The 115,297-nt window shown below is 40.0% G+C and carries 104 protein-coding genes, 2 tRNA genes and 2 pseudogenes (1 of these 108 running past the window's edge); 48 read left to right on the forward strand and 60 right to left on the reverse strand.

Going from position 1 to position 115,297, the window contains the following annotated elements; genetic code table 11:
• Positions 1 to 281 carry the final stretch of a PhoX family protein gene (locus A7A69_RS03290; protein WP_152876288.1) on the forward strand. 1,753 nt of this gene lie to the left of the window's left edge, so the window shows 281 of its 2,034 coding nt (coding positions 1,754-2,034); its start codon lies off the left edge, out of view; it ends in the stop codon at positions 279 to 281.
• A 31-nt stretch (positions 282 to 312) separates the two neighbouring features.
• Here A7A69_RS03290 and A7A69_RS03295 read toward each other — a convergent pair whose 3' ends face one another.
• The gene (locus A7A69_RS03295; RefSeq protein WP_152876344.1) at positions 313 to 1,098 is read right to left on the reverse strand and encodes an NRDE family protein; all 786 of its coding nucleotides are present in this window, start codon (positions 1,096 to 1,098) and stop codon (positions 313 to 315) included.
• A gap of 94 nt (positions 1,099 to 1,192) precedes the next feature.
• On the opposite strand from A7A69_RS03295, the gene lgt reads away from it, so the two are divergent.
• Complete coding sequence (gene lgt / locus A7A69_RS03300; RefSeq protein ID WP_151980392.1) at positions 1,193 to 2,011, forward strand: prolipoprotein diacylglyceryl transferase; 819 nt, start codon at positions 1,193 to 1,195, stop codon at positions 2,009 to 2,011.
• A 73-nt stretch (positions 2,012 to 2,084) separates the two neighbouring features.
• Here lgt and A7A69_RS03305 read toward each other — a convergent pair whose 3' ends face one another.
• The 3 genes from A7A69_RS03305 to A7A69_RS03315 all read right to left on the reverse strand — a co-directional run bounded on the left by A7A69_RS03305 (position 2,085) and on the right by A7A69_RS03315 (position 4,587).
• On the reverse strand, positions 2,085 to 3,116 hold the full coding sequence (locus A7A69_RS03305) for a helix-turn-helix domain-containing protein (protein ID WP_152876289.1): 1,032 nt from the start codon (positions 3,114 to 3,116) through the stop codon (positions 2,085 to 2,087).
• Between the two features lie 84 nt (positions 3,117 to 3,200).
• Positions 3,201 to 3,365 carry a rubredoxin gene (locus A7A69_RS03310; protein WP_151980394.1) on the reverse strand — a complete coding sequence of 55 codons (165 nt, stop codon included), beginning with the start codon at positions 3,363 to 3,365 and terminating at the stop codon, positions 3,201 to 3,203.
• 7 nt (positions 3,366 to 3,372) lie between these two features.
• Positions 3,373 to 4,587: an alkane 1-monooxygenase gene (locus tag A7A69_RS03315; protein ID WP_152876290.1), complete on the reverse strand. Its 1,215-nt coding sequence runs from the start codon at positions 4,585 to 4,587 to the stop codon at positions 3,373 to 3,375.
• Positions 4,588 to 4,814: 227 nt separating this feature from the next.
• Here A7A69_RS03315 and A7A69_RS03320 point away from each other — a divergent pair, with 227 nt between their 5' ends.
• The 7 genes from A7A69_RS03320 (at position 4,815) to msrA (ending at position 9,363) form a co-directional block, all read left to right on the forward strand.
• A complete protein-coding gene (locus tag A7A69_RS03320; RefSeq protein WP_120369712.1) occupies positions 4,815 to 5,201 on the forward strand; it encodes a hypothetical protein in 387 nt (128 codons plus the stop codon).
• 1 nt (position 5,202) lies between these two features.
• Positions 5,203 to 5,568 carry a hypothetical protein gene (locus A7A69_RS03325; RefSeq protein WP_152876291.1) on the forward strand — a complete coding sequence of 122 codons (366 nt, stop codon included), beginning with the start codon at positions 5,203 to 5,205 and terminating at the stop codon, positions 5,566 to 5,568.
• Positions 5,569 to 5,677: 109 nt separating this feature from the next.
• On the forward strand, positions 5,678 to 6,520 hold the full coding sequence (thyA, locus tag A7A69_RS03330; protein WP_152876292.1) for a thymidylate synthase: 843 nt from the start codon (positions 5,678 to 5,680) through the stop codon (positions 6,518 to 6,520).
• Between the two features lie 17 nt (positions 6,521 to 6,537).
• Positions 6,538 to 7,047 carry a dihydrofolate reductase gene (locus A7A69_RS03335; RefSeq protein WP_152876293.1) on the forward strand — a complete coding sequence of 170 codons (510 nt, stop codon included), beginning with the start codon at positions 6,538 to 6,540 and terminating at the stop codon, positions 7,045 to 7,047.
• A gap of 21 nt (positions 7,048 to 7,068) precedes the next feature.
• Complete coding sequence (locus A7A69_RS03340; protein WP_120369716.1) at positions 7,069 to 8,136, forward strand: Lnb N-terminal periplasmic domain-containing protein; 1,068 nt, start codon at positions 7,069 to 7,071, stop codon at positions 8,134 to 8,136.
• Positions 8,137 to 8,262: 126 nt separating this feature from the next.
• Positions 8,263 to 8,745: an META domain-containing protein gene (locus tag A7A69_RS03345; RefSeq protein WP_120369717.1), complete on the forward strand. Its 483-nt coding sequence runs from the start codon at positions 8,263 to 8,265 to the stop codon at positions 8,743 to 8,745.
• Positions 8,746 to 8,841: 96 nt separating this feature from the next.
• On the forward strand, positions 8,842 to 9,363 hold the full coding sequence (gene msrA / locus A7A69_RS03350) for a peptide-methionine (S)-S-oxide reductase MsrA (RefSeq protein ID WP_120369718.1): 522 nt from the start codon (positions 8,842 to 8,844) through the stop codon (positions 9,361 to 9,363).
• A 72-nt stretch (positions 9,364 to 9,435) separates the two neighbouring features.
• On the opposite strand, the gene A7A69_RS03355 is transcribed toward msrA, so the two are convergent.
• The 5 genes from A7A69_RS03355 to A7A69_RS03375 form a co-directional block, all read right to left on the reverse strand.
• Positions 9,436 to 9,840, reverse strand: coding sequence for an ExbD/TolR family protein (locus tag A7A69_RS03355; RefSeq protein WP_120369719.1), 405 nt, complete (start codon positions 9,838 to 9,840; stop codon positions 9,436 to 9,438).
• The gene (locus A7A69_RS03360; RefSeq protein WP_120369720.1) at positions 9,840 to 10,463 is read right to left on the reverse strand and encodes a MotA/TolQ/ExbB proton channel family protein; all 624 of its coding nucleotides are present in this window, start codon (positions 10,461 to 10,463) and stop codon (positions 9,840 to 9,842) included. Before A7A69_RS03360 ends, A7A69_RS03355 begins: the two co-directional genes overlap by 1 nt.
• A 19-nt stretch (positions 10,464 to 10,482) precedes the next feature.
• Complete coding sequence (locus A7A69_RS03365) at positions 10,483 to 11,265, reverse strand: energy transducer TonB family protein (protein WP_187349159.1); 783 nt, start codon at positions 11,263 to 11,265, stop codon at positions 10,483 to 10,485.
• A gap of 321 nt (positions 11,266 to 11,586) precedes the next feature.
• Positions 11,587 to 12,453 carry a formyltetrahydrofolate deformylase gene (purU, locus tag A7A69_RS03370; RefSeq protein WP_120369722.1) on the reverse strand — a complete coding sequence of 289 codons (867 nt, stop codon included), beginning with the start codon at positions 12,451 to 12,453 and terminating at the stop codon, positions 11,587 to 11,589.
• Positions 12,454 to 12,571: 118 nt separating this feature from the next.
• The gene (locus A7A69_RS03375; protein WP_120369723.1) at positions 12,572 to 13,261 is read right to left on the reverse strand and encodes a TetR/AcrR family transcriptional regulator; all 690 of its coding nucleotides are present in this window, start codon (positions 13,259 to 13,261) and stop codon (positions 12,572 to 12,574) included.
• Between the two features lie 121 nt (positions 13,262 to 13,382).
• Between A7A69_RS03375 and A7A69_RS03380 the strand changes: the two genes are divergently transcribed.
• The 4 genes from A7A69_RS03380 (at position 13,383) to A7A69_RS03395 (ending at position 17,267) form a co-directional block, all read left to right on the forward strand.
• Complete coding sequence (locus A7A69_RS03380; RefSeq protein ID WP_120369724.1) at positions 13,383 to 14,831, forward strand: coniferyl aldehyde dehydrogenase; 1,449 nt, start codon at positions 13,383 to 13,385, stop codon at positions 14,829 to 14,831.
• Positions 14,832 to 14,997: 166 nt separating this feature from the next.
• Complete coding sequence (gene rpmB, locus A7A69_RS03385) at positions 14,998 to 15,234, forward strand: 50S ribosomal protein L28 (protein ID WP_000048256.1); 237 nt, start codon at positions 14,998 to 15,000, stop codon at positions 15,232 to 15,234.
• A gap of 12 nt (positions 15,235 to 15,246) precedes the next feature.
• On the forward strand, positions 15,247 to 15,402 hold the full coding sequence (rpmG, locus tag A7A69_RS03390; protein ID WP_001205031.1) for a 50S ribosomal protein L33: 156 nt from the start codon (positions 15,247 to 15,249) through the stop codon (positions 15,400 to 15,402).
• Positions 15,403 to 15,545: 143 nt separating this feature from the next.
• Positions 15,546 to 17,267, forward strand: coding sequence for a cation:proton antiporter (locus tag A7A69_RS03395; RefSeq protein ID WP_120369725.1), 1,722 nt, complete (start codon positions 15,546 to 15,548; stop codon positions 17,265 to 17,267).
• A gap of 48 nt (positions 17,268 to 17,315) precedes the next feature.
• On the opposite strand, the gene A7A69_RS03400 is transcribed toward A7A69_RS03395, so the two are convergent.
• From A7A69_RS03400 to A7A69_RS03475, 17 genes and pseudogenes are all read right to left on the reverse strand, one after another.
• Entirely contained in the window at positions 17,316 to 17,594 is a 279-nt protein-coding gene (locus tag A7A69_RS03400; protein WP_004991363.1) for a hypothetical protein, read from the reverse strand.
• A gap of 144 nt (positions 17,595 to 17,738) precedes the next feature.
• Complete coding sequence (locus A7A69_RS03405; protein WP_044433891.1) at positions 17,739 to 18,242, reverse strand: DUF6586 family protein; 504 nt, start codon at positions 18,240 to 18,242, stop codon at positions 17,739 to 17,741.
• 120 nt (positions 18,243 to 18,362) lie between these two features.
• The gene (locus A7A69_RS03410) at positions 18,363 to 18,602 is read right to left on the reverse strand and encodes an RNA recognition motif domain-containing protein (protein ID WP_120369726.1); all 240 of its coding nucleotides are present in this window, start codon (positions 18,600 to 18,602) and stop codon (positions 18,363 to 18,365) included.
• Positions 18,603 to 18,663: 61 nt separating this feature from the next.
• On the reverse strand, positions 18,664 to 20,634 hold the full coding sequence (locus A7A69_RS03415) for an ATP-dependent helicase (RefSeq protein ID WP_152876294.1): 1,971 nt from the start codon (positions 20,632 to 20,634) through the stop codon (positions 18,664 to 18,666).
• 88 nt (positions 20,635 to 20,722) lie between these two features.
• Positions 20,723 to 21,295: an HdeD family acid-resistance protein gene (locus A7A69_RS03420; protein WP_120369728.1), complete on the reverse strand. Its 573-nt coding sequence runs from the start codon at positions 21,293 to 21,295 to the stop codon at positions 20,723 to 20,725.
• A gap of 147 nt (positions 21,296 to 21,442) precedes the next feature.
• On the reverse strand, positions 21,443 to 22,369 hold the full coding sequence (locus tag A7A69_RS03425) for a sensor domain-containing diguanylate cyclase (protein ID WP_120369729.1): 927 nt from the start codon (positions 22,367 to 22,369) through the stop codon (positions 21,443 to 21,445).
• A gap of 214 nt (positions 22,370 to 22,583) precedes the next feature.
• Entirely contained in the window at positions 22,584 to 23,339 is a 756-nt protein-coding gene (locus tag A7A69_RS03430; RefSeq protein WP_152876295.1) for a hypothetical protein, read from the reverse strand.
• A gap of 71 nt (positions 23,340 to 23,410) precedes the next feature.
• Positions 23,411 to 26,056 (reverse strand): type I DNA topoisomerase, encoded by a 2,646-nt coding sequence (topA, locus tag A7A69_RS03435; RefSeq protein ID WP_151980404.1) that lies wholly within the window; start codon positions 26,054 to 26,056, stop codon positions 23,411 to 23,413.
• A 33-nt stretch (positions 26,057 to 26,089) separates the two neighbouring features.
• Positions 26,090 to 26,539, reverse strand: a complete 450-nt coding sequence (locus A7A69_RS03440) for an ammonium transporter (RefSeq protein ID WP_120369732.1) — start codon at positions 26,537 to 26,539, stop codon at positions 26,090 to 26,092.
• A 108-nt stretch (positions 26,540 to 26,647) separates the two neighbouring features.
• On the reverse strand, positions 26,648 to 26,806 hold the full coding sequence (locus A7A69_RS16535; RefSeq protein ID WP_171500778.1) for a hypothetical protein: 159 nt from the start codon (positions 26,804 to 26,806) through the stop codon (positions 26,648 to 26,650).
• 211 nt (positions 26,807 to 27,017) lie between these two features.
• Positions 27,018 to 28,757, reverse strand: coding sequence for an acetyl/propionyl/methylcrotonyl-CoA carboxylase subunit alpha (locus A7A69_RS03445; protein ID WP_152876296.1), 1,740 nt, complete (start codon positions 28,755 to 28,757; stop codon positions 27,018 to 27,020).
• A gap of 1 nt (position 28,758) precedes the next feature.
• Complete coding sequence (locus A7A69_RS03450) at positions 28,759 to 30,339, reverse strand: 5-oxoprolinase subunit B/C family protein (protein WP_152876297.1); 1,581 nt, start codon at positions 30,337 to 30,339, stop codon at positions 28,759 to 28,761.
• An 18-nt stretch (positions 30,340 to 30,357) separates the two neighbouring features.
• Positions 30,358 to 31,164 (reverse strand): putative hydro-lyase, encoded by an 807-nt coding sequence (locus A7A69_RS03455; RefSeq protein ID WP_152876298.1) that lies wholly within the window; start codon positions 31,162 to 31,164, stop codon positions 30,358 to 30,360.
• Positions 31,165 to 31,176: 12 nt separating this feature from the next.
• On the reverse strand, positions 31,177 to 31,935 hold the full coding sequence (locus A7A69_RS03460; RefSeq protein ID WP_152876299.1) for a LamB/YcsF family protein: 759 nt from the start codon (positions 31,933 to 31,935) through the stop codon (positions 31,177 to 31,179).
• A gap of 35 nt (positions 31,936 to 31,970) precedes the next feature.
• A pseudogene (locus tag A7A69_RS03465) lies at positions 31,971 to 33,222 on the reverse strand (NRAMP family divalent metal transporter).
• 339 nt (positions 33,223 to 33,561) lie between these two features.
• On the reverse strand, positions 33,562 to 34,473 hold the full coding sequence (gene mumR / locus A7A69_RS03470) for a LysR family transcriptional regulator MumR (RefSeq protein WP_151980409.1): 912 nt from the start codon (positions 34,471 to 34,473) through the stop codon (positions 33,562 to 33,564).
• 126 nt (positions 34,474 to 34,599) lie between these two features.
• Positions 34,600 to 34,845: a SlyX family protein gene (locus A7A69_RS03475; protein ID WP_120369739.1), complete on the reverse strand. Its 246-nt coding sequence runs from the start codon at positions 34,843 to 34,845 to the stop codon at positions 34,600 to 34,602.
• A 34-nt stretch (positions 34,846 to 34,879) separates the two neighbouring features.
• Between A7A69_RS03475 and A7A69_RS03480 the strand changes: the two genes are divergently transcribed.
• Complete coding sequence (locus A7A69_RS03480) at positions 34,880 to 36,784, forward strand: ATP-binding cassette domain-containing protein (RefSeq protein ID WP_152876300.1); 1,905 nt, start codon at positions 34,880 to 34,882, stop codon at positions 36,782 to 36,784.
• A 75-nt stretch (positions 36,785 to 36,859) separates the two neighbouring features.
• On the opposite strand, the gene A7A69_RS03485 is transcribed toward A7A69_RS03480, so the two are convergent.
• Entirely contained in the window at positions 36,860 to 37,273 is a 414-nt protein-coding gene (locus A7A69_RS03485; protein WP_151980411.1) for an SRPBCC domain-containing protein, read from the reverse strand.
• A 189-nt stretch (positions 37,274 to 37,462) separates the two neighbouring features.
• Between A7A69_RS03485 and A7A69_RS03490 the strand changes: the two genes are divergently transcribed.
• From A7A69_RS03490 to A7A69_RS03500, 3 genes are all read left to right on the forward strand, one after another.
• Positions 37,463 to 38,398, forward strand: coding sequence for an LpxL/LpxP family acyltransferase (locus tag A7A69_RS03490; protein ID WP_151980412.1), 936 nt, complete (start codon positions 37,463 to 37,465; stop codon positions 38,396 to 38,398).
• 32 nt (positions 38,399 to 38,430) lie between these two features.
• A complete protein-coding gene (locus A7A69_RS03495; RefSeq protein ID WP_120369743.1) occupies positions 38,431 to 39,543 on the forward strand; it encodes a glycosyltransferase family 4 protein in 1,113 nt (370 codons plus the stop codon).
• 117 nt (positions 39,544 to 39,660) lie between these two features.
• Positions 39,661 to 41,364: an amidase family protein gene (locus A7A69_RS03500; protein WP_241675207.1), complete on the forward strand. Its 1,704-nt coding sequence runs from the start codon at positions 39,661 to 39,663 to the stop codon at positions 41,362 to 41,364.
• A gap of 70 nt (positions 41,365 to 41,434) precedes the next feature.
• Here the strand turns inward: A7A69_RS03500 and gltP are convergent, their stop codons facing one another.
• The 3 genes from gltP to A7A69_RS03515 all read right to left on the reverse strand — a co-directional run bounded on the left by gltP (position 41,435) and on the right by A7A69_RS03515 (position 44,888).
• Entirely contained in the window at positions 41,435 to 42,736 is a 1,302-nt protein-coding gene (gltP, locus tag A7A69_RS03505) for a glutamate/aspartate:proton symporter GltP (protein ID WP_152876301.1), read from the reverse strand.
• 443 nt (positions 42,737 to 43,179) lie between these two features.
• Positions 43,180 to 43,494, reverse strand: a complete 315-nt coding sequence (locus tag A7A69_RS03510; RefSeq protein ID WP_152876302.1) for a hypothetical protein — start codon at positions 43,492 to 43,494, stop codon at positions 43,180 to 43,182.
• Positions 43,495 to 43,775: 281 nt separating this feature from the next.
• On the reverse strand, positions 43,776 to 44,888 hold the full coding sequence (locus tag A7A69_RS03515) for an endonuclease/exonuclease/phosphatase family protein (RefSeq protein WP_187349162.1): 1,113 nt from the start codon (positions 44,886 to 44,888) through the stop codon (positions 43,776 to 43,778).
• A gap of 181 nt (positions 44,889 to 45,069) precedes the next feature.
• Here A7A69_RS03515 and asd point away from each other — a divergent pair, with 181 nt between their 5' ends.
• The 6 genes and pseudogenes from asd to A7A69_RS03545 all read left to right on the forward strand — a co-directional run bounded on the left by asd (position 45,070) and on the right by A7A69_RS03545 (position 51,847).
• Complete coding sequence (gene asd, locus A7A69_RS03520; RefSeq protein ID WP_120369748.1) at positions 45,070 to 46,188, forward strand: aspartate-semialdehyde dehydrogenase; 1,119 nt, start codon at positions 45,070 to 45,072, stop codon at positions 46,186 to 46,188.
• A 133-nt stretch (positions 46,189 to 46,321) separates the two neighbouring features.
• Positions 46,322 to 47,776, forward strand: coding sequence for a FimV/HubP-related protein (locus tag A7A69_RS03525; RefSeq protein ID WP_152876304.1), 1,455 nt, complete (start codon positions 46,322 to 46,324; stop codon positions 47,774 to 47,776).
• Between the two features lie 68 nt (positions 47,777 to 47,844).
• Positions 47,845 to 49,164: a FimV/HubP family polar landmark protein gene (locus A7A69_RS03530; RefSeq protein ID WP_152876305.1), complete on the forward strand. Its 1,320-nt coding sequence runs from the start codon at positions 47,845 to 47,847 to the stop codon at positions 49,162 to 49,164.
• A gap of 47 nt (positions 49,165 to 49,211) precedes the next feature.
• A complete protein-coding gene (locus A7A69_RS03535) occupies positions 49,212 to 50,177 on the forward strand; it encodes an asparaginase domain-containing protein (protein WP_152876306.1) in 966 nt (321 codons plus the stop codon).
• A gap of 16 nt (positions 50,178 to 50,193) precedes the next feature.
• Positions 50,194 to 51,000, forward strand: a complete 807-nt coding sequence (truA, locus tag A7A69_RS03540) for a tRNA pseudouridine(38-40) synthase TruA (protein ID WP_152876307.1) — start codon at positions 50,194 to 50,196, stop codon at positions 50,998 to 51,000.
• An 83-nt stretch (positions 51,001 to 51,083) separates the two neighbouring features.
• Positions 51,084 to 51,847: pseudogene (locus A7A69_RS03545) on the forward strand (SDR family oxidoreductase).
• Positions 51,848 to 51,881: 34 nt separating this feature from the next.
• Here the strand turns inward: A7A69_RS03545 and A7A69_RS03550 are convergent.
• Positions 51,882 to 52,895 carry an AraC family transcriptional regulator gene (locus tag A7A69_RS03550; RefSeq protein WP_120369754.1) on the reverse strand — a complete coding sequence of 338 codons (1,014 nt, stop codon included), beginning with the start codon at positions 52,893 to 52,895 and terminating at the stop codon, positions 51,882 to 51,884.
• Between the two features lie 227 nt (positions 52,896 to 53,122).
• On the opposite strand from A7A69_RS03550, the gene infA reads away from it, so the two are divergent.
• Both infA and A7A69_RS03560 read left to right on the forward strand, forming a co-directional pair.
• Complete coding sequence (gene infA, locus A7A69_RS03555; RefSeq protein ID WP_004718087.1) at positions 53,123 to 53,344, forward strand: translation initiation factor IF-1; 222 nt, start codon at positions 53,123 to 53,125, stop codon at positions 53,342 to 53,344.
• Between the two features lie 158 nt (positions 53,345 to 53,502).
• The gene (locus tag A7A69_RS03560) at positions 53,503 to 53,901 is read left to right on the forward strand and encodes a hypothetical protein (protein WP_152876308.1); all 399 of its coding nucleotides are present in this window, start codon (positions 53,503 to 53,505) and stop codon (positions 53,899 to 53,901) included.
• Positions 53,902 to 53,978: 77 nt separating this feature from the next.
• Here the strand turns inward: A7A69_RS03560 and leuB are convergent, their stop codons facing one another.
• From leuB to leuC, 4 genes are all read right to left on the reverse strand, one after another.
• A complete protein-coding gene (gene leuB, locus A7A69_RS03565) occupies positions 53,979 to 55,058 on the reverse strand; it encodes a 3-isopropylmalate dehydrogenase (protein ID WP_152876309.1) in 1,080 nt (359 codons plus the stop codon).
• Positions 55,059 to 55,104: 46 nt separating this feature from the next.
• Positions 55,105 to 55,680 carry a hypothetical protein gene (locus tag A7A69_RS03570; protein WP_120369757.1) on the reverse strand — a complete coding sequence of 192 codons (576 nt, stop codon included), beginning with the start codon at positions 55,678 to 55,680 and terminating at the stop codon, positions 55,105 to 55,107.
• A 123-nt stretch (positions 55,681 to 55,803) separates the two neighbouring features.
• Positions 55,804 to 56,454 carry a 3-isopropylmalate dehydratase small subunit gene (leuD, locus tag A7A69_RS03575; RefSeq protein WP_120369758.1) on the reverse strand — a complete coding sequence of 217 codons (651 nt, stop codon included), beginning with the start codon at positions 56,452 to 56,454 and terminating at the stop codon, positions 55,804 to 55,806.
• Positions 56,455 to 56,465: 11 nt separating this feature from the next.
• Entirely contained in the window at positions 56,466 to 57,899 is a 1,434-nt protein-coding gene (gene leuC / locus A7A69_RS03580) for a 3-isopropylmalate dehydratase large subunit (protein ID WP_120369759.1), read from the reverse strand.
• A 230-nt stretch (positions 57,900 to 58,129) separates the two neighbouring features.
• Here leuC and A7A69_RS03585 point away from each other — a divergent pair, with 230 nt between their 5' ends.
• Both A7A69_RS03585 and ovoA read left to right on the forward strand, forming a co-directional pair.
• Entirely contained in the window at positions 58,130 to 59,005 is an 876-nt protein-coding gene (locus tag A7A69_RS03585; protein WP_151980423.1) for a LysR family transcriptional regulator, read from the forward strand.
• Between the two features lie 182 nt (positions 59,006 to 59,187).
• Complete coding sequence (gene ovoA / locus A7A69_RS03590; RefSeq protein ID WP_152876310.1) at positions 59,188 to 61,386, forward strand: 5-histidylcysteine sulfoxide synthase; 2,199 nt, start codon at positions 59,188 to 59,190, stop codon at positions 61,384 to 61,386.
• 228 nt (positions 61,387 to 61,614) lie between these two features.
• On the opposite strand, the gene A7A69_RS03595 is transcribed toward ovoA, so the two are convergent.
• Entirely contained in the window at positions 61,615 to 62,265 is a 651-nt protein-coding gene (locus tag A7A69_RS03595; protein ID WP_152876311.1) for an HAD family hydrolase, read from the reverse strand.
• Positions 62,266 to 62,448: 183 nt separating this feature from the next.
• Here A7A69_RS03595 and A7A69_RS03600 point away from each other — a divergent pair, with 183 nt between their 5' ends.
• Both A7A69_RS03600 and ptsP read left to right on the forward strand, forming a co-directional pair.
• On the forward strand, positions 62,449 to 62,949 hold the full coding sequence (locus A7A69_RS03600; protein WP_120369763.1) for an RNA pyrophosphohydrolase: 501 nt from the start codon (positions 62,449 to 62,451) through the stop codon (positions 62,947 to 62,949).
• 69 nt (positions 62,950 to 63,018) lie between these two features.
• Positions 63,019 to 65,310 (forward strand): phosphoenolpyruvate--protein phosphotransferase, encoded by a 2,292-nt coding sequence (ptsP, locus tag A7A69_RS03605; protein ID WP_120369764.1) that lies wholly within the window; start codon positions 63,019 to 63,021, stop codon positions 65,308 to 65,310.
• A gap of 75 nt (positions 65,311 to 65,385) precedes the next feature.
• Here ptsP and A7A69_RS03610 read toward each other — a convergent pair whose 3' ends face one another.
• Positions 65,386 to 67,050 (reverse strand): acyl-CoA dehydrogenase family protein, encoded by a 1,665-nt coding sequence (locus A7A69_RS03610; RefSeq protein WP_152876312.1) that lies wholly within the window; start codon positions 67,048 to 67,050, stop codon positions 65,386 to 65,388.
• A 68-nt stretch (positions 67,051 to 67,118) separates the two neighbouring features.
• Between A7A69_RS03610 and A7A69_RS03615 the strand changes: the two genes are divergently transcribed.
• Both A7A69_RS03615 and A7A69_RS03620 read left to right on the forward strand, forming a co-directional pair.
• Complete coding sequence (locus tag A7A69_RS03615; protein ID WP_151980427.1) at positions 67,119 to 67,739, forward strand: TetR/AcrR family transcriptional regulator; 621 nt, start codon at positions 67,119 to 67,121, stop codon at positions 67,737 to 67,739.
• Between the two features lie 298 nt (positions 67,740 to 68,037).
• Positions 68,038 to 69,558 (forward strand): catalase, encoded by a 1,521-nt coding sequence (locus A7A69_RS03620; protein ID WP_120369767.1) that lies wholly within the window; start codon positions 68,038 to 68,040, stop codon positions 69,556 to 69,558.
• Between the two features lie 103 nt (positions 69,559 to 69,661).
• Here A7A69_RS03620 and A7A69_RS03625 read toward each other — a convergent pair whose 3' ends face one another.
• The 3 genes from A7A69_RS03625 to A7A69_RS03635 all read right to left on the reverse strand — a co-directional run bounded on the left by A7A69_RS03625 (position 69,662) and on the right by A7A69_RS03635 (position 74,209).
• Complete coding sequence (locus tag A7A69_RS03625) at positions 69,662 to 71,974, reverse strand: membrane-bound PQQ-dependent dehydrogenase, glucose/quinate/shikimate family (RefSeq protein WP_241675208.1); 2,313 nt, start codon at positions 71,972 to 71,974, stop codon at positions 69,662 to 69,664.
• A gap of 150 nt (positions 71,975 to 72,124) precedes the next feature.
• Positions 72,125 to 73,180 carry an MBL fold metallo-hydrolase gene (locus tag A7A69_RS03630; RefSeq protein ID WP_152876314.1) on the reverse strand — a complete coding sequence of 352 codons (1,056 nt, stop codon included), beginning with the start codon at positions 73,178 to 73,180 and terminating at the stop codon, positions 72,125 to 72,127.
• An 84-nt stretch (positions 73,181 to 73,264) separates the two neighbouring features.
• Positions 73,265 to 74,209, reverse strand: a complete 945-nt coding sequence (locus A7A69_RS03635; protein ID WP_120369770.1) for a cation diffusion facilitator family transporter — start codon at positions 74,207 to 74,209, stop codon at positions 73,265 to 73,267.
• 361 nt (positions 74,210 to 74,570) lie between these two features.
• Between A7A69_RS03635 and A7A69_RS03640 the strand changes: the two genes are divergently transcribed.
• Positions 74,571 to 75,455 (forward strand): LysR substrate-binding domain-containing protein, encoded by an 885-nt coding sequence (locus tag A7A69_RS03640; RefSeq protein ID WP_152876315.1) that lies wholly within the window; start codon positions 74,571 to 74,573, stop codon positions 75,453 to 75,455.
• 139 nt (positions 75,456 to 75,594) lie between these two features.
• Complete coding sequence (locus tag A7A69_RS03645) at positions 75,595 to 76,269, forward strand: DUF1345 domain-containing protein (RefSeq protein ID WP_151980432.1); 675 nt, start codon at positions 75,595 to 75,597, stop codon at positions 76,267 to 76,269.
• A 118-nt stretch (positions 76,270 to 76,387) separates the two neighbouring features.
• Here the strand turns inward: A7A69_RS03645 and A7A69_RS03650 are convergent, their stop codons facing one another.
• Together A7A69_RS03650 and A7A69_RS03655 are read right to left on the reverse strand one after the other, a co-directional pair.
• Positions 76,388 to 77,053, reverse strand: coding sequence for an HAD-IA family hydrolase (locus A7A69_RS03650; protein ID WP_152876316.1), 666 nt, complete (start codon positions 77,051 to 77,053; stop codon positions 76,388 to 76,390).
• The gene (locus A7A69_RS03655) at positions 77,050 to 77,982 is read right to left on the reverse strand and encodes an RluA family pseudouridine synthase (protein WP_151980434.1); all 933 of its coding nucleotides are present in this window, start codon (positions 77,980 to 77,982) and stop codon (positions 77,050 to 77,052) included. The genes A7A69_RS03650 and A7A69_RS03655 overlap by 4 nt, the downstream gene beginning before the upstream one ends.
• A 751-nt stretch (positions 77,983 to 78,733) precedes the next feature.
• On the opposite strand from A7A69_RS03655, the gene A7A69_RS03665 reads away from it, so the two are divergent.
• From A7A69_RS03665 to ahpC, 5 genes are all read left to right on the forward strand, one after another.
• Positions 78,734 to 82,144 (forward strand): Rne/Rng family ribonuclease, encoded by a 3,411-nt coding sequence (locus A7A69_RS03665; RefSeq protein ID WP_152876317.1) that lies wholly within the window; start codon positions 78,734 to 78,736, stop codon positions 82,142 to 82,144.
• Between the two features lie 189 nt (positions 82,145 to 82,333).
• Positions 82,334 to 84,175, forward strand: coding sequence for a long-chain-acyl-CoA synthetase (locus A7A69_RS03670; RefSeq protein ID WP_152876318.1), 1,842 nt, complete (start codon positions 82,334 to 82,336; stop codon positions 84,173 to 84,175).
• A gap of 244 nt (positions 84,176 to 84,419) precedes the next feature.
• Positions 84,420 to 84,495: transfer RNA gene (locus A7A69_RS03675), tRNA-Lys, on the forward strand.
• A gap of 43 nt (positions 84,496 to 84,538) precedes the next feature.
• Positions 84,539 to 84,614, forward strand: a tRNA-Lys gene (locus A7A69_RS03680).
• Positions 84,615 to 84,822: 208 nt separating this feature from the next.
• Positions 84,823 to 85,386 carry an alkyl hydroperoxide reductase subunit C gene (gene ahpC / locus A7A69_RS03685; RefSeq protein WP_152876319.1) on the forward strand — a complete coding sequence of 188 codons (564 nt, stop codon included), beginning with the start codon at positions 84,823 to 84,825 and terminating at the stop codon, positions 85,384 to 85,386.
• Positions 85,387 to 85,454: 68 nt separating this feature from the next.
• On the opposite strand, the gene A7A69_RS03690 is transcribed toward ahpC, so the two are convergent.
• On the reverse strand, positions 85,455 to 86,351 hold the full coding sequence (locus A7A69_RS03690; RefSeq protein WP_152876320.1) for a LysR family transcriptional regulator: 897 nt from the start codon (positions 86,349 to 86,351) through the stop codon (positions 85,455 to 85,457).
• A 113-nt stretch (positions 86,352 to 86,464) separates the two neighbouring features.
• Here A7A69_RS03690 and A7A69_RS03695 point away from each other — a divergent pair, with 113 nt between their 5' ends.
• Entirely contained in the window at positions 86,465 to 87,220 is a 756-nt protein-coding gene (locus tag A7A69_RS03695) for an SDR family oxidoreductase (protein ID WP_152876321.1), read from the forward strand.
• Between the two features lie 42 nt (positions 87,221 to 87,262).
• On the opposite strand, the gene A7A69_RS03700 is transcribed toward A7A69_RS03695, so the two are convergent.
• Together A7A69_RS03700 and A7A69_RS03705 are read right to left on the reverse strand one after the other, a co-directional pair.
• A complete protein-coding gene (locus A7A69_RS03700; RefSeq protein ID WP_152876322.1) occupies positions 87,263 to 88,246 on the reverse strand; it encodes a FecR family protein in 984 nt (327 codons plus the stop codon).
• 27 nt (positions 88,247 to 88,273) lie between these two features.
• On the reverse strand, positions 88,274 to 88,792 hold the full coding sequence (locus A7A69_RS03705; protein WP_152876323.1) for a sigma-70 family RNA polymerase sigma factor: 519 nt from the start codon (positions 88,790 to 88,792) through the stop codon (positions 88,274 to 88,276).
• Between the two features lie 219 nt (positions 88,793 to 89,011).
• Between A7A69_RS03705 and A7A69_RS03710 the strand changes: the two genes are divergently transcribed.
• Positions 89,012 to 91,480, forward strand: coding sequence for a TonB-dependent siderophore receptor (locus tag A7A69_RS03710; RefSeq protein ID WP_152876324.1), 2,469 nt, complete (start codon positions 89,012 to 89,014; stop codon positions 91,478 to 91,480).
• A gap of 92 nt (positions 91,481 to 91,572) precedes the next feature.
• On the opposite strand, the gene hemW is transcribed toward A7A69_RS03710, so the two are convergent.
• Complete coding sequence (hemW, locus tag A7A69_RS03715; RefSeq protein WP_152876325.1) at positions 91,573 to 92,730, reverse strand: radical SAM family heme chaperone HemW; 1,158 nt, start codon at positions 92,728 to 92,730, stop codon at positions 91,573 to 91,575.
• 120 nt (positions 92,731 to 92,850) lie between these two features.
• On the opposite strand from hemW, the gene A7A69_RS03720 reads away from it, so the two are divergent.
• The gene (locus A7A69_RS03720; protein ID WP_152876326.1) at positions 92,851 to 93,312 is read left to right on the forward strand and encodes a DMT family transporter; all 462 of its coding nucleotides are present in this window, start codon (positions 92,851 to 92,853) and stop codon (positions 93,310 to 93,312) included.
• A gap of 26 nt (positions 93,313 to 93,338) precedes the next feature.
• On the forward strand, positions 93,339 to 94,688 hold the full coding sequence (locus A7A69_RS03725) for an MATE family efflux transporter (RefSeq protein ID WP_120369785.1): 1,350 nt from the start codon (positions 93,339 to 93,341) through the stop codon (positions 94,686 to 94,688).
• A 175-nt stretch (positions 94,689 to 94,863) separates the two neighbouring features.
• Here the strand turns inward: A7A69_RS03725 and A7A69_RS03730 are convergent, their stop codons facing one another.
• The gene (locus A7A69_RS03730) at positions 94,864 to 96,117 is read right to left on the reverse strand and encodes an acyl-CoA dehydrogenase family protein (protein WP_152876327.1); all 1,254 of its coding nucleotides are present in this window, start codon (positions 96,115 to 96,117) and stop codon (positions 94,864 to 94,866) included.
• 38 nt (positions 96,118 to 96,155) lie between these two features.
• Positions 96,156 to 97,424: an SfnB family sulfur acquisition oxidoreductase gene (locus A7A69_RS03735; RefSeq protein WP_152876328.1), complete on the reverse strand. Its 1,269-nt coding sequence runs from the start codon at positions 97,422 to 97,424 to the stop codon at positions 96,156 to 96,158.
• Positions 97,425 to 97,673: 249 nt separating this feature from the next.
• On the opposite strand from A7A69_RS03735, the gene A7A69_RS03740 reads away from it, so the two are divergent.
• From A7A69_RS03740 to A7A69_RS03750, 3 genes are all read left to right on the forward strand, one after another.
• Positions 97,674 to 98,966 carry an ABC1 kinase family protein gene (locus A7A69_RS03740; RefSeq protein WP_152876329.1) on the forward strand — a complete coding sequence of 431 codons (1,293 nt, stop codon included), beginning with the start codon at positions 97,674 to 97,676 and terminating at the stop codon, positions 98,964 to 98,966.
• Positions 98,967 to 99,064: 98 nt separating this feature from the next.
• Positions 99,065 to 99,313, forward strand: a complete 249-nt coding sequence (locus tag A7A69_RS03745; protein WP_152876330.1) for a type B 50S ribosomal protein L31 — start codon at positions 99,065 to 99,067, stop codon at positions 99,311 to 99,313.
• 257 nt (positions 99,314 to 99,570) lie between these two features.
• The gene (locus tag A7A69_RS03750) at positions 99,571 to 99,903 is read left to right on the forward strand and encodes a HopJ type III effector protein (protein WP_151980449.1); all 333 of its coding nucleotides are present in this window, start codon (positions 99,571 to 99,573) and stop codon (positions 99,901 to 99,903) included.
• A gap of 566 nt (positions 99,904 to 100,469) precedes the next feature.
• Here the strand turns inward: A7A69_RS03750 and A7A69_RS03755 are convergent.
• The 5 genes from A7A69_RS03755 to A7A69_RS03775 all read right to left on the reverse strand — a co-directional run bounded on the left by A7A69_RS03755 (position 100,470) and on the right by A7A69_RS03775 (position 106,005).
• Positions 100,470 to 101,987 carry an EAL domain-containing protein gene (locus A7A69_RS03755; RefSeq protein WP_152876331.1) on the reverse strand — a complete coding sequence of 506 codons (1,518 nt, stop codon included), beginning with the start codon at positions 101,985 to 101,987 and terminating at the stop codon, positions 100,470 to 100,472.
• Positions 101,988 to 102,467: 480 nt separating this feature from the next.
• Positions 102,468 to 102,971 carry a flavin reductase gene (locus A7A69_RS03760; protein ID WP_120369792.1) on the reverse strand — a complete coding sequence of 168 codons (504 nt, stop codon included), beginning with the start codon at positions 102,969 to 102,971 and terminating at the stop codon, positions 102,468 to 102,470.
• Between the two features lie 80 nt (positions 102,972 to 103,051).
• On the reverse strand, positions 103,052 to 104,086 hold the full coding sequence (locus A7A69_RS03765) for a methionine synthase (RefSeq protein WP_151980451.1): 1,035 nt from the start codon (positions 104,084 to 104,086) through the stop codon (positions 103,052 to 103,054).
• Between the two features lie 24 nt (positions 104,087 to 104,110).
• Positions 104,111 to 105,136 (reverse strand): DUF1852 domain-containing protein, encoded by a 1,026-nt coding sequence (locus A7A69_RS03770; RefSeq protein ID WP_152876332.1) that lies wholly within the window; start codon positions 105,134 to 105,136, stop codon positions 104,111 to 104,113.
• Between the two features lie 455 nt (positions 105,137 to 105,591).
• A complete protein-coding gene (locus A7A69_RS03775; RefSeq protein ID WP_152876333.1) occupies positions 105,592 to 106,005 on the reverse strand; it encodes a GFA family protein in 414 nt (137 codons plus the stop codon).
• Between the two features lie 181 nt (positions 106,006 to 106,186).
• Here A7A69_RS03775 and A7A69_RS03780 point away from each other — a divergent pair, with 181 nt between their 5' ends.
• Together A7A69_RS03780 and A7A69_RS03785 are read left to right on the forward strand one after the other, a co-directional pair.
• Positions 106,187 to 106,942, forward strand: a complete 756-nt coding sequence (locus tag A7A69_RS03780; protein ID WP_152876334.1) for a helix-turn-helix domain-containing protein — start codon at positions 106,187 to 106,189, stop codon at positions 106,940 to 106,942.
• A gap of 37 nt (positions 106,943 to 106,979) precedes the next feature.
• Positions 106,980 to 108,140, forward strand: a complete 1,161-nt coding sequence (locus A7A69_RS03785; protein ID WP_152876335.1) for an FAD-dependent oxidoreductase — start codon at positions 106,980 to 106,982, stop codon at positions 108,138 to 108,140.
• On the opposite strand, the gene A7A69_RS03790 is transcribed toward A7A69_RS03785, so the two are convergent.
• Positions 108,118 to 109,332: a TIGR03862 family flavoprotein gene (locus A7A69_RS03790; protein ID WP_152876336.1), complete on the reverse strand. Its 1,215-nt coding sequence runs from the start codon at positions 109,330 to 109,332 to the stop codon at positions 108,118 to 108,120. The genes A7A69_RS03785 and A7A69_RS03790 overlap by 23 nt on opposite strands.
• Positions 109,322 to 109,960 (reverse strand): class I SAM-dependent methyltransferase, encoded by a 639-nt coding sequence (locus tag A7A69_RS03795; protein ID WP_187349160.1) that lies wholly within the window; start codon positions 109,958 to 109,960, stop codon positions 109,322 to 109,324. Before A7A69_RS03795 ends, A7A69_RS03790 begins: the two co-directional genes overlap by 11 nt.
• Before the next feature lie 96 nt (positions 109,961 to 110,056).
• Here A7A69_RS03795 and A7A69_RS03800 point away from each other — a divergent pair, with 96 nt between their 5' ends.
• A complete protein-coding gene (locus A7A69_RS03800) occupies positions 110,057 to 110,245 on the forward strand; it encodes a DNA gyrase inhibitor YacG (RefSeq protein WP_120369800.1) in 189 nt (62 codons plus the stop codon).
• A 359-nt stretch (positions 110,246 to 110,604) separates the two neighbouring features.
• On the opposite strand, the gene A7A69_RS03805 is transcribed toward A7A69_RS03800, so the two are convergent.
• The 5 genes from A7A69_RS03805 to A7A69_RS03825 form a co-directional block, all read right to left on the reverse strand.
• Positions 110,605 to 111,249: an MBL fold metallo-hydrolase gene (locus A7A69_RS03805; protein WP_152876337.1), complete on the reverse strand. Its 645-nt coding sequence runs from the start codon at positions 111,247 to 111,249 to the stop codon at positions 110,605 to 110,607.
• 29 nt (positions 111,250 to 111,278) lie between these two features.
• Entirely contained in the window at positions 111,279 to 112,292 is a 1,014-nt protein-coding gene (gene hemH / locus A7A69_RS03810; protein ID WP_152876338.1) for a ferrochelatase, read from the reverse strand.
• 82 nt (positions 112,293 to 112,374) lie between these two features.
• Complete coding sequence (locus tag A7A69_RS03815) at positions 112,375 to 113,400, reverse strand: DUF4062 domain-containing protein (RefSeq protein WP_151980505.1); 1,026 nt, start codon at positions 113,398 to 113,400, stop codon at positions 112,375 to 112,377.
• Between the two features lie 113 nt (positions 113,401 to 113,513).
• The gene (murI, locus tag A7A69_RS03820; RefSeq protein ID WP_152876339.1) at positions 113,514 to 114,383 is read right to left on the reverse strand and encodes a glutamate racemase; all 870 of its coding nucleotides are present in this window, start codon (positions 114,381 to 114,383) and stop codon (positions 113,514 to 113,516) included.
• Positions 114,384 to 114,430: 47 nt separating this feature from the next.
• Positions 114,431 to 115,057, reverse strand: a complete 627-nt coding sequence (locus A7A69_RS03825; protein ID WP_152876340.1) for a DUF1285 domain-containing protein — start codon at positions 115,055 to 115,057, stop codon at positions 114,431 to 114,433.
• Between the last annotated feature and the right edge of the window lie 240 nt (positions 115,058 to 115,297).

Consider the following 115,297-nt stretch of genomic DNA (forward strand, 5'->3'; position numbering starts at 1 on the left):
TTCGATTACTTTCAGCACCAGCAGGCGCCGAGTCAACAGGTTTACATGCGGTAGATAACGTCAATGGCTGGACGTATATCATGAGTAACTTCCAGCATGCGGGTGACGAATGGGATCGTTTCTATAAAGTAGATAGCAAAACAGGCGTACGTACTGGTTTAAGTGAAAATGACCAAAAAGTGCTGACTGATGCCATCAATAAAAACTATAACAATGGCTTTGCTGCATCAGTGGGTTACATTACCGCAGATCCAATTGCACCTTCTGTTGTTAAAAAATAATTTCAGTGATTTCAAACAAAGCTGACTTCGGTCAGCTTTGTTGGTTTAAGGGAATATTCAAATCTATGATTTGATCTTTTAAATCGCCCCACTGTGTTTTTTCCAGCCAATTCCATTGTTGATTTTTCATGCTTAAAAAATTAGAACAACGTGTGCCGTATATAGGGCTTTGAATAAATGTAGATGATAAAAGTTGTTCCATTTCTGAACTAATACCAGTTTTAGGTAAAAGCTCAGGAATCACTTGACGTTCATCTTCCAAAATGTCCCATGCAGCATATTCAAAATCATCTTCATTTGCATTGACTTGTAACATAGGCAGAAATTCTTGAGTAAAACGAGTTCTTAAATGCTTGGTTTTTTCCCAATGCTCTGACATTAAACCATTAGAAACCACATACACGCCTTTGGCTAATACTTGTGGTGCTTCCCCGCGATTACTCATATAAACCGCCTGAGCTTGATCTCCCATAAATAAATTAAAACCTGCATATTGTTGTTGCCGTTGCTCAAGCTGTTTTGCAAAACGTATCGGCGTTAAATCGGACAACAAGAAATCTTCGACCAATGCACCTCTCGATGTGTCATACGTTTTTTTATCCTGACCATCACGAAAATTTGTGACAACCGCCCAACGCCCTGAAGCAGTCACGCCCATCCACGTGCCACCTGACTGTAAGTCCTGTCCTGCTACAATTGGAAGATTTGACCATTGGTAAAGTTGTGTGGTGGGCCGCGCATAAAATTCATCCCGATTTGATAATAAGCAGATCGGCGTTTGTTCTAAAACTTGCCAAGCCAATGCGACAATACACATGATTTTTTTCTCGTCATCTTTTACACATTGAATGTACAACATTTTTCTTTTATTCCGTTAGAATCTCACGAAGATAAAAAATCAAGGAATAGGAATGCTGACCTACCCGAATATTGACCCTGTTGCACTGTCGCTCGGGCCATTGAAAGTCCATTGGTATGGGCTGATGTATCTCTTGGCCTTTTTATGCGCTTGGGGACTTGCTTCTTATCGTGCTAAACAACGTGATGGCTGGACAGCCGACATGGTTTCCGATCTTGTGTTCTATGGAGCGCTTGGCGTGGTACTGGGTGGGCGTATTGGCTATGTGCTGTTTTATGAGTTTGGCAAGTTCTTGTCTGATCCACTTTGGTTGTTTCAGGTCTGGACAGGCGGCATGAGTTTTCATGGGGGATTCATCGGGGTCATGCTTGCCATGATTCTCTGGTGCCGAAAATACCAAAAAACTTGGTTTGAAACACTGGACTTTATTGCGCCTTGTGTTCCGACAGGCTTAATGTTCGGTCGTATTGGTAATTTTATCGGTGGAGAATTATATGGTCGTGCAGTTCAAGATCCGAATTATCCATTTGGTATGATCTTTCCAACAGATCCCTTGCATCTGGTACGTCATCCATCGCAAATTTATCAAGCCGTCTGTGAAGGTCTTATTCTATTTTTAGTGCTCTGGTGGTTTAGCAGTAAACCGCGTCCACGCATGGCTATTTCTGCTCTATTTCTAATCGGTTATGGTCTAGCTCGATTCAGTATGGAATTTTTCCGTGAGCCAGATGCAGATCAGGGTTTTATTCTATTTGGCTGGATGACCAAAGGACAAATCTTGACAGTACCCATGATTTTAATTGGTTTATGGATGCTCTGGTACGCCTATAAACGAAAAATTTATGATTGGGGTCCACTAAAGAATCGTTAAAATAGATTTTCAAGCGTATTAAATTTCGGTCTAGCCAAGAACTAGACCGTTTTTTTATGCTTCATGAAAACGTTCAACCTTTATGTTTGAGTCGATACTGTTCTGGTGTCAGGCTGGTAAGCGCTTTAAAAGCACGGGAAAAATTTGAAGAAGATGAATATCCCAACTCATAAGCGATGTCGGTAATACTGACATTGCTTTGTGTAAGTCGTTGTTTGGCTCGTGACAATATCACCTCTTTTTTGATTCGATTAAAATCCTTTTCTTGTTTATTTAACTGACGTTGTAAGGTTTTAGTAGAAACATGCAATAACTGAGCGCATTCGGCCAAAGTCGGTATGTGATAAGTATTCATCAACATCATTCTGATCCATTCAGGGAAATCCTGTCCACGCGTGATTTCCTTCATCTGTTCCTGACATTTAATTTCAACCGCTTTTAGTGTCATGTCATCAGCCAAAGGTAATTTATAGTTTAACAATTCCTGAGTAAAAACAATTTTTATTCCTGACTTTAACAGAGCATTAAAATGAAATTTGACCTGTTTTAACTGCCGAAAACGATTGAGATACAGCGGCTCATAGGTCGAGAGAAAAATTGAATAACTTGTTGTAACCTCATCATTAAGCAATTCACAAATATTGTGATGCAATGCCACCGCAATCGCTTCAATATGAAAATTGAGAGTGAGCTGCTCCATCACGACATCAGGTTCAATTAATAATTCAAGCTGTTCATGGTCATAACGAATAGATGCCTTAAAACTTGGCATAATCAAATTAAAATAACGTGTCACCAAAATCAGCGCATGTTCTAAGGTTTCACTGGTTAAAATGGCATATCCCACAAGACTGTGCGAACTTAAACGTAAAGATGCGCCTAATTCAAAAGCTAAATCTCGATTTTCGGGAAAGCTCAAACAATATTGAATAAATTTTTCAACCTGATTAATCGATACTTTTAAATCTGGTTGCTGCTGAAATTTTAGAACATCAATATCTAGCTCATCAAAAATCGGCTGCATAGAAATTTGACGTGCCACAAGTAACTCAATCAGTCTGAGATAATAACGCACAGGAATCAGCGGAATATTTTTATTGATCATATAATATTTACAGGTGGAGAAACCCATCATCCCAAACTACGCAGAATCTGAACAGAACGCATTCAGATTCTGCTATGACTCAACTTAAATCTCAATCATTTCAAAATCAGCTTTACTGACACCACAGTCTGGACATGACCAATGTTCAGGTATATCTTCCCAACGTGTACCCGCCATAATCCCCTCATCAGGCCAGCCAATCGCCTCATCATAAATCCAGCCACAAACAATACATTGGTATTTTTTCATTTCAACCTCAACTCATATCATCTGTTTGCTCTGTTTTTTTGAAAAGATTTTGATATTTTTTAAGCAATCTATTACGAGCTTTAGGATATACATTAAGCCGTTCAATTTGTCCTTCATAATGTTGAATGACTCGTTCGTCCATTAATTTAAACCACCATTGGGGAATTAATGCTGGAAGTACCATACTGGCGTAACCCGCAGGAAGTTGTGGAACATGTTCAAAATGGCGCAGTGATTGAAAACTGCGTGTCGGATAAGCATGATGATCTGAATGGCGCTGCAACTGATACAACAGAACATTACTTAACATACTATTATTGTTCCAGCTATGTTCAGGCATAGTACGCGCATAGCGACCGTTTCCCAGATCTTCACGCTTTAAACCATAATGTTCCATATAGTTGACCGCTTCGAATAAAGTAATCCCACAAAAAGCCTGTGTAAGTTGGGTGGGAATAATGCGCGATCCAAAGAGTTTAAGCATCAGCGCATGATATGCGGCGCTAATTACCCAACCATGAATCAACTCATTATCGAATGACCAAAACTTTTTACCTTTGCGCTCCAAACGACGGGTTTCAATTTCGATTGCAGATTTAAAACTACCGACCACTGTTCTCGGCCAAAATTGCCAGAAACTTTCACCCAATTGTGATGAAGCAGGATCTTCAGGCGTAGCAACCCGACGATGATGACCATACGGATGTTCGATCCGAAAATGGTTATACCCCGTAGGCGCCAAACATAGATGAGAAAGATAATGCTCAAGCTTTCCTTGTTTATGGCTTAACTCATGGGCAGTATTAATTGCGACACCATTGACCACACCCAATAAATGGCCAAATAGAATACGGTCAGCCATCGGTGTCGATGCCCGACTGACAATATAGTTTCCATAAAGATTGGCAATCAGTTGAAAAGGAATAAAAAGTTTGGTCACTCGTGCATAATAGGGATCCTGCTCCAAAGCTGCGATTGCTTCTTCAGGTGGATTATCTGGATCTTGTCCCATAATTTTATCTAATGCAGGAATAACCAGATGCAACGCCAACGGCCCAAAAGATGCAAATAATTTACGTGTGGCTTTCGGCCCAAATTGGTAACCTAAAAAAGCAGTATTGGCAATATTGGGAATCACCACACCTAACAGCCATAGCTGACGTTTTTTATCTTTATATGGCTGTCCTTGCTGAACGGGATCAATCTGCGTTATAGCATTCATCTCTTTATCCTCGACTGAATTCTCGATAAAGAAATTTTGCCAATAACGCTGTTTATGCAATATTCATTTTATGACATTCATCATTCATTTTAAGACATAATCTTAAATATTTATTTTGTTCCTGATCATTCAATTTTTTAATAACGTTTGCTACATAATGGCTTCAATACCCTGATTGCTGATTTGTATGTTACATTTTCAGGGTTTCCATTTACGATCCAATGAATATGCTTGAATTCTGGTTTAGTTCCGATATTTCACGTACTCAAAAAGTTTTGATTTTGATTATTACTTTACTTATTGCGGTTGGCTTGTATCGTTATCACCCTTTGCCTTTGGATATTATTTTAATGTTTGCTGGAACAGGCATTATTTTTTTAATCTGCCGCTACTTCAAGCAATATTTTGCTCAAAACAATCCAACTGGATTGCTTTATCGTTTATTGACATGGATTCCGATTGCACTGTTACTCACTCTACTTTTTATGAAAACCATGAATAATCTGATGTGGTGGGGCATTCAAGGGATCGCCTTTATGGCACTCGCTGTATTTATCTTTTCGCCACAATTCCTGTTTAAATCGAACGCAATCACCCCGCCTAAAGAGCATTAATATGTTAGCTTTTTGGTACTCAGAGCGTTGTACCCGCGGCATAAAACTTAGTATTTGTATTGCTACATGCTTAATCATCTATATCAGTTCAAGCATTGAGAAATTACCAACTCTTTTTGTTGTCATGAGTCTGTTACTTGGAATGATCAATCATTTTTTACAGCAAAAAATAAAGCGTATTCAAGCTGACAACCCCTATGCAGAAGGGTTTTCAATCATTGGTTTTGTTTTTCCCATTATTGCTCTTATTAGCCTCATTTCTTTTTTGCCTCAATTACATAAATGGGCGCTGGCAATACAGGTCATCGGCTTTAGTGCTTTAGGCTTATTTATGGTCTCGATTTATCAAAATCGCGCGCCTCGTTAAACTTCAATTCTGCCTAATTGGCTGTTCATTACCAAGAAAAACCGCTAAGATTTAGGGTTAGTTTGTACTTATGTACACGCCCAAAAATGACGACATATCAGAGAGCATCATGCGCGCATATTTAGACCTTTTACAACACATCCTCGACAATGGCGGCGACAAAGGTGACCGCACAGGAACAGGAACACGTTCAGTATTTGGTCATCAAATGCGTTTTGATCTATCTAAAGGTTTTCCTTTACTCACCACTAAAAAAGTCCATTTCCGTTCGATTGTGATTGAGCTATTGTGGTTTTTAAAAGGCGATACCAACGTCCAATATCTCAAAGACAATAAAGTCAGCATTTGGGATGAGTGGTCGACCGCCGAACAAACGGCTCGATTTGGTCGACCTGAAGGTGAGCTTGGCCCCGTGTATGGTCATCAATGGCGAAACTTCGGCGCAACAAAACAAGCAGATGGTCGATATAACTCCGATGGTTTTGATCAAATTCAATGGCTGATCAATGAAATTAAAACCAATCCAAATTCTCGTCGTCTGATTGTATCTGGTTGGAACCCCAATGAAGCAGGTCAGGTTGCACTTCCACCTTGTCATACTTTGTTCCAGTTTTTTGTTCAGGATGGCAAACTTTCCTGCCAACTTTATCAGCGAAGTGCCGATGTATTTTTAGGCGTGCCATTTAACATTGCCAGTTATGCTTTACTCACACATATGATTGCGCAAGTTTGTGATTTAGGTGTCGGTGATTTTGTCTGGACAGGTGGAGACACGCATCTTTATGCCAATCATTTTGAGCAAGCACAATTGCAACTCACTCGTGAACCACTTGCGTTATGTCAATTAAAATTAAATCCAGAGATTCATGATATCTTTGATTTTCAATTTGAAGATATTGAGATTGTAGATTATCAATCACATCCAGCCATTAAAGCCCCTGTTGCAGTATAAGGTTAAGGAAAATCAAAATGACATTTCAAAACCTCGAAGTGGTACATGTGGTGGCTATGGATCAGCAACAATGTATTGGTAAAGGCAATGCTTTGCCGTGGCATATTTCCGCTGACTTAAAACATTTTAAGGAAATTACACAAGGCGGCGTGGTGATTATGGGCCGTAAAACATTGGAATCAATGGGACGCCCTTTACCCAATCGTATTAACTGGGTGATTACTCGCGATCCTACTTGGCAGTTTGAAGGAACCAAAGTTGCAGCCAGTATAGAAGCTGCCTTACAGGGCGCGGTACAAGATCTACAGCAATCTGATAAAAAATCATTGTTTATTATTGGTGGTGGTGAGATATTTAAACAAACACTTGATATTGCTGACCGTTTGGAACTTACGCATGTAGAACTTGATGTTCAGGGGGATACTTTTTATCCTGCGATTCCTGAATCATTTAAAAAAATGAGTTCCGAACAGCATATCGATGATAAAACTGGCATTGCCTTTGAGTTTGCAAGCTACCAAAAATAAAACTGATCGATTAGATGAATTATGCAGAATATTGGAAAAACAGAATTTTTAATGGCGCTGAGTAAAGGAATTGTGCTCACTGCCTTTTCAATATTTTTGATTGTTTCAAGTTTATGGGTGTGTCTCGCACTTTGGATTCAACAACCTTTTGGTTGGTTAATCAGTCGAGTGCTGATTGGCATATGGATTGCTTTTGCTCTAAGTATACTAGGCATCTACATTACTCAGCATTTGATCAGTCGTCGGGTCGATATGCTGATTTATATCGTTGGGTTTATTGGTGTTCTGTTCTGGTATTTCAATATTACGCCACTACAAAATCGTGAATGGGACCCTGAAGTCGAAAAGATTCTTTCCTATGAACGTGATGGCGATGTGATCACATTACATAATATTCGTAATTTTGACTGGAAGCCTGATGGTAGCTATACCCCACATTGGGAAACCCGTCGTCTGGACTTAAATAAAATTGAGGGTGTCAATATTGTGACCTCCTATTGGATGGGACCACAAATCGCACATACCTTGGTGAGTTTTAATTTCAGCGATCAACAACCTCTCACCTTTTCTATTGAAATTCGTAAAGAAAAGAATGAAAGTTTTTCCGCAATCGGAGGGTTCTTCCGACAATTTGAACTGAGTTTAGTCGCAGCAGATGAAAAAGATATTATTTATACTCGAAGTAATATCCGCAAAGAACAAGTCTATCTATTCCCAATTAAAATGTCGAATACGCAAGCCAAAGCCTTATTTAATGAATATCTAAAAAGTGTAGATGAATTGCAAAAGCACGCTCGCTGGTACAATACTTTAACCAGTAATTGCACCACTCTGGTTTTTGATATGGTGCAAGCAATTAATCCAGATGAACTACCCAAAGATTATCGTTTAATTGCGTCAGGTTATTTACCCAACTATCTTTATGATTTGGACGTGTTAAGTCATCATTACACTGTACCTGAGTGGTATCAAATGGCTTATATCAATGCACGTGCAGCCGAGTATGAAACCTTTAAACACAAAACTAGCGCCAATTTTTCTGCGGTCATCCGTGAAGGTCTGCCACAACCAAACCAGCAACCCGAATAGATTATGAAGATAATGTGGGGCTATACTAAAAATTAACTACACAATTTCACGCTTTTTCACTGCCTTTACTGTTTTTTTTTGCTCTTATATCTAGCAATTTAGATCAGTTTATTTAGGGTTATTTTCATGCTCAAGCAGTTGATGATTTCAACAGGTTTCATTTCGTTTCTTACCATCACAGGTTGTGCAAGCATGACCTCAACACCTGTTCAGTCAGAACCAAAGCCTGCTAGCCCAGTGCTTCCTGCTCAATCAGAAAATTCAAACCTATTATATGCTCAACGCTGGGTAGCCACAGAAATTAATGGCTTTCAGGTTCAACCTTCTGAAAAAATGCCTCAAATCCAATTTGATTCTAGGTCTAAACGTTTTAGCGGCTCAGATGGCTGCAATCAGATTATGGGCAGTTTTAGCACAACAGATGACAGATTAAACTTAGGTCAAATCGCAAGCACCAAAATGATGTGCACAGATGCGAATAGCCTTACAGCCACACAATACCAACAAGCACTGGAAAAAGTTGCCCGTTACCGTGCTAGCTCACAACTACTGGTATTGTTTGATCAAAATGGTCAGACCTTGATCGCTTTAAAAAAAGCAGATCAATAGATTTATTATTTTAATTTACAAATTTAACCTTATGAATAAATTGTGGTAACACTATAGCGTTAAAGTTATAAGCAATGAAAATAGAGGGATCAATATATGCAACAAGCTTTATTTGGCGGAGGCTGTTTTTGGTGTACCGAAGCGGTATTCTTGCAGATTCAGGGTGTCAACAAAGTGGTCAGTGGTTATGCAGGTGGAGATATTCCAAACCCTAGCTACGAGGCCGTGTGCACAGGTCAAACCAAACACGCAGAGGTGATTTTAATTGATTTTGATGAGCAGCAAATCAGCTATACGCAATTGCTCAATGTTTTCTTTGCAACACATGATCCAACGACACTGAATCGTCAAGGGAATGATGTCGGCACTCAATATCGCTCCGTTATATATTATTTTGATGAAACCCAGAAACAGCAAGCTGAGCAATTTATTGCAGAATTAAAACAGGAAGGTATCGATATCGTCACCGAACTCAGCCCTGTACCAACCTTTTATCCTGCTGAAGATTATCATCAAAACTTTTATGCCAAAAATCCTTCGCAGGGCTATTGTAACTTTGCAATCCCGCCCAAGCTGTCAAAGCTTAGAGGAAAGTTTCAAGATTTACTAAAACACTGAGTGAATAAAATTTTGAGATAAAAAAAGCAACTCATTTGAGTTGCTTTACTTTTTTAAATTTCAAGGGGAAACCTAGTTTTCACTCACGAAAGCAATATCACTGAGTCCGGCTTCACTCGCACGTGACATGACTTGCGCCACAGTATCATAACGTGATTCTTTATCTGCACGTAATTGTACAGTTGGCTTCTGAGCTGATTGACCTGCTTCATTAAAACGTCGCTGAAGTTCATCCAACGTAATGTTTTCTTGTCCCCACGCGATATCACCATTTGCATTAATACTAATCGTAATTGGTTTATCTGGTGGTGGCTGAATTTCAGCAGTTGTTTTTGGTAAAGTTAATGGCACTGATGGGTTGGCGACCGTCGCTGTGACAAGGAAAATGATCATCAATACCAACATAATGTCAATTAACGGAATGAGGTTCATCTCATTCATGCCACTGTCGTGGTCTTCACCCAATTGAAAAGCCATTAAGCTTGACCTCCAACATAACTTTGTGAAGTCGCTTTCACATCAGCTTTCGCTTCTACTGAGTCTTGTAGCAACATTGTATCAATCAATAAGCTATGTGCCTGATCCTGTAAATCATGCGCCAAGCCGCGATTAAAACGTACACAAATGTTGTAAGCCAATACTGCAGGAATCGCAACAGCCAAGCCCAAACCTGTCATGATCAGTGCTTCACCCACTGGTGTTGCAACCTGAGCCAAACCTGCCTGACCACTTTTACCAACCGCAACTAAAGCATGGAAAATACCCCATACCGTACCAAACAAACCAACAAAAGGTGCGATTGATGCAATGGTACCTAATACTGCAACACCTTTTTCAGCATTTGATTTTTCGGCAGAGATCTGACGAAGTAAAGCTTGTTCAGCTACAGCTTTACGCTGATCAAATGGAAGATGTACAAATTTTGCTTTTAAGCTAGATAATGCTTTGGTCAGTTGAGCATAAGCTTGTTGTTTTAATTGGCGTGTTCCCATCAAACGCAGGATGAAAATCGTCCAGGTTGCAATCGACATGACCAAAAGCACAAAATACAATGTTTTGCTGACTGCATCTGCATGTTGCCAATAAACTGAAAAGTTCATACTCGAACTCCTGAAAATGTTAGCCGTTAGGATTCAATGTTAATTCAAATGGTTGTTCTGCCCGAATCGGGTAAGCCACACCATTTTCTTTATACGGTTTGAATTTTGCACTGCGCACTGCGCGTAAAATCTTGTCATCTAGTGAAGCAACACCACTACTACGCGTCACACGCGCATTGGTAATTTTGCCACTTTCATCTGCTTCAATCATGATCACCACAGTTCGGGTTTCGCCTTGTAAATCCCGATTGGTGTATGAAGGACGCGGAGAACGACTCCACTGTACACCTGAGCCACCAATCGATACGCTTTTAGGCGATGGATCGCGTTGCGGTTCCGCTGCTGGTTGTGGAGCTGGTTTCGCTTTTTCGACCACTTTTTCAGTGACTGTCGTCGTGGTCGTTAAAGGTTTCATATCAACCTTTGGTTCTGCTTTAACCACTTCTTTAGGTGTTTCCGCCTTTTTCACCTGCTGCACTTTTTCCACTTTCTTTGGTGGTGGTGCAACTTTTTCTACAACCTTAACCTCTTTTACCTCTTTTTTCGGTTTTGGCTCTTCCTTCTTAGGTTCTGCCTTCGGCTTTGGAGGTAATGGAGGTGGTGCCTGAATTTTAACGAAACGAACGTTTAACGGTTGTTTCTCAATCGGTTTCAGTTCAGGACTTTTAATATGACTCACCGCCCATAACACTCCCATATGACCAATCACAACCGCAATAAGTGCAGTGATGACCTTTTTTTTCATCGGATGAGGAGAATTCGGAGGAGTAGAATTCAAAGTTATTGCAGGAGATTGACTCATGTGAATCTAATTACCTTGTTGAAAACCAAACGTCCGAAAATATGTATCAGAGCGATTTAGTTCATCGGTTCAAACAATTAAAGTAACGCGATAATAAATGAGAAGTGTTTTCATTTGCAACCATTATTTTACTAATTTGTAACCAATAAAATTAAATTTACATATATTTCAATAGTATAAAACAAAAGTTTAACTATAGAAAATTCCTTAAATAATATGCATTGTAATCGGAAACAATGGATATGTTATATCATAACAAGCAGTGCGGTTAAAAAAAGCATATCCTTAAATATGCTTTACCGCGTGTACTGCTTTAAAATTTTACTGGAATACGACGGTCTTGTTGCCATCGACAATAATACGATCTTCAAGATGCCATTTTACCGCTCTCGCCAATACATTACGTTCAACATCTTGTCCAAGTTCGCGTAACTGTTCTACGGTAAAATCGTGATTAACACGTTCTACATCCTGCTCAATGATCGGGCCTTGATCCAGATCAGCAGTCACATAATGCGCCGTTGCTCCAATCAGTTTGACACCTTTTTCATAAGCTTGTTTGTAAGGATTGGCCCCCACAAAGGCGGGTAAGAAGGAATGATGAATATTAATCACCTTCATTTCCCAGCGCTGAACAAACTCTTCATCCAGAATTTGCATATAACGCGCCAATACCAACAAGTCATTACCTTGCATCAGCTCATCGATTTTGGCATAAGCTTCACGTTTATTTTCTTTGTTAACAGACACCACTTCAAATGGAATACCAAAGTTTTCCACGGCTTCACGTAAGTCTTCGTGATTTGACACTACTTTGGTAATTTCACAAGCCAAACCACCCCGTGCATGTCGCCATAATAGCTCAAGCAAAGCATGGTCGACCTTAGAAACTAAAATTCCGACCTTTTTTAGCTCATTTACAAATGCTAGACGCCATTGCATGTTATAGCGCTCAGCGACGTTTGCCGCAAAAGTCTGAATCAATGTATCTTTACGGCTTTGTAGATGCTCCAACTCAAACTCAACACGCATAAAATAGCGTCCGCCCTGAGCTTCTGTTGCGTATTGATCAAGTGCGGTAATATTTGCTCCCTGATGATACAAAAAGCTCGATACAGCTTGCACGATGCCCGGCTTGTCTTCACAAGTAATGAGTAAACGTGCTGTATTGGCGGTGGTCGTGTTCATTTGATTAATATCACTTATAAGTCAATTTAAAAACAAGCCGAGTATTCTAGCGCTTTTTCCGCAGAGACTAAATAGTTTCCTTAAGCGGACCATCACGCGAAATAAGACTGACTACATATCATTCTATTTTTGATGATAAACTGGCAAAAAGCTCAGAACTTCCAAAACTTTCCAACAAGCTTTCGTAAGTTTGACGGCTTTCCCCCATCAAATACGGCCCTTCCAAAAACACCATCTGACGCAAAGCTTGCCAAATCCATTTTTCGTCAAGACGACTACTATCACTGATATGCCCAGACATATAAAGAAAGTTGGTCCAGTTCGTCAAAACAATCCACAGGTTAATGACCAACGCTTCAATTTCTGAATTGGTCATTTTCATAAGACCTGCATCGACAAATGCCTGATAAATTTTTTGTCCCTGCTGCATCACTTTTCCTGCAAAACGTGGATAAATCTTTTTGAAGTCGTTATTACTTTCAATTAAATGATAAACATCACGATGCAGAAAACGATAAGCCCACAGTTGATTACTCAATACCTGAAAATAGCGAATTTTATCATTGGCATTGACTAAACGGTCATCTGGTAATGCCAGCATCTCCAGTGTTTCTTGTTGGTACTGTTCCGCCAACTCTTTGATAATTTCCTGTTTATTACGAAAGTGATAATACAGATTGCCAGGACTGATCCCTAATTCAGCTGCGATATGATTCGTCGTAACGGAGCGTTCACCACGTTCATTAAACAATTGCAAGCTAATGTGCAAAATACGATCTTTGGTTTTAAGTGTTTTGCTAAGAGACATTATTTAATAACCGTATGTAAATTCAAAGAGTAAAAATGCTGACACATAAACCAGCTTGACTATTTAGAGTATTTACTCTAAAAATATCATATAGAGCAAATTTTAGTTATGGAAGCGTGTCATGAATAGTCAAACAAAAAAAATGTCGATGACTCCTCATTCATTCGATCACCAACAGTTAAAAGACTTACTGGAACATCAAAAATTAGCATATCAACGCTACCCTGTGCCAACTGCAAAAGATCGTATTGATCGTTTAGCTCGGCTCAAACGTGTTTTAATCAAATATCAGGATCAAATTGCCGATGCAATTAATCGTGATTATGGTAACCGTTCTATCGGTGAAACCAAAATTGGCGAGTTACTCACCTGTGTTGAACAGATTGGCTATTATAGCAAGCATTTGACTGAATGGATGAAACCATCTAAACGCCATGTCAGTCTAATCCATCAGCCTGCCAAAGTCTGGGTTCAATATCAACCATTAGGTGTCATTGGTATTATTGCACCGTGGAACTATCCACTACTGCTCTCTGTTGGCCCATTGATTTGTGCGCTAGCAGCGGGTAATCACGCCATGATCAAAATTTCAAGCGCTTCGGCGCACTTTGGTCAAGTACTTGAAAATGCACTTTCAGAAGCCTTTCCACAAGAGTTAGTGGCTGTTGTTAATGGTGGCGGTGCTATTTCAGATGCATTTAGTCATTTGCCTTTCGACAAAATGATTTTTACGGGTTCAACCAATGTCGGTAAAACGGTGATGGCTGCTGCGGCTGAAAATTTGGTTCCTGTAATTTTAGAACTTGGCGGCAAATCTCCCGCAATTGTACATCCATCTATGGATATGAAAGATGCTGCACAGCGTTTAGCTGTAGGAAAACTCTGGAATGCAGGTCAGACCTGTGTCGCACCTGACTTTTTATTTTTACCAAAAGGTCGAGCTGCCGAGTTTATTGAAAACTTTAAAATTATTGTGAAAAGCATGTACCCAACTTTCCATGATAATCAGGATTACACCTCGATTATCAATGATAAACAGTACAATCGCTTGCAAGGTTATTTAGAAGATGCACGCTCACAAGGCGCACGTATTATTGAAATCAATCCTGAACAAGAGCAGCTTGATGATGTTCGTAAAATCGCACCGACTTTACTGACAGGTGTGACTACAGAAATGGACATTATGAAGAATGAAATCTTTGGTCCAATTCTTCCAATCTTTGAATATGATCAAATTGAAGATGTCATTGAGTTTATTAATCGTCGTCCGCGCCCACTTGCGTTATACTACTTCGACTTTGATCAGTCACGTGCCGACTATCTTGCTGAACGCACACATTCGGGACATTTTGGTCAAAATACCGTGTTAACCCATGTTGCACAAGATGACCTTCCTTTTGGAGGCGTTGGTGCTTCAGGAATGGGTAAATATCACGGACCAGAAGGTTTTTTCAATCTGTCGCATGAACGGTCTATGATGTCAAATCCAAAGCTGTATAGCTTAAAATACATCCTACCACCGTTTAATAAGCCGATTCATCGATTGCTTTATAAAACACTTCTACGCTAGGGTGATCAAGGCATGATCTATCACACAGAATCATGCCCTGTTTTTATCAAATTCGCTTGTCTTTTAATCGTATTTTTGGTATAAAACGCCCCTTGAATAAATTCAATCCGTTTATTTGTATGACTGGCCACAGATTTGCTGTTGGCTAAATCAATGGAGTTCCACCATGTCTAAGGTTTGCCAAGTTACCGGCAAGCGTCCAGTCGTTGGTAACAACGTCTCACACGCCAACAACAAAACCAAGCGCCGGTTCGAGCCGAACCTGCATCACCACCGTTTTTGGTTAGAAAGCGAAAAGCGTTTTGTACGTCTTCGTTTAACCACTAAAGGTATGCGTATTATCGACAAATTGGGCATTGAAAAGGTTGTTGCTGATCTTCGTGCTCAAGGTCAAAAGATCTAAGGAGTCCTTGCAATGCGTGACAAGATTCGCCTAGTTTCTTCTGCTGGTACTGGTTATTTCTACACTACCACTAAGAACAAACGTACTATGCCGGAAAAAATGGAAATCAAAAAATTTGATCCAAAAATCCGTCAACACGTTATTTTCAAAGAAGCTAAAATCAAATAATTTTAGATTCTTAAAAAAACGGCTTCATTTGAAGTCGTTTTTTTTTGCATTTCTTTTGTCCAGCTTGTTAAACTTTTCATAATTTTAATATTGGCATTTTTTATGCTTAATGTTTAAACCCAACCACCATAAAGGAGCGCTGAGTGCCACATGACGTAGATTTGATTATTTTACTGGCGGTTGGGTTCGGTATAGCCCTCATCTTTGGCTATATTGCCGCACGTCTACGCCTCCCTCCTCTGATTGGTTATCTTATCGCAGGCATTATTATCAGTCCCAATACACCAGGTATTGTTGCTGATATGCAATTGGCCAATCAGCTTGCTGAACTTGGTGTCATGTTTCTTATGTTTGGCGTGGGAATGCATTTTTCCCTAAATGATTTACTCCAAGTACGCCGTATTGCCTTGCCAGGTGCGATTTTGCAGATTGCTGTCGCCACTTTGCTTGGCGTTGCAGTCTCTATGTGGTGGGGTTGGAGTTTTGGTTCAGCATTGGTATTTGGTTTAAGCCTTTCCTGTGCCAGTACCGTAGTATTACTCAAAGCTCTGGGTGATCGAGGTTTATTAGATTCAGTTAATGGTAAAATCGCGGTAGGCTGGCTTCTAGTTGAAGATCTAGTCATGGTGTTGGTATTGGTGTTACTGCCTGCGACTGCTGTTTTGTTAGGCGGCAAAGAACTTGCGCATAGTACAGCCCACCAAAATATCTGGCTAACGATTGGCATTACTCTACTCAAAGTTGCAGGTTTTATTGCCTTTATGCTGATTATCGGTAAACGTCTCGTACCGATGATTATGCAGTTTGTCGCTAGATTAGGTTCACGTGAACTATTTACGCTTACTGTCGTTGCTGCTGCTGTTTCGATTGCATATGGTTCATATGCCATTTTTGGTGTTTCCATGGCATTAGGTGCTTTCTTTGCAGGCATGGTGGTAAAAGAGTCTGACTTTAGTCATCGTGCAGAAGAAGAAACACTACCTTTACGTGAAATTTTTTCGATTTTGTTCTTTGTTTCGGTCGGAATGCTCTTTGATCCACGTATCTTGGTTGAGCAGCCTTTACATATTTTGGCAGTCATCGCGATTATTATGATTGGTAAAACCCTCGCAGCAATGGCATTGGTTTTATTCTTTCGTTATCCGATTAATACTGCGCTCACTGTAGGTGCCAGTTTGGCACAAATTGGCGAGTTTTCTTTTATCTTAGCAACACTCGGTGTGTCTCTTGGCCTCTTAACTTTAGATGCGCAAAACCTGATTTTGGCAGGTGCTCTATTTTCAATTACGCTCAATTCTTTTGTTTTTTCAGCTATTGAACCAATCCAACGCTGGATCCGTGAACGTTCACATCTGGCACGCTTACTGGAACGAAGCGGCGATCCACTGGCAATGTTACCCGATGAAGTTGATCAAGACTATTTACGCGATCAAGTGGTCATGGTCGGCTATGGTGAGGTTGGACGAAGAATTACTAAAACACTGATGGAGCAGGATATTCGAGTCGTTATTGCAGAAGAAAATCGTGAAATTGTGGAAAATCTACGTAAAAAAGGGATTGCCGCGGTGAGTGGTGAAGCCACTGAACCCAGTGTATTGATTCAGGCACATATTATGCATGCACGGTTATTGGTGCTATCACCAATGGATATTATCGATATTCATCGTATTGTCGATATTGCCAAACAGCTGAATCCTCGAATTGAAGTGCTTTGCTGTGCAGAAAGCCATGAAGAAGCTGAGGTCATTCGGCAGGATAATGTCGGGTTAGTCTTCTATGCTAAAGAAGAAATGGCGAAGAATATGAGTCAGCATATTTTGCATCAAATTGAGTTGGCACATCATACAACAACCAGTAACCATTAAAACCGCCCAAAGACACCATGAAAAAAGCGTACTCTCGGTACGCTTTTTTTAGCTTAAATGTTGTGGTTGCTCGTCCACTACTTCGGCTTGCCATTGATTCATTTGTTTTTCCAACAAACCAAATAACGCAGCCTGAATCATATGCTGGGCGACCATGGGTGTTTGATCTCCAAGAAGCGCTTTGACTTCATCATTAAACTGGATTTTAACCAAAGGCTCCTGTTCAGAATCAGCATTTCGCAGTGCCAACTCACCACCTTCAAGTTGAACCAGTTCCAGAATGGCTTCCTGGCTACCAAATAATTCTTTCAACTGTTGTATAGACATAAATCCTCCATGTTCAACATGGTGGCAAAGGGCAACTGCACTTTGCGCTATGTGAGGTTTATATATAGGAACTCTTACAGCAAATTTCAAGTTCTCTATAACAATAGGGTCAGTGATTTATAACAATCAGGATAATAATCAGATTTAAAATTCGACCATTTCGTTGCGAAAGCCATCAATTAGATGACTTAACTCACGATGCCATTCACGTAGAATTTTGACATCTGGCAACCATGATTGCGGGCCTTGTGTGACTTTGATGATCAAGTGAGAAGAGGTTTCCTCTTCGGGCGTTGGTTCCGTTGGTTCTGGCGCATATTGGCACATACGGTAAGCGCGCTTAAGTTCAGCAATAAAACCATCTTTCGCAAGTTGCTGAAGAACAAGTACTTCAGGTGAAACCTGTCCTTTCTCTGCCATTTTATCTTCAATCGACTTTAGTGTCGGTTGCAGATCTGTTAAGCGATAATAACGTACTAACTCCTGTAAAAAAGCCAGCACTGCACCGTGTAGATGGAACACAGCCGTTTCTCGATAAGCCTGTGCCTGTTGTACGTGTTCAATTTGCTCGGCTTGTTGACACGCCAGACGTGCAAAATACAACTTTTGATTGGTACGATCGGCATGATAACGAGCAACACGGGACATGATTTTTCCTTAAATGAACTCAATGAATGCTATACATAGCTTAACTGGATATGGGGCAACTCGACAACTTTTTCAAATATATATCACTCACCCCAAACGACCGTCATTTATATATGACAATCAGGCTTCAGCTGCTTTGACGCGAATACCATGTCCTTTGACTTTAAAGGTATTCAAACCCTTGATTGCTTTAATCGCTTCACGCGCATGTGGCATTTCTACAAAACCAAAACCTTTGGATTTACCTGTGGCTGCATCCATTACCAATATACAGGATTCCACCTGTCCAAAAGGTTGAAACAACTCGAGTAGTTCCTGCTGACTGACAGAACGATCGAGGTTACGAACTAGGATTTTCATGATTTAACCTTTTATACAGCGTGAAATACGCATTGAGCAATTAATAAATATCAGACACAGTTTAATCGAGATCTATCCCAAAACTAAATCGTTTCTGTCTAACCTGCGTTTTTTGAGGGAATCTAGGAACCATTTGATGAATTTCTGCGTCTACAAGCGTGTGCGGCAAGTCATTGAAGAAATAACTCTCAATTTTACGCCCTTGTTCATCATATTGGTCTTGCGCCCAAGTATTATAATTTTGCTTGGTGATAATCAGCTCATTCTCAGCACGTGTCAGTGCCACATACAATACCCGTCGCTCTTCCTCTACTTCATCAAAATTACCCTGTGCCCGCGAGTGTGGATATGAATTTGGAGAAACATGCGGCACATAACAAACTTTCTGTTCAGCACCTTTGGCTGAATGAATGGTAATGATCGTCACTAAGTCCTGATCACCCGATCTCTCAATTTCTGAAATAGAAATAGGTTCCAGTACATATTCTTCCAAAAATTCGGACAATGCACCGTGCTTACGCCCCAATTGCTTGACCAGATCAAAATCTTTAACACGGCGCGACCAGTCCTGTGTTTTATAGTTTTGCTCTAATTGTTCTGATAAGGCTTCTAATGCCAAAGCGATTGAGGCCTCAACATGCTGCTGCAACACATCAAGTTGTTTTAAAATTAAAATCGCAGATGTTGCCACTTTACCGTGACGCTCCAAGCGTTCACAACGTGCTTCAATATCTGGCAAGGCAATAAGTTCATGTGCAAGTTTACTGGCTCCTACATCACCAACACCGTTCCAGAGCGTTAAAAACCGCATCCAAGCGATATCATCCTGTGGGTTGATTACCACTCGCAGCATACTTAAAACATCTTTTACATGGGCAGATTCAAGCAATTTCACTCCACCAATAAAACGATAAGGAATATTACTTGAGATGAATGCACTTTCGAGATAACGTGCTGAAAAGCCAGAGCGAACTAACAGCATATGATCATTCCAGTTCGCGCCTTGCTGCTGACGTGACATCAAGTCCTGAGCAATCCAATTGGCTTCTTCAAATTCATTATTGAAAATATGCAGCTGAGGCTTTAAACCCTGTCCACGATGCGCTTTAAGCTGTTTATCATACTCAATCGGACTATGTGCCAAAAGCCAATTGGAAAGATCTAAAATTTCCTGTGTAGAACGATAGTTTTCTTCCAGCGTTAGCACTTGAGCATCTGGAATACGTTCCTTAAAATGATGAATATTTTCAAAATCTGCACCTCGAAATCCATAAATCGACTGAGCATCATCTCCCACACAGAACAAGCTGACATACTCAATTAAAGGCTGCAAAATTGCCCATTGCAGCGGATTGGTATCCTGCATTTCATCAACCAGAAGCACTTTGCAAAATTTGGCGACCCACTGCACAAGTTCAGGTGAGTTTTGCAGATTCACCGCCACAATCGCCAAAATATCGTCATAATCCAGAAAATGGCGTTCCTGTTTACGTTGTTCATACGCCTGCATTAGTTCTGCAATCTGAGCTTTATGCTCTATTGCTTCGGGCAATTGTTTGATTAAGGCATCGGATAGTTTTGATTGGGTATTACGTGCATAAGAATACACATCACAAAGCTGGGCAGCTTTGGGTAAAACATTGTCTTTATCTTTACCGCGCAGTAACCGAAACATCAGCATTTGATCATCCCGATCGATAATCGTGAAATGTCCAAGACCAAATGCCTGAGGATTACGGCGCAATAAGTACATACAAAAAGTATGAAAGGTCGAAGCGCGAAGACCTTTTGCAGGTGCGCCCAAATGCTGCTCAACACGTGTCACGATTTCACTGGCAGCGCGACGGGTAAAGGTTAGAATTTGAATTTGATCGGCGGAAATTCCTGTATGAATTAAATGAGCAGCTCTTGCAACGATCGTTTTGGTTTTACCACAGCCAGCACCTGCCAATACCAGACAATGCTGTGCATCCGTCGTAGCGGCACGATACTGTTGTGGATTTAACTCACCGATTAACTGCTCAAAACTCATAAAGGTAAATATGTAAAAGAATAGATATAGTGTAGCAGAGTCTATTCTTTTACGCTTACATCTGTCTTTTCGTTGGTTTTCATCAAAATCAAGCTGCTGTAGATGAACTATTTGGTAAGTGCTTAATCGCAGAAGCCAAAGTCAAATAGTTAATTCCTTGAAACAGAATATCAACTGCTAAAAATAAGCCAAGCACCCAAAATGGCGCATCAGGTGACATTAAAATCAGTACGCCTGTTACAAAAGTCAAAATTCCTGAAAATAATGTCCAGCCCCAACCTGGGATTGGTTTCAAAATAAAGGCATTGACCGTGCGAAAGATTCCAGCGATAACCAGAAATATAGCCAGCAAGCTCGTCAGAACAATCGCTGTCGTTACTGGTGTTTTAAACGCATAATAACCCGCCAATAGATACAATACGCCAAATAATGCCCAAAGCCAGCGGCTACCACCTTCAAAAAATTTAAATGCCGCAATAAGATGCAACACACCACCAATCATCATCAATGCGCCAAACAGCAAAATGACAGAGTAAGTCGCGATAGAAAGTGAACCCAGTAAAATGATCCCAAAAATGATCAGTAGAATGCCAAATAAAAGATACCATTTTCGTTGTTGATGCAGCTCGTTTCGAATTAAGTCATTACCCACTGTTTTCATAATTTAGTCTCGTTATAATGAATACATGGTTATATTGAGTAAATTTTAAGCATTTGTCTGTATAAAAACTGCATTCAAATCGCACTTTTTTGTGGATAAAATCAATGTTATCCACAAAAAATTCAGCAACTAAGTCTAAGTTAGTCATTAATGAAGAAATTGAACCTGATTACGACCTCGTGATTTTGCCAAATACAGCAGTTCATCTGCCGACTTTAAAAAAGTAGTCGCATCTAGATAATTTTTTTCTGTATCCAGTGTATTTACACCAATACTCACCGTAACTTTGGAAAAAATATTTTCTGCTTTACTCGGAATATTCAGTTCAAAAATCTGACATCGACATTTTTCAGCCATTTGAATCGCATCTTGTAAACAGGTTTCAGGTAGAAGAATCACAAACTCTTCCCCACCAAAACGCGCTACAAAATCAGAAGCTCGGCTAAACATATTCCTCAATTGACCCGCAATGGTGATTAGACAAACATCACCCTGTATATGACCATAACGATCATTGTAATCCTTAAAAAAATCGACATCGATAAACAAGATCGACAAAGGGCGTTGGTAACGTAGTGAACGGCTAAACTCATATTCAATTTGTTCACTTAAAGCTTTGCGATTGGCAACACCTGTCAACGCATCTAGTAATAGTAATTGTTGATTTTTTTGATTAAGCGATTCAAGTTCCAATTCTAGTTTTTTTCGCTCTGAAATATCGAACATAAAACCAATAATCGCAACAGTTTCACCCTCTTCAATCTGGGCATAAACTACATCGCGAATCCAGATGTATTCACCGTTTGGTGTTAACGCGCGATAATCTGCTTCATGGTCAGTCCCCTGATTTGAGAGATTGACACAATAAGATACCGTTTTTTCACGGTCTTCCTCATGAATGCGGTCTATCCAGTCCTGTGCAGTTTTCCAGCTATCCTGAGGCCATCCCAAAACGCTTTCAATTTGTGGCCCAATATAGCTAAACTCTTTGGTTCGCCAATCAATTTTCCATGGAATGGCACGGGTGGATTCCAATAAAGTTTTATAAAATTGATAGTCTTGACAATCGATCATATCTGCCCCCGATGTCGGCTTTGATATTAAAATGCTTGTTATTAAGAGTCATGAAGTGGCATTGTTTTAAATGTGACAAAAATCACAATTTGCTTATGTATTTAAGTTAGCAGCCTTTTATTTAGAATGTCAATATCTATTTAAAAACATGAATTTATATAAAAATAAAATGAAAAATAATGTTTTTAATCTTTTAATTTAAACAAAATCTCACTTATTTTGTCCATCCTACTTCTTGTGCTGTTAATGCGTTAATTATGGTCTGTTTCAAACTTTCAGGCATTCTATTCTGCTGATCTGAAACAGGAAGTCTGCCCGCCATGAGTTCAGCTTGTTTTTGCGGATACAGTGGTTGTTGTTCTGGCTTGGCATAACCGATGGGAAAAAGTGGCTGACCTGTTTGTAAATTGTATTTATCAGTGGCCCCAAATGCGTGTAATAATTCGTGAGTCAACACAATATTATTCTGTGAATTTTGCTTATTTGATGCAAATAAATTTACAGTTCCTATCCTCCCTTTCTCTAAAGCAGTTGAATGTCTAAGTTCATTCACATGTTGAGGATCATAATAGTTCAGATATAAAGTCACGGATGTAGGCTGATCTGCCGATTTTCGTTGCCGCCATGCGTAAAAACGAAATTTTAGGCTCCACCACATGACATTTAAAATCGATGCATCATTAGGGACTTTAGGCGGTTGATCAGTTAAAGTTCGCCCCATTTTCATGATCACGGAAATGGGCTGTCGATAATTGGCAGACTGTTGTTCTAAATAGCTTTTTACTTCGACAAACTGGCTCAACTGGAGTTGTTGGATATATCGTGATGTAGAGGCGTGGCCATCTGCATTCACTGGGTGCAATAACACCACAATAGGCCGATTCCAGTTTTGATTCTGGTCACGCCAGTTATTGATAATGACCACCAATAAAATTAGCAATAATATAGCGATACGGATATTTTTCCACATCAAGATTGTTCCTATTCTTATCGATCAAGAAATAAAAATGCGAGCCTTGCTCGCATTTTTATTTCTCTACCTCAAGCCTCAGCCCATTTCCCTTCTTGGTACAGCAGACTCCATTTAGTCTGTTTACCTTCTGGCGTCTCAGAACCGATATATTGCGCCTGATTTTTACGGCTAAACTTGATCAAAGTCGGATTACCTTCCGGATCAACATCAGGTGCTTGAAGCAAATATTGATACTTTGGATCAAGTTGATCTGCAACAGTACGTAGTTCTGCAACTTTCGGCGCACGAGTTTCACGAATTTTTGGGAACTTACTAGCTGCTAAGAATAAACCTGCTGCGCCATCACGTAACACAAAATAATCATCGTGTTTAGTAGAGCGCAAGTGTTCCATTTTAATTGGATCAACACGCGGTGGCGCAGGCTGTCCATTTTTCAAAACTTTACGAGTATTGTCACAACTGGTACAGGCAAAGTATGGACCAAAGCGACCTGTCTTTAACTGCATTTCACCATCACATTTGTCACATGGAATGGTTGGGCCATCATAACCTTTGATTTTGAACTCGCCTTCTTCGACTTCATAACCATCACAGTCAGGATTATTACCACAAACATGTAATTTTCGACCGCCATCAATTACATAACTGTCCATCGCTGTACCACATTTTGCACAGCGATGTTTCGCCATTAAATCTGCGGTTTCTGCCGAATCATCATCGGAAAATGCAGCTAATGACTCAACTGGAGTAAGGTTTAGCGTCCCTTTACAACGCTCTTTAGGTGGTAAGTTATAGCCAGAACAACCTAAAAATACGCCTGTGGTGCCTGTACGAATCTGCATAGGACGACTACACAGTTGACACGCGACATCAGGAACTTCAACGGGCTGGTTACGACGCATACCTTCGCTACTAGCAGCAGTATTTAAACGATTTTTAAAGTCACCATAAAAACTATCAAGCAACTCTTTCCAGTTACGATCACCTGTCGCCACTCTATCTAATTGACCTTCAAGATCTGCTGTAAAAGCATAATTCATTAGATTATTAAAGCTTTCATCCAGACGATCAGTGACAATCTCACCCATTTTTTCGGCAAATAGGCGACGATTTTCCAGTTTCACATAACCACGATCTTGAATGGTCGAAATAATAGCGGCATAAGTCGATGGACGACCGATTCCGCGTTTTTCCAGCTCCTTGACCAGTGAGGCTTCGGTAAATCGTGCAGGTGGTTTGGTAAAATGCTGACTTGGATCAAGCTTTTCAAGCTTAAGAATTTCACCCACTTTAACTGCGGGTAATAACACATCATCATCAGATTTATTGGCACCACGAACTCTGGTAAAACCATCAAATACCAAAGTACGCCCTTTGGCACGTAACTCGACATTGTTGGCTTCTACAGTCAGGGTTGAAGATAAATATTCAGCAGGTGTCATTTGACAAGCAACAAATTGTCGCCAGATCAAATCATATAACCGCTGTGCATCACGCTCCATTCCTGCAAGTTGATCCCCTGTTAGCGCGACACTTGAAGGTCGAATCGCCTCATGCGCCTCTTGCGCACCCGCTTTGTTACCATAACGGTTTGGCTTGGCAGGAACATATTTATCACCAAAATTTTGCTGAATATGATCGCGTACCATATTCACCGCATCATCACTTAAAAAAGTGGAGTCGGTACGCATATACGTGATAAAGCCGCCTTCATACAGACGTTGTGCCAACATCATGGTCTTTTTCACTGAAAAGCCAAGACGAGTACTCGCTGCCTGTTGCAAGGTCGACGTAATATACGGCGCACTTGGGTTAACTTTGGTTGGCTTATCTTCACGTTGCGCGACTTTATATTCTGCATCTTTAAGAAGATTAAGAACTGCATCTGTTTCGGCTTTATTGCGTAGCTTTAAGGTTTTTCCCGCTTGCTTAAAGGCTTCCAGACGAATGTCATCTTTTTTTGAAATAGTGTCTGCAAAAATCTGCCAGTATTCTTCAGGTATAAAAGCACGAATTTCTCGTTCACGCTCAACCACCAATTTAACGGCTACCGATTGAACACGACCTGCTGATAAACCACGGGCGATTTTTTCCCAAAGGAGCGGAGAAATCATAAAGCCCACGACACGATCTAGAAATCGACGTGCCTGTTGTGCATTCACTTTATTGGTATCGAGACGTGAAGGATGCTTAAAAGCTTCCTGAATCGCATTTTTGGTAATTTCGTTAAACACGACCCGCTGATAGCGACTGTCATCACCACCAATCACTTCTTTTAAATGCCAAGCAATGGCTTCTCCTTCACGGTCCAAGTCCGTTGCGAGATAAACTTCATCAACCTGAGAAGCCAGTTTTTTAAGTTCTGCAACCACATGTTCTTTACCTGGTAACACTTCATAATGTGCTTTCCAGTCATGTTCGGGATCTACACCCATACGATTAATGAGTGCCGTTTGTGCTTTTTGCTCTTTTTCTTCGGCAGTCAATTTAGTACGAGTTGCTGGTTTTTTTTCACTGGATTTGGCTGAACCACCTGTAGGTAAATCACGCACGTGACCTACCGAAGACTTCACAATGTATTGTGAGCCTAAATATTTGTTGATGGTTTTCGCTTTTGCAGGCGACTCCACAATCACTAAGGCACGTTTATTTGCAGCAGACTCTGAAGATGCTGTCGTGCTTTTTTTGTTTGTGGATCGAGGGGCGTTCGCCATAATAAACTGTTATTCCTGTTGATAAATAAAGAGTTAGACAGCAGCGAGTTGTAATAAATACGCTTTCATGTCTTCAAGTTGTGTCGCTCTGAGATCGGTTTCTTCATCCCAATATAAGCCTACGCAGTTTGCCTGCATATCAATAGCATAAATCCCTTTTAATGCAATGGGAGAATCATTAAATTTCTGATCTCCTTCAATTACATTCAAATGATTATCCGCGATACGAGCGCGCATTAAAGGAAGCCGCGCTTCTGGAATCAATACACTATAATAAGCAACCATACTGGCACGATTTTCAGTTGCTTTAGGGATGTTTGTCCATTCAGGTGCAGCAACCAAACGCGGATGTAAACCCATTTTACGTGCTTTGTCTCGCATCAATCCCAAGGCTTTTTCACGTGGACTCACACGCAAGCCAAAAATTGAGCCTAAAACAAAAACGACGATAATGATCGCCACCCATAAACCTAAATGTTCCATACCTAACCCTATCGTGTTCTATTATTAGATTTGCATAAGCACAATATAAAACGCAAGTTTAAAATTAAAATTACTGCGAAACGTCATTTTTACGGTCAGTTAAATCACTTATTTTTCATCTTTTTTTCTCATAAAACTAAACTTCATCCAAGCTCCCAATACATCAATTGAACGCGGTAAATTTTGCCAAAATTCAATAATTTTATATTCCACACGCGGGAGTACTTCTAGATAAATCTGTTTTGCTATCAGTTGGAATTCCCTCATGCAAAATGCTGTGATTTATCTGGCAAAATTAGCAAAGTATTCACGATAGAATTAGGCAGTTTTTCAACTGTATTATTGTGCATGGTTAAAAGTTTGTTATTAAACAGCGGCGTGCATTACAACGGGCTTTCAGCAAAAGGTCAAATAAAATTGGAAATTTAACTATAAATTTCCAATTTTATGTTCGCATTGAATTCCAAATTTTTGGACGCTATTCAATGCTAGCAATCACATCATCGGCCTGACAAGTTGCACCCACTGCCGCCAATATTTGAATTTGACCTTTTTGATGCGCAAGAACTTGAACTTCCATTTTCATGGCTTCCATAATCGCTACCACCTGCCCTTCAATGACTTGCTCGCCTGTTTGAACTTTCCATGCGATGATTGCGCCATTAATAGATGCAGGCAAATGTTCAGGCTGAACTTCTAACGATATATTTTGTTGTGTCGCTTGTTCCATTGCAGTTGTGCTTTGAGCGAACATTCCCGCTGGTAATCCCAAACGGTGTAGTTTTCCATCAATCTCAATATAGCTCAAAGTCATCGGTTGCTGATGTTGAGGGATACTCCGCTGCTTAGGTTTCAATATTTGTTTAAAGTCATTTTCAATCCATCGAGTATGAACTTTAAATTCTTCAGTAAAATCAGGTTCATTCAATACTGCACGATGAAAATCTAGAACTGATGCAACACCTTCGATTTTAAATTGCTTTAATGCTCGTTTTGCGCGCGCTATAGCGATCTCACGAGTTGAGCCTGTCACAATGAGTTTCGCCATTAAAGAATCAAAATGGCTTGAAACCAATGAGCCTGTATGCACACCTGTATCTACTCGTACACCTTGTCCAAAAGGGGCTTCAAATAGGCTCAAGATACCAAATGCGGGAATAAACCCACGACTTGGGTCTTCGGCATTAATTCGAAACTCAATGGCATGCCCAAGTGCTTTTGGTGTGCTTTGAATAGATAGTTCTTCACCTAATGCTACTCGAATTTGTTCAACGACCAAGTCTACCTGTGCTGTTTCTTCTGTCACTGGATGTTCAACTTGCAGTCGAGTATTCACTTCAAGAAACGACAATGTGCCATTTTGACTCAGCAAATATTCAACTGTTCCTGCACCTACATACTGTGCAGCCTGACAAATATTTTTTGCAGAACTAATAATTTCTTGATAAATCTGATCAGTGATAAAAGGGGCTGGTGATTCTTCAATTAATTTTTGATTACGGCGCTGTAGAGAACAATCTCGTGTCCCTAATACCACCACATGACCATGCTGATCAGCAATCACCTGAGCTTCTACATGACGTGGATTATCTAAATATTGCTCAACAAAACACTCACCACGACCAAATGCCGCCTTTGCTTCTCGAACCGCAGATTCATAAAGCTCTTTGACTTCTTCAAGTTTCCAGACGACTTTTAACCCCCGACCACCACCACCAAAAGCAGCTTTAATTGCAATAGGCAAACCATGCTGTTTGGCAAAGGCTAAAGCTTCTTCTGCATTGTTCAAAGGATCTTGAGTACCTTGAACCAACGGGGCACCAACTGAAGCCGCAATTTTACGTGCCTCAATTTTATCACCTAATTTTTGAATTGCATCTGGGGATGGCCCCACCCATTTTAAACCTGCATCAATCACTGCTTGAGCAAACTCAGCACGTTCTGATAAAAAGCCATAACCGGGATGTACCATCGTCGCTTTTGATTTTTTTGCAATATCAATGATGGCATCAATATTTAAATAGGTTTGTTTGGCAGTTGCCCCCACCAAACCCCATGCCTCATCTGCAAGTTCAACATGTAAACTGCCCATATCATCATCTGCATACATTGCAACAGATGTGATTCCCATATCACGACACGCTTGAATAATACGTACAGCAATTTCACCACGGTTGGCGATCAATAATTTTTCATTGGTATAATTTTGCTTGTTCATTTCAATTCTCAATCTCTACAAATTCGGCAATTTTTCTAAACTTAATATGGCAATCTGCGGGTATTTGTGCCACCAGATCCCAATGATGTTTAGCGACCGAAGCAATCACAGGATAACCACCAGTAAGTGGGTGATCGTTCATAAACAATACAGGCTGGCCATTTGGTGGAATTTGTAAGGCTCCAATACAGGTACCTTCACTTTCTAGCTCATGCGACACTTTACGGTTCAGCGGTTCTCTACCCAACAACCGCAAACCCACACGGTTACTTTCATGGGTCACTAACCATGATTGATTACATAGCTTTTCAATACTGTCTGAATCGAACCAAGCAGTACGGGGTCCCATCACAATATCTAGCTCAACCGTGTCGCCAAGTTGAGGGAGATGAGCTTTTGGCACGTCATTGATCGTGATATTGGATGGGATAACTTGCCCCAGATAAAGCACATCTCCCACTTTTAAGGGCTGTGGGCCAAGAATTGCCAAACTGTCAAAAGAACAGCTATTTAAAACAGGCTGAATGTCAAAACCACCACGAACCGTGAGATAATTTCGCAATCCAGCACGAGGGGTTTGTATGTGAAACTCATCGCCACAATCTAATGCAATGGGCTGATAACACTCAAAATCAGCGCTTTGACCATCTGCAAATTTCACATGAATATTTGAAATTGCCCCAGTCACAGCAATTACTGCTGAATGTTGCATTTTTGCTTTCAAGCCACCATTTAAAATCTCAATGATTGGCGTTTCAGTTGGATTACCGACAATCCGATTGACACTGTGCATTGAATCAATATCCATTGCACCTGCTGTCCCCACACCAATATCGGTCTGTTGAAAGCGTCCTTCATCTTGAATTGTAGTTTGCAATCCAGATGACATGATTTTAAATAATGGTTGTTTTGAGCCCGTGTTTTGTACCGAGATAATCTGTTTTGGCACATTTACAGATACTGGATGATGTGTCACATCTTCAAAATGTACAGTCATTCCCGGTCTTAAAAGTGCAGGATTCGATCGCTCCAAATCCCACATTTTCTCAGTTGTTGTACCAATTAATTGCCAACCACCAGGACTATCCTTTGGATAAATGCCTGAATATTGACCTGCTAAACCTAGAGAGCCTGATGGAATTTTTTTACGGGGCGTTTTTAAACGCGGAATATCCGTAAACGGCTGGTCAGGACTATTCATATAGGCAAAACCAGGAGCAAAACCAATAAATGCAACATCCCACGCACTTTGATGATGAGTACGAATTAAATCTGCAACTGACAAGCCCTGTAGCTCCGCCACTTGTGCCAAATCTTCACCATCATAGCGAATGGGAATAATCACTTGATGACCATGTCTTTGAATATCTAAATCTATATTTAAAGTCCCAATCAAAGTCGATAGCGTTTTAAAGTCAGTATTGATCTCATCAAAAAAGACTAAAATCGTCTTTGCCGCAGGAATTAAATCTTTGATTCCATTCAAGTGTAAATTTTGCAATTTGTTGTATAACGCCAAAGTTTCTTGCAAACTAGCAAGTTCAATCAAGAAACTATCAGAATTTACTGATAAAAATCGCATTTACTGATCCTTTCTTTTTTAACCCATCCAGACACGATCTGGAATGTCGGTAATCAACATGTGACCCGGTGCATGACTAATTGCAAATGGAATTTTTGAGTTCATTACAGCAGCTTGAGGTGTCACACCACATGCCCAAAACACAGGAATCTCGCCCTGTTCAATACGAGATGCTTCACCAAAATCAGGTTGATTAACATCTTGGATCCCTAAACTTTCAGGATGACCAATATGTACAGGCGCACCATGTACACTTGGCATGCGTGCAGTGATTTTTACTGCTTCGGCAATCTGATCAGCAGGAATTGGGCGCATTGAAACCACCATATTTCCAGAGATACGTCCTGCGGGTGTACAACGAATGTTGCTCAAATACATCGGCACATTGGTTTTGTCATGAATGTGACGTACTTCAATACCTGCATCTTGCAATGCTGTTTCAAAAGAAAAACTACAACCAATTAAAAATGTCACCAAATCAGGATGAGCATTGTAGATATCACTCGCATCAGTCACTTCATCGACCATTTCGCCATCTTTCCAAATTCGATAGCGTGGAAAATCGGTTCGAATATCTGCATCCGATGCCAGTTTTGTGGCATAAATGCCTTCTTCTAAAACATCGAGAACAGGACAACTTTGAGGATTCCGGTGAGCATATAGTAAAAAATCATATGCCCAATCTTTTGGTACAGAAATCATATTCACTTGGGTCATCCCCGGTGCCATACCAGCCGTAGGTCGATCAAAACCTGCACGAATTTGTTGTCTTGCTTGTCGCGTCGCTTTTAATTGCGCTGGGTCAACTTTGATATTTTTGAACATGTGTATCTTCCTTTATGCACAAAATGAACGAATCTGAATATCATTTTTTAACAGTTCAGCTTTAATCGCAGCAGACATTTCTAAAGCGCCCGCAGTGTCGCCATGTAAGCAAATCGTATCGGCTTGAATTGGGGTAAATACACCATCAATGGATTCAACTCCACCATGTTTCAGCATAGAAACCACACGTTTCGCTACCAAATCAGCATCATGCAACACTGCACCGTGCAAACGACGTGAAACCAAAGAGCCGTCTCGGTTATAGGCACGATCAGCAAATGCTTCAGAAACCACGGTTAAACCCGCTTGACGCGCCTGCTCGACCAGATTTGAACCTGCTAAAGCAACCAATACCAACGCTGGGTTATACATTTTTAGGGCTGCAATAACGGCTTCAGCCTGAACGGCATCTTTAGCAATCGTGTTATAAAGTGCGCCATGCGGTTTAACATATTGCACTTTTGAACCAGCAACTTTTGCAAGACCATCCAATGCTGAAATTTGGTAAAGTACATCGGCAATTAACTCATCTCGAGACAAATCCATATTGCGACGACCAAAACCCACTAAATCAGGATAAGCGACATGAGCGCCTATACAGACATTTAACTGTACAGCCTGCTTTAATGTTTTTAATATTCCTAAAGGATCACCTGCATGAAAACCGCAAGCAATATTGGCGCTGCTCACTACAGGTAAAATCTGTTCATCATGCCCCATTTTCCATGAGCCGAAACTTTCACCCAAGTCACTATTTAAATCGACAAACATCAGCGTCATTCCTTTTCAATTGAGTGTTAGATTGATTACAGTTTGGTGAGATAATTAAATACCGTTGTAAATGACATATATCCCATCCACCATGTCAACAAGCAAGTTAAAACACCCAAAATCAATAACCATTTTGGATAGTTATAATGACCCATAAGATCTTTACGGCATGCAGCGACATAGACAAAAATCGTTAAACCAATTGGTAAAACCAGACCATTAAAACCACCAACAAAAATGAGCAATCCAGCAGGTGTTGCACCTAAAATCACATATAACAGTAATGCCAAAGAAATAAAGCTGATGGTGATATAGTTGGTTTGTTTCGCACTGAGATTCTTTTTAAATGCAGAAATAAATGAAACTGATGTATAGGCTGCACCAATGGTACTACTGATTCCAGCTGCCCAAAAAATCAAACCAAACAGTTTAAATCCAAAAGTACCTGCCGCATATTGAAATGCTTGAGCTGCAGGATTGGCATCATGGCTGGCCAAGTCAATTGTTGCACCACTCACCACCACCCCTAAAAATGCCAAGAACAAAACATAGCGCATGATCCCGACGACCACGATCCCTTTGGTTGCTGCTTTTGCAACTTCATCAATATTTTCTGGACCAACAGCACCTTTATCTAATAAGCGATGCGCGCCTGCATAACAGATATAACCTCCAACCGTTCCACCGACTATCGTGGTAATAATTGCAAAATCAATCTGGTCTGGCGCAAAAGTTTGTTGAACTGCTTGTCCCACCGGCGGCATTACAATAAAGGCGACAATGACAATCAGAACAATTTTGAGCAAACCCAAAACAATCATACTTTTGTCCATCACCAATGTGGCTTTTCTGGAAGCAAAAATAAGGATAGCCAATGCACCACTAAGTACACCACCAACTTTGGTATCTAAACCAAATAAGGCATTTAAACCGAGTGCCGCACCCGCGATATTTCCAATACTGAAGAAGAAGCCCCCAAGGATGACCAAAAATGCAAGCAAATAACCACTGCCAGGTAAAGCTTTGTTGGCAATATCTGAGGCTCGCATTTGAGTTAAGGTCACTACACGCCAAATATTTTGCTGTACGACAAAATCAATAATGATTGAAATCAAGATTGCGAAACCAAATGCAGCACCTAATTTCACTGTGAATACAGCAGTTTGTGTAAGAAAACCTGGCCCCATTGCCGATGTTGCCATCATAAATATCGATGCAACAATCGCCCATTGGCGCTCAGATAAGAAAGAAGATTTCAATAAAGACATGTATGCGTTCCTCATCCATTTGAGTTTAATCAACGCTATTTCAAGTTAAACAAAGAACATCAATTTTTCTGAAAATATGAAATTCTTTTATCCTTTAAATCCTGAAGATTTTTTTGACTGTGAAGTGCTAAATCTATATTTGAGATAAAAACATAGGAAATGAACCAGAACAATCATGCTTTAAGACGGGAAAATTAAACCCAAGAAACTGTATTTATTGAATTTTATTTTAACAAAATTATTTTAATAACGATTCTTTATGACTTTTGATAAGTTCTGATTATCAATAATGTGACAATTTTGGAAATTTTAAAGATCAAATTATGAGTAAAAAATAAAGTACAACAGCAATAATTACTTAAATTTTAATTTTATCATTTAACTTTTTCATCGCTTTTTCTGAGGTCAAAACTGCTAAATCTGTCAGCTTTTCCTTTAAAGCAGTATCATTTCCCTGTGTATAAATTGCAGTGAAGTGGAAAGTTTTAAGTTGTATAGGGGTATTTAAGATTTCCAAACGACCATCTAAAATTTCTTTTAAAGCGGTCAGGGTTGGTACAACAGCAATGCCTAAACCCTGCTCTGCCAAACGTAATAACGTCACCAATGAATAACTGGTGATTGAGAGTGGCTCATCTATTCCTTGTTCTTTCATTTTAGCTTTCAGTTCTTTATAAGGATACGTGATTCGTGGATAAGTCAAAATGGTATGAGACATCAAGGTTCGAAATGACATTTGCCCGATGCCTCCTTTAAAGGATGGTGATGCCAAAAAACTCAACTCAAAATCACAAAGCGAACGTTCAATACATTCAAAAGGCAAAGTCGGTCCCAGTAAAAAAGCCATATCTAAATCACCGACCCGTACACCCTCTTGCAGATCTGGAGTCAGGCTCACCACAATTTCAATAGAAACTTTGGGAAACTCTTTTTGGACTTGTTCCATATATTCCACTAACCATGTATGCACAATGGTTTCAGAAACACCTAAACGAATTGTGCCCGTTAAATATTGGCTTTCAGTAAGTTCAGCAACCAGATCGGTTTCAAGCCGCATAAATTTTTCAGCATATTTGAATAAGGTCATTCCTTTATGTGTGGCTTTGATTTGACGAGAACTACGATCAAGCACCTTAAAACCAAGGTCATTTTCAATCGCAGTAATTTTTTGCGAAATTGCGGGTTGCGTCGTTTGAAGCTTGGTCGCCGCTTTGTTAAAGCTTTTTAAAGTCACCACCCAATAAAATGCTTCAAGGTTTTTTAAGTTCATGATCCATTTTGACCTAATGTTTGAATGACAACATTGCGCAAATCCTTTGCCAGCGTAACCGATAACAGTGTAAATGCATAAGCAGTTTAAATCATGTTACCAACATTCAGATTACATTTTGTCTTCTCAGTAATGCGGCGGTTTGTTACTTAAAGGATCAAACGGTGCAATTCCATCGGATAAATCAGTGGCTTCAACCCGTTGATACAAGAGTTGCATTTGTTTTTTTAAATCAATGATTTCCCTTGATTGAAGGGCCAATTGAATATTTAGCTGTTCAACTAAATCATCTAAAAATGCAATTCGTACTTGCAAATCTTCAATGGGTGCGGAAAATGACGCATGATCATCATAATCTGTTGGTTTAGTCATTTAACTCTCCTCATTTGGGATTTTGGAAAACATTATGGCCTATATTACTTTAAGGGATGTCCAACTGGCATTTGGTGGACCCGCCCTCCTCGACGGCGCGAACTTTGTATTGGAGCGTGGCGAACGAGTGTGTTTGATCGGTCGTAATGGCGAAGGCAAGTCTACTTTACTTAAGCTCATTGAGGGAAGTTTATTGCCCGATCGTGGCGAAGTTTCTATTCAAAATGGCTTAACCGTTTCGATGTTGGCACAAGATGTTCCAATGGATTCTGGTAAGGTCGCTGATATTGTTGCGGATGGTGCTGGTGAAGCAGCAACCGTGCTAAAAGAATATCACGAAGCAAGTGATGCCTGTGTATTGGGTGATATGGAAGCTTGCGACCGCATGGGACATTTGCAACATAAATTGGATCAATTAGATGGCTGGGCGCTCGAAAATAAAGTCAATACGATTTTAGGCAAAATGGGACTTGATCCCCATGCGGATCTTGCCGATTTATCTGGGGGTCGTAAACGTCGTGTATTACTCGCACGTGCATTATTGACGCAGCCTGACATTTTGCTTCTTGACGAACCTACCAACCATCTGGATGTTGAAAGTATCGAATGGTTAGAAAAATTCTTATTGGAACAAAATAATTTAACCTTGTTATTTATCTCGCATGACCGTTCATTTGTTGATCGTCTGGCAACGCGTATTGTGGAGCTTGATCGTGGCATCTTGCGTAGTTATGAAGGCAACTATTCACGTTATCTGGATTTAAAAGCACAACAGCTTGAAGCTGAAGAAAAACAAAATGCCTTGTTCGAAAAGAAACTGGCCGAAGAAGAAGCATGGATTCGTCAGGGCATTAAAGCGCGTCGTACCCGTAATGAAGGACGTGTTCGGGCGTTAAAAGCTTTACGTGAAGAATCTAAAGCACGTCGCTTTCAGCAAGGTAAAGTCAACATGGGTGTTCAGGATGCTCAGCGTTCCGGCAAACTGGTATTTGATATTGAAAACTTAAGTGTCAGTTACGATGCTAAACCACTTATTCAAGATTTCTCAGCTATGGTAATGCGTGGTGATCGGATTGGTTTAGTCGGTGACAATGGTGTTGGTAAGACAACATTGATTAAAGCGATTTTAGGTGAAATTCCACATGAAGGCACGGTAAAAACAGGAACTCAGCTTGATGTGGCGTATTTTGATCAATTGCGCAATCAGCTTGATTTGGAAAAATCAGTAATGGCAAACGTGTCTGAAGGTTCAGACTTTGTCGATGTAAATGGTCAACGCCGTCATATTTATAGTTATTTACAGGATTTTCTATTTTCACCTGAGCGTGCACGTACCCCAGTAAAAGCCTTATCGGGCGGTGAGCGCAATCGTGTGCTATTGGCGAAACTATTGCTTAAACCTTCTAATCTAATCGTCATGGACGAACCGACCAATGATCTTGATATGGTGACTTTAGAGTTACTTGAAGAAATGTTGGCAGATTATAAAGGGACGTTACTGCTGATCAGCCATGACCGTGCATTTATGGACAATGTCGTGACCTCGACATGGGTGTTTGATGGCAAAGGTGGTATCGAAGAGTATGTCGGTGGATATCAGGATTATCTGTTGCAACGCCCGAATCAAACCGTAGTTGATCAAAAGTCAGATGTAAAAAAAGCGCAGAGCAAAGCTGAAGCTAACAAAGCTGTTGCTCCTGCCAAGAAAGTCAAATTGAGTTTTAAAGATCAACGTGAACTTGAACAATTGCCTGCCGAAATTGAAAATTTGGAAACTGAACAATCTGAACTTTCTAATAAACTGGCTGACGGTTCATGGTTTGTGAAAGATGCAGCGGCTGCAACTCAAGCCAGTCAACGGTTATCGGAAATTGAGGAGCAACTACTTGAAAAACTGGAACGTTGGGATGCACTGGAAAACTTAACCAAAGGGCTATAGATTCCTAATGATTTAAACTCCGACATTTGAGCTGCGCCTGACTATCATGAACGATCGTCAGGCCTCATTACGGCTTTAAAAGTATTTACTTTTTTCGACATAATGTGCAAATCGTTCCAACACACTCAGCCAATCAATACGCTGTTCTTGCTCGGGTAGATCTGGATCAGCGTCAAACGTTTGATTCATTTGCACTACAGCACCTTTCTGGACAAATTCAACCCATACGTTACGATGCTCTTCATCGATCCACTCAATGCGTTTCTGTTCATCGACATGCGTATACCTTGCTGTAAAATTCATTACAGTCTGATCCTGCCGATTAACAATTTCTAATTTAAGTTGCCCACCAACACGTAAATCATTACAAGCTTTAGCGGTATACCACTCTTCGGAAGAATCCCATTGAATAATGTCTTCTGGATCATTAAACGCTTGCCAGACCACTTCTAACGAAGCTTTCACTTCAACAGAAATACTAATTTTCATATAAATCAACTTTTTACTTAATACGTGACAATGGATTTAAAATCTCATTGTCTAGTGATTAAATTCTAATTTTGCTCAACATTTCCGAGTTTCAATTCACTTGATCCCCATTTCAACACTACAAGTTAAAAATCAGTTCATGTTACACTGCTGATACATCAGGTCATTATTTTTGATTCTAAAACAAGCATGAGCCAGCAACAATCCTATATTCCCGGTGAATTTCAGTGGTCTTTTCTATTGCCCAAGTATTGGGGCATCTGGGTGGGAATTGTTTTTCTCATGCTGCTTGCCATTTTACCATGGTCAATTCAATGGCGTCTGGCTCAGGGTATGGGGCATTTGGCATGGACATATTTGAAATCCAGACGTAAGACCACCATTCGCAATCTGGAAGTCTGTTTTCCCGAATGGTCTAAAGCAGAAGTTGAACAGCATGCCAGACAAGTGTTTATCGACATGATGTTAGGCGTGTTTGAAACACTCAATGCATGGTATTCACCGCAATGGTTTAAAGGCCGTTCCAGTATTGAAGGTCTTGAACATCTCACCCATGCACAAGCCAATGGTCAGGGCGTTTTATTGCTGGGCACTCATAGCACTTTGTTGGATGCAGGCGGTTATATTTGTTCGCAGTATTTTGAGCCTGATGTCGTGTATCGACCACAAAACAATCCATTATTGGATATGCTGATTTACCGCTGTCGTGCTACGATTTATAAACATCAGATTGATCATGATGATATGCGTGGTTTAATTCGTAAACTTAAAGATCATGATGCAATCTGGTATAGCCCCGATCAGGATTTTGGTTTAAAACAAGGCGTAATGGCTCCTTTTTTTGGTGTGCCTGCTGCAACTGTAACCGCTCATCGTCGATTACTAAAAATATCCAAAGCGGCAGCAATTCCTTTATATTTTTATCGTCATGGAGATATTCGCAATCCCAAGTACCATGTTTTAATTGAAGCAGCCGTCGAAAACATGCCAAGTGATAATGAAATTGATGATGCAACACGTGTCAATAAAATCATTGAAAATCAGCTTCGTATTGCGCCATCACAATATATGTGGTTTCATCGCCGCTTTAAAACTCGTCCAGATGGATACGAGAAAATTTATTAATATTCAGAATTAAAAAGAGTTGAGATCCGAGCATGAAAGTGATGCAGCTTCTTCCCGAACTAAATAGTGGTGGCGTTGAACGCGGAACAGTTGAAATTGCACATGCTTTGGTTAAACAAGGTCATCAATCATTGGTCGTGTCCAATGGCGGACGTTTAGTTCCACAATTGGAAGCCGAAGGCTCTAGCCATATATCTCTCCCAATCCATAAAAAATCATTGTCTAGCCTATGGCAAATTCGACCTTTGCGTAAACTCATTGAACAACACCAACCCGATATTGTCCATGTTCGTTCCCGCGTACCAGCATGGTTAACGCATTTTGCGTTACGTGGCATTCCTGCACAGCGTCGCCCACATCTGATCAGTACTGTACACGGTTTTTATTCAGTCAATCGTTATAGTGCAATCATGACTCAAGCTGAAAAAGTCATTGCCGTTTCTGACAGTGTCGTGAAATACATTACAGATCATTATAAAAACTGCCCTCCAGAAGACATTATTCGAATTTATCGCGGCATCGATCCAAAAGCATTTCCACATGGTTATCAACCTTCTGCTCAATGGATCAACCATCAATACACGTTATTTCCACAACTGGAAAATAAATTTTTAATTTGTTTGCCTGGACGAATTACTCGTCTCAAAGGTCATGAAACCCTGATAGACCTAATTGAACAATTACAACCAGATTATCCAGATATACATGCGATTGTTGTAGGCGGTGCAGATCCAAAAAAAGCAGCCTATCTAGATGAACTCGAAGCGACCATTCAAAATCGTGGTCTACGCGATAAAATCACTTTTGTAGGGCACACTTCAGAAATTCGTGAGTGGCTCGCGTTGAGTGATATTGTGCTCTCTTTATCCAATCAGGCTGAAACTTTTGGGCGAACTGCGCTAGAAGCGTTATCAGTTGGAACGCCTGTGATTGGTTGGAATCGAGGCGGTGTTGCTGAGATTTTATCGAGTCTCTATCCACAAGGTCTTATTGATGTCGATGACCGCGAAGCTCTGTTTAGCGCAGTTAAACATCATATTGATCAACCACAGCATGTTGATCCTGTAACACACTTTAGTCTAGATGAGATGTGCAACGAGACAATTAAGTTGTATCAGCGTGTGCTTTCAGAAAATAGAATTTAAACACCCCATCTTAAGTGAGCTATTTAAATAAAGGAAAATAATCTATTTAAATTGTTGGCATTTATATTGCATTAAAGCCCTTGACGTAAATCATTGATTTAATTCGGGGCAACAATTATGATGCAACATTCATATTTATTAAAACGGTTCAGCTTACCTCTCCTCATCCTTACTGGTTTCATATCAGGCTGTAATGATGACGACGATAACTCCCAAACCAATAGTCATGTTACACCTCAGCCTTATCAGTTTGTGGAAGGCACGATTGAACAAATGCAAAATTCAATCAAAACTGGAGGGATGACCTGTCATCAAGTTGTACAGGGCTATATTGATCGCATCAATGCCTACGATAAACAAGGGCCGACTTTAAATAGCGTTATCACCATCAGTGAAACTGCATTGAACGAAGCAGATAAACTGGATGCCTATTTTAAACAAAACGGAAAACTGATTGGGCCAATGCATTGCGTTACAGTTTTGCCTAAAGACAATATCGATACGTTTGATATGCCAACCAGTGCAGGTTCTAAAGCATTAATGTACAGCCAACCGTTGCAAGATGCCTATGTCATCAAGAAAATTCGTGATGCTGGCGGTATTATTATCGGTAAGGCCAATCTGGATGAATTTGCCTTCGGCTTTCAAGGTAACGGTACACACCCTCGTGGCGGTCAGGTCAAAAATGCCTATGATCTCAGCAAAGGTCCAGGTGGCTCATCATCAGGAACAGGAGCATCCATTTCAGCCAGCTTTGCGCAGGTCGGCATTGGTACTGACACAGGTGGATCAGTTCGTGTTCCTTCTTCTGTTGAGGGCCTATTTGGCCTGCGACCAAGTCTGCGTTTAGTCAGTCAGAGTGGCATTATCCCATTAGCACCCTTTCAGGATACAGCAGGCCCAATGTGTAGAGCCATACAGGATTGTGCCATCCTGATGGATCAAATGATTGGCTATGATTCCAGTCCATTTGCAAATCAACGCGCTTCATTTGATATAAATGCGCCTGCTGTAAATGGAAGTATCGCCTACCAGACCATGACCAATACCCCGACCAGTTATCTAACAGGACTCAACAAAGATGCTTTAAAAGGAGCCCATATTGGAGTAGTTCGTGCATTATTTGACGCTAGCAACAGCACTGAAACTCAATTAGTGAATAACACCATTGATAATGCAATCGCCCAGCTTAAAGCTGCTGGAGCCACTGTCGATGATGTAACGATTGAAGATCTAAATGCAATCATGACTAATTATCGAAGTGTCTCAGCATTTGAGTTTAAAACCAGTCTGACCAAATATTTGCAGTCTTGGTCAAATATTCAGGATCATCATTATCTAAGCTATGATGAAGTTCTGGCAAGTGGCGAAGCACGTAGTAATTTTAATGCCTATAATATTGATCTAAGTGCTGAAAGTGTTAAAGCAGAATATAAGAAAAATACTGAAGAGCGTCCTAATTTTGTGCGTACTCGACTCAATAACGCACTTGATAACAAAACATTGGATGGCGTTTCCAAAGGTGCTGCGTATGATGTATTGCTCTATCCAACCATTCAAGGTTTACCGTCTGTATTAGGTGGCAGCCCGACAACTGGTACCAATAACCGTCTGAGTCCATTTTCAGGGTTTCCTGCAATGAACTTACCTGCGGGTATGGTCACTACGGCTTCAAATCTTCCACGAGTTCCTGTGGGGATGGAAATTTTAGGACGAGAATTTGCAGAACCTACTTTATTTAAAATCGCATACGCATGGCAACAATATGCACAGCCTCGCCAAGCACCTATCAATACACCTGAGTTAAAAAAAGCCAATTAAAACTGATTTTTATTTCTTGATGCAAAAAATAAAGACCTCAACATGAGGTCTTTATTCATTCATGCAACGATTAACTTGCTTCTGGCTGATTTAAACTGGCTTCATAAGCTTTAGCTTTATCTACATCGTAGACTTTTTCCCACTTACTAATCACCAAAACGGCCAGTGCATTACCCACTACGTTCAGTGCAGTACGTGCCATATCTAAAATACGGTCAACACCCGCAATAAATGCTAAGCCTTCAAGTGGAATGCCTACACTGCCTAGCGTTGCCAATAACACGACAAAAGAAACACCAGGTACCCCTGCAATCCCTTTAGAGGTAATCATTAGGGTAATAACTAAAATCACCTGTTGATATAAAGACAGATCAATCCCATACAACTGAGCGATAAAGATGGCAGCAATACTCTGATACAACGTTGAACCATCCAGATTAAATGAATAACCTGTCGGAATCACGAAACTGGTAATCGCTTTCGGAGCGCCATAAGCTTCCATCTTTTGCATAATACGCGGCAAAACAGTTTCTGAACTGGCGGTTGAATAAGCCAGAATCAATTCATCTTTGAGAATTCTCATCAAAGTTAAGATATTAATACCGCATAATTTTGCAGTAATACCTAATACGACAAAAGCAAAAAAGAAAATAGTGGCATACACCAGAACAACCAGCTTAGCCAAAGGAATAAGAGATGTAAAACCGAAATTCGCTACCGTGACAGCAATGAGACCAAACACCCCGATTGGCGCATATTTCATAATAATATGCGTCACACGGAACATGGTTTCAGAGACCGCATGGAATACATGCAACAAAGGCTCTTTGGTCGTGGTTGGTAATGATGACAAACCAATACCGAACAATACCGCAAAGAAAATCACAGGCAGCATTTCACCATGTGCCATAGAACTAATAATATTCGTTGGAATTAACGATAAAATCGTCTGGATAATGCCATGAGAATGCGATTCAACTTCTTGAGTGGTATGCTGATATTGAGAAATATCTGTTTTCACCAAAGCTGACATATCTACACCAGCACCTGGCTGGAAAATATTTGCTGCGACTAAACCAACGATAATGGCAATCGTGGTGATTATTTCAAAATACAAAATTGTTTTAAAACCAAGTCTTCCCAGACTTTTTGTGGTACCGACACCAGCAATACCCAAAATAAGCGTAGAAAAAACGATTGGAATAACGATCATTTTGATCAAGCTAATAAAAATCTGACCCAAAGGCTTCAAAACATTATTAACCGCGGCGTCTTTTATTTCAGGTTGGTTGTGTAAAATAGCCCCGACAACCACACCAAGGATCAAAGCAATTAAAATTTGCCATGCAAGGCTAATTTTAAAGTTCTTCATAAGACAATCCTTTATGCTCAAAAAGCACGATATAAGAACAGGAGAGTAGATGCGCTCTATAACAAACAATACGTTCGTAAAATTCCTTTTCGATCCGAGATGAGGTCTAGCCCTTGACCCATCAGCTCAAGATTTGGGTTTCTACGGACAACGAGCGATAAATAAGCGGCACATTCTAGAGAGATTTTATTATTTAACAATACTAAACCAACATAAAGTCAGACAAAGCCTGCTTGATTAAAAATATATCTATATTTTTTAAACATTTAAGCAACATTAATTGTTTAAAAATACATCAAAACCAAAATAATAATTCAAATAAAAGACCTATCTTGTAGTTTTATTAATCAAAACTTGTTTATTTAGAAACCAATACTGCGATAAAAAAACAAATGAATGAACAAAGAACAGGCAAATACCTTCATAAATGATCTCAGATTTTTCTATTTCAAAATTTTAAATTTTGCGATGAGCCATAATACCAAAGGCCAAAATATCGTATTAAGAAGATCATGCAAACTTGCATCAAAACGCCAGTACCCATAGTTGATAAAATCATCTCTGGCATCGAGCAATTCTGCACCCATTGCAATAAACATTACGGCAACCAATGCCCAAACTGATTTCAATTGGCGCTTATCTAAAAAAGCGACACAAAGAAATACCAGCAAACCAGCATAGATATGCAAGGCATCACGTGCCAAGTGAGTGAAATGAACAATATAAATTTTAAATTCTTGAAATTTTGAATCGTACATAGACAAATAAGTATATTTTAAGCCTTAAAAAATCATAACCCGAGTTCTGCATCCTGCAAAACTCGGGCAAATGAGGTTGTGCTTTCAGTAATTTTTGTTATTGTAAAAGTTGCTTCCCTAGCGTCATCAAGTCCTTGATGTTCATCCTTCGGCTTAGTCTTCCATAGTGGGGATATTCCGTTCCCAGTTCCTGTGCCAATGAAGATAGAATACCTTCTGGGAACTTGACTGGCTATTCGTTCAAGACCACATTTAATGTAAGCAATTGCTTACATCAAAATTTAGATTTTATAGGCTTGTGCGATATCATCAGTCACCGTTTTTTGTTCTTTTTCTGCCTTGCTAATGCCCTCTTGAATCGCTTCCTGAGCTTCCTCATGATCATCCTGAGTTTCTGGCAATTCCTCTTGTATCTGTTCAAAGATCCGCCCTGTTTGCAACACCACATACACAGGAAAGTGATCTGACCCAATATTCGGTAATCGATTCATTTTAACTAAAGCAAAGTCTGTGCTATGAAAAATATGATCCAAAGACCAACGCAACAAAGGATAATTGGCATGAAAAGTATTAATAAAGTGACGCCCTACTCGTGGATCGAGCAAACCACTAATTCGCTGAAACAGACGTGTGGTTCGTGACCATGCTACATCGTTAAGATCGCCCATCACAATACAGCTTTCATCAAGATCTTTGATTTGATCACCCACCATTAATAACTCTGCATCACGTAAGGTCGAATCTTTCGCTTCGGTTGGACTTGGTGGTTTTGGGTGCAAACAATAAAGCTGAACTGCCAAACCACTTGGTAAAATCACCGTGGTATGAATTGATGGAATTTCATCGCTTAAGATAAACTTGACTTCGGTATCCTTGAGTTGCAATCGACTATATAAATGCATGCCATATAAATTATCTAGCGGTACAGGAACTCGGTAAGGATAATCCGCTTCAATCACGCTGAGTTCATTTTGCCATGTTTGATCGGTCTCCAAAGTCAAAACCAAATCTGGTTTTAACTTTTGAATCTGTTCAATCAATAAATGATACTGATCATTAGGCGTTAAAACATTAGACACTAACAACGAGATTTGCTGATCGGGATTAAGTTGTTGTGCTTTGACCTGCTTCACCTGTTTTTTCCAGATAAAGGTATAAGGCAACACCATTTTTAACTGATAGGCTATCGCAGCAATTAGACCCAATAAAATTAATTCACGCGTAAGATTCCACGGCGCATTCAAAAATAATAAAAACAATAATGCCACCAGACCCACAGCTAAAATTTGCAGTCGTGGAAAGTCTGCACCACGAATCCACCATTCATCTCGTGGGATAAGCGACCAGAAACTTAACCAAATGACGAGTAAGGCACACACTTCAATAAATAGTATCAATGACTGACTCCAGCATGGGTTTTATCAATTATTTCGATTTTCTTGTTCTTATGTAGCACATTCATAAATTTACACACAATAAACAGAATGTTTTAATTGGATAATACTTGCAGTTGTGGTCGCTTTTGATACACTCAAGCCCCTTTTTACATTTTTTAACGCACCGAGGCAAAATGACATGAAAGTAGGTCTGGTCGGTTGGCGCGGGATGGTTGGTTCCGTCCTTATGCAACGTATGGTTGAAGAAAATGATTTTGCTCATTTTGAGCCATTTTACTTTTCTACCAGTAATGCAGGTGGTGAAGCCCCTTCATTTGGTGGTAAAACTGCCCCAGCACTTATGGATGCGACAGACATTAAGAGTCTGAAGCAAATGGATGTCATTATTACCTGTCAGGGTGGTGACTATACCTCTGAGGTTTTTCCAAAACTCAAAGCAGAAGGTTGGAATGGCTACTGGATTGATGCAGCATCGACATTACGTATGGCTGACGATGCGATTATCGTACTTGATCCCGTTAATGCTCAAGTTATTAAAGATGGCTTAGTCAAAGGCACTAAAACATTTGTCGGCGGGAACTGTACGGTTTCTCTTATGCTGATGGGCTTGGGTTCACTCTTCCAAAACAATTTAGTGGAATGGATGAGTGCAATGACGTATCAAGCTGCATCTGGTGCGGGCGCACAAAACATGCGTGAATTGCTCACGGGTATGGGCTATTTATATAACAATACCAAAGAATTGCTGGATGATCCTAAATCAGCCATTCTGGATATTGATAGCCGTGTTGCCGACTTACAACGTGGCGAAGGCTTCCCTAAAGCCAACTTCGGTGTACCACTTGCAGGCTCTTTAATTCCTTATATCGACAAACAGCTTGAAAATGGTCAATCCAAAGAAGAATGGAAAGGTCAGGCGGAAACCAACAAAATTTTAGGTAATTCGCAGATCATTCCAATTGATGGTCACTGTGTGCGTATTGGTGCAATGCGTTGCCATTCACAGGCACTCACGATTAAGCTTCGAAAAGACGTTCCTTTAGATGAAATCGAAGATATGATTCGTCAATCAAATGAATGGGCAAAAGTCGTGCCGAACACACGTGAAGCTTCAATGACTGATTTGACCCCTGTTGCAGTGACAGGGACACTTTCAGTTCCAGTGGGTCGTTTACGCAAACTAAATATGGGCAAAGAATATTTAGGCGCATTTACGGTAGGTGACCAACTTCTTTGGGGTGCCGCTGAACCTTTACGCCGTATGTTACGTATTTTGATTGAATACAAAAACGCTTAAACCCAATATTTAAATCCAATAGCCGATCTAATGATCGGCTATTTTTATGTACTTCTTCTGTAAAAGTTTTACATTCGGGTAACATCTGGGTATTGTATAGCGTGACCGCTTTGCTCTTGCTTCATGGAACGAGATGACTGTCTATAACAAATTAAAAATTGCGATTCTAACTATTCTTGCGACGCAGACCTTACATGCGATAACGCTTGAACCTCTACAAGTCATGTCTGCTCCTGGGGATTTGCTCTATGCTGAAATGAATTTCAGTCAGGCCAATGTATCCTCTAATTTGCAGGTGGGTTTAGCAACGCCTGAAGATTTGATGGGTTTAGGAATTTCTCATCAACCGTCTGCACAACTGAATTTTTTTGCAAGACGTAATGGGCAAGGCACTGGCGTAATTGTGATTACTTCCTCGCGCCCATTTACCCAACCTGAGCTGGATATTGTACTTAAAATTCAGGAAGGCAATGGCACACGATTACAGCACATTAAACAATCAATTAATCGTAAAGCTGTGCCTGCGCTACAAACAGCCAATGAAAAACCACTTACTCCCAAATTTATTGTAAGTGAAAAAGATATTGCGTTGAATTTACCTGAAAGTACACGTTATTCAGGCATAAATACCAACTCAACCGTTGCAACATCTACTCGAAATACAGATTTGGTGGCAGATCGTTCTCAAGCACTTAATATCAACACAACTCCACCACCCGCATTACAAACATCCACAGCCTCGGTACAAATAGCCGCTCCTGTGAAAGAAACAAAAGTACAAACGATAGATCAATCACCGCCTGCTCATTTGAATATTAAAGAAACTGTACAACCAAACGAGGGATTATCTAAAATTGCCACTCAAAGTCAGGTGCCAACGTCCACTCCACCTGTTCAACCCTCGAAACCAGTCGAGGGAACTGCTAAAGAACAAAAAAAATCTTCTTCTCTCAATAAAACACCTCAATCAAATGCAGAAAAAACACCAGAGAAAAGTAACACTGCAAAAGTAAAAGAAAAAACGACATCAGAAAGCAAAGTGTCTAGTGAAAATCAGCATATTGTGCAGCGCAATGAATCATTATGGAGTATCGCAAACCGTATTGCGACTCAGACCAATCAACCTATTGCACAGGTCATGCAACAAATTAAAGCACAAAATAGTCATGCTTTTATTCAAGGTGATGTTAATCGTTTAAGACAAGGCGCTGCATTAAATCTCTCTGCTCATGGAGATCCAAACGCTCAAAAAATAGCTGAGATCAAGTCACCAGCCAGCTCTACACAAGCGTCAGGACGTGCGAAATATCGACTTAATCAGGCTGAAATGAATCTGGTTGCAGACAATGAACAAGATTCTACGCAAGGAAGCGCGAAACACAGCACAAAACAGGATCAAAGCAATGCTGAGTTGTCATTAAAAGTTATGACAGCACGACAAAAAACCGTTAAATTACAGCAAAGCGTCACTGAAATGGAACTGGCCTTAAGACAAAAGGATCAAAGAATCCAGCTTTTAAATGCTCGTCTGGCACAATTACAGCAGCAGTTAAAAGAGCGAGAAAATGCCAAGAAGCCATTGCATTAAAGTCATCTGCATCATATAGATATTTGAATGAGTCAAATAAAATGACTCATGCTTGAAGGGGTAAAAGCATGTTGTATGTGATTCCGTTTATTATTTTATTGATTATTGCGGTTGTTTTAAAAAAACGGGAAGCAGGTAAGGAAGAACAAAACCTAGCAAACAAAGCCAATGCGAAAAAGAAAGGCAAAAAAACTGTTGGGAGAACTGCAAGCCGTCCGCGTGCCGAGTCTAAAGAAGTTACGCCTACAATTATTGCTGAGCAGAAGAAAACCACCCCTGTATCTCAGGAGTTGCATCAAAAGATTGTATCTTGGATACAAAGTGGAAATTACTCTACCGCAGAAGCACAGATTAATCAGGCCTTAAACCGTGATAATTCACAGCACGGTTTATACTTACATCTTTTAGATATTCATATTCTGCAAAAAGACGAATTTGCAATTGATCAGTTAATCACACATCTGCGCGCATTGGATTTACAAGATATTGTAATGCAGGCAGAAGCTAAAAAACGCGAATACGAACAAAAGAAACAGCCAGAAGGAATAGACTACTCTTCAGACAGTCTCAATTTTCAAGCCGTTGGCAATGAGAAATTATCTGAGACTCCTCAGAATGCTATGACTGATGCGGACTTTGATGCATTAGTTCAGACGCAAGCACAAAGCAATGAATCGACTGCAACCGATAGTATTAAAATCGAGAAAGATAGCGTTTCAGAAGTTGAACCTCTGGAATTTAATTTTTCTTTTGATTCATCTACAAAAGTAACAGAACAATCAACAGACCTTGCTGAACCACTTTCTGAAAAACCGACTGATCTTTCCGAATTTTCATTAACACTGGAACCAAGAGAAGTTTCAAGCAACCATATTGAAACTGGAAAAAATATTGATGTTGACCTTCTAAAAGCAACTCCAACTGAAATAGATCCACCAAAAGTTAGCCTCGACTTTTCTAATCTTGATTTTGCAACACAACCATCATTAGAACCGACAAACGAACGTATTAAAACTCAAGTAGAGGATACAGCAGAAGCTTTACCCGAATTTAAATTTGACCAACTAGAATTAGAATCGACTTCAGCACCTTTTGAAACAAAATTAGAGCCCGCTTCATCTGTTGAGCAAACGACAGAACAAGTCTTAGAAACTTATACTGATGTTTCTAAAGGATCTTCATCGTTTGATTTAAATGATCCATTGGTTCAATCTTTTCCTGAACTTGGTCAGATTAATGAGCCTCAATTAGATCTGGATTTAGCAAAGCAATATATCGAACTGGGTGCATATGATTCAGCACGGATTTTATTGACCAAGAACCAAGCAACTTTTAGTCCAGAGCAGCGTGAACTTTCAAAAAATTTACTAAATCGAATAGCATCTTAAAAAAGATCGTTCTACCATAAGCAGTCTGTTCAGACTGCTTTTTTATTATGAAAAAAATAGCATTAATATATATGGGTGGAACCTTTGGCTGTGTTGGAGAACCTCTGTCACCCATGCCCTATCCTCAATTTACCCCCCAATTACAACGCATCATTCCTGTTGAGCTGGATGTAGATTGTTTCGCTGCCCCCATCATTAAAGACAGTAGTGCTTGTACTGCTCCAGACTGGCTCGTTTTAATTCAGCAAATACAAAGCTTACAGTTACAAGGCTATAGTTATTTCGTCGTAATTCATGGAACGGACACCTTAAGTTATGCTGCCGCCACATTGGCACGCTTTTTGGGTCAATCATGTCATTTAGTTATTACAGGAAGCCAATACCCTCTGCTTAATAAAGCAGGAACGGATACGCGCGAATTTACCGACGCATTAGACAATTTATATTATGCGCTTGATCAGGTCGTAAAATTGCCTGCAGGAAGTTATTTGGCTTTTCATCATCAGATTTTTCACGCACAAACCGCTTTAAAAATACAGACCACTGAACTAGATGCTTTTACTGGGATATTGGCAGAAAAAGACTGTAGCACAGCGACATCCTCTTATTTGGTCAATGATGAAGCAATATTACGTAGTCAGAATTTATCACTTTTAAATATAATGGCACAGCCGATTGGCTTAAGTGCATTCAAGCAACAACTACAAAACTTACTCTCACATCCGCCCCATTTTTTAATTCTTCAAGGTTTTGGGACAGGTAATTTGGCTGTTGATGAAGAGATCATTGCACTATTACAACAGCTTCGACAACAAGGCTGCCTGAGTATTTTAACCACTCAAGTCTGTTTTGGTCAGATGGATCAACGTTATGCAGTCAGTGAATGGGTAAATACTGCTAACATATTGATCAATAGCACCCATAGCCATGCCGATTTATATGCCAAAGCATTGCAAATCTATTTACAATTTGACTTGCCAGAACTGCGTGAGCAACACTGGACACTGTCTTAATCTTTGAGGTCTAAATATGCAGCGCTTTGCAATCGGTATTGAATTTTGCGGTATTCGTTATCGGGGCTGGCAAACGCAACAAGCGGGCGTTCCAAGTGTACAGGAAACTTTAGAACGTGTATTAAGTACCATCGCAGATGAACCTATTATCTTGCATGGTGCAGGTCGTACCGATGCGGGTGTGCATGCCACCAATATGGTGGCGCATTTTGATACCAATGCGATACGCCCTGAACGTGGCTGGATGATGGGTACAAATAGCCAACTTCCCAAAGATATTTCGATCCAGTGGATCAAGGAAATGTCTTCTGATTTTCATGCGCGCTTTAAAGCCATTGCACGTCGTTATCGTTACGTCGTGTATAACACAAACTATCGTCCAGCTTTACTTTATAAACAGGTGACGCATGTTTATCAGCCGCTAGATGTAGAAAAAATGAAGCTAGCCGCAGCTAAATTTGAAGGTACACATAATTTTGAAAGCTTTCGGGCAGCTGCATGTCAATCCAATCAGCCAGTGCGTCATGTCAGTCATTGCCAACTCATTGAACATGGTCGTTATTTGGTACTCGATATTCAGGCAGATGGTTTTTTACATCATATGGTGCGTAATATCATGGGATGCTTACTCGAAATCGGACAGGGGCTATATGGCGTAGATCATATTGATACCATGTTTGCAGCGCAGGATCGAAAGGCCGCAGGCGTCACAGCCCCAGCACACGGCTTATATTTTATTCAAGCTTATTATCCAGAACAATTTGAACTTCCTCAGCCTCCACTTGGACCACATTGGCTGAACCTGCCTGATGCATTTGCCTAATTTTTTGTATTAACGCAAGAATCGGGTCATCACATGCCCCCAAAATTTTCAAAATGAGCCTTTCAATATCATTTAGGCTCATGATGAAACGTCTTGAAAATAAAATCGTCATTATTACAGGCGCAAGCTCAGGCATAGGCCGAGAAAGTGCAGTACTCTTTGCACACGAAGGTGCAGTCGTCATCAATGTGGCTCGGCGTGCTGAACGTCTTCAAGAGCTTGAACAACATATTAAAGCAAACGGCAATCATTGTTTCTCTGTGGTTGGCGATCTTTGTGATCCATCGACCATGCAACGTGCTTTAGATCTAGCTTTACAACATTTTGGTCGTATTGATATTGCATTTAACAATGCGGGTATATTAGGTGCATTAAAACCTACTCACCAAATAAGCCAAAATGAGTGGGAAAACACCTTAGACACTAATCTTTCAGCAAATTTTTATGCTGCACAAATGCAGTTGAATGCGATGCTTAAACAAAAAATGGCTGTATTTTATTTACCTCGACGTTTGTTGGGCATCGTATAGGTTTTCCAAACATGGCGGCTTATGCTGCCAGTAAAGCGGGGCTAATTGGCTTAACTCAGGTGATTGCCGCAGAATATGGTCGTTTGGGTATTCGTTGTAACTGCCTCATTCCTGGAGGTACAGATACAGAAATGGGACGCGCTGCTGTAGATAATGAACAAGCTTATCAACACATTCAGAGCTTGCACGCTTTAAAACGAATGGCACAGCCTCAAGAAATTGCACAAGTTGCTTTATTTGCGGTGAGTGATGAATCTAGTTTTATGACAGGCTCAACCCTTTACGTTGACGGCGGTATTTCCGTAGTGCGGGGTTGACTCAAAAAAAAGCATCCATTGAGGATGCTTTGTCTTAAGAAGAACGCTGCTTACGCTTTCTATATTCTACTGGCGTTTCATTGGTCCAGCGTTTAAATGCTCGATAAAAAGTACTTGGTTCAGAAAAACCCGTTAGATAAACAATACGTTCAACACTTTCATTGGTATTAGCCAGTAGTTTCTTGGCTAAACGGCAACGGTAATCTGACAAAATCTGCTGAAAACTGGTATTGGCTTCGCTCAACTGAGTTCTTAGGCGACGCGGTGTAATGTGTAACTGCGCTGCAACTGTTTCCAGTGTAGTTTCACCGCTTTCCAATGTTGAACCAATCGCACGGCGTACCTCACCCACTAAATCGTAACGTGCCAGTTCCTGAAGCTTTTCAATCGCAAGTTGCTCATGCAATTGCAAAAGTTCTGGTTCAGCCTGCCAAAGTGGATAATCCAGAATATCGGCATCAAAGTACAAGCGTGTTTCTTTTTGTCCAAGACTAACTGGACAACCATAAACACGAATGTATTCTTCTTCAGCAGCCCCATGATTAAAATCAAAATCGATAAAAATAGGCTTAAAAGCACCTTCGGTAATAAATTTAAAAAAGCGTAAAATTCCAGATAAAGCACATTCTGAAAAGTGTCGATTGACGATATTGTCAGAAAAAGGTTGTTCGCCATTGGTCAAGTAACACCCATGTTCATCGACCACTAAGCGTGCATGTAAAGCATCGCTAATTAAACGTTGATAAGCCAAAGCGCGTTTTAACCCTTCACCAAATGTCTCACTACTAATAAATAAATGTTCAATGACTTGACCACGATATAATGGTAAATGCTCTCCCAAATGCAAACCGATATCGGGGTCTTTACTCACTTCTTCTGCCGCAATCCAAAAGGCATATTGTGCGTTTAAAGGAGTGCGGGTATTGGTATCCACCTGATTTAAGGCGACACCTGCTTTTGTTAAAATTTCTTCGGTTGGCAATCCTGCACGACGAATCGCCTGATAGCCAAATCGTAATACAACCGATGCATCTGTTAGCTGACCCACGTGGCATCCTTCCTTGTATGTTCTTCATTTATACTTAAAAACTTAATTTAGATTACCGCTGATTGACCAAACTGACAACTCAATTCAGGTCATTTTTACACATTTTTTTTATTGAATTTGACCCATTTGCCACTTTAACATGCTCCACAAATTGGGGCGTTGGTCTTGTTTTTTGATAAAAAATTGACTACAATTTGCGCCTTTCCAATTTGATCATCAGGTAGGCTATGGCCAATAAAGAGGAACTCATCGAGTTCGAAGGCGTTGTCACCGAAACGCTTCCTAATACGATGTTCCGTGTACGTTTAGAAAACGGTCACGAAGTAATTGCACATATTTCTGGTAAAATGCGTAAACACTATATTCGTATTTTAACGGGCGACAATGTTAAAGTTGAAATGACCCCTTACGATTTGACCAAAGGTCGTATTACTTATCGTGCGCGCTAATTCCGTTTAGTGAATGCAAAAAAGCCACTTTCCAAATGTGGCTTTTTTATTGTTTTAAATTTGATTTTCATCGCTTAATCAGCCGAGTTTACTCAAATTATCTCGACTCTCACTGAGTCATCATTTTTAATCATAGAATAAATAGAAAAGGATTTTTTATGATGAACCACAAAATTTATGCGGTGATAGGTCTTACTTTATTCATCCAAGCCTGTGCCACACATACTCAGCCCAAAGTAAATTTGCAAGATTATTTACAACAGTTTATTGGTCAATCTGCGCAACAGATTCAGCAACAGATCGACCTCAAAGCACTTGGCTATCAAGTGCTTGATCAACCCAATATGACCAAGAATCAACTTACCTATACAATCTTACGCCCCATGAATATTCCAACACCAATGGTCAGTAATGTTGAGGTCGGTGGAACGGCTGTCCCATTACAATTGGGAAACCATTCTGCCAACTCTTATGATGTAAATTTTAATTGCAAAATTATCTTTAATCTAAATAATCAGATCGCTGAATCTATTCAATTTCAAGGCAAAGCCTGTTGAGTTTGATTTGGAATTTAAGCGCTAAAAACCAATAAAAAACGCAGCCTAAGCTGCGCGTTTTTATATACGAATTTTGATTAAGCCAAAGCTTGGACTACAGCATCGCCCATTTCTGAGGTACCAACTTTCGTCATGCCTTCAGACATAATATCGCCAGTACGTAACCCTTTATCCAATACACTGCCTACAGCATCTTCAATCGCTTTTGCTGCTGCTTCTTCTCGGAAGGTATAACGCAACATCATCGCCACTGATAAAATGGTTGCAAGTGGGTTCGCAATATTTTGTCCAGCGATATCTGGTGCAGAACCATGACAAGGTTCATACATGCCTTTACCATTTTCATCTAACGATGCAGATGGCAGCATGCCAATTGAGCCCGTCAACATCGCTGCTTCATCAGATAAAATGTCACCAAACAAGTTACCCGTAACGATCACATCAAATTGCTTTGGTGCCCGCACCAATTGCATTGCTGCGTTATCAACATACATATGTGAAAGCTGAATGTCTGAGTAATGAGCCTGTTGCAAATCAGTCACGGTTTGCTTCCACAGCTCAGTCACTTCTAATACATTGGCTTTATCGACTGAACAAACCTTACCACCACGTAACCCTGCCATTTCAAAAGCAACTTTGGCAATACGTTTAATTTCAGATTCGCTATAAACGTCAGTGTTGTAACCTTGTTTTTCGCCATTTTCCAGTTCACGGATACCACGTGGCTGACCAAAGTAAATACCACCTGTCAATTCACGGACAATTAGAATGTCCAGACCTGCAACAATTTCTGGTTTTAGGCTTGAAGCATCAGCCAGTTGCGGATAAAGAATAGCGGGTCTTAAATTTGCAAATAAGTTTAATTCACTACGAATTTTAAGCAAGCCGCGCTCTGGACGGATCGAGCGCTCAATCGTATCCCACTTAGGTCCACCCACTGCACCAAGTAAAATCGCATCTGCTTTTTTGGCTTGTTCAGAAGTGACCGCAGGATACGGCTCTCCATGTGCATCGATAGCTGAACCACCAAGTAGTCCATGTTCCCAACTTAAACCTAAATTAAACTTTTGATTGACTGAGGTTAATACTTTTTCAGCAGCAGCCACAATTTCTGGCCCAATGCCATCACCCGCTAAAATTAAAATTTGTTTAGACATCTTTGCTTTCCATTTTTACTGTATCAGCCAACATGCTGATGGATCATTAAACCTTTTGTTCTACAAACTCGCCCAAACCTGTCACAGCATCAAAAGGTCGACAAAAACGGCGAATGGTACGCTGCCCTTCTTGCATTGCGACACATAAGGGTTCTGGTGCAGACACATTAAGTAAGCTTCCGCCTGTATGTCTGGAACGATCGCGGTACATTTTAAAGGTATATTGCTGATTCGATTTAAATTGGTGAATCACATGGAAAGTTTCAGCACGATCTGGTGAAATAGGATAGAAACGAATCACCAATTCATATTGATCGGCTGGTACAGATAAATACATGGCATTATGCTGACTAAAAACCGAGCCTTGTAAGCGAACAATTCCCTGTTTAAGGCTATCGGAACTTACCCGATGACTATTTGCATCCATAATTGGCGTTGTATTTATACGCTCAAATTCACAATGTTTTACGCCAGCGCAATAGATAGAGGCATTGGCTCGAGTAGCTCCTGTCTCCGCCTGCTTAATACGCAAAGTATCAACAACAGTGTTCGTGCTTTGACATGCACTCAGTGCGACTGAGCATATTCCAAGCATTACACTATGGCGAAATGTCCTCTTCATTGTCAGAGCCCAACCTTATTTACAGTAAAGTTTTCAACGTCTTTAAGCCTGCATGGTAACAAGAGTTGAACCTCTATGCTATTGCTATCTTTAAAATCTACCGCTCCTGTTGATTCGCTTAATTTATTGCGTTAACTCTTGAAAAACCCATGGACGATCTTGTCTGGCTTTAGCTTCAAATTCACGAATTGCATCTGCATTTTGCAAGGTCAACCCAATATCATCTAAACCATTTAATAAGCAATGTTTACGGAACGAATCTATCTCAAATTTAAATGCTTGACCTGATGGTGTACGCACTTCCTGCGCTTCTAAATCAACAGTCAGTTGATACCCTTCAGTTGCAGCACATTCCTTAAATAACTGGTCAACAATATCTTCTGCCAAGATTACTGGTAACATGCCATTTTTAAATGAGTTATTAAAAAATATGTCGGCATAGCTCGGTGCAATTACAGTACGAAAACCGTATTCATTTAATGCCCACGGTGCATGTTCACGACTTGAGCCACAACCAAAATTAGTCCGTGCCAATAGAATAGTTGAACCTTGATAACGTGGTTTATTTAAAACAAAATCAGGATTTTTAGGACGTTTGCTAATATCTTGCCCCAAATAACCTTCATCCAAATAACGCAACTCATCAAACAAGTTATCGCCAAAACCTGTACGCTTGATCGATTTCAAAAACTGTTTTGGAATAATTAAATCGGTATCGACATTGGCACGATCTAAAGGTGCAACAATACCCTGTTCAATTGTATATTTTTTCATGGTTTGCTCCCTTAGAATGAACGAACATCAACAAAATGACCCGCAATCGCTGCTGCTGCTGCCATCGCTGGGCTGACTAAATGCGTTCGCCCACCATTACCCTGACGACCTTCAAAGTTACGGTTTGAAGTTGAGGCACAGTGTTCACCCGGCTGCAATTTATCAGCATTCATGGCCAAGCACATTGAGCAACCTGGTTCACGCCATTCAAAACCTGCTTCTAAAAAGATTTGATCTAAGCCTTCTTGTTCTGCTTGTTGTTTGACCAAACCAGAACCTGGCACAATCATCGCCTGTTTAATGCTTGAAGCAACTTTGCGCCCTTTAACCACTTCCGCTGCGGCACGAATATCTTCAATACGCGAATTAGTACATGAACCAATAAACACGCGGTCTAATTGGATATCTTCCAATGCCTGACCCGCAGTTAAGCCCATGTATTGATAAGCACGTGTCCAATCGTTACGCTGAACATCGTCTTTGGCTTGTTGCAAAGTCGGAACAGCTTGAGATACTGGAATCACCATTTCTGGTGAAGTTCCCCAAGACACTTGTGGCTCGATCTCTTCACCTTGTAAAACAACCACTGTATCAAAGTGAGCATCTTGATCAGAATGTAAAGTATTCCAGTAGGCTACAGCTTGATCCCATTGTTCATCTTTCGGTGCATATGGACGGTTTTTAACATATTCAATGGTTTTGTCGTCGACTGCCACCATGCCCACGCGCGCGCCTGCTTCAATTGCCATATTACAAACCGTCATACGACCTTCGATTGACATATCACGGAATACCTGACCACCAAATTCAATCGCATGGCCTGTTCCGCCCGCAGTCCCAATTTTTCCAATAATTGCCAAGACAACATCTTTAGAGGTTACGCCTTTGCCTAAAGTACCATCGACACGAACCAACATGTTTTTCATTTTCTTTTGAACAAGACACTGGGTTGCCAATACATGTTCAACTTCTGATGTTCCAATCCCGTGTGCCAAGCAACCAAATGCACCATGTGTTGCAGTATGTGAGTCACCACACACCACGGTCATTCCTGGCAAAGTTAAACCTTGCTCTGGCCCAACCACATGTGCAATACCCTGACGAATGTCATTGATACCAAATTCAACGATATCGAAAGTTTTGCAGTTATCATCAAGGGTTTGTACCTGAATACGTGAAGTATCATCTTCAATTCCCGCAATTCCCTGTTCACGTTCTTTTTTTGAAGTCGGAACGTTATGGTCAGGTGTGGCAATATTGGCACTTAAACGCCAAGGCTTGCGATGGGCAAGTTGTAAACCTTCAAAAGCTTGTGGACTGGTCACTTCATGCAATAAATGACGGTCTATATAAATCAGGCTTGAACCATCATCACGTTGTGAAACCAAATGGTCATCCCACAATTTGTCATATAAAGTTTTTGCGCCTTGGGTATTGCCTGCCATGTCGTCGCTCTCCACCGTGCTTGCCATTGGACTGGGTAATTTGAATCTTATCCCGATTATAACGAATGTTTTACATAAAACTAATTTATCATTTTTATTAATTAAAAAACTTTTTGGAATGTTTTAATTTAGTTCTGGCGAACGAACCAATTCAATGAATAATCTTTGATTTATTCATATTTTCTTTGAATAATAGATTTGATATAAAAAACTGTTATGAGTAGCCCCGTATGAATCTTGCCGCCTTTGAAGCTTTTGTAAAAGTGATGGAAACTGGTTCAATTTCTCTAGCTGCTGAACAGTTGTTTATTACCCAGCCTGCTGTCACTAAGCGTATTCATAGTTTGGAAGAGTATTTTGGGGTCAAGCTGTTTGAATCTGCGGGTCGAGGCGTACAACCCACTCACGCAGCACACTCTCTGTTACCACGAGTAAAAAACTGGCTGAATGAACTAGGTGACATTCATTACACATTAAGCCATGAACATGACCAAGTACAAGGTCAGTTAAAAATTGGGACGAGTCATCATATTGGCTTACATCATCTTCCGCATTATTTAAAACAATATGTGCAGGAATTTCCTCAAGTCAAACTGGATGTGCATTTTGTCGATTCAGAACAGGCGCATGAACAAGTGTTGGCGGGTGATCTGGAACTGGCTTTTTTAACGCTCCCTCCACAAGGCGATGAACGCTTAAGCTATATGAATGTCTGGACAGATCCATTGGTGTTTGTTGCAGCGCCTTTTCACCCATTAGCACAACAGCATAATTTATCACTGGAAGATCTACTAAATTATCCAAGTTTATTGCCTGCGGCTCAAACCTACACCAGTCAAATCACATTGGCAGAATTTGAGAAGCATGGTTTAAAACCCAAAATCACCATGAGCAATAATCCACTTGAATCAATTCGGATGTTAGTTTCAATAGGTTTGGGTTGGTCTGTCCTACCTAAAACATTGGTCAATCAAGATCTATATCAGCTTGATCTTAATATGGAATTACATCGTCAATTGGGAATGGTCTGGCATCCATCGCGTAGTCAATCCAAAGCGGCACAGGCCTTGATTGAGCTTATGCAACACCAAACTGAGCTTTTGTAAGCGATCACTTTGTAAATAAGTCACTACTCCTTTTTACTTAAATATAAAAAACCTCTACTCAAATAGGAGTAAGTTGGTCATTACCCCATGATTTATTCCAAATAAAGAATAATAAATCAGCTTTCTTGCAAATGCTGAATCATGGCTTGGTTATAAAATATTGCCCAACATGGAGTGCAAGCATGCTGAACGAAGCCTCAAAAGTAAGCCATGAACAAAAGAATAACGAGGAAATTACAACCTGTCATGCAACTCAAGCCAATCGTGCCTTAAAGCCTACAAAGCTGCTTCGGACACCTAATTTACGTGATCACGATAGCAACAGCATGCGCAGTATGATGCGGGATTACTTCTTAAATACTTTTAATAGTTATGAAAGCTTATTTGAATGTTTAGCCAACGATGATGCATTTTATAAAAAACCAATTTCGTTACGTCACCCGCTTATCTTCTATTATGGTCATACTGCTACTTTCTTTGTAAACAAGCTGTTATTGACACGCCTAATTGAACAGCGCGTAGACCACAAAATGGAATCGATGTTTGCGGTCGGCGTCGATGAAATGAGTTGGGATGATCTGGACGATACCCATTATGAATGGCCAACTCCCCAACAAGTCAAAGCCTATCGCGATAAAGTTCGTCACCTCATATTAGATTTAATTGAACATGCACCACTGACCATGCCAATTGACTGGGATAATCCGTGGTGGGCAATCATCATGGGTATTGAACATGAGCGGATTCATCTGGAAACATCTTCAGTTTTAATTCGCCAACATGATCTGGATTTTGTAAAACCGCATCCACGTTGGCAAGCAAACACCCAAAGTAATCATCCCCCCGAAAATATGCTGCTTAAAGTGCCTGAGGGAAAAGTTTTTCTCAATAAGCAAAAAGATCATGCCTACTATGGTTGGGACAATGAATACGGTCAGCACGAAGCAGATATTTCAAGCTTTGAAGCCTCAAAATATCTGGTCAGTAATCAGGAATATTTAGCCTTTGTTGAAGCACAAGGCTATCAAACCCCAGAATACTGGCTAGAAGAAGGTCGTTCGTGGCTAGCGTTTAGCAAAGCGACCCATCCTACTTTCTGGATCAAGAAAAAACAGGGTTGGTTTTTACGTCTGATGACCGAAGAAGTTGCCATGCACTGGGACTGGCCTGTCGAAGTCAATTACCATGAAGCCAAAGCATTTTGTATATGGAAAAAAGCGACGACAGGTTTAAATGTTCGCTTACCGACCGAAGATGAATGGTATCGGTTATACGATGTGACTGGATTAAAAGAATTGAATGCCTTTCCTGCCAATGCCAATATTCATTTGGACCATGGTGCATCTTCCAGCCCGATTGACCAGTTCCAGCACGGTGATTTTTTTGACGTGCGTGGCAATGTCTGGCAATGGACAGAAACACCCATTTATCCATTCGAGGGCTTTGATGTTCATCCGATTTATGACGATTTTACTACGCCCACTTTCGATGGGCAGCACAACTTAATTAAAGGCGGCTCATGGATTTCTTGTGGGAATGAAAGTTTGTTTTCTTCCCGATATGCATTTCGCCGTCATTTTTTCCAACATGCAGGATTTCGCTACGTGATTTCAGAACAAAATGCCATACATCCAGACTCCCACTATGAAACAGACCAGTTGCTTTCACAATACGCGGAATTTCATTATGGCGATGAATATTTTGGAGTTAAAAACTTTTCCAAAGCACTGGTTGATTTAGCAATGCATACATTGGGAAATCGACCAAAAACCAAGGCGCTTGATATTGGCTGCGCGCTTGGTCGCGCAAGCTTTGAGTTAGCACAACATTTTGACCACGTAACAGCTATCGATTTTTCCGCGCGTTTTATTCAGCATGGCGTACAACTCGCAAAAGGTGAAACTTTGCGCTACACCCTAACCACCGAAGGTGAATTAGTAGATTATAAATCCTGTTCCTTACGTGATTTAGGTTTTGAATCTGTTCAAGATCAGGTCGAGTTTTATCAAGGTGATGCCTGTAATCTCAAAAGTCATTTTACAGACTATGATTTTATTTTCGCATCCAACCTTATTGACCGTTTATATAGCCCAAGTAAATTTTTACAGCAGATTCATGAACGACTCAAGATTGGCGGCGTTCTCATGTTGGCATCGCCATATACATGGCTAGAAGAACATACCCCACGTGAAGAATGGATTGGCGGGTTTAAAAAAGACGGCGAGAATTTCACTACGTTGGATGGATTACATGCCCTACTGGATCAACATTTTCGTTTAATTTCCGTACCACAAAAAGTCCCTTTCGTAATTCGGGAAACTGGACATAAATTTCAACACACTTTATCGGAAGTGACGTTTTGGGAACGTATCAATGAATAGGAAATAAAATGCTCAACCCATAAGGGTCATCGTGACAGGCGACATGGATGTCGCCACGCTGGATTGCGGTTGCAGGGATGCACCGTCAATCCAGCAAAAGATTTTTGTTACTTTTCATCTTTGAAAAGTAAGGTATACATAAAATAGACAACCTCGACCCAAATCTAAAAATGTAGAGATTCTTTGTTTAATCAAAGTACAAACTAAACCTATCTCTAGACTGAAAACTTAAATCGACCAATCCTGAATATCCCAACCGTTCTCTTGCGCCAATGTCTCCAAACGATCATCTGGATTCACCGCAATCGCATGCGTTGCATACTCAAGTAAAAATCGATCATTGATTGAATCTGAATAAGCCCAAGATTCATTCACTTGACGACCATCCAGCCATTGATCCAGACGAACCAATTTCCCCTGCTGATAACACGCCAATCCTGCGACCTTGCCTGTATAAGCCCCTTCTACCACTTCGGCATTGGTGGCAATAATTTCGGTAATCCCAAACTCACGAAAAATAGGCGCGGTAATGAAATCACTGGTCGCGGTAATCCCCACAATCTCATGACCTAACTTTTTATGATGCTCAATCGCAGCAAAACCTTGTGGACGCATTTGTGGTCGAATCACCTTTTGCATAAATAATTGATGCAGTTCAGTTAAATAAGCGCTGTCATGCTGAGTCAAAAACTGAAAAACAAACTCATTGTAGGCATACGGGTCAAGTTGCCCAGCTTTATAGTCTTCATAAAACTTATCATTCATCTGGCGATGATGTACGGGATCGACCAAACCTTCATTGACTAAAAATTCTCCCCAAGAATGGTCAGAATCTGTATTGAGTAAGGTGTGATCAAGATCAAACAAAGCCAATTTCATGAAAATACTCGTTAAAACTGAAATTTAAGAAAAAAAATGTAAATCTATCTCCGCTAGTCGATAGAAATTCGTTAAGATCATAGCAATTTAAATGCATTTTACTTTGATCTTTTCGCGCTGGGCTTCAAGAGTGACCGCCCCCGATTTCAAAGTCAACGATATTGATAAAATTTAGGTAGCCAAATGATCGACTCTGAAGGTTTCCGACCCAACGTCGGGATCATTTTGGCAAATGATAACGGACAGGTTTTATGGGCAAAACGCATTGGTCACAATGCTTGGCAATTTCCACAAGGAGGAATCCAGTTTGGAGAAACACCTGAACAGGCACTTTACCGTGAACTGAGAGAAGAGGTCGGCTTATTGCCCCAACATGTCCAGATTATTGCGCAAACCAAAGGTTGGCTGCGTTATCGTTTGCCACACCGATACATTCGACCGGACTCAGATCCCGTATGTATCGGACAAAAACAAAAATGGTTTTTACTGAAGTTGACTGCACCTGCGGGTAATATTCAGTTAAACCTCTCTGACCCAGCCGAATTTGATGAATGGCAATGGGTGAGCTATTGGTATCCATTGGGTCAGGTGGTGAACTTCAAACGTGATGTTTACCGCCGAGCCATGATGGAGTTGTGCATGTTATTGCCACAACAACAATCGGCTGAAAAATCACTTCTTTAGCAAGTGATTTTTTGACTGAGTGCTGTTATAACATCACTAAGCGCGATTTACTTTTTGGAGCATACATTCATGTCAAACATGCAACTCGACACCTTAAGACGGATTGTTCAAGAGATCAATGCGTCGGTGAGCTTGCATGATTCACTGGATATTATGGTCAATCAGGTCGCCGATGCCATGAAAGTTGATGTCTGTTCCATCTATTTACTGGATGAACGCAATCAACGCTATCTTTTAATGGCATCAAAAGGACTTAACCCAGATTCAGTCGGTCATGTGTCATTACACGTCGGTGAGGGTTTAGTTGGCTTAGTTGGACAGCGCGAAGAAATCGTCAACCTCGAAAATGCCTCTAAGCACGAACGCTTTGCCTATTTACCTGAAACAGGTGAAGAAATTTATCACTCCTTCCTTGGTGTCCCTGTCATGTATCGCCGTAAGGTGATGGGTGTATTGGTGGTTCAAAATAAACAACCTCAGGACTTTAGTGAAGCAGCAGAATCGTTTTTGGTAACGTTGTGCGCCCAACTTTCAGGCGTGATTGCACATGCTCATGCTGTAGGGAATATTGATGTCTTTCGTAAGCCGACCTCAGGTGCTGCTTATAAAACCTTTCAAGGTGTTTCTGGCGCGGGAGGAATTGCTTTAGGTCGTGCGATTGTGCTTTATCCTCCTGCTGATTTAGCTGCTGTTCCTGACCGTGAAGCAGAAGATATCAGTGACGAATTGCAACTCTTGGATCAAGCCATTCTTTCAGTACGCACTGAAATTCAATCTCTTGATGAAAAGATGCAAGACTCACTGATGTCAGAAGAACGCGCACTTTTTAGCGTCTTTCTACGGATGCTAGATGAAAATGCGCTGCCTGCCGAGATTAAAGAACTGATTCGGGCAGGAAACTGGGCACAAGGTGCGGTACGCCGTGTGATTGATAAACACATCAATCTGTTTGCGCAAATGGAAGATGATTATTTGCGTGAACGCGTTTCAGATTTAAAAGATCTTGGGCGACGGATTTTGGCCTCATTACAGGAAGCCGATTCCAGTCACCGTGAAATCAGTCCTGATAGCATTATTATTGGTGAAGAAATCAGCACAGCCGCACTTGTAGAATTGCCTGTCGATAACATTGCTGCCATTGTCACCACAGAAGGCGCGGCAAATTCACATATGGTGATTGTGGCACGTGCATTGGGCATTCCAACCGTGGTTGGTGTCACCGAGCTGCCAATTAACACGCTTGATGATGCTGAAATGATTGTCGATGCTTATCAGGGACGTGTTTTTATCAATCCCCCACGACGGATGCGCCAACGTTATAAAGAGATTCAAAAAGAAGAAGAACAAATCGCCAAAGATTTAAAACAGTACGAAACCCGTGATGCAATTACGCCTGATGGTGTCGCAGTCCGTTTATATGTCAATACAGGCTTAATGATCGATGTCGTTCGCGGCGTACAACGTGGTGCCAAAGGCGTGGGCTTGTACCGCAGTGAAATTCCATTTATGTTGCGTGATCGCTTCCCTGGCGAAGAAGAACAACGCGCCATGTATCGTCAACAACTCAGTCACTTTGCCAACAAACCTGTGACCATGCGCACACTGGACATTGGTGCAGATAAAGACCTACCTTATTTTAGTATTGAGGAAGAAAACTCGGCACTTGGCTGGCGTGGTTTACGCTTTACCCTTGATCATCCAGAGATTTTCTCGACACAGGTTCGCGCAATGCTCAAAGCAAGCATTGGCTTAAATAACCTGCATATTTTATTGCCAATGGTGACGAGCGTCAGTGAAGTCGAAGAAGTCTTGTATTTATTGGAACGCGACTGGATCGCAGTACAGGAAGAAGAACAGGTTAAAATCACCAAACCCAAAATTGGGATTATGGTCGAAGTTCCAAGCGTACTGTTGCAGATCGATGAGTTTTCAGAATTGGTCGACTTTTTCTCTGTGGGATCAAATGACCTGATTCAATATCTACTGGCGGTTGACCGTAATAACCCTCGCGTTTCTAGCGTTTATTCACACTTTCATCCATCGGTATTACGTGCTTTGCAACGTCTGGTTAAAGAATGCCATAAATATGAAAAGCCTGTGAGTATTTGTGGCGAAATGGCAGGAGATCCTTTCTCGGCAATTTTATTGATGGCAATGGGTTTCAATACACTCTCCATGAGTTCGAGTAATATTTTACGTGTCCGCAAGGCGATTTGCCATGTACCCATGAGTGATGCAGAAAAGTTACTGAGCGAAGTCGTTAAAATGAATAATCCATTGATGGTTAAAAGCTGGATGGAATATTATTTTAAAAAGCATGGCTTGGGCGATATGGTCAAATCCAATCGTTTATCCGTTTAAATTGACCCAACTAAGATTCTCATAAATAAGGGCACATCGATTGTGCCCTTATTTTTTACTTCAATTGAGCGTTTTTTAGATTGGTAAGCTACGCTCTAATATCTGCTGTACTATTCTTGCGTCTGGATCTGTTTCTGGCATTAAAATTAATCCTGTCACACGACCATGAAACATACTATAACGCGACTGGATAAAAGTATTTGCAACTTCATCAGGTGCAAAACGTTTTAATAATACGGCTTGAGCAAGTATTACTAAACGACTCACAAAACTTCTTGCCATAAATTGCAGTTGTTCAGGCGATTGTTTTAAAACATCCAACAGTTCATTAACTTCATTGTGCAGTTGTGGCACCTGTGAGGTCACGTCATAAAAAGATTCAAATAAAGTCTGAATCGATGCTGGATGACGTTGAATCGCGCGTAATACATCCAGACACATGACATTACCCGAACCCTCCCAAATTGAATTGACAGGTGCTTCTTTAAATAGTCGTGCCATAATTCCAGTTTCGACATAACCATTACCGCCAAACACTTCCATCGCCTCACCCGTAAGTTCAACGGCGCGCTTACAAATCCAGAACTTTGCAGCAGGGGTCATGATACGTGCCCATGCCTGTGACAGTTCATCCTGATCTTGATAACTCGCAGCTAAATGCATGCTGAGTTGGACTGCTGCTTCACTTTCTAAGGCCAAATCTGTCAAAACAGCCTGCATTAAAGGCTGATCAGCGAGGACTTTGCCAAATGCCTTGCGCTGACGCGTATAAGCAATACATTGCACCAAAGCCTGACGCAAAATGGCAGAACTTCCCACGACACACGTCAACCGAGTATATGCTGCCATTTCTATGATGGTCGGAATCCCTCGCCCTTCCTCTCCAATCATAATGCCCCATGCATCATGAAACTCAACTTCACTGCTTGAATTACTACGATTCCCTACTTTGTCTTTAAGACGCTGAATATGCACACTGTTTTTTGTGCCATCTTCTAACCAGCGCGGAACATAGAAACAACCTATTCCATCTGTCGGGGTTTGTGCGACCACTAAATGTGCATCGGACATCGGGGCAGAAAAAAACCATTTATGCCCTGTGAGTAAGTATTGCTGCCCCCGACCAGAAGTTGCAATCGGTTTCGCCAAAGTTTGGTTGGCACGAACATCTGAGCCACCTTGTTTCTCAGTCATACCCATGCCAATCCAGATCGATGATTTTTCTGAAATTGGCACATCACGCTCATCATAGTTTGTCGATAACAGCTTTTCTCCTAACTGTTGCCACAACTTCGGCTCACGTTGTAATAAAGGAATAGCCCCTAAAGTCATGGCATTTGGACATAGATTTCCACATTCAACTTGTCCACTAAGGTAAAACCGTGCAGCCCAATCGACCCAATTTGTTTTAGACTGCGCCGCAATAAACGGATGCGCATGTACGCCATATTGACGATTTAACTTCATCCACGCATGCCATGCAGGATGGAACTCCAGATCATCGATTCGACGACCACGTGCATCAAAAGACTGCAATTCTGGCGTATGTCGATTGGCTTGATCTGCCAACATATAAGCCTGAGCTGAGCCAAGTTTTTCAGCAAAATCTGTAAGTAATGCTTGATCCTGGCTGCCATAACGTTTCATGATTTCTTGTAAAACAGGATCCGTTCGATATAAATTATAGTTCTGTAGCTCATCAAACTGATTTTTGATCTGGTGGGTGGTCCATGCATTCATCTTTTTTGTCCTTCATGTTTTATCACAGTATAGAAACAAATCAGCTTTGAATTGTTCGGGTTTAATTTATGAAAATAAACAGTATCAAAGTGCGTAGAAAGCCCAAGCAGTCAAGAGCCAGATTTACTCAGGATGCACTGGTAGATAGCTTTGTTCAGCTTTTGCTGGAAAAAGAAGCCACTGCGATCACGATTCGGGAAATTACCGATCTGGCAGGTGTTGGTCTGGGGACTTTTTATGAGTATTTCAGTCAGAAAGAAGATTTACTCGCACTGACTATTCATCATTATGTGCAGCGTAATGCTCATGCATTACAACAAGCAACCGAAACTGCTCTTAAACAGAATACCAATCTAAAGACATACATTAATACCCTAATCCATTTGCAAATTGCTTCTATTGCTGAAAAAAGTCATCTCTGGCAAAAATTGTTTTTATTAGAACGACAAATTTCAAATATCGATATTTATCAAAAGCATTATTTACAACATGTCCAAACTTGGTGTTTTGCCCTCAAACAACATCCTGATCATACCCTTATAGATGTTGAATCGCTTGCACTAAATATTCATCGTATTAGCTATGGTTTTATTTCCCAAGCCCTTCTGGTTTCTCAGCGAACACCTGACTGGAAATTAATTGAACAAGATATTCAGATGGCAATTTATGGATTTGTCCAAACAGTTTGATATTAATCGCTTTTATCTCTTATAAAAATAAATTTAATCGTTTTTACATTATACAAAATACAGCGTATGTTAAATCTAAGCACTATACGGACTGAACATGAGAGTTTTTAGATGTTCATAAGCTGTGAGATCGCACTTTTTTATGCTTAAAACCGTATCAATTGAAATCTCAGATTTGTATATTTTTTACAAAATATCCAATGTCATTCTGGGGTAGGAATGTTAGTTATATAGTATTGCTATACCCATGACATTATTACAATTTTAATCACAAGACACTGTTTTATGGAGAATTAAAATGAGTGACGATAAACTAAAGTGTCCAGTCACCCACCTTACTACTGATGCAGGCGCGCCTGTTGTAGACAATCAGAATAGTATGACGGCAGGTGCACGTGGCCCTCTTCTTGCCCAAGACCTCTGGCTCAATGAAAAGTTAGCCAATTTTGCCCGTGAAGTCATTCCAGAACGCCGTATGCATGCCAAAGGTTCGGGTGCATTTGGTACATTTACCGTAACCCACGATATTAGCCAATATACCCGCGCTAAAATTTTTAGTGAAATTGGTAAAAAAACTGAAATGTTTGCCCGTTTTTCTACCGTTGCTGGTGAGCGCGGTGCAGCCGATGCAGAGCGTGATATTCGTGGATTTGCCTTAAAGTTTTATACCGAAGAAGGTAACTGGGACATGGTGGGGAATAATACGCCTGTGTTCTTTTTCCGTGATCCTCGCCAGTTTCCAGATCTTAACAAAGCAGTTAAACGTGATCCTAAAACCAACTTACGTAATCCTACTTACAACTGGGATTTTTGGACACTTTTGCCTGAAGCATTTCACCAAGTCACCATCGTAATGTCTGACCGTGGTATTCCAGATGGTTATCGTCATATGCATGGTTTTGGCAGTCATACCTATAGCTTCATCAATGCCAATAACGAACGCTTCTGGGTTAAATTCCACTTCCGCACTCAACAAGGGATTAAAAACCTAACCGATGCTGAAGCTGAAGCTCTCATTGGTAAAGACCGTGAAAGTAGTCAATCTGATTTGTTTAATGCCATTGAACGTGGTGATTTTCCAAAATGGAAATTATGTGTTCAAATTATGCCCGAAACCGATGCAGAAAAAGTCCCATATCATCCATTCGATTTAACCAAAGTTTGGCCACATGGCGATTATCCACTGATTGAAGTCGGTGAATTTGAACTGAATCGAAACCCTGAAAACTATTTTCAAGATGTTGAACAAGCGACTTTTGCACCAAGTAATCTAGTTCCTGGTATCAGCTATTCTCCAGACCGTATGTTACAGGCACGTTTGGTGAACTATGCAGATGCGCATCGTTACCGTGTAGGTGTCAATCATATTCAGGTTCCAGTCAATGCCCCTCGTTGTCCTGTTCACAGTAACCGCCGTGATGGGCAAGGTCGTATGGATGGTAACTATGGTGGTCTTCCACACTATGAACCAAATAGCTTTCATCAGTGGCAAGAACAACCCCAATACCGCGAACCACCATTAAAAATTAATGGGGATGCAGATTTCTGGGATTATCGTAAAGATGATAGCGATTATTTCAGCCAACCACGTGCTTTGTTCAATTTGATGAATGCTGAACAAAAACAGGCTTTATTTGACAATACTGCACGAAACGTGGGTGGCGCATTAGACTTTATCCAATATCGTCATATTCGTAACTGCTATGCATGCGATCCAGCTTATGGCGAAGGTGTCGCAAAAGCATTGGGTAAAACTGTTGCAGATGCACAAGCGGCACGTGCAACTGATCCTGCACAGGGAAATCCTGGTTTATTGTAAATCTTTAAATTAGATAGATTGAATTATTTCATTGATCTTTCATCTAAAATAAAACAGCCAGTAATTTTACTGGCTGTTTTATTTCCAATATCCGAATCGATTATTACTGTTTCAAAGCAAAAGCCATAACGTAATCGCCCACTTCATTGGAATGCGCTGCGCCGCCTACCGATACGACAATATATTGCTTCCCTGTTTGAGGTGACACATAAGTCATTGGTGTTGCACTCGCCCCAATCGGTAAACGATATTTCCAGATTTCCTGACCCGTTGCAGCATCATAAGCGCGCAGATAATAATCCTGACTTCCAGCAAAAAATAATACCCCACCAGCAGTTACCGATGTACCTGCATAAGTTGGCATTCCCATCGCTAAAGGAATATGAGACTTGATTCCCCAAGGCCCTAAGTCTTTTGTGGTACCTACTGGAACTTGCCACAACACTTGTTTACTTTTCATATCAATCGCGCTAATGGTACCAAACGGTGGCTCAGTACATGGTGTTTCCATGGCAGATGTCCACATCATGGTGACCATACCATATGGTGTACCCGTTTGAGGTGAAGGCCCATGTCCTGTTCCATCGGATGGATATTTTTTACTGACCTTTGCAAACTCATCGCGTTTCACCAACCAGAATACCGATGGAATACGAATATCATTCATATAAGCAATCTGATTTTTGGCATCGTACGCCACACTTCCCCAGTTCATTCCGCCTAAATTTCCAGGTTGCTCCAGAGTTTTATTAAAACCAACTGGAGTAAAGTCACCTTCATAGCTCATCTTTTTAAACTGGATTCGGCACACTAGTTGATCAAATAAAGTAACACCCCAAATTTTCTTCTCATTTAAATGATCAGCACCAATGGTAGGCATACCGACTGAATATGGCTGAGTTGGAGAAAGTGGTTTTTCATCTGGAATCGGACTCTTTGAAGGTACTGGTTTTTCCACCACATCGGCAATGGGCTGACCTGTTTCACGGTTCAGCACAAAGATTTGTCCGCGTTTTGTGGTTTGCATCACTGCTGGGACAATGTGACCATTTTGATCTGGAACATCCATCAGTGCAGGCTGTGAAGGCAAATCATAATCCCACAAATCATAATGCGTGGTTTGAAAATGCCACTTTTCTTTACCAGTACGCACATCCAATGCCACTAAAGATGAATTATATTTATTCGAAAATTCAGGACGTTCTCTACCGTAATAATCAGGCGTGTTATTACCCAATGGCACATAAACCAGCCCTAGTTTGTCGTCATAACTTAAGGTTGACCAAGAATTTGGAGTACCACGTGTATAGGTCTGACCTGTTGGCGGCAACTTATCAATTGCAGGATTACCCAAATCCCAAGCCCATTTTAATGCACCTGTTTTTGCGTCAAAACCGCGAATTACTCCCGAAGGCTCACCTACTTCCTGATTATCAACCACCCATCCACCAATCACGATAGTATCATTTGCAACCAGTGGTGCTGACGTTTGAAAATAGAAACCAGGTTTCACATCTCCCATGCCTGTCTTCAAATCAACATAGCCTTGCTGACCAAACTCCTGACAAGGTTGACCTGTTTTAGCATCAAGCTCTAATAATCGTGCATCATTGGTGGTTTGCACAATACGTTGCTGGCATTGGGCTTGATTCGCCCCCTGTGCCGCTGTTGCTGCTATAGATTTGGTTAGATTTGTCTGACGAGCATCAAAATAACCTAAACCACGACAACGTTGCCAAATAGGTGATCGACCATTGGCATCAAATTTCCAGACTGATTTTCCTGTATCGACATCTAAAGCAGCAATAATGCCGTTACGTGAACAGCTATATAGCAGATTATCTACCTGTAATGGCGTATTCTGATCAATCCCTGGCCCTTTATCGCCAGTATGATACGTCCATGCGACTTGCAGATTTTTAACGTTATCACGATTGATTAAAGTAAAAGGAGAAAAACGGGTTCCTGCATTGGTACGCCCATAGGCTGTCCAATTTTCTGGCATTCCAAAAGGTGTATGCGCTTGGTAAGACTTACCATTTGCATATTGAACATCATGGGGAAAGAAAGCGGCTATCGCCATACCAATGAAAATCACCAGTGAACCTAGACTAAAACCTAGCGTTTTGGCATTGTAATGCTCTTTTCGTAACGCATATAACGCAACAAAAGCCAAGCCCAACGGAACCATAATTCTCGCTAGCATTGGCCAATAGGCAAACCCACGTTCGTAAATGGCCCAGAGAAAAGTTATAACTAAAGCAATGATGACTAAATAAAATCCAAGTGATTTATTTTTATACAATAAAAAACTACTCGCCAGATAAATCAGACCAAGTAAAAAGTAATAAAACGATCCACCAGCGCTAATTAAACTTATTCCTCCAATAATCAGAAATAAGCTAGTAAACAACATAACGAGGATGATTAAAAACCTAATTATTTTCATACTGAAGTGACCTTTTTTTGATCTTTTTATTTTTTATAACACATGTTTGACGTTACATGGTTGTCACTTTGTGAGCAATTATTTTACTTTTCACATAAAAATAGGAAGTTTGACGATTTACACCGTCAATTTATGACCTTCTCTAATACAATAAAATGGATTAACAAATTTCGATGAAGTTTTGAGTAAATGACTCAACTCTTGTTCTGGCTCATCACGGCTTTCATCAGTCAGTTGAAAGGTTCGATAATGAATTGCCATAGAACGTTGTGCTTGTAAGTCTAAATGTGCATGCAAGGCATCCTGCGGATTCATATGCACATACTGCATTAAATTACGCGGTTCATAAGCACCTATCGGCAACAAAGCGATTCTTGCATCCCCAAAGCGTTCATGAATTTCTTTGAAATGTGGAGAATAACCTGTATCTCCAGCAAAGTAGCAGTGACCATTGCGAGTAATCAGTGAAAAACCACCCCACAACGCTTTATTTTGATCACGTATACCACGTCCAGAACCATGTTGAGCAGGTGTATAAGCAATCGTGACTTCATCATGAAACGGAATCATCTGCCACCAATCCATTTCAATCACATGAAAGTCTTTAGGAAGATAATAGCGATTACCCAAACCTGTATAAATCGGCATTGCAAATTTCTGATGCAACCAATGTAAAGTCGCCAGATCCATATGGTCATAATGATTATGACTAAGCAAAACAGCATGAATTGTCGGTAATTGTTCCAATGCAATACCTGCTGGGCAAACACGTCGTGGACCACGCCCTTGTTGTGGACTGGCATATTCACACCAGACTGGATCTGTCAAAAAGTTAAAGGGGCCAATTTGAATCAGTACTGTTGCATGCCCAACAAACCAGACTTGCCAATCATTCATGTCTGCATCAGGGCGATTTTTTGGTAAGGCGATGGGAGTATTAATACGATGCTCATATTCTTTCTGAATATCGACCTGCCATGTAAATGATTCGCGCGTGGCAAGCCATCGTAATAATTCTTTTGATCCTTTTGCACCAGAACGCTGGATCTGATTTTGAAAACGACTAGAACTGGCATGTTCTGAATCTGCATAACGAAATGGTGGTTTACTCCATGTATGTGTCCAACAGGATTGAGTCGGCAATTGATAAGTTAATGTCGGCTTCTCTTTCATAGGGCAATTCGGTTATGCAGCAATAGTTTAGGGTCGAGTGTTTATCCATCTTAACGATTAAATCAAATTATGCTACTCCTCAATTTATTTCTCTTGTAACCGACCTTTCATTCGCTGCAACCAGACTTGCTTAGATTGAGGTTTAATAAACAGTGCGACAATTTCAGGATAAATCTGTCTTGCTGTCATTTCGATACGATTGACACAAGCTTCAATCTCATCTGAAGTTAAATTATCTTTAAATTCAAGACTTAAAGATGCAATTACCTGATGAGCGCCCATTTGTTCAGTCAAGACACCATTTGCCGAAAAAACTGCTGGATCTTGTTGGGCAATCAATAATAGATTTTCACGCAGCTCAGGATTGGCTGTTTCACCCATTAATAAACCTTTGGTTTCACGCGCCAATAAAAAAGCAGAAATCGCCAATACAACACCGATCAAGATAGATGCCACACCATCTAATACAGGCATATTTAGATAATGCGCTGCGGTAATTCCGATTAGAGCAATAAACAACCCAATCAATGCGGCAGAGTCTTCAAACAATACAGTAAATGTCGTCGGATCTTTACTACGCCGAAATGCTTCAAAATACCCCAGTGAACCTTTTTCTTTACGAAAACCTTTCAGTGCGACGCGCCATGAAATACCTTCACAAATAATTGCAATCCCAAGCACAATATAATTAATCATGGGAGAAACCATTTCTTCAGGTTGACGGATATGCTGTATTCCCTGATAAATTGAAACGATTGAACCCAATGCAAAGACTAATAATGAAACGATAAAAGCCCAGAAATAAAGTTCGCGCCCATAGCCAAAGGGATGTCTAAAATTAGCAGGTTTCTGCGATTGTTTTAAACCGTGTAACAATAAAATTTCATTCAGTGTATCGACCACAGAATGTACAGCTTCACTGAGCATAGCAGAACTATTGGTGATATAAGCTGCGACAAATTTAACCAAAGCGATCACCAGATTGCCCAATAACGCCGCATAAACCACGATTTTATTTGACTCTGCCATTTCAAAATCCTGTTTTTATTTTTTCATTCATTTGTTGTTATAGCGATAATCAGTTTATTTACAAAGAATTTTCCTGTTGTCATTTGTTGTTTTAAAGTCTTCATGACTCACTTTTTTCTGATGCATGCTTAGCACAGATTTTACTTTTTATTTCATAGATATAATGCCTTTAATTCCATCAGGTAAGGCAGCACTGTTATGCAAAATATTAATATATGGTGTTAAACAAGTTATGAACTTATTTCATTAATAAAATCATCTCTCTAAAACATTCAACAATTTATAATTTAACTACTCAGCCTGAGTTTTTTATGTTTTATAATTAGCTCCAAAGCTATTTTAATATTTTTTGGATAAATTTATGGAGTTAAGGCATCTTCGTTATTTTGTCACTGTTGCAGAAGAATTAAATTTTAGTAAGGCCGCACTCAAACTTTACACTGCTCAACCCTCTTTAAGCCAACAAATTAAAGATTTAGAAGCAGATGTTGGTGTTAAATTATTAAACCGAACCAAACGCAAAGTTGAACTAACTGAAGAAGGTGCAGCATTTTTAGAACAGGCTCGTTTAACACTAATCCAAGCAGATAAAGCTGTCGCCACAGCACGTCAGATAGCAAAAACAAAGCAACAACGTCTAAGGATTGGTTTTGTACCCACCGCGGAGATCAATGTTTTCCCTCAAGTGCTTCCACAATTACGCATTCAAAACCCTGAACTGGTGATTGAACTCATTCATATGAATGAGCAGGAGCAAATTAGTGCGCTTAAAAAAAATGAGTTGGATATTACATTCACTCATCAAGAGCTTAATATCGACAATATTGATAGCAAAAAAATATTGAGTGAAACTTTAATCTTTGTCATTCCTGAAACGCATCCATTGGCGCAGCAACCTGTGATTCACTTAAACACTTTGAGCTATGTAGATTTTATTTTACCGAATCAAGAAGACTTTCCTACTTTACATGCACTTATCTCAAGGTTCATCAAGCAATATCACTTAACCTTAGATACACATAAAACAGATCATCTACTGTTAGATCTCAATAAAATGGAGCATGATAACTGGTGTATGATTTTACCGTCCTATACTAAATCGATGTTGGCCCCTGATCTGGTGATCAGAACATTAGCCGCAGATTTGCCAGATTTACCCCTATTTATGAGTTTTAATGAACAGCCAACTTCAATCAACACACAAAAATTTATTCATCTGATATCGAAAGTATTTTGTTCTGAATAAATCCTGATTAGATTAAATCATGCCGAATATGTAGCAAGCTCATTTTATGGCATTATCATGAACGTAGCTTGCTTTAGAAAATCAAATAACACTATTATTTTAACAATTACAATAACCATATCTCAGAGAAAACTTGATTATGTCTTTCTTTTTACATCGGCTCAAAAGTGGTATCCATAATCGCCCACAGTTTTTTTTGGCACTCTTGATTGGCATCGTCATCTCTCTGATTTTAACCATTATCACGCTTTGGCACTGGTCAACAATCATCTTATTCAGTTGGAATATTTCTGTAGGAATATATCTCATTCATGTTAAAAAAATGATGTGGCAAGCCGATCATTCAGCCATGCAAACTCAAGCAAAAAAACAGGATGAGAGTAAATGGGTGATTATGCTGTTAGTGATTTTGGCCCTTTTGATGTGTCTTATTGCCATTGTGATGCAACTTTCATCGATTACGAAAAATACGCCTTTTCAATACTGGCATTTAGGTTTAGCACTACTGACCATTATTTCAGCATGGCTATTTATGCATACCGCTTTTGCTTTGCACTATGCCCATGATTTTTATATCGCTCGTTCTTATGGAAAAGAAGACGGTCTGGACTTCCCCAAAACACGCGATCCGATGTATCCAGATTTTGTTTATTTTAGTTATATCATCGGAACTTCAGCTCAAACTGCTGATGTTTCAATTACTTCGCAGCATATGCGCCTTTTAAATATTTTTCATGCGATGCTGGCATTTGGCTTTAATACGACGATTTTAGCAATTTGTATTAATATCGCGGCAAGTTTTATATCAGGTTAAAACCATAAGGAAAGCACATCTGCTTTCCTTAAAGAACCCCATATTTAACTGAGACAAATAAAATTACGTTACTGTGCCCTTTTTCTCTGATGCACAATCCTGAGATATTGCTCGATATTTAGGATTCAATTTTTTCTTGAATCAATTGTTTCAAATAACGATGCAGTTCCGCAATATTATTCACTATCGTTAATGGCTCATATCGTTGCAATATCTCGATATCATGTACACCATAACTCACACCAATACGAGGCATTGCGATATTCATTGCCATTTCAAGGTCATAACTACTATCACCGACCATAATCGCATTGTCCACATTTACCCCCGTAAACTGCAAAATTTCTTGCAGCATTAATGGATGTGGTTTCGACATAGTCTCACTTGCAGCACGAGTGATATCAAACAAGTCGTGACTTTGAGTCTGGGTAAGCACCCGATCCAATCCACGACGGCTTTTACCTGTTGCGACTGCCAATTTCATGCCTTGATTTTTTAAATCCTGCAAAAGTTCAGCCACGCCATCAAACCATGCATCATGTCTGGAATTTTCTACATAATGCTCGCCATAGCTGACCAAAATCTCTTGTTGTAGATGAGGCACTTGTGGAAATAAAGTTTGCATCACCTCAGGCAGGCCTAAACCAATAATGCTTTGTGCCGCCTCATCAGTTAAAGGTTGTTCAAATTTTGCTGCGGCAAATTTGAGGCTTGCAACAATTTGTCCCACTGAGTTAAACAGTGTGCCATCCCAATCAAATATAATCAGTTCAGGTCGGTTCATTTTTTCGCTCTCAACTGTGCCACAACACTTTGAATATCTTCCGGAAGCGGTGCTTCTATGACAGGATAATCTGGTATTTCCAGACGCATCGCATGTAAACATAAACGACGTGCTTCTGGCCCTGTATAAACGGTTTGATGACCATATTTATCATCCCCGACCAATGGATGACCAATACTTAGACCGTGTACCCGAATCTGATGCGTACGTCCAGATAATGGCGAGGCATAGACCAGTGTTGCATCCTTAAAGCGCTCCGCAATGACCCATTCAGTTTTACTTGGTTTGCCTTCTTTAGAAACACGAACACGACGTTCACCATTGGCCAATTCATAACGCAATAATGGGGCATCGATCAGTTGCTTATCTAGACTCACCTGCCCTTTAACTAAAGCAGCATAAGTTTTACGGATTTTATGTTCTCTTAATAAATCTTGAAGATGTTTTAAGGTACTGCGTTTTTTGCTGATCATAACCAACCCAGAGGTATCTCGGTCGATACGATGAATCAGTTCAAGATATTTTTTACCCGTCGCAGCACGTAATGCTTCAATCAAGCCATAGGCGACACCACTCCCGCCATGCACCGCAATTCCCGCAGGTTTATTGATGACCAATAACCCTTCATCTTCATAAACTACACGCTTTAATAAACTTTGTGCCACTTGATCACTCACAGGCGCAGCAGTTTCATCTTTTGGTTCATAACGAATAGGGGCAACCCGAATCTGATCACCAATATTAAGCTTGCTTTCTGCCTTAATGCGTTTTTTATTGACCCGTACCTGCCCTTCACGAATCAGCCGATAAATTCGACTTTTAGGCACACCTTTTAAGCGACTAAATAAAAAATTATCAATGCGCTGCCCTGCTTGATGCTCATCCACGTCAAACCAAGTGACACTTTGCCATTGCTGTGTAGAATTCATACAGTATTTAAAATCCGATTATTTATTAAATTTGAGTGAAAAATAACCATTTAGACAGTTGATTTCACAAGAAACATCTATTTAGCCCATAGGCAGATGCTGCAAGGTTTGATATAGTCAGCGCACGGATACCGCCGTAAGTGAACAAAAACGAAAAATATTTCAATGTTTATGAAATCCATTTTCGTTCAAGATTTCACCTAAAGCTCGGAAAGGTCCCAAAAGAATATGCCGACGCCGAAGGCTTATTATATCGGCAAAATGACAAACTGTTGCGTTTAATTATGCTTTTGCATACGCAGTTTGTTGAAAAATATATGTTGCCAACCTTTAATGTTGGTTATTAAACGTAAACTGATGCACATCAGACACGTTGCGTCATCATGACCTTTCAGGCTCAAGCGTTGATGCATTGGAACTGCCGAGCACCGATACGACGATCATTCCGTATCAAGACTTCACAAGGTAAGTCTTCAAGCTCCGTGACAGTGAAAGTCATCATCCAATGCACCGCTCACTCGCCAGTGAAAAGTCAGGATTCGTCGTTAATCGAAACTGGATGAATACGCGACTACTGACATCATTACAAGCATCATTCACCGAAGCTACATGTGAGATCAGGGAATTTTAGCAACAGAGCAAAAATATTTTGTGATCTGGGTTAAATAAGATGCATGATGACTGCCAATAGTTGTCCGCTTTATCGATGTTCGTACTTTGTCTGAGTGAGTCACTATTAGGTGTCACACCCATGAAACGTATGTTGATTAATGCAACTCATGCTGAAGAAGTACGCGTTGCACTTATCACTGGTAATCGTCTTTACGATTTTGACTTAGAGAATCGTACCCGCGAACAAAAAAAATCTAACATCTACAAAGGTCATGTCACTCGCGTAGAACCTTCTCTAGAAGCCGTATTTGTTGAATATGGTGCGCAGCGTCAGGGCTTTTTGTCCATGCGCGAAATCGCCAATACTTACTTTAAGGCTGACCCACGCCAAACTTCAAATATCCGTGAATTGATCACTGAAGGTACTGAACTTTTGGTACAAGTGGAAAAAGAAGAACGTGGCAATAAAGGTGCTGCGCTTTCAACTTTTATTTCTCTTGCTGGTCGTTATCTGGTCTTGATGCCAAACAATCCGAAAGGTGGCGGTATTAGCCGTCAAATTTCAGGTTCAGTTCGTGAAGAATTGAAAGAAATGTTGGCATCACTCAATATCCCTCGTGGTATGAGCGTGATTGTGCGTACTGCTGGGATTGGTCGCTCTCAAGAAGAATTACAGCTAGACCTACAACATCTACTCGATTTGTGGAATCAGATTCAAAACACAACGAATTCTGGCCCATCGCCAATGTTGGTACATCAGGAAGCAGGTGTTGTGACTCGCGCTATTCGTGATTATTTGCGTGATGATGTTTCTGAGATCCTGATTGATAGCGAACAAGCCTATAACGAAGCCTATAACTTTGTTAAAGCAGTGATGCCTCGTCAATTAGACAAGCTAAAAACATATACATTAAACGAGCCTTTATTTGCTCATTTTGGTATTGAAAGTCAAATTCAGACTGCTTATGAACGTGAAGTAAAACTTCCTTCAGGTGGTTCAATTGTGATTGATCAGACTGAAGCTTTGGTTTCGATTGATATTAACTCGGCCAAATCAACGCGTGGTCACGATGTTGAAGAAACAGCGCTAAATACCAACCTTGAAGCAGCCGAAGAAATCGCACGTCAATTACGTTTACGTGATATTGGCGGATTGGTAGTCATCGACTTTATCGATATGACCAAAGATCGTAACCAGCGTATGGTCGAAGCCAAATTACGTGAAGCAACCCAAAGTGATCGTGCACGTATTCAGTTTGGTCAACTTTCTCGTTTTGGTTTGATGGAAATGAGCCGTCAGCGTTTACGTCCATCTTTAGAAGAAGCAACTGGCTATGTTTGCCCACGCTGTCATGGCACAGGCATGGTACGTGACCTGCGCTCTTTATCACTTTCGATTATGCGTAAAGTGGAAGAAATTGCACTACGTGAACGTCATGGCGAAGTACAGGTTGAAGTACCTGTTGAAATTGCGGCATTCTTGCTCAATGAAAAACGTCATAGTCTGGTGTATTTAGAACAAACTTCAAGTGTTCGTGTAACAGTATTACCACATCCTCACTTGGAAACACCCCATTACGAAATTCAATATAATCCTGAAGGTTTTGCACCTTCTAGCTATGAGCGTACTGAAGCTACACGTTCAAGTGAAAAGGAACTTGGCTACGAGTCATCTGAATGGCATCTGGAAGAAGCGGATCACGTTCATGCTGCTCCCGTACAACCTGAGCAAAATAAACGTAAAGCTGTAGCTCAAACGTCTAATACTCCAGCAGCCCAAGCGACTGTTGCCGCTAAAGCAGCAAGCCCATGTGCGTGGTTAGAAAATCTGTTTGTACAAAAGCAGGCTCAAACCACTGACCAATCGCGTTCTGCGCAAAATGCTGCATCAGCCATTGAGCAAATGGTGAATGGAGGTGCTGTAAGCCGTGGTCAATTTGGTCAGGTAAACATTGCTAGCACGACAGAAACTGTAGTTGCTACAACCTCAAGCAATAATGCTTATATGTCTCAAGCACCTGCGGCTAAGCAGGAAGTCCGTGACAACGCTGAGCGTGACGAGAAAAACAATCGTCCAAATAACAATAAAAAGCGTAAGCATAAAGATCAGCGTGAACGTACCGACCGTGAACAACCACAACAACGTGAGTCAAATCAAGAGCAACAACTTGCACAAGTTCATGAAGAAGTGATTCAGCTTTCACGTCATGAGCAACGTGAACAAAAACGTCAGCAAAAACGTCAGCAGCCGCAAGAACAAAACCATGTACAAAATCATGCGCAAACTGAAGTACAGGCTGAAGAAGTTGTACCACGCCGTGATCGTAATAATCAGCAACGTCCAAACCGACCAAATCGCAATCGCGACCAAAGCGTTTTAGACAATGCCAATCACACGGCGAATAAGCCTGTAGTGAACGATGCACAGCAGGTTAAAGTCAATGTCATCGATACCCCACGTAATGAGATGATGACGACTGCACTGGTGATTAATGTCGATCAGGCACAAAGTGAAATTGTGGCATTAAATCCACAAGTTACACCACAAGAGCCGCCGAAGCAGACTGAAAATCCTGTTGCGAATCCAGTTGAAGAAGTGGTGGTAACTGAAGCACAGCCTTCCGAAGCACAGTCTAAACCAACTGAAGTTGCCACTGAGCAAACTCGCTCACAGGTGAAACGTGCCAGTAATGATCCACGTATGCGTCGTCGTCAACAACGTGAAGCACAGCAATCTAAAGCTGTAGCAGTAGCGAAAGTACAACCGTCGCAAATTCCTGAATTGGCAAACTATACATTGGGCAGTCTCATTCGCCATGTGTATGGTGAAGACTGCACCGTACTGATTGAGCAGTTTGGTCTTGTTCCAACTTTCAACCGTGCTTTGGTTAAGTTTACTGAGCAATATGCCAATAATCAGGCTCCAGAAGCAAAAACGGTTCAGGAAGATAAAAAACCTGTAACACGTGATGCACAACTTCCGAGCGTGAAAACGGCAGAAGAAAGTGAGCCAGCTGCTGTACTGCCATTAACTCCACCAGAAGCAACGGCAAATCGTGTGGCAAATGATCCGCGTGAACGCCGTCGTTTAGCCAAACTTGCAGCAGAACAGGCACATGAGCAAGCAAAGCAAGCTCAAACTGAGCCAAAAGCTGAAACTATGAGTGAAGAAACAACAGAAATTAAAACAATTGATTCAGCGCAAGCTGCATCTATTGCACCTGAAGTTTCAGAAACTGTAGAACCAACAAACCATCAGGCTGAAACGCAACAAACTGTTTCTCAAGAAGAAGCACCTACGCCTGTAAAAACAGAGCAAGCTAAAGTAAATACTGAAGCAGAAAAAGCGACCAGTAAAACTCAAGCAAAACCTGTACAAGTTGAACTAAACGAAGTTACTGCTTCAGCACAAACATCAGAAACGCAAGTAAATGATGAAACGACTGAAAAATCGGCAGCGACTGAAGCAGCCGCCGATGCAGACAAACCAAGTCGTCCGCGTCGCCCACGTGGTCGTCCGCCTAAAAAGGCCAGCACAACTACGGAATAATTTGCACAATTGCATGTAAGTTATGAAAGCCTAGTCATTTCGGTGACTAGGTTTTTTTTGATACTTTATGTCAGATTAGGTTGATTGCACTAGTGCAAAACCTTTAAAACAACTTCTGCGTCATTTTAATGTCTACGTTTTCGTAAACATAAAACTGTATTGGATAGATCGAAAAATAATAGGATGTATATGAGCCAGACTGCACAACCCGATATCATTACGCTTGGAAATGTTGCTTCACGCCTTCCTGCTTTTTTGCCCAAAGTCCCGCATATCCTTGCTGGTCTAAAACAGGCCTATTTACGTACGTCCTCCACTCCAGCAGGCTTGGGTATTGCATTTGAAAAGGCAGTTAAACGTAATCCTTTAGGTGATGCGTTACTATTTGAAGAGCAACGCTACAGCTATCAGGCCTTAAATGAATGGGCAAACCAGATTTCGCACTATTATCTTTCAATAGGCGCACGTAGAGGTGATGTCATTGCCGTTATGCTGGAGAATCGTTCCGAGCTAGTTGCAACTGTCATTGGTCTGGCTAAAATTGGTGTCACTGTTGCATTAGTTAATACGTCACAAACAGGCAAAGTCCTGACTCATAGTATCAATCTGGTCAATCCAATCGCCCTTATTTTGGGAGAGGAAGTTCAATCCTGTATCGATGAAATTCGTGACGATATCAAGCTTCCAGCAGATCGCTTTCATTGGTTTGCAGATCAGGCGACTCGTCAAAATGTCGGTTCAGCCCCGACAGGGTATCTCAATCTGGCAGAAAAAATTGATCATTTTGCCAAATTCAACCCACCCACAACACATACTGTTCAGGGTAAAGATGGATTATTTTACATCTATACCTCTGGAACAACAGGACTGCCTAAAGCGGTGATTTTCACACACAGTCGCTGGACTCTGGCTTATGGAACTTATGGTCATATCCTTAACTTAAAACCTGATGACGTTATGTATGTCACCTTACCGCTTTACCATGCAACGGGGATCGTGGTGTGTTGGTGTGGCGTGATTGCAGGTAGTGCTACATTGGCAATTCGCCGTAAATATTCGACCAGTGCTTTTTGGAAAGATGTACAAAAGTTTAATGCTTCAGCAATTGGTTATGTTGGCGAGCTTTGTCGTTATCTTATGGATGCACCTCCCTCTGAACTTGACCGTGCCCATCGCGTCACTAAAATGATTGGGAATGGTATGCGTCCAAATATCTGGGACAAATTCAAACAACGCTTCGGTGTTCAGGAAGTCCTTGAACTTTATGCATCGAGTGAAGGAAACGTCGGTTTTAGTAATATCTTCAACTTTGATAATACGGTTGGCTTCTCTCCGACTCCTTATGCAATTGTTCAATTTGACAAAGAAAAGAATGAAGTCGTTCGAGATAAAAAAGGTCACTGTATCAAAGTACACACAGGCGATGTAGGGCTACTCATCGGTAAAATTACTCGACGCTCACCATTTGACGGCTATACAGATCCTGAAAAAAACAAAGCTGTGATCTTAAAAGATGTCTTTAAAAAAGGCGACTCTTACTTTAATACGGGTGACTTAGTACGTGATATTGGTTTCCGTCACGCGCAATTTGTCGATCGTTTAGGTGATACTTTCCGCTGGAAAGGTGAAAATGTATCGACTACTGAAGTCGAAAATATGATTTGCGACTATGACAAAATCGCAGAAGCTGTGGTTTATGGTGTCGAAATTCCAAATACCAATGGTCGTGCAGGAATGGCTGCGATCACGCTGGCAGATGGAGCTGAACTAAATGATCAAGACTTGACCAATATGGTTAATGATTTCAAAAAGAGTTTGCCCGCCTATGCCATTCCCGTATTTTTACGTGTTCAGAAAGTGGTTGAAACGACTGGAACATTTAAATATCAGAAGAATAAACTCAAGGAACAGGCATTTGATCCAAGTAAAACAGATGAGCGTTTAATGGTTCTTTTACCAAATGCTAATGCCTACTGCGATGTAACTTCTGAGATTTTTGAAAACATTCAGGCCTATAAATATCGTTTTTAGCATATTTTTTAACTAAACAAGAGAAAATCGTGCTTTTTATAAACAGTTATTCGATTGTTTTTAAATTTTCTCTTGTGTTAGTTGAGGATCTTGCTAAAATACGCTCCATCAAAACGATACAGTGTTAGAAAGTTTACTTTCTTCTGAATCTAGTAGAGTTCGAATATTTTAGAAGATTAAAATTTTCTTTTTTCATTCGGGTAAATCCTTAAAGCGATGCTTTAAGTTTACTTATTCTCGATTAGGGTCGTTAGCTCAGTTGGTAGAGCAGCGGACTTTTAATCCGTTGGTCCCGCGTTCGAGTCGCGGACGACCCACCATTGATTGTTTTGATAATCCTAGCATTGCTTAAATGCTTGCTCAGGGTCGTTAGCTCAGTTGGTAGAGCAGCGGACTTTTAATCCGTTGGTCCCGCGTTCGAGTCGCGGACGACCCACCAGATTCTAAAAGCCTCAACATACAATGTTGAGGCTTTTTTTATGGATACTTTATTTTCTCATCATGAATATTTCATGACATTAACCATGATTTAAAATCTAAATATTCGATCATATTTATAAAAAATAACTGTTTTTACGATTTTAAAAAATCCATTATCTTTGTTCTCAAGTTAAGAAACTTTCTCATTCAACCCAGAGGACTAGAGCATGAGTTTAATCAATACTGAAATCAAACCGTTTCAAGCCACTGCTTACCAAAATGGTCAATTCTTTGATATTTCTGACGCAGACTTAAAAGGCAAATGGTCTGTTGTGTTCTTTTATCCTGCTGACTTCACTTTTGTCTGTCCAACAGAACTTGAAGATTTAGCAGATCAATATGCAGAATTTCAAAAGCTTGGTGTTGATATATACTCAGTTTCAACTGACACACACTTTACCCATAAAGCATGGCATGACACGTCCGACGCGATTGGTAAAATTCAATATGCCATGATTGGCGATCCAACATGGACAATTTCTAAAAACTTTGAAGTTTTAATCGAAGCTGAAGGTCTTGCAGACCGTGGCACCTTTGTCATTGATCCAGACGGTAAAATCCAGATTGTCGAAATCAATGCAGGTGGAATCGGCCGTGACGCTCAAGAATTATTACGTAAAGTCAAAGCGGCAGTATATGTCTACAATCATCCAGGTGAAGTTTGCCCAGCAAAATGGAAAGAAGGTGATGCAACACTTGCACCATCAATTGATCTCGTCGGAAAAATCTAAATGATAAAAGCGAATTTTTAAACTAAATCTTGAAAAACCACGTTCTTTAAAGAAGGTGGTTTTTTATTTTAACGGTGTAAACAACATGTCTGTTGCAATACAGGAATAAGCCAACTCATAAATACATCCAAACGACGTGGAATGTATTGTCGATTTGGGTAAAGTATATTCAGAGGCAACGCAGGACACACATAACTGCTTAAAATTTCTATCAATCTGCCCTGTTCCATATCCTCACGCACATCATAATAAGGAATTTGAATGATTCCTAACCCAGAACGTGCTGCCTGAATATAAGCCTCAGTATTATTTACACTCAGCCTAGCATTGAGTTTGATCTGTTCTTTGCCATAACAGAAGATACCCTGCTGCTCGCCAACGCTACTTGGATAATTAATCATCGCGTGTTGTTGTAAGTCTTGCAATGTTTGCGGTGTGCCAAACTGCTGTAAATAATCTGGACTGGCACAATTGACCATCTCTAAAAATCCTATCGATTTGGCAATGAGGCTACTATTTTCGAGCGTTCCAACACGAACCACACAATCCACCTCTTGCTCAACCAGATTGGTCAAATGATCCGAGCTATGAAGTTGAATTTGAATGTTGGGATATTGCTGAAAAAAATCAGATAGCACAGGAACAACGATCTGATGTGAAATTCGACTCGGCATATCTACTTTTAAAATACCTTGATAATCCTGATTATGTGTCTGAATCATCTGTCCAAGCAGTTGATAATCCATAAGTAAATTTTGGCATTCAGGTAAAATCCGTTTACCATCCTGTGTCAGGCTAACTCGTCGTGTCGTGCGCTGAAATAGTCTAACCTTATAAAATGCTTCCAGATTTTGAATGGCGGATGTAACTGTAGACCGAGGTAAATCCAGACGCAGTGCCGCCTCACTAAAACTCTCCCGTTTAGCGACTTCCACAAAAATTTCAAATTGCTGTAAACGGTCCATGCTATTGTTCGTGATTTCTGAATAGTGAAACTAAATTAGCATAATTGATGCTTACATGATTCAAATCTAGACTCATACATATTCAAAAATAGATCTGTTGAAAGGAAAAAATCATGGCGGCACAAACCTTAAACGATAAAGTTGTTTTAATTACTGGCGGTGCAAAAAATTTAGGTGGACTGATTTCTCATCAGTTTGCTAAACAAGGTGCAAAATTAGCTATTCACTACAATAGTCCATCGACTCAAGCTGATGCAGAAAAAACATTGGCTGAGGTGAAAGCCCTAGGTGCAGACGCCATTTTATTACAAGCAGATCTCAGCTCGATCGATCGCATTGAAGAGCTTTTTGTCAAAACCAAGCAACATTTTGGTGGGATTGATATTGCCATTAATACAGTAGGTCGTGTTCTTAAAAAGCCAATAGTTGACACCACAGAAGACGAATTTGATTCGATGAGTGACATCAACTCAAAAATTGCTTATTTCTTTATTCAATCAGCAGGTCGTCACCTGAATGATGGCGGTAAAATTTGTACCATTGTGACGTCCTTGTTAGCCGCGTACACAGGTCTTTATTCGACTTATGAAGGATTAAAAGCACCTGTTGAACACTATACTCGTGCTGCATCAAAAGAATTTGGTGAACGCGGTATTTCGGTGACTGCGGTAGCACCTGGCCCGATGGATACCCCATTTTTTTATGGTCAGGAAGCACCTGAAGCAGTGGCTTATCATAAATCGGCTTCTGCACTTGGCGGGCTTACCAAAATTGAAGATATCGAGCCTTTAGTACGTTTTTTGGTGACAGAGGGCTGGTGGATTACAGGTCAAACGATTTTTGCCAACGGCGGCTACACGACGCGTTAAGTCCCTGCTCATGTTGGGGACGCCGATCCCCAATATTTTTATTTAAGGCTCTAGATCAAAGCGGTCTGGGCCTGACTGAATAACATGAAGATGATAAGTAGATTTCAACATATTCAGCGTTCTGGCTAAATCCTGCGTGGAGTATGCACCAGAAACCTGTATTTTCTCTAAACTCGGATCAAGATTAATCTCACTTTGATGGTAGCGTGACAATTCTGTTATAAATTGCTCTAAATGCATACTATGCACAACCAGTAATTGTTGTCGCCAAAGCAATGGCAGATCACTGTAGGCATCGATATAAATTTGCTTTTCATCGAATCTTATTGTGTGCTGAGCAGGAACATCGCGATAGTATTGAGACTGTTGTGGTTGAGTGCGTACTATGCCCTGTTTTACAATTAACTCGGTCTGAGTGGGTAAATGCCGCACATTAAATACCGTTCCAAGTGCCAATAAATCGCCATCTGCCGTATGTACCGTAAATGGACGTTGCTGACTGTCCTTATGTGTTTCGATATAAATTTCACCGCGTGCTAATTCAATACGACGCTGCTTGGTATTGTATTTTACCCGAATCTTGCTATTACTATTTAACCAAAGTTGGCTGCCATCTGCCAAACTCAGTTGTTGTTGTTCCCCGATTTGTGTTTTATAAATATCAACAGGGTCAAAACTAAACATTTCGGGTAAATAATCTTGCTGACGAATTCCCTGAACAGCATAAAGCGCAACACATATTGCAAAAAGAATGAGGCTAAATTTAGTTGCATAATGCTGTTTTGGCTGCATGTGTTGCATGGTTTGAGCCATGACCGTCTTGGGAACTCGACCCAATTTTTCATCAAACATGATGACATTTGCCCAGACCTCTTGATGCAATACGTCAGCAGCTAGCCATTGATCAAAGCATGTTTTTTGCTTTGCATCCAAAGCCTGCTCCTGCATCTGCATATACCATTCAGCAGCTTCACGATAGGCACGCTGTCTAGCACGATCTATTTTAGTCTTTAAAGGGATATTCATATAGCAGCCAAAATATTAAAACTGGCATTATTCCATCGCCATAAAGCAAGCTGCCATGGCATGGGTCAAATCACGCTTAATCGTTGAAATTGAAATATCAAGTTGTTGTGCAATTTGCGCATAACTCAAGCCTTCTAATTGTGCGAGTATTAATACCTTTTTTTGTCGATCTGGTAAATCCTCAATCAAATCACATAGCTCACACAGGGTTTCAATGACTAAAAGATGTTCTTCAAGGCTGATGCTGTATTCAAGTTGTTGTTCTGCCAAAACACTCAAATAGGCTTGTTCAATTTTTTTGCGTCGATACAAATTAAACATCAAGCTTTTGGCAATGGTGGTGAGTAACGCCCGTGGTTCATAGTAATAATAATCAGCGTAACGGCTCATAATTTTGACAAAAGTATCCTGAGTCAAATCGGCTGCATCACAGTGATTACTCATTTTTTTACACAGCCAAGCATATAACCATGATTTATGTTCACGATATAAACCATCAATATGCTGATTAACCTGCTGTTTTGTCAAAATCTGATCGGAAAGCATCTTGCTAAACCAAAGAGAAAATAATAATAATTATCGATACTATGTGATGTTTTGTAAATAACTTAATATTTATAATTTTTAAAACTATAAATTTCATAAAGTTAATCAAAATAAAAAAATAAATAACGAATCTATGAGCTGTTTTCGATTCTCAGGTGATAACTCTATAACGGAATCATTATTTTTAATTACATACCATTCTTGTGCGGGGAACAAATTATGCACGTTGAATCTTTAACACCTTTGAGACTCAAAAAAAGATTAAGTATTGCCATAAAATCTATCATGTTAGGGACTTTGCTTAGCGGAGTGGGAACAATTACATTAGCAGCAGAGGCCAAAGCATCGCCCACCAAGACTCAGTCCATTCAAATCCATGCGGGTACGCTTGATCAGGCTTTGGCTCAGTTTGCAGGTCTAACAGGTACAGAGCTGTCTTATGATCCAACATTGGTCACAGGTAAAAAGACACAAGGCTTAAATGGTCAATATACATTTGAACAGGGTATTACCCAATTATTGAAAGGAACTGGCTTAACTTTAGTGAAACGTCAGGATGGGACATGGGGCATCATTAATTCTAAAACACAGCCGCGTGAAGTTGGTCAGTTACAGTCGATTAATTCAACTGCAACCCAGCAAGGTCAGACCTCTAACTCTGCACAACTTCCACTGATAACAGTTACAGCAGACAATCCAACTTATACGTCGCGTAAATCTACCAGTGCAACCAAGCTCAATCTGTCCCAGAAAGAAACACCTCAATCTATTTCAGTCATTACCAGTCAGCAGATAGAAGACCAACATCTGACTTCGCTTGAAGATGTCATGGATCAAACACCAGGTATTTCAGCCTTCAAACAAGGACAACGCGCCGCAGGCTATCGTACCTTTAGTGCTCGTGGTTTTTCCATTTCCAATTATTTACGCGATGGTATTCCCACTTCTTATGGGGCAACTTATGGCAAAGACATTGCCGCATTAGAAAATTCAGCAATCTATGAAAAAATTGAAGTCATTCGTGGTTCAACAGGATTAACCACTGGCTCAGGAAATCCAGCCGCCAGTATTAATTTAGTTCGAAAAAGACCAACTGATGATCTAAAAGGCTCTGTTCAAGTTTCAGCAGGTTTGTGGAGCAATTATAGCAGCACAGTGGACGTATCAGGCCCACTGGATCAAACAGGTGATCTTAAAGGAAGAATGGTCATGTCCGCTCAGGAGGGGGACAACTGGCAAGATCGCTATGATTTTTCCGACAAACTTATATATGGTGCATTGGATTATGATGTCAGCGATAAAACGGTACTAACCAGTGCGTTAACTTATGAAAAAACACGTGCAAATGACGCAACAGCACAAGGATTTCCTTTTTATACCAGAACCCAGACTGGCGTGATTAATTCAGTACAAACCATCTTTGACCGAAAGGATAATCCTGCAACAGATTTCGCCTATTCAGATACGGAACGTCTAAATATACTGGCGGGTGTCGAACACCAGTTTAATGACAACTGGAAAAGTGTTGCGAATTATAGCTACTCTGACTCGGAAATGGATCGTGTGGTGGGTGTTGCAGGTTCGACTTTCTTTGATCCAGACAAGGATCGAATGTCTATTGTCTACGGTCGTATTTACACTGCCCCTAAAGTCCATTCTTTAGACTTGTATACAACAGGGAAATTTACAGCATTCGACCATGAACATACGCTTTCATTTGGTGTAAATGGTTACACCCTCACAGATAAAAACTTATTTAAACTGGCTCGTAATGGCGTTGCATCCATTTCAAACTGGAATGGACAACCGATTAGTTACGGAGATATTCCATCCAAAGACTTGGCAACTGATGTTGACTCGAAACAACTGGGTATTTTTGGCGCAGCAAATCTGCAACTGCTTGACCCGCTAAAATTAGTTTTAGGTAGCCGTTTGAGTTATTGGGAGCGTGACAATGGTCCAGAGAACAAACAAAAAGAAAATGGTGTGTTCACACCTTATGCAGGTTTAATCTACGACATTAATCACTATTTATCTGCGTATGCCAGTTACACTTCAATTTTCAACCCATCATCACGTAAAGATATTGACAATAATTACCTCGATCCAGAAGAAGGAAATACCTCTGAATTTGGTTTAAAATCTGAATTTTACGATGGTCTACTGAACACCAGTCTTGCTTATTTTATGTCGAAAATGGATACCTCGGTTGTTGGTGGTACTCAAGCAGATGGCTCGACTTATTATGTCCAAGCCAATGACACTAAAACCAAAGGCTGGGAATTAACCGTTGCAGGTGAAATCTTACCAAACTGGAATATTCAGGCAGGCTATACTTATACGGATGCCAAAGACAATAATGGTATTCGCTTAAATGCAGCAGAAATTCCTAAACAATTATTCAAATTATTTACCAGTTATAAAATTAATCAATTTACTGTCGGTGCTGGTGTGAATTGGCAAAGTGAAATATACAGTCAAGTTGCTAATCTAAAACCTTTGCAGCTACAGGAAGATCGACAAAAATCGTATGCACTGGTGAATGCGATGGCAAAATATCAAATTAATAAAGATATGGACGTTCGTATCAATTTGACCAATCTATTTGATAAAGAATATAAACAAAGCGTTTATAACGTCTATGGCGATCCAAGAAACTTTACCGCAACATTCACCTATAAATTCTAAGTGATCAAAATGAGCGCGCCCCAAATCAGAATGAATTACACTGATTTTGGGGCGCTCTTTATTTTCAGGATCTGTGTTTTTTTATTGCAAGATTACAAAAAAGCATCAAGTACCGAATTTAAAAACAAATGGCCCTGTTCCGTACAGGCAATACGTTCAGAATCAGCAACAAGTAATTTTTTCTGACGCAAACCATTTAGGGCAGGTTCTATTTCAGACAGAGATAAACCTGTACGCTGTTCATAAAAATAGACTGGCACACCCTCATTTAGACGTAAAGCATTCATCATAAATTCAAATGGCAATTCATCTGCCTCAATCCGTTTCCATTGGCCATGTTCAGCAGGTACTTTAGCGAGATAATCTTTAGGTAAACGGGTTTTCTGAAAACGATAAATCCCATCTGCTTGGGTAACTTTGCCATGCGCTCCCGCCCCGATCGCCAGATAATCGCCAAACTGCCAATAATTTAAATTATGGGCAGAGGGTCGCTCTTTACGCCATGCCGAAACTTCATAATTTATGAAACCCTGTGCTTTTAAATATTGCTCACCTTGTAATTGAATCTGTTCAAGGGTTTCATCCTGTGGCAAGACAGGTTGTGTTCTGAAAAACACCGTATTCGGTTCAATCGTGAGTTGATACCAACTGATATGCGTTGCGCCATGTTCAGTTGCAAGCTTTAAATCAAATAATGCCTGCTCTAAAGTTTGTTCAGGTAATCCATGCATTAAATCGACATTAATACGTTCAAAACCTGCCTGTTTTGCGAGTTTAATCGCCTCAATTGCATTGGCTGAACTATGAATACGCCCTAATCGCTGTAGATGTTCCTGATTGAAACTTTGTACCCCAATTGACAAGCGATTAATCCCAGATTTTAAATAATCGGCAAAAGGATCATGTTCCACTGTTCCCGGATTAGCTTCTAAGGTAATTTCACAGCCTTGTTCAAACTCAAGCAAAGATCGTAATTGTATAAATAACCATTGATAACCTTGTGCCGAAATCAGCGAAGGCGTTCCCCCGCCGATGAACACACTGTGAATTTTACGTCCCTGAGCAAAATCAAGCTGTGTCTGAAAATCGGCCACCAATGCATTTAAATATTGTTGCTCAAGTTCCAGCGACAATGCACCGTTGGGTACAGCATGCGAATTGAAGTCACAGTAAGGACATTTACGCACACACCACGGCATATGAATATATAAAGAAAGTGGAATTTGGGTAGGATCAAGTAAACCAGTCAAGAACAACGCTCAGGCAATACAACTGCATTAGTTTAACATGACTACCGCAATTCGTTGTGCGCATACAGATTGAATTGCTTTAGACTGAAGTGAAATGAAGAAGAATGACATGGAAAAACAATGCTAAAAATAGGCTCACAACTTTTGTTCTTTTTGCCCTTGGCTTTAGGCATTGGTGTTGCTATGGCGATACAAACGGCATTAAACACGCAGTTGCGTAGTTATCTACATTCACCTTTGCAGGCCGCTTTTTTATCTTTTCTAGTCGGTACAATTTTATTGGCGTTGATGGTTTTATTACAAAATCAGCCTAAACCTTCATTGCAACAACTCAGCCAAATCCCGTGGTTTTTGTGGCTTGGTGGTTTTTTAGGGGTTTATGCGATTAGCCTGAGCATTTATACTGCTCCCAAATTGGGTTTTCTCACATTATCTGGATTGATTATTTTTGGCCAACTGGCAATGTCATTATTGCTAGATCATTTTGGTTGGCTTGGGACAGAGAAAATGCCTGTCAACTGGCAACGCCTACTTGGGGCGATCGTCATTTTCGTTGGGGTTATATTGACCTTACAACGATAATTTTCTTTTATAGATGAGTATTTTTTGTGTCAAATGTCGCGGGATTCCGCTTTGAATTAAAACAACTGTTTCACTTAATGTGGCCAATTCTGATCACACAATTTGCACAAGCAGGATTAGGTCTTATCGATACGATTATGGCAGGACATTTGTCTGCCAACGATTTAGCAGCAATTGCAGTCGGTGTCGGTTTATGGATGCCTATCATGCTGCTATTTAGCGCAATCATGATTGCGACAACCCCACTGGTTGCAGAAGCCAAAGGCGCGAGAACACCTGAAAATATTCCAGTCATTGTCAGGCAGTCTTTATGGGTCGCGTTTATTCTAGGCATCATCGCAATGCTGATTTTACAGATCATGCCATTTTTATTACCCATACTTGGTGTACCAGAAAGCTTACAACCCAAAGCGGGATTATTTTTACACGCGATTGGTTTTGGTATGCCTGCTGTAACCATGTATGCGGCTTTGCGTGGTTATTCAGAAGCTTTAGGTTATCCGCGCCCTGTAACTGTAATTAGCCTATTGGCGCTCGTGGTGTTGGTTCCGCTCAATTATCTGTTTATGTATGGCATTGGCCCTATTCCACATTTGGGTAGTGCAGGCTGTGGTTTTGCAACAGCAACCCTACAGTGGCTCATGTTGATCACCTTAGCCAATTATATTTATCGCGCCAAAGCTTATCGATCAACCCAAGTATTTTCACATTGGGAAAAAATCAATCCTGTCATTGTGAAACGTATTTTAAAATTGGGGTTTCCTATTGGACTCGCTGTTTTTTTTGAAGTCAGTATTTTTAGTACAGGTGCGATTGTTTTAAGTCCACTCGGCGATACGCTAGTTGCCGCACATCAAATCGCGATGTCAGTCACGTCTCAGTTATTTATGATCCCAATGTCACTCGCAATTGCACTGACCATTCGAGTCGGTATGTATTATGGAGAAAAAAACTGGGTGGCCATGCGTCATGTACAAAAACTGGGCTTAGCAACTGCGACTTTTTTTGCGATTTGTACCATGAGTTTAATTTGGTTTGCCCGTCCGCAAATTATTGCGATTTATACCCAAGATCCTGCCGTATTTAATGTCGCTTTATATCTATTATTGTTTGCAATGGCTTATCAATTGATGGATGCATGGCAAGTGGGTGCAGCAGGTTGTTTGCGGGGTATGCAAGACACCAAAGGCCCAATGTGGATTACTTTAATTGCTTATTGGGTCATCGCATTTCCTGTCGGGATTTATCTGGCACGGGTTGCAAAGATGGGGCCTGCTGGTGTTTGGCTCGGTTTGATTATTGGTCTAACCATTGCCTGTATCCTACTTCTAGCTCGGTTATATCGTAATAATCGCAAACTGGCAGCACAGCTATAATTTTAAAACAATCTGAGTTCGATACAATTGGACATACACAAACATCATCTACGACTGTTTGATTCAAAAAATATTTTACCCTGATTTATGACCAGCTCAGGTTAAAGTGATTCAAATGAAATAAGCCAATCTCAATCGATTGGCTTATTTCGTTCTACATTTCTAAATTGTTTAATCAAGTAGATTTTGCTTTTGGACTTGCGCCAATTTGCCAAACAAAAGGAAGTTCTGTCTGATTTACGACCCAGTCACCAATGACTTTTTCTTTATAAATTAATGGATTATGTGAAGATACAGTCCGTGCATTACGCCAAAAACGATCGAGTTGCTTGGCTGTACTACTCGCAGAGGCACTGAGCGCGTTAAACAATTTAGTCGTAAGCTCTAGAACTAAATCAGCAATCACCACTTGTCCTTGTGCAGACTCCAATTCAGCATCAATGTTGGCCAGACGTTCTTTCTCATCAGATTCGGCAAAATGACTGAGATAAGCCCGTTGTAATGCTTCGGCTGTAGCTTGCGTAATTGCTTCACTGGCATAAGCCTGTGCAGATGCTTTTCCAATCACTTGAAGTACTTGTGGATCGTGTCGTGCCAGATCAGTATTGGCATGACTAAAAATACGTTTACGCTCACGAACTTCCTCACTAAAGGTTTCAACCGCAGCCTGAGCAATCCCAGACAATGTTGCCAAATGCACTACCTGATAAAAAGCGGTTTGATATTTAAAACGCTGATCAAAAGGAATAATATGCACAGCGGGCAATTCAACTTGTTCTAGTCGTAAAGTTCCACTTCCTGTGGTTTTTTGACCAAAACCATCCCAATCATCATCAACCTGAACACCTGAAGCATGGCGATCGATGGCTGCAATTACATGCTGCTGACTGACTTCATCATAGGCAAATAAGTCGACCCAATCCGCAAAAATACTGCCTGTTGAGTAATACTTTTCTCCATTGACCACTAACTTGCCTGTCGCTTCATCTTGCGTAATTCTCGTATTTACATCACCAATCTGAACAGAACCCACTTCTGTCCACGCATTCCCCACAATATCTCCCGACACAAAACGTTCAAACCAATCATTTTGTAGCTGCGTACGATGCGCAACGAGACGATCTTCCACAAAAGCAAAGTGTCCACGTAATGCCTGTACGATATTGGAATCGGCTTGAGCTAATTCAGTCAATAGTTGAAATAACTGAGGTAACGACACACCTGCCCCGCCATAGGCGACAGGAACACGTAATGCACCGAAACCTGCTTGTTTTAACCATTGAATTTGTTCATAAGGCAACTGACGACGCTGTTCACGTTCCAATGCGCCTGCTTGGATTTTTTTAAAAATAGACCGATATTTCGCAGCAACCAACTCATAATCGGCACCCAAAGAAAGTTGATCTTTAATTTGTTCAAACTGACTCATCTCGTTATCCTCTTGATGTTTTTATGATGTGGGTATCCTTAGCTCCACGGATGACGTGGAGGTTTTACACCATTTAAGTAATAATTTCCGACAATATGATATTTCCAGCGCACAGGATCATGCAGCGTATGGGTACGTGCATTTCGCCAATGTCGATCCAGATTTAACTCAGACAAAGTCGAGCGCGTCCCCGATAGCTCAAAGAGTTTATTGGCAGCCAAAATAGCCACTTCAGTCGTCAACACTTTTGCTTCTGCAACCAGCAAAGTCGCCTGAGAAACATGTTCTTCTGTGGGTTCATCTATCGCCAGATCAATTTGGTCGGCTGCCAGATCCAATACCGCTTCTGCTGCACGGAGTTTAATTTTTAAAGCGCCAATACTGGCAATGGTATAAGGATCATCCGTTGCTCGTTCCAGACCAGAATCGATCCACGGACGACTATATTTTTTAACGTATTGGATTGTTTCTTCAATTGCACCACGCGCAATGCCTGCATCTACAGCCGCCTGTATGAACTGCGAAATTGCTCCTGCTGCGGTTGGTCGGTCAAATGCCTGATGAATCGGCACCACATATTCCTCACGCACCGCTACTTTTTTCAGTTCAACTGTGCCACTGGCAGTGGTGCGTTGCCCAAACCCAGACCAGTCATTAATGATCTGTACACCTTCTGTTTCACGAGGCACCAAAGCTGCATAAGGTTGTCCTGACTCATTAATTGCAACAATTGGAATCCAGTGCGCTAGTAATGCGCCTGTCGCAAAGAATTTTTGCCCATTCACTTCATAACCTGTTGCGGTTTTATGAATGGTCGTGGTTAAGTCTGCAACCGTTTTGCTACCTTTTTCTGAAAAAGCATTGCCAAATCGAATACCTTTTAGAACCAGATCGAAAAAGAAACGCTGTTGTTCCAAACTCGCGTCCAGACGTAAATGCTCTAAAAATGCCCAATGATTTTGTGGTAATTGTCCAAGTGACGAATCAACACTGGAAATGGTTTTGACGACTTCTGCCAAAGTACGATATTTAACTTGGGCGCCACCAAACGCTTTAGGAATGGTAATGGCCCACAAGCCACTTTGAGAATATTGCTGAATTTCATTCAGTGGTAAACGACGTTCTTTATCACGTAAAGATGCTTCTTTTGCAAACTCACTTGCCAATTGTTTAGCAACCTGAATCGCTTCAGCATCTGTTTGAATCACATGGGCATTTTCTGACTGTTCAAACACCTGTAAAGGTACAGAATTTGCTCGATGAGCATGAATATTATGGGAATTAACAGCACTACTAAGTTGACTCATAATGGAAAATCTCGTCATTGTTATTGGACTATGTAAACCAACATAGCACCAAAAAAATGAAGCTGTTATAGAGATTAACGCATTGTTTATGAATTGATTTTTGAAATACTTTGCAAAAAAAATGAAATATATTCAAGCGTTTGTTTTTAGACTTAATTCTAAGGCTTGTTAACAATTTGAAGTAGGCAATTTGGACTTTGTCGCCTATGATCAAGACTAAATCCAGCTTGGGTAAAAGGTAAAATAGAGATGGCTAAAAATACAAGTTCTCCAGGTCGACGCTTCATGAAACTTGCGGGAATGACTGCCAGTATTGCTACCAAAACAGTCTCAAGCTCGATTCGAAATTTAACCGCAGACGACGAACAAAAACTTGCGGCAAAAACCAAACTTTTTCAGGACATCGGTATTCAAATTGCAGATACTTTAGGCGAAATGAAAGGCGCAGTGATGAAAGTTGGACAAATCGCCTCGCAATATAAAGATATTTTCCCGCCTGAAGTTGCCAATGCTATTGCCAAACTCCAGCGACAAGCACCTGCTGTACCTTTTAGCGCCATTCAGCAACAAGTCGAAAAAGAATTAGGTCAACCTTTACTCACCATCTTTCAATCTTTTGAACAAGCGCCTTTTGCCGCCGCATCTATTGGTCAAGTACATCGTGCAGTTCTACCCAATGGACAAGAGGTTGTGGTTAAAGTGCAATATCCTGGTGTGGATGAAGCCTGTGAAAGTGACTTGAAGCAGGTTCGTTTGGCTTTACGCCTCATGGGTGTCATTAAAATTGATAAAAAATTGCAAGATCAATTATTTGCTGAAATTCAGGACAGTCTTTCTGCTGAACTTAACTACGAAATTGAAGCACAAAACCTAGAAGTTTTTAAAACCTTCCATGAACAACTGGACGATAAAATTATTATCCCAATCGTTTATAAACAATATTCTTCACGTCGGATTTTAACTTTAAGTCTGGAGCGTGGGGAATCGATTGAAACAGCAAGTACATGGCCTATTGAGATTCGTAATGAAATTGGTCGTCGTCTGATTCAGGCTTTGGGTCAAGAGATTTTCTATTTAAAACGCTTTCATTGCGATCCACATCCAGGAAACTTTGCTTTTCGTAAAGATGGCAGTGTGATTATCTATGATTTTGGCGGCGTAAAAACATTAAGTACCGAGGTGATTGAACATTTTAAAGATTTGGTACAAGCTGCCCGTCAACAAGATATTGATGCAATTGAAACTCATCTGGATGCCTTACATGCGCTTTCAGCCAAAGGCTTATTTCCTGAAGATCTCTATCAGCAATGGCTTGAAGTCTTGTTACGCCCACTCACCACTCAGTATGATTTTGCTCAAAATTCTGCCCATCATGACGGCGTTGCTCTTGTCAAAAAATCTTTAAAATACTGGGATGTATTTAAGCCATCTCCAGATACACTTATGGTTAATCGAACCATTTCAGGACATTACTGGAATCTGATTCATTTAAAAGTTGATGATAATCTGAATGATTTATTTGAAGAATTAGTTCCTCATTGACACTGGAAATTTATCTTTTAATGATGATTTGGTGTAATATTTGACTTATTAAATGAAACATTATAACATATCAATATAAATCAATTGGAGAGTTTCCCATGCGTAACGGTATACATCCAGAATATAAAGAAGTGCTTTTTCATGACACCAATGCAGATGCCTACTTTGTGATTGGTAGCACTATACAAACGAAACAAACACGTGAATATGAAGGCAAAACTTATCCATATATCACTTTGGATATTTCTAGTGCATCACATCCGTTTTATACAGGTGAGGTACGTCAGGCTAGCAATGAAGGTCGTGTCGCAAGCTTTAATAAACGTTTTTCACGTTTTAAGCGTTAATCTCGCCTTAAGTTTTTCTTTTTATACTGACCCTATTCGAAGCCTAAGCAACTATCTCCTCCACTTAGGCTTCTTTTTTTGTCCAAAATTTAGACCTTGTGTATAAACATCAAGTTATCCACAGTTCTATTCATCTTTTTATAAAAACTCATTCGCACTTTTTCTCACCCTTATTCTTTGAATTGAATACTGACACCTAGCTATTCAATGCTATGCTTGCTTACACTTTTGACATGTCATTGAATCACGGAAAAATCATGGTACAAGAACTATTGAATCAGCTTCAACATGGTGAAGCCAAATTTGCTGATGTATTGGCGCATATCGAAGCGCGTTTTGAACATACCGCAACAGCGTTTAAAAATGGTCAACAGCATAATGCTGCAACTGAAAATCAAGGCAGCGCAAAAGTATTTTCTTTTGCCAAAATTGAAGGTCTTGATCAAGCTCAAACACTAAGCCTGTTTGCAGAACATTATGCGGCAGTTGTTGCGACACCAGAAGGTACAGATCATCAAAATATTCGTCAGTTTATGCAACATGGCTGGGATGGCGTGAGCTTTGAACATCAGGCTTTAACAGCCAAATAAAACAATCTGGTCATAAAAAAACCCAGACATCCTGTCTGGGTTTTTCGTATTTACGCTTTAGGGTCAACTCCTGTCATCCCTCACGATCCTGATGATTGACTGATTATCGTTGTTTTATGTCTTCGAACATCCTGTTCTGTATGTCTTCATCATAGGAAATTAGCTTGGTGCTGACTATTGGTCATTTTCTATAATCGATGTAAGCCAAAACGTACATCGCGAATGATGAAAGTTTATGCTTCAATTATTTCATAAGATTTAGATATTATTTTCAGTTGTTTGCTGCTTGAGAGATGAGGAAAACTCAAATTTTAACTGAATCGATCATCTAGCACTCACTTAAGCTACCATAGTGGAGAACCCAGTACACTTGATATGGCAGGTTATACGATGCGTATCATATTTCAATCCAACGCCACCACATATTAAATAACATGGCAAATACAACTTAAAATATAAAAGTAATATAAAACACTATAAAGCATAGTTTGTTAAAATTATAGATTAGATGTTATATCAATATCGTTAATATTGAAAAATTCACAGTTCGAGTTCAAATATTCACTTTAAAATAATTTTTTAATCTCTGCAACTGGCAATGATTTATAGAAATACCAACCTTGTATAAGATTAGAACTATTATGTTCATATATATATTTATATTCATCTTCCGACTCTACGCCTTCAAAAACTATTTTTTTGTTTAATTTAGATATTGCATTGAGTAGTGAAATAAAAAATAATTTATTTTTATCATCAAATAATCCATTTATGAACAATTTATCTAATTTAATTTCATCAAAATCAATTTCTGAAAGCCACTGAATATTTGAAACACCAGTTCCAAAATCATCAAGTGAAATAACAAACCCTTCTTCCTTTGCTTTTTTTGAAAATAAATTAATACATGTAAAAGATTCGTTTATTTTTTCTGTAATTTCAAGTTTTATCTGACGAGTCAAAATATGATGACTTTTTACTTGCTGGGATAATTTTGAAATAAATTTAGGATTATTAATCTCAAAATTATTTATATTTATTGATAAATATAAATTCCTATTTTCTGATAAAATATCTTTTAGTTCTTGAAGCGCTGTATCAATAATGAAAACACTTACTTTGTCATAAAAATAATTTTCTTCAGAAATATTTATAAAAAGTTCTGGTGATACTTGTCCATAAACATGATCTTTCCATCTAACAAGCACTTCGAAACCAATGATTTCTTTTGTTTTACTCAATACAATCGGCTGATATTCCAAATAAAGTTTTTTATCTTTAACAGCCCTCATTAATCTATATTCAATCGTTTTAGACTTATGCTTTTTAAAAAAAATAATATAAGAAACTAGACCACCTATAACAGAAAAAAATAAAGTCAGCGCAGCCAAAAGAGTATCATTTATAAAAAATATCCCTGTAAAAGGTTTGTTTGTAAATACACAATAAAAATACTTTGTGCTACAAATTTTAGTCGATACAATTTTATGAGGTAAAAGGCTTTTAAATTTCGAATATTCAATTGTATTTTTAGAATCTTGAAATATATGCATACCATCACTAGATGCCAATTTATAATTAAAACTTGGTGGAAAATATGAAAATTGACCAAAAATTGAATCAGATGTAATAACTGCTATATTTCCAGATTGAGTAATATCAATGACGTCTTTAGAAAAAACTCTATTTTTAATATTACTATAAAATTTATATTTTTTTGGAGTTTCAAAATTTGGTGGAGGTAATTGTACTTTTTCCTTTAGCAACCCTTGATTAGCAGTACAAACCATAACACCGTTTTCTAGAAAACCAATATCTTCGACATATCTTGACCCTGAAACAATGTATCTTAGTTTTTGAATATTATCACTACTACAGGATGTTACTTTTAAATGATCAGCTAGATGAAATGAAGAAACAATTTGATCTGTAACAGTATCAGCTTGTTTTAATAATTTAGTAGAATATTCGTGTTGATCTACAGCAGAATTTTTATAAACTATAATATTACCAATCAAATAAAATAATAATGTAGATATAACAGCACCTAAAAGGATCCAACGTTTTAAACCATATATTTTCACGTCTATCCCTTCATTTAAATGAACTAGAATTCTTAACACTAATATTCATATCATTTTGATCATCCATCTTTCTGATAATCAGATGACAGCATTGATAGGAACTCTTAGGCTTACGAAACATTATTTGTAATCTCTTCGTTGAATCCAAATGATGAAAAGAAGTCGATAGACGATAAGTAGCATGACCAATAAGTAGATTTTTACTTCACTATGAAAATTTTCTAAAATTTACACAATACAACTTATGCGAAACGATTATCTTAGAAACAATTTAAATTTTCTACTATATCAAAGTATGTGATTCTAAAGCTCATCACAATAGAACGCGCTAATTTTAATAATTATAAACGCGATTGAGCAAGTTACTGACATGAATTCAAGCAAAATTTTACATTTTAGAGACTTAAAAGAAAAATTTGTATCTATCCAAAATAATATTCTCTGAAAAATACAGATGGTATTTTTAATGAGAAAATAGTGTTATGCGCTTTCAGTCTGCTTCACATGTTGCCCCACCTGATGATAATCACGATTAAAATAAACTAAACTTTGTGCATGTTGACTCTGTTGAATCGCAACAATACGGCACATAAAAATCGTATGTGTTCCAACTGCTTGAACCTGATCAATTTCACAATCAAAATTTACCAGAGCATCTTTTAAAACAGGTGCACCTGTTTCTAGCTCTGTCCAAACACCATGTTCAAATCTTTGCTCAGGACTTAGTTTTGATGCAAATGCTTGAGAAATATGCTGATGATGTGCGCCTAAAACATTCACAGTTAAAATTTTATTTTCTAAAAAATGCCCGTGAGAACTCGATGTTTTATTCATACAAACTAATAATGTCGGTGGCGTATCTGTAACACTACACACCGCAGATGCAGTAAATCCATAACGACCCGACAAACCTGCCGTCGTCACCACACTCACTGCACTGGTTAACATCGACATTGCATTTCTAAAGTCCGATGCTTCAATCATGATTTTATTCCTCACAAAAGTTGACAGTTTGATCCTATCTTGAGATCAAACTGCTCACCCTTTACATCTAACAATACCGATTATGACCCGCTTGAAAGTTCTTTTCGGATGATTTCTGCGCCTGCACTAAGTGCTTGCAATTTGCCTCTCGCAATATCACGAGATAAAGGTGTCATGCCGCAGTTGGTCGATGGATAAAGTTTATCTGCATCCACAAACTGAAGGGCTTTACGTAAGGTATCCGCCACTTCTTCAGGCGTTTCAATAGTATTGGTCGCCACATCAATCGCGCCCACCATGACTTTTTTACCGCGAATTAGTTCTATCAGATCCATTGGCACACGGGAATTGTGACATTCCAGTGAGATAATGTCGATTTTAGATTGTTGCAGTTTAGGAAAAGCCTCTTCGTATTGACGCCATTCTGAGCCTAAAGTCTTTTTCCAGTCAGTATTGGCTTTAATACCATAGCCATAGCAAATATGTACGGCAGTTTCACATTTAAGACCTTCAAGCGCGCGTTCTAAGGTGGCAACACCCCAATCATTCACTTCGTCAAAAAATACGTTAAATGCAGGTTCATCAAACTGGATAATATCGACACCCGCGGCCTCTAACTCCAAAGCTTCCTGATTTAAAATTTTGGCAAATTCCCAAGCCAGTTTTTCACGACTTTTATAATGCGCATCATATAGCGTATCAATCATGGTCATTGGACCAGGTAACGCCCATTTAATCGGTTGATTGGTTTGCTGACGTAAAAACTTGGCATCTTCTACAAAAACTGGTTTTTGACGAGAAACCGCACCCACAACTGTAGGTACACTTGCATCATAACGATTACGGATCCGAACTGTTTCACGTTTTTCAAAGTCAACACCATCAAGATGTTCAATGAAAGTCGTGACAAAATGTTGGCGGGTTTGCTCACCATCGCTGACAATATCAATCCCTGCATGCAACTGTTCTTGTAAGGAAACCAACAGCGCATCTTTTTTGCCTTGCGCCAGTTCATCCCCTTGTAATTTCCACGGTGACCAGAGTTTTTCAGGTTCTGCAATCCAAGACGGTTTTGGGAGGCTGCCCGCAGTTGAGGTCGGTAATAAACGTTTCATAATCAATTATCTTCTATCTTAGGGTTAAACGGCAGCGCAGTTTTTTTCAGAATCACTTTTATCTGAGTCACTTGTATCAGCGTAATTGGCAGCCCATCGCTCAAGAATCGTATGATATGGCTTGATGAAATATTCTTCAGTCCATTTACCTTGTTTAACGGCTAACTGACTACGTTCTTCTCGGTCATAGACAATTCGGGTTAATGAATAATCCTGATGTTTCAGACTCGGTTGATAGATTTGTCCGGCAGCAGCATTTGCGTTGTAAATCTCTGGACGGTAAATCTTTTGAAAGGTTTCCATCGTGCTAATCGTGCCAATTAGCTCAAGATCTGTGTAGTCACTGAGCAAATCTCCACGGAAATAAAATGCCAATGGTGCAACGCTATTTTTAGGCATAAAGTAACGTACCTTTAAGCCCATTTTTGCAAAATATTCATCAGTTAAAGAATATGCATCTTGCTCATATTCCACCCCTAATACAGGGTGTTCATTCATGGTACGACGATAAGTCTTAGTGGTTGAAACACTGAGACAAATCACAGGTTGTTTCGTAAAATTATCTTTGAATGTATCTGAATTAACAAAAGATTTAAAAATTTTGCCATGAAGCTCACCATAGTTTTCTGGCGTACTAAATTTAGCTTGATCTTTATTATGTTCGAGTAGCAACACGCTAAAATCGTAATCTCTGACATAAGACGAAAAGTTGTTTCCAACAATGCCTTCAATACGTTGATTCGTTTTGTGATCAACAATATTGGTTTTTAAGATTTCAATCGTCGGGAAAGTCTCGCCATTACCTTCAACATCAATATCAACCGAAATGATATCAAGTTCTACAGAATAACGATCAGCTTTTGGATTATCCCAATGCGCCAATGAGTTGAAACGATTGTCGATCATTTTTAAGGTATTGCGCAAATTCTCTTGACGACTCGCTCCTCTCGCCAAATTCGCAAAATTAGTAGTAAGACGTGTATTGTCTGAAGGATGATAATTTTCATCAAAACGAATGCGTTTTATCGCAAATGTAAATTCTTGGCTCATTTTAATCTGCTACCCAAATCTCTATGTTGCAATTTATACCCAAATCACGACATGAATAAAAACGATTTAGTTTCAACAAAAGATGAGCCAAATTCATCTTTATAAATAGGGTCACAGCTTTAGCTCAATGTTGCGCTCACTAGATGTAAGATTACGATCCAGAAAACAACCACAAAAAAACAAAATACGATGTGAAAATTTGAACGATTAAACATTCACATTTTTAGATATTTTTAAAATTTATATAAAATTCAAAATATTAACCAACTTATAAATATTGTATTTTACGATTTATATGCAAACTAAAATTAGCATAATCCCCTTATCCCAAATACTTAAAATTTTAGTCAAAATGTTCCAGCAATTTGCATACTGGAACGTTTTTCATAATCTATTTAAATCTGATTCAAATCTGCTATTCGATAAGTTGTAGAAAATATATAGGCTTTATCGAATTAAGGTCGTTCAGCATACTGTGGCAGATCATCGCGAATACAATCCCATTCTGCTTTATGCGCAGTAAAAATATGCATACTTGGCTTTTGCTCAATCTTGGTATCTAAAGTCCCAATCCGCAACCGATAAAATTCTGGCGTATCCGCTTTAATGCTCATAATTGGTGAACCACATTCACTACAGAAACAACGCTGCGTGGTCGGGGTAGAATGATATTTTTTTAGCAGATGTTCGCCTTGCACAATTTTAAAATCATTTACATGCACAGGCGTATTGGTGGCATATGCAGTGCCATTGGCTTTACGGCAGCGTTGGCAATGGCACTGAATAATATCGCCCAGTCCATTACCCGAAATCTCATAACGAATGCCTTGACATAAACAGCTTCCAGACAAAATTGTACCTTGTGACATCATCAATTCCTTGCATTTATATGTATAGATTCAATTCAGTAAAAATGATAAACCATACTAAAGATTAAAACTTCGATTTTAAGCTATCATAGAAAGAGATAACTCAACTGAGAAAAAATTTTCAATAAAATCCGATCCTGTCAAACCTTATGCTATAGATGAATCAACTATAAATCACAATATGAATCATGATATAAAATTTAAATTCATTAAAGCTGATCTAGCTTTATCAGATTATGTCGAAAGTTTTTGGATGTTGCATAATGGCTCTGATGAAGCTAAAGAAATCATTGTCTTACCTGATGGTCGTATGGATTTGACCTTATCTCAATCTTCGATACAGCCCTTTCAGATTGTATGTTCAGGACTTGAAACCCAACCGCAACCCGTTATTTTACAAGCCAATACATTAATCTTTGCGATCAGTTTTAAGTTATTGGCGGTGGAATACCTTCTAGGAAAATCTATTTCTAATTTGCTCAATGATGCAGAACATCTGCCTGCAAAATTTTGGGATTTTGACCCCTCAGATTTACTGGATTTTGAGTTATTTTGTAAAAAAGCCTCGGAAAAAATACATTCTCTTTTGCCACAACAGATCGATTCGAGAAAACAAAAATTATTTCAATTACTTTATCAATCCCACGGTGATTTAAGCGTCTCCTACATTTCAGAACAGACCCATTGGAGTCAACGCCAAATTCATCGCTACTTTACTGAAAATTTTGGAATTTCATTAAAAAAATATTGTGATATTTTACGCTTTAGGACATCTTTTGAACCCATTAAAAAAGGGCAATTATTTCCTGAACAGCATTTTGCTGATCAATCGCATTTTATCAAACATATCAAAAGATTCTCTGGCGTATCTCCCAAACAGCTCAAGCTCAACCAAAATGACCGATTTATACAATTCTTAGTTTCTCCATCCGAATAAAGTATTCCTATATTCAAAACCGCCGTCTGGAAACATCATGCTGTTAAAAAATAAAAAAGTAGCCATTATCGGTGGTGGACCAGCAGGCTTAACTCTTGCACGCTTATTACAACTTCATGCGGTTGATGTTCAAGTGTTTGAACGTGATTTGAATCAAGAGGCTCGAGTTCAAGGTTCGCCTCTGGATTTGCACGAAGATTCAGGATTAAAAGCATTACAACACGCAGGTTTGATCGAACAATTTAAACAGCATTTTATGCCCAAAGCAGATCGTAAAAAGATAATGAATGCAAAGGCCGAAGTTTTTTTGAGTGATCATGATGATCAGCTCAAGCGAAAGTTTGGTGATCCTGATTTCCGACCTGAAATTGATCGCGGGACTTTAAGAAAAATTCTATTGGACTCTTTACTGCCCGATACAGTGCAATGGAATCATCAATTTATCTCGATGCAGACACAAGCCAATGGTTGGCGATTACACTTTAAAAATAATACGACTTTCTATGCCGATCTGGTCATTGCTGCGGATGGAGCCAACTCCAAAGTTCGTCCTTACCTGACTGATATTCGGGCATTTTACTCAGGTATTACAATGTTAGAAGGTTATATTTCAAATATAAAACAAACCGCACCCCAAATAGATCAATTGCTCAATGGCGGAAAAATCATGGCTTTTGGTCATCAAAAAAATCTACTCATGGGACAAAAAGCAGATGATGAAATCGGTTTTTATGCCAGTTTTAAAGCTGAAGAATCGTGGTCAACAGCGCATCAGGCTATTTTTTCAGATCGGTTAAAAACCCAACAATGGTTTAATTATTTTTATTCAGAATGGGATGCTATATGGGATAACCTTTTTGAGCATGCTTCGCTTCCCTTAATTCCTCGTCCTATTTATTGCATGCCTTTAGACCAAACGTGGCGTACTCAAGCCAATTTAACCCTTATCGGCGATGCCGCTCATCTGATGCCACCTTTCGCTGGTGAAGGTGTCAATGTTGCGATGTTGGATTCTTTAAACCTCAGCGAATATTTAAGTTCCGATCACTTTTCAACACTGCAACAAGCCATTGGAAGCTATGAGCAAGAGATGCGTCCACGTGCAGCAAAGATGGCAGAATATTCACTCGCCAATGGCGAACGTATGCATGCCACCAATGCACTAGAGAATATGCTTAACTTTTTTCAGTCACATTAAGTGCCTGATGAATCCCTATTCCTGCCTGTCGACCTGTTGCCAGACAAGCTGTGAGTAAATAACCTCCTGTTGGTGCATCCCAATCCAGCATCTCACCACAAGCAAAAATATAAGGGGAATTCTTCAGCATCAGATGCTCATCCAATGCATCTAGCCGAATACCGCCTGCGCAGCTAATCGCTTCTTCAATTGGACGAAAACCCTGTATGTGAATGGCAATTTGTTTAATATGCTGCGCCATTTTAATCGCATCATTCCAGTCATTTTTACTGACGACATCACGAATCAAAGCAATTTTGGTTTTATCCAAGCCAATCTTTTGCCATAAAGTATTTAAAGACTGCTTTTTGCCTTGTTGTAACTTTTGTAAAATTTGTTCTTGGCTCAGGTCTGGCAGTAAATCCAGATATAAAATCGCTGAATTTTGAGTCTGCATCGCTTCACGCAAATCGCGATTACAACGATAGACTAACCCGCCCTCTAATCCATAGTGGCTCATCACCATTTCGCCAAACTGAGGTGTTTGCCCTTGAACCCAAGCTCGAATACGTTTCAAAGGTTGCCCAAACATCGGCTGTAAATAACTTGACCAATTTACCAACACACCGACATTACTGGCAACAAAAGGCTGAATCATGCATGACTCTAACCAGTTTTGCCATTTTCCATCACTTCCCAGTTGTGGCCATGATACTGCCCCACACGCCAATACAATCGCATCAGCCGTAATGTGATTCTGCTGCTGTTGCACTAAATCCATAACAGTCAAAGACTGATTCTGTATTGCCAAGACTTGATGGCGGTAACGAAATTTTACGCCGCGATCTTGCAAACGCTTGAGCCATGCGCGTAATAATGGCGCGGCTTTCATCTCATTTGGGAAAATCCGTCCTGAACTACCAATATACGATTCAATCCCTAAACCTTTCATCCATGCCTGAATGTCTTGAGCATGAAAACCTTCAATCATCGGGCGCAACCATTTGGCATGATCATAGCGCGATATAAAATGATCTAAATCTTCAGCATGACTAATATTGAGTCCTGTTTTTCCCGCCATTAAAAACTTGCGTGCTGCCGATGGCTTTTGCTCGTAGATGGTAATGTCATAATGACCAAGTTCAGACAAAACTTCGGCACAGGCCAGTCCCGCGGGACCTGCCCCAACGATCACGACTTGTTTATTCGGCATGATTTTGCCCTTGTAATGGCAAAAATTCATCAAACCGAGTCTGATAACCTTCGGGTTTAGTGATGATGAGCTGTTGGCAAAGTTCACCACGCTCCAAATATTTAACCTCAAAGTGTGTGCGTGCCGAATCAGATGCTATGCGTTGTTTAACGTAAGGTAAGTGCCATTGTTGCTCAAGTTGATGTTCGGCTTCATCGATATAATCTGAAATATTACTGGCTAAAGTAATCGTGCCTTGAGGTTTTAAACGTGACAGCAAAAACTCAAAAAAAGGCATATTCAGCCAACGTTGTGCTGGATTGTGCGGTTCAGGATTAGGGTAAAGAATAAAGAACTGATCAACTTGCTGCGGATAAAGCGCATGGACAATCCACGGCAAAGCATCCGCATGGATGGGATATAAATTATCTCTAGGTTCCAATCCTTTTTGTTTCTGCATCGCCAAAAATTTTTCTTTGGTGCGCTCGATTGCAAATAATATTTGTTCTGGATGTTCACCACTAAATAACAATGCATGCTTGCCCTTACCCGCACCAATTTCAACACAAATTGGGGTATTTTCAATGGAACTAAAATCACGCGGAGCCTGCATGCGCTGGGCTTGAAATTGACGAATCGAGATAATCACAGCAAACTATTCAAACTAGGTATTGAAATCAGGCTAAGTCTAACAAGTGATTTAAGCTTTGCCTAATATCTTGACGACGAATTTGAGGATTTTACTATGCCACGCACATTTCCCTGCCCCCGTTGTGGTGAACCATCTGTATGGGAAAACAATGAATTTCGTCCTTTTTGTTCAGAGCGTTGCAAACTGATCGATTTAGGCGCATGGGCAAATGAGGACTATAAATTAAAGACTCAAGATGCTCCAACATCGGAAAATGGCAACCCTTATGATTACGATAGCTAAATGGCTTACTAATTATCATCAATTATATTTAGTTGCAAAATTCACTCAAAATTGTGTGATTTGTAAACAAAATTACACATACAGAGATTAAAGTACTTGTCAATAATACAAATCTTCTCTTTATAGGAGAATTTGGATGCTTTTATTGAGAATACTTTTTGCCGTTTTTGTTATTTGTTGTTTAGTCTTCCTTGTTTTAGGTTTTATTGCTTCAGATGCCGTTTTATTTCTTATTGCTTTACTATTTGCAGCTGCAAGTGGTTTAGTCGTGTGGGAAGCCAAACAAAGATTTCATAGCTTATTTCATTCTTAAAATTGAGGACAATGACTGCAAGTCCAGTCATTGTCCAATTTATATTTTATCCTGCCTGACCTGCGACAAAAGGGTTAAATTGTTTTTCATAGCCAATGCTACTCATCGGCCCATGACCTGAAATAAACTGCGTATCATCGGGTAGACTAAAACATTCACGCTGAATCGAATCCAGTAGTTGCTGATGATTTCCTTTAGGAAAATCAGTACGCCCAATCGAGCCTTTAAATAGTACGTCTCCTGTCCACAACAAAGCATGTTGCGAGTTATAAAACATCACATGTCCAGGGGTATGTCCAGGTGCAAAACGCACTTCAAACTGATGCTCACCTAATGTCAAAACTTCGCCACCTTCAAGCCACTGATTCACATGTACGAGTTCAGGAATTGGAAATCCATAACGTTGGGACACTTCCTGAATCATATCTAGCCAAAATTGGTCATCTTTGTGTGGGCCTATTACAGGAATATTCCAGACCTTAGCAAGTTCCCCGACTGCACCTGCATGATCAAGATGTCCATGCGTCAACCAGAGTGCTTTGACCTTTAAGCCTAATGCTTCAACCTCGTGTTTAAGCTTGGCTACATCGCCACCTGCATCAATTAAAATTGCTTCTTTACTTTCACTATCCCAAACAATAGAACAATTCTGGGCAAAAGCAGTCACAGGAACTATTTTAACTTGCAGCATAACAACCTCTGGCGAAATATTAGGGCGATTTAGTGGGCTAAGGTAATTTCAAGCGCATTTAGATGGGCTTGAAGTAATTGGCGGAGTAACTTTAAATGGGCATTTGAGTCATTCAATGCAGGAATGTACTGATAAGATTCACCACCTGCATTTAAAAACAACTCAGCATTTTGAATCGCAAGCTCTTCTAAAGTTTCCAGACAATCCGCAGAAAAAGCAGGACTCAAAATTTGAACAGACTTTACTCCCTGCTCAGCCCACTGTTTAAGCAATTGATCTGTATATGGTTTAACCCATTCCTGTTTCCCAAATCGCGACTGAAAACTGATGGCCCATTGATCCTGTTTTAGCCCCATCGCTTGTGCAACCAAATATGCCGTTTCCCGACATTGATCTGCATATGGATCCCCTTTGTCGGCATAAGGCTGTGGAATCCCATGAAAAGACATTAATAACTTTTCAGGTTTTCCATACTGACTTTGAAAATCCAGAATACTTTGCACCAATGCCTGAATAAATAAGGGATGACGATAGTATTCCTTGATAATAGTCAAACCTGGTAGATTGCGCTGCTGCGGAATCCATTTGGCAAAAGCATCATAAAGCGGCGCAGTCGATGTCGCAGAATATTGCGGAAATAAAGGCAATAATAAAATATGATGCTGTGGCGTTTGTGCCAATTTTTGCAAGAGTGTCGTAATCCCTGGTTGACCATAAGTCATGGCAGGAACAACGGTTAAATCGAACTGCGGATAAGCAACTATTAGTTCTTTCTTTAAGCCTTCTGTCTGTGCCAAAAGAATTTCACGCATGGGAGAATCCTCACGCCAGACTGTTGCATAAGCATGTGCCACACGTTTCGGACGAAAAGGTAAAACGAAACAACGTAAAATAATTTGCCACAGCAGTTTGGGAATTTCGATAACCCGTGAATCTGACAAAAACTGCCTCAAAAACTGTCTCACGGCTGGAACAGTGGCTGCATCAGGCGTTCCCAAATTGGCTAAAATAACGGTCACTTTTGGTTTAGATGCAGCAGACATTTTTTTTCCTGTTAGATGAGTACATGAAAATATCTTGAGTACCCTTACTTTAACAGTTTTATTGATTTTTCTAAATAAATGACTAATTTGTTTTCACTTGAGAACCCCGATTACTTTCGGTCTGTTGGTTTTCAAGTAGTTTCAACGCTTTGGGAGTAAGCTGCCATAATAAACGCTGTCTATCATCACGACCTGTAGGCGTAATCCAGTCATTCTGCCTCATCTGCATTTTAATGTGGTGCAATGCCCGAATATTAATTTGCGAACGCGCAACTGCATGCGCTCGAGGTAATACCAGTCGTGCATCATCAAGTCCAGTTTCATTCAAATAATCATTGATACGTTTGGAAAAATATTCCTCTGGTGTCGGAATTTTAAACACCACACTTAAAATAGACAAAATTTGCAACCAACTCAGCTTACGTTCTGGTTTAAGCTCCTGAAAATTACCATCCTGATAAGCATGAACCCGATATTCAAAAGAATAAATCTCATTGGTATAAACTCTTGGCACCGCCATCAGAGGATCATTCTCACGTTTACCCAATTCAGTTTCCAGACGAGTAACTTTGGCGCGTAAGCTATCAATTTCATCCTGTAAAACTTGTGTATTTTGTGGTCGCACCCAACCCAATACAGGGTAACGTTCCAGCATTTGTGACATATTAAAACGTACTGCCAACTCTAAGTCTCGCAGGCTGCGATAACAAAAAACTTGATCAATTTCATGCTGAAGCTGTTTACGAAATTCGTTAAATTTTTCTTTTAATTCAGGTTTAGTATCTTGCAATGCTGCATCGCGGCTTTCTGGTGCGTCATGCATAAATACAATAACGGGTTTTTGCTTGGTGACAGCATAAATATATTCAAGGTGCATATAACTCACACCTGAAACAGATTGCTCTCCATACTGACTTCCTAGTAGTAATACCACATAATCACAATCGTCAATCTGACGACGTGCAAGAGCAGTACTCAGTGGTGTACGTTGTTCAAGTCCCCACGAAAAAAATCCCATTCCGATCAGTGTCTGTGCCAACACCATACGTTCTGGTTGCATTTCTGCGCCCGATGTCGAAATAAAGACCTGATAACGCTTATCCAGCATGGTGTTATCCCCTAAAACTTTACATTCATCATCACTTTCCATGTGATGTAATGAAGATACAACCCCAAATTTAGATCTAGAACATCACTATTTATAGCGTAACTCACATATTTTTAACCATGAATATTATGAATACGCCAAACAATATGATCTTTAATCATATGTTTTAACACAAACTTTAGCTGATCTGAATTATTTCCGCTGACAATACATTCAATTTGAAGGTGATTCTGACGAATTTCGTCAAATAATAACTCATTCTTGATCAAAATGCGGGCAGTTTGTCTTGCTACAGCCAATCCAGAGTCAATTAATGTCAGCTTCTGCCCAAAAATATCCGTAATCGCATCTTTTAAAAAGGGATAATGTGTACATCCCAATACTAAAAAATCGGCATGCTGATCGACTACAGGTTGCAGACATTGCTTTAATACCTTTAAACACGCAGGACTTCTTTGCTCTCCTGCTTCAACAAAAGGAACCAACTCCAAACTGGTTACAGGTAATACCTTAACCCCTGCTGGATGAGCAAAATTCTGAATCACATCCTTAATCAGTTGCCCACGAAATGTTGCAGGTGTCGCCAGTACTGCAACGACTTTGGACTGACTTTGTAATACAGCGGGTTTAAGTGCAGGAACTAAACCCACAATTGGAAAAGATTCACCATAATGTTCCCGTAAGTAATCCAGACTAAACGCTGATGCCGTATTACATGCCACGACTGCCATTTTACAACCACGACGATATAACCACTCAATTGCTTGCGCAGTTAATTGCTGGATTTCCTGATCTGAACGCGGGCCATAAGGTACATGGGCAGTATCAGCATAATAAATAATCTGCTCATTGGGTAAATGCTGTACAATTTCCTGTGCAATAGTTAAACCGCCTACGCCCGAATCAAAAATACCAATCGGTGCATCTTTGGATGCTTTAGGTCTTGGTTTTAATTCAGCATGAATAGGTTGTATAGCAGTCATTTCTCAGCTTAAATCCATCGTTTCAGATTCACGATTAAGCTTAAACCTCAACTGCTTAATTGCAAGAGTAAATCACCACTTTTTAACTCAAGAACAGCGTCTCCATCAGAATTCTCAGTTAAAACACCGAATTCAATCAAATGATAAAAAGCAGCGCGTTGAATTAAAGCATTCATGCCAAAACGCACATGCACATATGGGCGTAATTCACTATCGCCTGCTTCATTCGGATATCCACGCATAAAAATCGGATGTTCCTCATCCACAATCACAATGTCCTGATTGGTCGTGGTCAATTGGATAAAAGGTTTACAATCAATCTCAACCACATCGACCTGATTCACTAGCAATGGTTCGTCTTCAACTTGAATTTCAATTTGCTCTACAGGTGTCTTCAAATAGTACTTTTCACCCTCTTTCCAAAGCACTTTAGAAAATAGGTCTAAAAGCGCCTGTCGCTTGATCAATTGACCTTCGTGCCACCATTCTCCATTGGCTTTTATGATCAAATCCATTTTACCGCAATGCTTTGGATGCCATTGGTCAAGAGGTGGAATTGACCTTTTGTGACTTTGCTGTGCATCTTTTACATATTGTGCGATACTCATTAAGTTTTTATCATCTAACGATGTTATCTGGTTCGTCTCTTGAGACGAATGATTATGATTTACCATGGTTTATGCCTTGCTGACGAGAAAATATAGCGACTCAGCCAATTGGCTAGATCAGGGTTTGAAACTATACTAGCCGCAAACTATTTAAGACACGATTGTCTGTTTGTGTCTAGACATTAAAGAACACTCATGGCAGCACCGAAGCAATAATGTTGCGGTTGCCACCCTTAGCAATATGAGGAGTCCTACATGGAGCACATCGAACGCGAAGCGATGGAGTTTGACGTAGTGATCGTTGGT

Source organism: Acinetobacter guerrae (assembly GCF_009372255.1).
Taxonomy (GTDB): domain Bacteria; phylum Pseudomonadota; class Gammaproteobacteria; order Pseudomonadales; family Moraxellaceae; genus Acinetobacter; species Acinetobacter guerrae.

Bases quoted from the DNA above. Each gene is read 5' to 3' on its own strand.
- A7A69_RS03295 (WP_152876344.1), bottom strand. From the start codon at position 1,098: ATGTGTATTGTCGCATTGGCTTGGCAAGTTTTAGAACAAACGCCGATC.
- lgt (WP_151980392.1), top strand. From the start codon at position 1,193: ATGCTGACCTACCCGAATATTGACCCTGTTGCACTGTCGCTCGGGCCA.
- A7A69_RS03305 (WP_152876289.1), bottom strand. From the start codon at position 3,116: ATGATCAATAAAAATATTCCGCTGATTCCTGTGCGTTATTATCTCAGA.
- A7A69_RS03310 (WP_151980394.1), bottom strand. From the start codon at position 3,365: ATGAAAAAATACCAATGTATTGTTTGTGGCTGGATTTATGATGAGGCG.
- A7A69_RS03315 (WP_152876290.1), bottom strand. From the start codon at position 4,587: ATGAATGCTATAACGCAGATTGATCCCGTTCAGCAAGGACAGCCATAT.
- A7A69_RS03320 (WP_120369712.1), top strand. From the start codon at position 4,815: ATGCTTGAATTCTGGTTTAGTTCCGATATTTCACGTACTCAAAAAGTT.
- A7A69_RS03325 (WP_152876291.1), top strand. From the start codon at position 5,203: ATGTTAGCTTTTTGGTACTCAGAGCGTTGTACCCGCGGCATAAAACTT.
- thyA (WP_152876292.1), top strand. From the start codon at position 5,678: ATGCGCGCATATTTAGACCTTTTACAACACATCCTCGACAATGGCGGC.
- A7A69_RS03335 (WP_152876293.1), top strand. From the start codon at position 6,538: ATGACATTTCAAAACCTCGAAGTGGTACATGTGGTGGCTATGGATCAG.
- A7A69_RS03340 (WP_120369716.1), top strand. From the start codon at position 7,069: ATGCAGAATATTGGAAAAACAGAATTTTTAATGGCGCTGAGTAAAGGA.
- A7A69_RS03345 (WP_120369717.1), top strand. From the start codon at position 8,263: ATGCTCAAGCAGTTGATGATTTCAACAGGTTTCATTTCGTTTCTTACC.
- msrA (WP_120369718.1), top strand. From the start codon at position 8,842: ATGCAACAAGCTTTATTTGGCGGAGGCTGTTTTTGGTGTACCGAAGCG.
- A7A69_RS03355 (WP_120369719.1), bottom strand. From the start codon at position 9,840: ATGGCTTTTCAATTGGGTGAAGACCACGACAGTGGCATGAATGAGATG.
- A7A69_RS03360 (WP_120369720.1), bottom strand. From the start codon at position 10,463: ATGAACTTTTCAGTTTATTGGCAACATGCAGATGCAGTCAGCAAAACA.
- A7A69_RS03365 (WP_187349159.1), bottom strand. From the start codon at position 11,265: ATGAGTCAATCTCCTGCAATAACTTTGAATTCTACTCCTCCGAATTCT.
- purU (WP_120369722.1), bottom strand. From the start codon at position 12,453: ATGAACACGACCACCGCCAATACAGCACGTTTACTCATTACTTGTGAA.
- A7A69_RS03375 (WP_120369723.1), bottom strand. From the start codon at position 13,261: ATGTCTCTTAGCAAAACACTTAAAACCAAAGATCGTATTTTGCACATT.
- A7A69_RS03380 (WP_120369724.1), top strand. From the start codon at position 13,383: ATGAATAGTCAAACAAAAAAAATGTCGATGACTCCTCATTCATTCGAT.
- rpmB (WP_000048256.1), top strand. From the start codon at position 14,998: ATGTCTAAGGTTTGCCAAGTTACCGGCAAGCGTCCAGTCGTTGGTAAC.
- rpmG (WP_001205031.1), top strand. From the start codon at position 15,247: ATGCGTGACAAGATTCGCCTAGTTTCTTCTGCTGGTACTGGTTATTTC.
- A7A69_RS03400 (WP_004991363.1), bottom strand. From the start codon at position 17,594: ATGTCTATACAACAGTTGAAAGAATTATTTGGTAGCCAGGAAGCCATT.
- A7A69_RS03405 (WP_044433891.1), bottom strand. From the start codon at position 18,242: ATGTCCCGTGTTGCTCGTTATCATGCCGATCGTACCAATCAAAAGTTG.
- A7A69_RS03410 (WP_120369726.1), bottom strand. From the start codon at position 18,602: ATGAAAATCCTAGTTCGTAACCTCGATCGTTCTGTCAGTCAGCAGGAA.
- A7A69_RS03415 (WP_152876294.1), bottom strand. From the start codon at position 20,634: ATGAGTTTTGAGCAGTTAATCGGTGAGTTAAATCCACAACAGTATCGT.
- A7A69_RS03420 (WP_120369728.1), bottom strand. From the start codon at position 21,295: ATGAAAACAGTGGGTAATGACTTAATTCGAAACGAGCTGCATCAACAA.
- A7A69_RS03425 (WP_120369729.1), bottom strand. From the start codon at position 22,369: ATGATCGATTGTCAAGACTATCAATTTTATAAAACTTTATTGGAATCC.
- A7A69_RS03430 (WP_152876295.1), bottom strand. From the start codon at position 23,339: ATGTGGAAAAATATCCGTATCGCTATATTATTGCTAATTTTATTGGTG.
- topA (WP_151980404.1), bottom strand. From the start codon at position 26,056: ATGGCGAACGCCCCTCGATCCACAAACAAAAAAAGCACGACAGCATCT.
- A7A69_RS03440 (WP_120369732.1), bottom strand. From the start codon at position 26,539: ATGGAACATTTAGGTTTATGGGTGGCGATCATTATCGTCGTTTTTGTT.
- A7A69_RS16535 (WP_171500778.1), bottom strand. From the start codon at position 26,806: ATGAGGGAATTCCAACTGATAGCAAAACAGATTTATCTAGAAGTACTC.
- A7A69_RS03445 (WP_152876296.1), bottom strand. From the start codon at position 28,757: ATGAACAAGCAAAATTATACCAATGAAAAATTATTGATCGCCAACCGT.
- A7A69_RS03450 (WP_152876297.1), bottom strand. From the start codon at position 30,339: ATGCGATTTTTATCAGTAAATTCTGATAGTTTCTTGATTGAACTTGCT.
- A7A69_RS03455 (WP_152876298.1), bottom strand. From the start codon at position 31,164: ATGTTCAAAAATATCAAAGTTGACCCAGCGCAATTAAAAGCGACGCGA.
- A7A69_RS03460 (WP_152876299.1), bottom strand. From the start codon at position 31,935: ATGTTTGTCGATTTAAATAGTGACTTGGGTGAAAGTTTCGGCTCATGG.
- mumR (WP_151980409.1), bottom strand. From the start codon at position 34,473: ATGAACTTAAAAAACCTTGAAGCATTTTATTGGGTGGTGACTTTAAAA.
- A7A69_RS03475 (WP_120369739.1), bottom strand. From the start codon at position 34,845: ATGACTAAACCAACAGATTATGATGATCATGCGTCATTTTCCGCACCC.
- A7A69_RS03480 (WP_152876300.1), top strand. From the start codon at position 34,880: ATGGCCTATATTACTTTAAGGGATGTCCAACTGGCATTTGGTGGACCC.
- A7A69_RS03485 (WP_151980411.1), bottom strand. From the start codon at position 37,273: ATGAAAATTAGTATTTCTGTTGAAGTGAAAGCTTCGTTAGAAGTGGTC.
- A7A69_RS03490 (WP_151980412.1), top strand. From the start codon at position 37,463: ATGAGCCAGCAACAATCCTATATTCCCGGTGAATTTCAGTGGTCTTTT.
- A7A69_RS03495 (WP_120369743.1), top strand. From the start codon at position 38,431: ATGAAAGTGATGCAGCTTCTTCCCGAACTAAATAGTGGTGGCGTTGAA.
- A7A69_RS03500 (WP_241675207.1), top strand. From the start codon at position 39,661: ATGATGCAACATTCATATTTATTAAAACGGTTCAGCTTACCTCTCCTC.
- gltP (WP_152876301.1), bottom strand. From the start codon at position 42,736: ATGAAGAACTTTAAAATTAGCCTTGCATGGCAAATTTTAATTGCTTTG.
- A7A69_RS03510 (WP_152876302.1), bottom strand. From the start codon at position 43,494: ATGTACGATTCAAAATTTCAAGAATTTAAAATTTATATTGTTCATTTC.
- asd (WP_120369748.1), top strand. From the start codon at position 45,070: ATGAAAGTAGGTCTGGTCGGTTGGCGCGGGATGGTTGGTTCCGTCCTT.
- A7A69_RS03525 (WP_152876304.1), top strand. From the start codon at position 46,322: ATGACTGTCTATAACAAATTAAAAATTGCGATTCTAACTATTCTTGCG.
- A7A69_RS03530 (WP_152876305.1), top strand. From the start codon at position 47,845: ATGTTGTATGTGATTCCGTTTATTATTTTATTGATTATTGCGGTTGTT.
- A7A69_RS03535 (WP_152876306.1), top strand. From the start codon at position 49,212: ATGAAAAAAATAGCATTAATATATATGGGTGGAACCTTTGGCTGTGTT.
- truA (WP_152876307.1), top strand. From the start codon at position 50,194: ATGCAGCGCTTTGCAATCGGTATTGAATTTTGCGGTATTCGTTATCGG.
- infA (WP_004718087.1), top strand. From the start codon at position 53,123: ATGGCCAATAAAGAGGAACTCATCGAGTTCGAAGGCGTTGTCACCGAA.
- A7A69_RS03560 (WP_152876308.1), top strand. From the start codon at position 53,503: ATGATGAACCACAAAATTTATGCGGTGATAGGTCTTACTTTATTCATC.
- leuB (WP_152876309.1), bottom strand. From the start codon at position 55,058: ATGTCTAAACAAATTTTAATTTTAGCGGGTGATGGCATTGGGCCAGAA.
- A7A69_RS03570 (WP_120369757.1), bottom strand. From the start codon at position 55,680: ATGAAGAGGACATTTCGCCATAGTGTAATGCTTGGAATATGCTCAGTC.
- leuD (WP_120369758.1), bottom strand. From the start codon at position 56,454: ATGAAAAAATATACAATTGAACAGGGTATTGTTGCACCTTTAGATCGT.
- leuC (WP_120369759.1), bottom strand. From the start codon at position 57,899: ATGGCAGGCAATACCCAAGGCGCAAAAACTTTATATGACAAATTGTGG.
- A7A69_RS03585 (WP_151980423.1), top strand. From the start codon at position 58,130: ATGAATCTTGCCGCCTTTGAAGCTTTTGTAAAAGTGATGGAAACTGGT.
- ovoA (WP_152876310.1), top strand. From the start codon at position 59,188: ATGCTGAACGAAGCCTCAAAAGTAAGCCATGAACAAAAGAATAACGAG.
- A7A69_RS03595 (WP_152876311.1), bottom strand. From the start codon at position 62,265: ATGAAATTGGCTTTGTTTGATCTTGATCACACCTTACTCAATACAGAT.
- A7A69_RS03600 (WP_120369763.1), top strand. From the start codon at position 62,449: ATGATCGACTCTGAAGGTTTCCGACCCAACGTCGGGATCATTTTGGCA.
- ptsP (WP_120369764.1), top strand. From the start codon at position 63,019: ATGTCAAACATGCAACTCGACACCTTAAGACGGATTGTTCAAGAGATC.
- A7A69_RS03610 (WP_152876312.1), bottom strand. From the start codon at position 67,050: ATGAATGCATGGACCACCCACCAGATCAAAAATCAGTTTGATGAGCTA.
- A7A69_RS03615 (WP_151980427.1), top strand. From the start codon at position 67,119: ATGAAAATAAACAGTATCAAAGTGCGTAGAAAGCCCAAGCAGTCAAGA.
- A7A69_RS03620 (WP_120369767.1), top strand. From the start codon at position 68,038: ATGAGTGACGATAAACTAAAGTGTCCAGTCACCCACCTTACTACTGAT.
- A7A69_RS03625 (WP_241675208.1), bottom strand. From the start codon at position 71,974: ATGTTGTTTACTAGCTTATTTCTGATTATTGGAGGAATAAGTTTAATT.
- A7A69_RS03630 (WP_152876314.1), bottom strand. From the start codon at position 73,180: ATGAAAGAGAAGCCGACATTAACTTATCAATTGCCGACTCAATCCTGT.
- A7A69_RS03635 (WP_120369770.1), bottom strand. From the start codon at position 74,209: ATGGCAGAGTCAAATAAAATCGTGGTTTATGCGGCGTTATTGGGCAAT.
- A7A69_RS03640 (WP_152876315.1), top strand. From the start codon at position 74,571: ATGGAGTTAAGGCATCTTCGTTATTTTGTCACTGTTGCAGAAGAATTA.
- A7A69_RS03645 (WP_151980432.1), top strand. From the start codon at position 75,595: ATGTCTTTCTTTTTACATCGGCTCAAAAGTGGTATCCATAATCGCCCA.
- A7A69_RS03650 (WP_152876316.1), bottom strand. From the start codon at position 77,053: ATGAACCGACCTGAACTGATTATATTTGATTGGGATGGCACACTGTTT.
- A7A69_RS03655 (WP_151980434.1), bottom strand. From the start codon at position 77,982: ATGAATTCTACACAGCAATGGCAAAGTGTCACTTGGTTTGACGTGGAT.
- A7A69_RS03665 (WP_152876317.1), top strand. From the start codon at position 78,734: ATGAAACGTATGTTGATTAATGCAACTCATGCTGAAGAAGTACGCGTT.
- A7A69_RS03670 (WP_152876318.1), top strand. From the start codon at position 82,334: ATGAGCCAGACTGCACAACCCGATATCATTACGCTTGGAAATGTTGCT.
- ahpC (WP_152876319.1), top strand. From the start codon at position 84,823: ATGAGTTTAATCAATACTGAAATCAAACCGTTTCAAGCCACTGCTTAC.
- A7A69_RS03690 (WP_152876320.1), bottom strand. From the start codon at position 86,351: ATGGACCGTTTACAGCAATTTGAAATTTTTGTGGAAGTCGCTAAACGG.
- A7A69_RS03695 (WP_152876321.1), top strand. From the start codon at position 86,465: ATGGCGGCACAAACCTTAAACGATAAAGTTGTTTTAATTACTGGCGGT.
- A7A69_RS03700 (WP_152876322.1), bottom strand. From the start codon at position 88,246: ATGAATATCCCTTTAAAGACTAAAATAGATCGTGCTAGACAGCGTGCC.
- A7A69_RS03705 (WP_152876323.1), bottom strand. From the start codon at position 88,792: ATGCTTTCCGATCAGATTTTGACAAAACAGCAGGTTAATCAGCATATT.
- A7A69_RS03710 (WP_152876324.1), top strand. From the start codon at position 89,012: ATGCACGTTGAATCTTTAACACCTTTGAGACTCAAAAAAAGATTAAGT.
- A7A69_RS03720 (WP_152876326.1), top strand. From the start codon at position 92,851: ATGCTAAAAATAGGCTCACAACTTTTGTTCTTTTTGCCCTTGGCTTTA.
- A7A69_RS03730 (WP_152876327.1), bottom strand. From the start codon at position 96,117: ATGAGTCAGTTTGAACAAATTAAAGATCAACTTTCTTTGGGTGCCGAT.
- A7A69_RS03735 (WP_152876328.1), bottom strand. From the start codon at position 97,424: ATGAGTCAACTTAGTAGTGCTGTTAATTCCCATAATATTCATGCTCAT.
- A7A69_RS03740 (WP_152876329.1), top strand. From the start codon at position 97,674: ATGGCTAAAAATACAAGTTCTCCAGGTCGACGCTTCATGAAACTTGCG.
- A7A69_RS03745 (WP_152876330.1), top strand. From the start codon at position 99,065: ATGCGTAACGGTATACATCCAGAATATAAAGAAGTGCTTTTTCATGAC.
- A7A69_RS03750 (WP_151980449.1), top strand. From the start codon at position 99,571: ATGGTACAAGAACTATTGAATCAGCTTCAACATGGTGAAGCCAAATTT.
- A7A69_RS03760 (WP_120369792.1), bottom strand. From the start codon at position 102,971: ATGATTGAAGCATCGGACTTTAGAAATGCAATGTCGATGTTAACCAGT.
- A7A69_RS03765 (WP_151980451.1), bottom strand. From the start codon at position 104,086: ATGAAACGTTTATTACCGACCTCAACTGCGGGCAGCCTCCCAAAACCG.
- A7A69_RS03770 (WP_152876332.1), bottom strand. From the start codon at position 105,136: ATGAGCCAAGAATTTACATTTGCGATAAAACGCATTCGTTTTGATGAA.
- A7A69_RS03775 (WP_152876333.1), bottom strand. From the start codon at position 106,005: ATGTCACAAGGTACAATTTTGTCTGGAAGCTGTTTATGTCAAGGCATT.
- A7A69_RS03780 (WP_152876334.1), top strand. From the start codon at position 106,187: ATGAATCATGATATAAAATTTAAATTCATTAAAGCTGATCTAGCTTTA.
- A7A69_RS03785 (WP_152876335.1), top strand. From the start codon at position 106,980: ATGCTGTTAAAAAATAAAAAAGTAGCCATTATCGGTGGTGGACCAGCA.
- A7A69_RS03790 (WP_152876336.1), bottom strand. From the start codon at position 109,332: ATGCCGAATAAACAAGTCGTGATCGTTGGGGCAGGTCCCGCGGGACTG.
- A7A69_RS03800 (WP_120369800.1), top strand. From the start codon at position 110,057: ATGCCACGCACATTTCCCTGCCCCCGTTGTGGTGAACCATCTGTATGG.
- A7A69_RS03805 (WP_152876337.1), bottom strand. From the start codon at position 111,249: ATGCTGCAAGTTAAAATAGTTCCTGTGACTGCTTTTGCCCAGAATTGT.
- hemH (WP_152876338.1), bottom strand. From the start codon at position 112,292: ATGTCTGCTGCATCTAAACCAAAAGTGACCGTTATTTTAGCCAATTTG.
- A7A69_RS03815 (WP_151980505.1), bottom strand. From the start codon at position 113,400: ATGCTGGATAAGCGTTATCAGGTCTTTATTTCGACATCGGGCGCAGAA.
- murI (WP_152876339.1), bottom strand. From the start codon at position 114,383: ATGACTGCTATACAACCTATTCATGCTGAATTAAAACCAAGACCTAAA.
- A7A69_RS03825 (WP_152876340.1), bottom strand. From the start codon at position 115,057: ATGGTAAATCATAATCATTCGTCTCAAGAGACGAACCAGATAACATCG.